Below are 115343 nucleotides of genomic sequence, written 5' to 3' on the forward strand. Positions count from 1 at the left end.
AGCCCTGAATTCTTCCACTCATTTATCGTGGCTTGCATTTGTTCTGGTGAATGCTTCATGTTTTTTTTTATCACAAAGCAATACCTAATTTATGCGCCGGTAAAGATGTAGTTGGTCGGGTGGATACCATGAACTACAGTTCAACGTTGAAAGTTTTCTTTAGTACTGTTAATTGGGTGAAGCGTGATAATGGCTCGATTGTAATGTCCACTGAAATTGGTTTTGATCGAGATTGGTTTGAAGAACGGCTTGTGAATGTTGATACGGGTGAATTTGGTCAGTGTATTAGTGGTGGGCTCAGATAAATGAACAGGCTTGATCTAACCATTGTTTGAGTAGAGCAGGGCGGAAGGAATGCACGACATGATAAATCCAGAAATATCAATTTGAAACTTCTGTTTGCATCGATATCCGGCTCTTCAAATGACAGGTGAACCCTGGATGAACTTCATGATTGAAGACTTTATGAAAGTTATACTTGCAGAGGTTTCTGCAGCGAAAAAGAAATGACTATTTAAACATGACTGGCGATATTCCAGATTGGGTTAAAGATCTGTTGGATGATGAGGATCACTTTTGGAAAAGTATTTATCCATCCTATAGCTTTGACGAACGCGTGTTACACTGGTCGGGATCGCTACACCGACGGATGCGCTGGCAGGAGGAAAGTGGTTATGATCCGTATGCGATTTACAGCAAGACGTGGCACATGCAAGCGAAGGAACGCGAACCTCAAATCGATCTGATCATGGACAATGTCTTCGAAAAATATTGGAGCGGCACTGGCGGAAATTGGGATAAATCAGAATATTTGAAGCGTATTGAAAAGAAATGGTAATGGAATAGTATTGGGCGATGCCCCGAAGAAGGTGGTTACAATCCGAAGAGAAGCGATACGTCACCGTTTATTACGAAAAAAAATGATTTGATCTTAACCACGGAAATCCAAATCGAAATGGAAGAATGGTACCATGAAAACGGTTAACGAAGACCCGGCGCAAAACATAACGATGCTCATCATTATTATCAGTATTAATGTTATCAACGTTGTACTGATAATGGTAAAGGATCTTTCATTCCTTATCTTCACAATCTCTTTCCTGAGCATAAATATTTTCTACTATCTCGTATACGCAGGGCGGTTTCACAAATTTGCTTACGACGATAAGGATTTCATTGTAACAAACTCCTGGAACCCATTTTCGCGAAATGAATTTAAGATCCATGAAATGAAAGATATCAAAATTGCCTACCACAATCGGGTAGGCCATGCGATAGAGTTTAACTATCGCCATGATCATTTCATTTATCATTGTGCCTACATCCACCGTAGCGAACTGGAAAATATGATCACAGAACTAACAAGCCCAAGCACAAAACTAACTTCGAAGTGAGTGAATTGGGAATTGTTATAGCATTCTAACCCTACAACTCAAACGTGAATCCCTTCTCTGTCAACTTATCGTAGATTTTTTTATCGAACCGATACAGACCCGCCGCGCGATGTGATACCGCAGTCTGCTTTTCCTTCAGGGGCTCAAGTAAGTTCATCTTCATGAGCTTTCGTCTGAAGTTGGGCTTATCAAGTTTTTGGTCTAGAATTGCTTCGTACAATTCTTGCAGTTGAAGCAATGTGAATTTTTTCGGTAATAAATTAAAACCGATAGGTTCGTGTCGAACCTTATGTTTTAAGTAGGAGAGTCCGGCATCAAGAATGGTTCTGTGATCATACGGAAGTTCCGGAACCTCGCTGATCTTGAACCACTGTGCATCGGCAGCGGTAAAGCCTGGAAGCAGTGTGTAGTTCTCAGGTTTTACCAATGCATAGTAGGCAATCGTAATAACGCGTTTATCAGGATAACGATCAACGGTACCAAAACTTCTAAGTTGTTCGAGATAAATATTCGATACGCCGGTAAGATCACTTAATAATCTGCCCGCAGCATCATCCGTACTTTCATTATACCGAATCCATCCGCCGGGAAGTGCCCACTTTCCTTTGCTGATACCCTCGCCGTGTTGTACAAGCAGGATGTCAAGCTCATTTTTCTTAAAGCCGAAAATCAGACAGTCAATGGAAAGGGCATCGATAATGGTTTCAGGAAAAGAATTTTTCTTCATAGGGCGGTCGATAGTTGACTGGAATAAAAAATGTGTTACCTTGTAGTCAAATTTACTATAAGTTCGTTGGAAGTACCAAGCGGGCTTGAAATTAATAAACTATGTCACAATACCTGCTAGGGTACGATCTCGGAAGTTCGTCAATTAAGGCTTCGTTGGTGGAAGTGTCTACCGGATTAACGGTTGCGTCAGCGCAATCGCCGAATGAAGAAATGCCAATGATGGCGGTGCAACCTGGCTGGGCTGAACAAGATCCTGAGATGTGGTGGGAGCACGTTCAAAAAAGTACGCACGCGTGTTTGAAGAAAGCTAACGTGAATGGGTTGGACGTGCAAGCGATTGGCATCTCGTATCAGATGCATGGTTTGGTATGCGTTGACAAAGATCAGCAGGTGTTGCGTCCTTCGATTATTTGGTGTGATAGCCGCGCCGTTAGCATTGGAAATGAAGCATTTAAATTACTCGGCGAACAATTTTGTTTAGAGCGATTATTGAACTCACCGGGAAATTTTACCGGTTCAAAATTGCGTTGGGTAAAACAAAACGAACCTCACGTTTTCGCAAAGGTTGATAAGATGATGCTGCCAGGAGACTACCTTGCCATGAAATTGTCGGGTGATGTGGTAACTACTGCCAGCGGTCTTTCCGAAGGTGTCCTCTGGGATTATAGTCAAGAATCGCCTGCGGAGAAATTACTCGATCATTACGGTATATCGAAAGGACAACTGCCAACCATCGCTCCAACGTTTGGCATTCAAGGTAAACTTGCAACATCGGCGGCAACGCTCCTGGGGTTGAAAGCGGGGACACCAATCAGTTATCGGGCAGGAGATCAACCTAATAATGCATTCTCACTAAATGTTTTGAATCCAGGAGAAACTGCTGCGACGGCAGGTACGTCAGGTGTGATTTATAGCGTGACGGATAAAAATGCGTTTGATCAGAAGTCGCGCGTGAATACGTTTGTTCACGTCAACAATAAGTCGGTTGGAACGTCAAACAGTATTCGCAATGGTGTATTGCTTTGCATCAACGGAACAGGAATTCAGAATTCTTGGCTGAGGAAGAATTCAACAGGTGCTGGCGCCGCTTACGATTATGACAAAATCAATTCGATTGCAGCCACTGCGCCCATAGGATCGGACGGCTTAGTTGTTTTGCCTTTTGGAAATGGCGCAGAACGCGTGCTCGAAAATAGAAACATTGACGGCTCGTTCCATGGATTAAATTTCAACAGACACGGGCAGCCGCACTTGTTCCGCGCAGTGCAGGAAGGAATTGTGTTTGCGCTGAAGTATGGCTTCGATGTGCTTCAAGAGATGGGTTTAAAAACAAATGTGATCCGCGCAGGAAATGCAAATATGTTTTTGAGTCCGTTGTTCCGAGAGGCCTTTGTCAATACAATAGGCGCGCAATTGGAATTATACGATACGGACGGAGCGAAGGGTGCTGCGTTAGGCGCTGGCGTAGGCGCGGGGATCTATCAGTCATTCGAAGAAGCATTCAAAGGGTTGAAGAAGATTCGTACTGAGGAAGTGGACGCATCAAAGGCAGAGCAATATCAATCAGCATATAATACTTGGTTAAATCAACTGAATAAACAATTATGAAGTTAACACTCGGCGACAAGGAATACTTTAAAGGCATTGGCCAGATAAAGTTTGAAGGAAAAGAGTCCGACAATCCTTTTGCATTTAAATTTTATGATGCAAAGCGTAAGGTAGGAAAGAAGACAATGGAAGAACACTTCCGTTTTGCGATTGCCTACTGGCACACGTTCTGCGGTACTGGCGGCGATCCATTCGGGCCGGGTACTAAAAACTTTGCGTGGAATGAAAGCGATGATGCGATGCAACGCGCTTACGACAAAATGGATGCTGCGTTTGAATTTTACACAAAATTAGGTACGCCGTTCTATTGCTTTCACGACTATGACCTTGTCGATGAAGCTGCTACATTAAAGGAGTCCGAGGCACGTCTTGATAAAATTGTTGAGTACGCAAAGAAGAAACAAAAAGCATCAGGTGTAAAACTTCTTTGGGGCACGGCAAACTTGTTTTCAAATCCACGCTATATGAATGGCGCGGCGACAAACCCCGACTTTAATGTTGTGGCTTGGGCAGGTGCGCAAGTAAAAAATGCGATCGACGCAACGATAGCGCTAGGCGGTTCAAACTATGTGTTCTGGGGTGGTCGTGAAGGTTATATGTCGCTCTTGAATACTGATATGAAGCGTGAGCTTGAGCACATGGCAAAATTCTTGACTGCAGCACGTGACTATGCAAGAGCAAATGGTTTCAAAGGCACATTCCTCATCGAACCGAAACCGATGGAACCTTCGAAACATCAATATGATTTTGATTCTGCAACCTGTATTGGGTTCTTGCGTGAATTTGGATTGATGGATGATTTCAAACTCAACATCGAAGTCAATCACGCAACACTTGCGCAGCATACTTTTGAGCATGAACTCCAGGTTGCAGCGGACTCAAACATGCTTGGCTCTATCGATGCTAACCGCGGTGATTACCAAAACGGTTGGGATACAGATCAATTCCCGAATAACCTGAACGAGCTTACAGAAGCGATGCTCGTAATCCTTCAAGCTGGAGGTTTCAAAAACGGCGGTGTGAACTTCGATGCGAAGACGAGAAGAAATTCGACGGACATGGAAGATGTATTCCATGCGCACATCGGCGGTATGGATAATTTTGCACGTGCGTTGCTCACAGCACAAGCAATTCTCGATCATGGAGAGTACCAAGAAATTCGTAAACAGCGTTATGCTTCTTTCGATTCTGGAAAAGGAAAATCATTTGAGCAAGGTAAAGTTGGGCTTGAAGATTTGAGAAACCTCGCACACAAGAATGGCGAGCCTGCGCAAATTTCTGGTAAACAGGAATACCTCGAGAATTTGATCAATCGTTTCATCTAAGCGTTTTTGCTTTTTAATAAATGAGTGGCCGTCGGATTAAGTTCTGACGGCTTTTTTGCTTAATACGTCTTTCCATCTCTTCGCCGCGCGGTGGTGCAATAGCTGCATTTAAGGCATTCGGACGGAGCAACAGCGCCCATTTTTGTGTAATTGTCTACCTTTGGACAAGAATTATACCGACATGAAATCACTTTTCACACTGGCCCTCGCGGTCATCACAACAGCGGCTGTTGCTCAAACAACCACATACGGAAGTTTTAAACTCGTTGACCAGGAATTGATCTATCAAAAAGTATTTACACAAGATTCCATTACGGTGGCCAAACTTTCTGAGTACTATCAAACATTACCGTACTTGTCCAACGTTGCTCAGCAAGGCGAAGAGGTGAACTTTGAGTTTAATGATCTGATCGTTGACTATAAGAAATTTCAGTTTGCACAAGTTGGTGTACCGCCCATCATTCAAACCGGAAAATACAGCGGTAAAGCGTACGTGAATGTAAAGGACGGCAAGTATCGCTTGACGATTACGAATATTCAGATGACGGGAAACATCGGCTATAAGAATATCAACGCAAAGGAAAATCTCACCAACTATGCTTGCAAAAACAATGGAACGTTTATCGATCAAAACTGGTGCAAGCCAAATACATTAGGATTGCTGGAGAAAGCTTTCACCGATAAATTTCAATTCGTTGAAGTGGCGAAAAAGAAAAACGACGGCGACTGGTAGCGGATAGATGTTTTGAATCGCTCTACCGATAACGAATAACAGATAACCGATAACTAACCCTAAGTTATCCAATGCAACGTCTGTGCTTTCACTGGGTTCTCAAAGGGAGTTTTGTTTTGTTGCGATAGATCCCACTGACGCTTCAACTCATGATACCAGCGCGCCTGAAGATCAGGTTCACCCAATAACATCAGTGTTGGTTTACTCTTTAATCCTTCTTCAAGTTTTCTAAAAATACCAAGGTCTTGGTGAATGAATTGTTTTCCAAGGTGACGCAACGGCCACCAGATAAATTTCACAAAGCCTAGTGTTGTAAAGAAAATGTGATTTAGTTCTGTTTCATTTTCATTAATGGGGGTGAGGCAAGTGATTGATACGATCTCGTTGTTCCCTACTTGAATATGTTCAAAACGATTTCCTGGGAGTTGGAAATTAATTTCGGTTGATGTTCCTCCTTTTAAAATGGAATAACCTTTAGAGTTCGATGACGGCGCATGACGTACCATCTTAAAGCCCAAGTCAACAGGTTCAAATTGTTTCTCCTTGATTTTAAGCTTCTTCGCCGATCGCCAATACCATGACTGATGGACAAAAGTTACGTGCGCCGGATCGATGAGTCCAATCACCGAATGATCAATGTTGGATGGCATCGTTACCTTCTCAACAAAGAGAAATTTTTTGTCCGCTGGAATGAGAAGGTTGGGAAGTCGATCTTCTGCACCTTGCAATTGAGTTTTATTCTGAGGAATGTAAATCCAAATAGTGCCGTTGATCTCTTTACACGGATACTTGAAAACTTTGATTTTTGAGCGATCAAATTTGTCATCAGCCAGCGCCGGTATAGCGGTACAGGTGCCGGAATGATTGAACTTCCATCCATGGTAAGCACATTGCAATTCTTTTCCATCATACCATCCTTTCGAAAGCGGTACGCCGCGATGAGGACAGTTATCTTTTAAAGCAAAAGGCTGATCATTTTCATCGCGACCAAAGACGATTTTTTCACCGAGAATCTCCTTGCCAACAAGTTTGCCACGTTTTAAAAATGAACCGTGCATAGCGAAGTACCAGAGATTTTTCAAGAACAGAGATTCCATCAGATGGTTATTTTTTGGGACGTTAAAGTACGCGTTTACGTAGCCCGTTTCCAAATGCGAAAACAGCATCGAAATGCCTGGAAAAATTACTACCGTAAAGCATAGCTGCAATCGATTTCGATAACTTTTTATGCGTAATTTTCAATATCAAACCTTTGAAATTCTGAACGTAGACCTATTTTTAACCTCATGAGCAAAAAGTTACGCATGGGCATGATCGGCGGAAGCACAGAAGCTTTCATCGGCGCCGTTCACCGCAAAGCAGCTGCCCTCGATGGAGAGATCGAACTCGTCTGTGGAGCATTCAGCAGTGATCCAAAAAAATCAAAAGCCACCGGTCAAGCATTATACATCGATCCAAAAAGGGTGTATGCCAGCTACGCCGAAATGATCGAACAGGAAAAGTTGCTGCCTGAAAATGAACGCATGCAGTTCGTGTCGATCGTTACACCGAACCACGTTCATCTTGCCCCCGCACAAATGGCACTTGAAAATGGATTCCATGTTATCATTGATAAACCGCTTGCGTTCTCTCTAGCGGAAGCAAAGACACTTCGTAAAGTCGTTGAAAAATCAGGATTGGTTTTAGCCTTGACCCATACCTACACGGGTTACCCCATGGTGAAAGAAGCAAGACAGCTTGTGAAGCAGGGTAAAATTGGAAAGGTCCGTAAGGTATACGTCGAGTATCACCAAGGGTGGCTCACAAATTTCATCGAAGGAAATAATAAGCAAGCCAGTTGGAGAACTGATCCGAAGCGATCTGGACTGGGTGGTGCAATAGGCGATATTGGAACACATGCCGCAAACTTAGCGGAATACATTTCAGGACTAGAAATTGCAGAGATTAGCGCAGATCTCAATATTGTGGTGAAAGGACGCCAATTGGATGATGATAGCGCGATGTTACTTCGTTTCAACAACGGCGCAACGGGGATCCTATCCGCAACACAAATTGCAGCAGGTGAAGAAAATAATCACAACATCAGAATTTACGGTGACAAAGGCGCGATCGTTTGGCGTCAAGAAGAACCGAACACACTTTTGGTGCGCGTCTACGGCAAGCCGAATGAAGTTTATCGCACAGGCTGGGATTATCTATCCGACGCCGCGAAACTGAATACGCGTACGCCTTGGGGACATCCTGAAGGATACCTTGAAGCATTCGCCAATCTCTACCTTGCTTTTGGTCGCGCTGTTCGTGCATGGAAACCTGGCAAAAAAATCGATCCTGTAAAATTCGACTTTCCAGATGTAAACGATGGCGTTCGCGGAATGGCCTTTGTCGAAACGGTGATCAAGTCTGCAAACTCCAATAGAAAGTGGACGAAGTTTAAGGGAGAATAAATTACGAGGCAATGGGAGTGGGGTATTGGGAATTAGGACTTGGGAATTAGGACTTGGGTATTAGGACTTGGGTATTAGGACTTGGGTATTAGGACTTGGGTATTAGGACTTGGGCATAGGCAATATTTGTCGGGATGTAGTATGCTGAGTTAAGTATTTAGGACTGATTTGCAAATCTGTCCACCGTTATAAGTTTATTTTTACATAAACCGTTGTGTTATGATTTCAAGACTAGAAGATTTTAGAGCTTACAATTGTGCTATGGAGCTAGGAGAAAATGTTTGGCAAGTTGTTACGAAGTGGAAGTACTTTGACAAAAGTACAATCGGACAACAACTCGTAACTGCGGTTGATTCCGTAGCAGCAAACCTTTCTGAAGGACTAGGGAGATATCATTTTAGAGAGACAAAGAATCTAACGTATTATTCACGCGGATCTCTTTTCGAAACAAAAACGTGGCTTACCAAAGCTCACACCAGACAATTGATCAGTGACGACCAATTCGTGAAATTCATCGAAACCATCGAACTCCTAGGTAAGATGATCAATAGCTACATCAAAACGCTAGGAAATTTTAAGGAATCTAGTTTAAACGATAGAACCATCGAACCCTATACCTAACACCACATACCTAATACCTAAAGCCCAATGCCGAATACCTAAAGCCCAATACCGAATACCTAAAGCCCAATACCAAATACCAAACAATAGAACATCAATGAGTTTAAAAACAATAAAAGGCCCTGGGATTTTCCTGGCGCAATTCATGGGAGATCAACCTCCGTTCGACAATCTCAAAACGATTTGCAAGTGGGCGAAGTCACTCGGCTTTGTTGGTGTACAACTACCAACTTGGGATAGCCGCGTAATCGACTTGAAAAAAGCCGCTGAAAGCAAAGACTACTGCGAAGATCTGAAGGGGACGATTGAGTCTGCAGGACTTCAAATCACAGAACTTTCAACGCACCTTCAAGGGCAGCTTGTGGCGTCGCATCCGGCCTACAACGAGTTGTTCGATGGGTTTGCACCGAAAGCAATTCGCGGAAATTATAAGGAGAGAACGGCCTGGGCTGTTGAACAATTAAAGTATGCTGCAAAGGCAAGTAAGAATCTTGGATTAAATGCGCATGCTACTTTTTCCGGTGCGCTCATGTGGCATACGGTGTACCCTTGGCCACAACGTCCTGCGGGGCTAGTAGATGATGGCTTTAAGGAACTCGCGAAACGTTGGCTTCCAATACTAAATGCGTTCGATAAAGCCGGTGTTGATGTTTGCTATGAAATTCATCCGGGTGAAGATCTTCATGACGGTATCACCTTCGAAAGATTCTGGGAAGCAACAGGAAAGCATACGCGTGCAAATATTCTGTACGATCCGAGTCACTTTGTACTGCAGCAACTTGATTACTTACAATATATCGACTTCTATCATTCATTCATCAAGATGTTCCATGTGAAGGATGCTGAATTTAATCCTTCAGGAAAATCTGGCGTCTACGGCGGGTATCAAGATTGGATCAATCGTCCAGGGAGATTCCGGTCGCTTGGCGATGGACAAGTTGATTTCAAATCGATCTTTAGTAAATTAACGCAGTACGGATATGACGGATGGGCTGTGCTGGAGTGGGAGTGTTGCATCAAACATCCAGAGCAAGGCGCGGCAGAAGGAGCTCCTTTTATCAAGGATCACATCATTCGCGTAACGGAAAAAGCATTCGATGATTTTGCGTCAGCTGGTGTTGATCAAAAGCTCAATAAGCGCGTGCTTGGCTTGTAACTAACTTCGAAAACCAAAATACAACTAACTAACAACAATGAGAAAACTATTTGTACTAATCGCAGTCGTGGGAATGACGAGCTTCGTCCTGACTTCATGTGGAAAAAAGGAAGAAGCAAAGCAGGAAGAGGCATCCTCGGATGAGTATGAAACTGCGGAGCCGGCAAAAGCATCTGACGATGATTTGATCGCACAAGGGTCTGCATTGATAGATGGAAGCGATTGTAAAACTTGCCATCATCCAACAAACAAAATCGTTGGACCATCACACACGGAAGTAGCAAAGAAGTACGACTTCACGCGCGCCAATGTGAGCATGCTTGCTGATAAAATTATCAATGGCGGAAGTGGCGTATGGGGTGAAGTACCGATGACGGCCCACAGCGATATCACAAAAGCAGACGCTGAAAAAATGGCGATGTATGTACTATCGCTCGATGGTGAGAAACCAAAAGACTAAACCAATATGCGCAGCATGGCATCAACCTTGCTGACCCCAAACCAAATAAACAGTATTATGAAAAGAAGAGAATTCATACAGTCATCGTCTCTGGCAGCTGTGGGCATGCTCACGCTACCTTCCTTTTTGATGAAGAAGGAAAAGAAAGGTCAGATCGGTCTTCAGCTGTATACTTTACGCAGCACCATTGGACAAGATCCTAAAGGTGTACTGAAAAAAGTGTCTGAGTTTGGATATAAGAACCTGGAGACTTATGGCTATGGTGACGGCAAAATCTTTGGCATGGGCTTCAAAGAATTTAATGACTATGTAAAGAGTCTCGGCATGAAGGTGACGAGTGGTCACTACGGTCTTGATATGATCAAGGGTGACAAATGGAAAAAAGCTGTCGATGATGCAAAAGCGAATGGACAGAAATTCATGGTTGTCCCTTACATCAATGAAGATCAGCGCAAAACTATCGATGATTATAAACGAATCATTGCTGACTTAAATGCAGCGGGAGAAGTTTGTAACGCGGCTGGCATTCGTTTTGGATACCACAACCACGCCTTTGAATTTGATACCGTTGATGGACAAATTCCTTACGACGTGATGTTGAAAGAACTTGATCCGAAGAACGTCGGAATGGAGATGGATATTTTCTGGGTAGTGAACGCAGGAAGAGATCCTTTGAAGTATTTCGAGCAATATCCAGGACGTTTCGAGCAGTGGCACGTAAAAGATATGGACAAGAGCGATAAAAACCGTAATGCAAACATTGGCTCAGGTACGATCGATTGGAAACCAATCTTCGCCAAAGCAAAGCAGTCCGGTCTAAAACATTTCTATGTAGAGCAAGAATCTTATCCAGGTGAGCCGATCAACAGCGTTGAAGAAGGTGCAAAATACCTGAAAACGATCCTATAGCGTTGTGTAATTTTTGTTTTGTTTACAATGGATGTCGGGTTAAAGGCCCGACATCTCTTTTTTAAGAAATCCCAAATAAATATTCTATGCGCATTGTCAACTTCCTGCTTGCCATCATGTTCTTAGGTTTTGCATTCCTACAATTAAATGATCCCGATCCCATTATCTGGATACTCATTTATGGAGTGATGTCAGTTTTTTGTGTGATGGCAATTTTTGAATTCTATCCACAGAAATTTCTAATCGCTACAACGGCGATATACATCCTGTATAGTCTGGTTTTTGTCCCTGGTGTAATCGATTGGTTTAACTCCGGTAATCGCTCTGCATTGTTCGACGATGTAGCGAAGATGGAGTACTACTATATCGAGGAAGCACGTGAATTTTTAGGGCTCTTCATTTGTATCGTGGTGCTGGTATTTTATTGCGTTCGTTCACGGAAAGTACGAACCGTACGGTAATTCATTTCTATTTGATGATCCAATAAAGACAAACCCCTCTTTTCTTGTTATATTAAGGTTCCTATGAGAAAAATTGTATTCATGATAGCGTCGGTAGCCATTGCCATCAGCTGCTCTCGGCCTAAAGAAATTATTCCGCCTACCAACTCTATGCAAAAAGCATCAAACAAAGTAGTGATCTACCAAGCCTTTACACGGCTCTTTGGAAATAAAAATACGACGAATAAAAGTTACGGCACCGTTGAAGAAAATGGTGTAGGTAAATTCAACGACATTAATGATGCTGCTCTGCGATCAATCAAAGCGCTCGGCGTATCTCACATTTGGTTTACCGGGGTTATTGAGCATGGCGTTTTAACAGATTATACTCAGTACGGCATTCCCCTCGACGACGCCGACGTTGTAAAAGGTCGTGCAGGATCACCTTACGCAATTAAAGATTATTACGATGTTAATCCTGATCTCGCACAAGATGTAAAAAATCGAATGAAAGAATTCGAACAACTGATTGAGCGTACACATCGCAATAACCTGAAAGTGATTATTGATTTTGTTCCTAACCACGTGGCGCGCGGTTACAAGTCGGATGTAAAACCAGCGGGTGTAAAAGATCTTGGTGAAACAGATGATAAAACAAAAGCATTTAGCGCGAGCAACAACTTCTATTATTTGGTGGGCGAATCATTTAAGGTTCCTAAAGGATTTAAGCCGCTCGGATCAAACACATTCCCGACGCTAGACGGACTCTTTGAAGAAACGCCGGCGAAAGTTACCGGCAACGATCAATTTACAGCTTCGCCTGGTATCAACGAATGGTTCGAAACGGTTAAGCTAAATTACGGTGTGGACTATCAACAAAATCGTGCAAAACATTTTGAACCTGTTCCGGATACGTGGAATAAAATGCGCGATATCTTGCTGTTCTGGGCTAACAAAAAAGTTGATGGATTTCGCTGCGATATGGCAGAGATGGTGCCTGTTGAATTTTGGCATTGGGTCATTCCGCAGATCAAAGCCGTAAATGATGAATTGGTTTTCATTGCGGAAATTTATAATCCTAATGAGTATCGTAACTATATCGAGACAGGCAAATTTGATTTTCTATATGACAAAGTATTGTTATATGATACGCTTCGTGGAGTGATTAATGGTGATCGTAAAACCAGCGACATCGCCACGGTTCAACAAAATCTATCGGATGTTAATCCACACATGCTGCATTTTTTAGAGAACCATGACGAGCAACGTGCAGCGTCAAAATTCTTTGCGGGTGATCCCTGGCGCGCATTCCCGGCGATGGTGGTCAGTGCTACCGTCGATAAAGGCCCTGTTATGATTTACTTCGGGCAGGAAGTAGGAGAGCCCGGACTGGGGAATGAAGGATTCCAAGGTGAAGATGGCCGAACAACAATTTTTGATTATTGGGGGGTACCGGAGCACCAGAAGTGGGTGAACAACGGAAAGTACGATGGCGAATTGTTATCGCCGGAACAAAAACTCCTCAGGCAATCCTATGGTACGCTGTTGACGATTGCATCGACCAATCCTGCTATTGTGTTAGGGGAATATCGTGATATCACCAAAGCGAATGTCGCGAATGGAAATTTTGGTAATGATGTTCATGCATTCGTTCGCTTCGCAGACGAAGAAAGATTAATTGTCGTGACAAGTTACAATGTCGCGGAACAAGCCGTGAAAGTACAACTGCCGCGTGATCTCGTGGAAGAGCTTGGCATGAGTTCTTCAGGCGCTTATAGTGCAAAGGATATCCTTGCGAATAATGTTGAAGTGACTTTCGACAACAATTTAACTTTTGAAGTTAAGTTGAAGCCGAATAGCGCATTCATCTTTAGAATCAAGTAATGTTCAACTGAAGACGATAACGAAGCATGACAAACAATGGACAGGTTAGGGTAATCATCGAAAATGTACAACCACAAGTTGATGGAGGTTTATACCCATCAAAAAGAACGGTGGGCGAGCGCGTAGATGTAACGGCTGATATTTTCGGTGATGGGCATGATCATATTCGCGCACATTTGCTTTTCAAGAAGGAAGGCGAGAAGCAATGGCGGTCGCATGAACTTCACCACATTGGTAACGACAGTTGGCACGGTTCATTTACAGTGCATGAGAAGGGTTACTATTCATTCACGGTTATTGCTTGGGTAGATCATTTCGAGACATGGTATGATGGCTTTAAGAAAAAAGCAGCCGCTGGTGTTGACGTGAAGGTTGAACTACAAGAAGGTATTCTTTTTCTGAAGAAGTTGTCAGGAGGAAAAATCGACGAGCTTGAAAAAGCTATTAAGGCTTTGGACACCACCTATGAACGCGCCATCGAGTACGTCGTAGATGAACCGTTTGCAAAACTCGTGCACCACTTCCCGTTGATTGAATTTGAAGCACGTTATGAAAAAGAACTGAAGGTTTTTGTCGAACATAAGAAAGCAAACTATTCAACCTGGTACGAACTCTTTCCAAGATCTGCTTCGCTCGATGATAAGCATGGCACTTTCAAAGATGTCATGCGATTGCTCCCACGTATCGAATCGATGGGCTTTGATGTACTCTATCTTCCGCCGATTCATCCAATAGGAAAGCTTAATCGCAAGGGAAAGAACAACGCCGTAACGGCAAAACCGGGAGAGCCTGGATCGCCCTGGGCCATTGGTAGCGACGAAGGAGGACACAAGGCCATTCATCAAGAACTCGGAACACTCGACGATTACAAAATGTTGATCACGCAAGCTAAGAAGCACGGCATCGATATCGCGCTCGATCTCGCATTTCAGTGTGCGCCAGATCATCCTTACGTGAAAGAACATCCGGAGTGGTTTAAACAGCGCCCCGATGGATCAATTCAATACGCAGAAAATCCTCCCAAAAAATATCAAGATATCTATCCTTTCAATTTTGAAACCACGGCGTGGAAAGAATTGTGGGAAGAGTTGAAGTCGGTGATATTCTTTTGGATCGATCAAGGTGTCAAAATTTTCCGCGTCGATAATCCGCATACCAAACCAATTCCGTTTTGGCAGTGGGCAATTGCTGAAGTAAATAAGAAGTATGAGGATATCATCTTTCTGTCTGAGGCATTTACAAAGCCTAAAGTGATGGCGTCATTGGGAAAAATTGGATACACCCAAGGTTACACATACTTTACATGGCGCGTCTCGAAGCACGAGATTATTGAATACATGAATGAACTCGTGAATGGACCTTCACGAAATTATTTCCGTCCGAACTTTTGGTCGAATACACCCGATATTCTACCGTATCATCTGCAGCATCAGGGCGAAAATATTTTTATTATAAGACTCGCGCTTGCAGCAACACTTTCTTCAAGCTACGGCGTGTATGGCCCACCGTATGAGACTTATGAAAATATCCCGGTGCAAGGAAAAGAAGAATATTTCGATTCTGAAAAGTATGAAATTAAGACCTACGATTGGAAGCGTACAAATCGGATGACTGACATTTTTACGTTGATCAATGGCGCGCGAAAAAAACATCCGGCGCTTCAATCAACATGGAATATTCAGTTTTGTCAGATTGAGAATCCTAATCTTATCGCTTACCTAAAAGCAACGGACGACCTATCCGACGTTGTATTGGTTGTTGTGAATCTTGATCCCCATAGTCGTCACTCAGGTTACGTGCAGATTCCGAAGTGGCGATTGAAACTTGGTGACAAAATGAATTTAAAACTTCACGACTTAATGACCGATGAGCATTACACCTGGACGCAAGAATGGAATTACGTGGAGATTGATCCGTTCAGAATGCCCTTCCATTTATTTAAAGTAGATATCCACGAATCCTACATGTAAACATGAACGCGCCATTAAAAAGCGGAGATTCTCAATGGTTTAAAGATGCGATCATCTATGAAGTTGCTGTCCGTGCTTTCAACGATAGCAATGGCGATGGTATAGGCGATTTTCCGGGGTTGATTCAGAAATTGGATTACCTGGAAGACCTTGGTATCAATACCATTTGGCTTTTACCATTCTATCCATCACCGCTCAAAGACGATGGCTTCGACATGACTGATCACACGGATGTCCATCCTGACTACGGGACGCTTTCCGATTTCAAACAATTTCTGAAAGAAGCGCATCGTCGTGGCATACGTGTAATCATCGAACTGATCCTTAATCATACATCCGATCAGCATCCGTGGTTTAAACGTTCGCGTAAAGCAAAAGCCGGGTCACGCTATCGTGACTTATACGTGTGGAGTGATACAGCCGAGAAGTACAAGGATGCGCGCATCATGTTCACCGATGCAGAACCTTCGAATTGGACGTGGGACACCGAAGCGAAAGCTTACTACTGGCATCGATTCTATCGACATCAGCCAGAGTTAAACTTTGAAAACCCGGAAGTGCAGATGGAGACGATTAAAATTGTCGACTTCTGGATGAAGATGGGCGTCGACGGTTTCAGACTTGGATCAGTGGCATTTCTTTTTGAGGAAGAAGGAACAAGCTGCGAGAACTTGCCGCAGACACACGTATTCCTGAAAAAACTGAGAGCGCACATTGATAAATATTATAAAAACAAAGTTCTGATTGCCGAAGCGAACCTTTGGCCTGAAGATGCTGCAACATACTTTGGTGATGGCGACGAATGCCACATGAATTTCAATTTCCCCTTGATGCCAAGGATGTTTCTTGCGCTGCGAACGGAAGACAGTTACCCGATTGTAGACATCATCGAGCAAACGCCTGCGACGCCTGCGAATTGTCAGTGGGTTCTGTTCCTCAGAAATCACGATGAACTCGGTCTTGAGATGGTTACGGAGGAAGAAAAAGATTACTTGCTCAAGGCTTATGCAAACGATGTTCATTCGAAAGTCAATACAGGTATTCGACGTCGGCTAGCACCGATGCTTAATAACGACCGTCGAAAAATTGAACTACTCTATACCATTTTACTTTCGCTGCCAGGCACGCCTGTCATTTACTATGGCGACGAGATTGGTATGGGCGATAACATTTATTTGGGTGATCGCTTTGGTGTGCGCACGCCAATGCAATGGAACATGAATCTTAATGCAGGATTCTCAAACGCCAACCCCCAGCGGCTGTATCTTCCGATCATTACCGATCCGGTCTATCGTCATGAGTCGGTGAATGTATCGACACAAGAGGAAAATCCATCGTCACTATTATGGTGGATGAAACATGTAATCGCAATGCGCAAGCGGCTCAATATTTTTGGGCAAGGCTCTATGAAAGTGATTGAGTCTTCCAATGCAAAGGTTCTTGCATTTGCGCGCACATGGGAAAAGCAACGCATCATTGTTGTGGCTAACCTTTCTCAATTTTCTCAGGCTGCTACATTAAATTTATCGGCTTATAAAGATTGCGACATAACAGAAGCGTTCAGCCAAAATCGCTTCATGAATGTGGAAGAAGGGGAGTACACCATTACCATTGGTCCCTACGGATATTTTTGGTTTCAAGCAGACACAGCCGAGAAGAAAGAAAAGTCGGATGCCAGTGGCGAACTACACTTGCTGAAGACTGACGTTTCATGGGAAAGACTGTTCGATAATTATAATGAGGTGCGAGACTTTGAAAGAAAGATTCTCCCGCCATTTATGAAAAAGTGTCGATGGTTTGGTGGAAAAGCAAAAGTGATTAGCAAGATTGCAATTCATAAAACCATCCCGTTAAAGGTTGAAGGTGATTCTCATTTTCTTACAATCATAGAAGTTCACTACGTTCAACGACTACCAGAATTCTATTTTCTGCCATTGGCATTCGTTCCTTCCGACAGTATTCTCGAACGTGTTGAATACACTGTGCAAAGTGTGGTGTGTCGTGCTGAAATTCAAGGCAAAGCAGGTTTCATTATGGACAGTAGTTATGATAAACTGTTCCGAGATTACCTCTTCCAAGCAATGGAGAAAGAAGTTCGTCTGCGTGATGACGATGGAGGCGAATTGATGTTTAACTCCAGCGTGTATGCAAAGCTCGACAAGAATCGACAAGTTGATTCAAAAATTCTGAAGTCAGATCAAAGCAATACGGCAATCATCTACAATGATAAATTTTTCTTCAAGTTCTATCGTAAGCTAGAGAAAGAGATTAATCCAGATCTTGAGTTGGTACGATTTCTCACCGAACACACAACTTTTAGGAATAGCCCGAAATATGCTGGCAGTGTGGAGTATCATGATGCTGAAGGAAAAACCATCGTGTTTGGGTTGCTCCAAGAGAAAGTTGAAAACCAAGGTGAGGCATGGACGATGTCAGTCGACTCAGTGGGACGTTTTTATGAACGTGTGATGGCAAAAGCAAAAACGATAAAGTTGCCTAAGATGATTAACAAACCTGCCATTCGATTTGAAGAGGCTCCGGAGATCATCCAGGAATTTATCGGCCGGGGATTTTATGAACGGATTGTTCGCTTAGGACAACGCACGGCTGAGATGCACTTGGCCCTGGCAACAGATACGTCAAGTCAACCTTTTGCACCCGAGAACTTTACAGCCAACTATCAACGCTCACTATATTCTTCTCTGCGTAAGCTCGTTCGCGACCGATTTGGTTTGCTGGAAACTACAATGAGCAAACTTAACACTGATGTACAAGCGGTAGGAAAGAAAGTTTTGGCGCTTGAAGACAAAATTCTGGAAGCATTTAGCGAAGTGCATCAAGTTAAAATAAGTGCGCTTAAAACGAGAATACATGGTGACTACCACCTTGGGCAAGTACTATTCACAGGAAATGATTTTGTGATCATTGACTTTGAAGGAGAGCCCGGTTTGTCGTTTAGTGAACGGCGATTGAAGAAAAGTCCTTTGAAAGATGTTGCCGGGATGATGCGATCGATTCATTACGCAGCATTTGGAAAAATATTGTTGAATGAAAATTACCGTGATCGAGACCTTGAGTTTCTCGAATCATGGGGCGACCAATGGCAACACTATGTCACGCGATTCTACCTCGGTGCCTATATGGAAAAGATGGGTATGGGCAACACACTAACACCCGACAATGATGTGTTGATCAGAACATTCCTCCTGGAGAAGGCTATTTATGAACTCGGCTATGAACTAAATGGACGCCCCGATTGGACGATCATTCCGTTGAGAGGAATCTTGTATCTGATGAAAGGATATCAGGAGAAAACGGACAACAAAAAACAGAAGGGTTAAGGAAATATGCCCGGATGTTAACACGTAATAAAAATGACTTTTTAAAACCTTACTGCTTCAATTAACCAGCATAGAAGTAGTAAGTATAACCAGGATACATCACATGAAAAAAAATAACGACACTCCCGAATCATTCAGTCTACTCACGGACTTTGATATTTACTTATTCAAGAGTGGACGACATTATAAGTTGTATGAAAAATTAGGATCGCATGCTGTGCGTGAGAAATCAGGCACTTACTTCGCGGTGTGGGCCCCGAATGCGCGTGAAATTTCTGTGATTGGAAATTTTAACGGTTGGAAAGCCAGCCAACATAAGCTTAGTGCCCGATGGGATCAATCGGGAATATGGGAAGGTTTCTTTGCAGATGTAAAACATGGAGAAGCATACAAATATGCAATTCATTCCAACACAGGTGAATACCTGGAGAAAGCAGATCCCTTTGCATTCTTTGCAGAGAAGCCGCCACAAACGGCGTCGATAGTATGGAAGTCTCACTATGAATGGAAGGATGCACAATGGCTAGAAGAGCGGAAAAGTAATGCAGGCAAACCAAAACCATATTCGGTATACGAAGTACACTTCGGGTCGTGGCGTAAAAAAGTTGAAGAGGATCGATCGCTGACTTATCCAGAAATGGCGCATGAACTCGTCGACTATGTACATGAGCTTGGATTCACGCACGTAGAATTCTTGCCCTTAATGGAGCATCCGTTTTATGGTTCGTGGGGATATCAGTTGACGGGGTACTTTGCGCCAACAAGTCGTTATGGTAGCCCTGAAGATTTTATGTACCTCGTAGATTGTTTTCACCGTGCTGGAATTGGTGTGATCTTGGATTGGGTGCCGTCTCATTTCCCAGGTGATGCGCATGGGTTATACAAATTTGATGGAACGTTCCTCTATGAACACGAGGATCCGCGGAAGGGCTTTCACCCGGATTGGAAGAGTTACATTTTCAACTACGGGCGTAGCGAAGTGAGATCGTTTTTGATTAGCAATGCGCTGTTCTGGCTCGATAGATTTCACATCGATGGATTGCGTGTTGATGCCGTTGCGTCAATGCTTTATCTAGACTACTCGAGGAAGGCCGGAGAGTGGATTCCGAATCATCACGGTGGTAATGAAAACATCGAAGCGATTAGTTTCTTGAAAGAACTAAATGAAGTAGTGTATGCCAACTTTCCGGATGCCATTACCATTGCTGAAGAATCGACGTCATGGACAGGCGTATCGAGACCAACTTATCTTGGCGGATTAGGCTTCGGTCAAAAGTGGATGATGGGTTGGATGCACGATACGTTGCATTACTTTCAACTTGATCCGGTGCATAGAAGGCATCATCAAAATGAAATTACGTTTAGTATCATGTATGCATTCACGGAAAATTTCATGTTGCCGTTGTCGCATGACGAAGTCGTCCATGGAAAAGGATCTTTGCTTGGACGAATGCCTGGCGATGAATGGAAAAAATTCGCCAATCTGCGATTGCTTTACGCATACATGTTTACTCATCCTGGAAGTAAACTGATATTTATGGGCGGCGAATTTGGGCAAAGCGCTGAATGGAATCACGATAAAAGTTTAGATTGGCACCTGCTCGACTACAACGTTCACAAAGGTGTACAAACTGTTATCAAAGATCTCAATGCGCTATATGGTCAAGAGCCTGCGCTATTTCAGTATTCGTTTGAACCGCGTGGATTTCAATGGATAGACTACGGCGATCACGAAAACAGCGTAATTGCTTTCCAGCGACTTGCAGAAAACAAAGAAGATTTGCTTATTGTCATTGGTAACTTTACGCCAGAAGTCAGATATCATTATCGCATAGGGGTACCGTATCGGGGGCAGTGGAAAGAGATTTTTAATTCCGACGATGAGAAATACGCAGGCAGTGGCGTTCGTAATCAAGGACTCATGATGACCTCGCCGGTAAAATATCATAGTCGCGATTATTCAATTTCATTAACGCTACCGCCGCTTGCGCTCGTGGTGCTGAAGCTTGAAAGAGAGCTGAATGAATTTGATCTTAAGAATATTGGAACGTAGGTCATGTACATCAAAGTGTAGCGTGCTTACTGACATCTAAAAACAAAACAGACCGCTTTGGAAAAATATATCTGCATTCATGGACATTTTTATCAGCCACCGCGGGAGAATGCATGGCTAGAAGTCATTGAAGTACAAGATTCAGCACATCCCTATCATGATTGGAATGAGCGGATTACAGCAGAGTGTTATGGCCCGAACACCGCTTCTCGAATCCTGAATGAGAAGGGCGTCATCAAAAATATTATTAACAATTATTCTCGCATCAGTTTCAACTTTGGTCCGACGTTGATGTCATGGATGGAAGCCAATGATCGAGAATCTTATGACGCCATAATTGACGCCGATCGGGAGAGTGTGGCTACATTCAGCGGCCATGGCTCGGCGTTGGCTCAGGTTTACAATCACATCATCCTTCCCCTGGCAAGCACGCGAGATAAAGAAACTCAGATTATCTGGGGAATTCGGGATTTTGAATATCGATTTAATCGAAAGCCCGAAGGAATGTGGCTCGCAGAAACTGCGGTAGATGTTGAGTCGCTCGAGCTCCTCGCGAAACACAATATCAAGTTCACAGTACTCGCCCCGAGACAAGCAAAGGCAGTTCGCAAAATCGGTGAGGATGGTGAGTGGCTGCCGGTAGATACAGGCACGCTCGACACCAAGAAACCATATCGTTATCAGCTTCCTTCAGGCAGCACAATATCCCTATTCTTCTACGACGGCGATATTTCGCAAGGGGTGGCTTTTAGTGGTTTGCTGAACGATGGAAGAAAATTCGCACACCGCTTGATTGATGCTTTTGACCTAGAATCGTCGGAGCCTCAATTAGTACACATTGCCACAGATGGTGAAACGTATGGTCATCATCACAAACACGGCGACATGGCGTTGGCCTATTGCTTGGATTATATCGAGCGCCAAAAGAATTATAGGCTAACAAATTATGGTGAATATCTCGAAAAATTTTCTCCGACATATGAGGCAGAGATTCACGAGAACAGTTCGTGGAGTTGTGTTCATGGCGTAGAGCGTTGGCGCGCTGATTGCGGCTGCAATTCTGGAGGTACACCAGGGTGGCATCAACAGTGGCGAGCTCCGTTGCGTGAAGCGCTGGATTGGCTCAGAGATGAATTAGTTACGCTCTACGAGAACGAGACGTCGAAATTCATCAAAGATCCTTGGAAGGCACGCGACGAGTATATTCACGTTATACTGCGACGCAACGATGACACTATACGCAAGTTCCTCAAAGAACATTGTTATGCCGGCGTTGAACAAAAAAGGGTACTTCGACTAATGGAGGTACAACGTAATGCCTTGCTGATGTATACAAGCTGCGGATGGTTCTTTGATGAGTTATCGGGTATTGAAACCACGCAGATTATGCAGTATGCCTGCAGGTCGATACAATTGATGACGCAGATTTTTCCTGACAACGAGCTTGAGATTAAATTTCTGGACCGCTTGTCGAATGCCCCAAGCAACGTACACGAATTGGAAAACGGAGCGTTGATTTATCATCGTTATGTATTGCCATCGTTAACCAACTTACAGCGTGTTGGTATGCACTATGCAGTTGCTTCTATTTTCGAGGAAGATCCTGAGTCGTTTCCCGTGTTTAACTACACGACGCAGAATGAAATATTTGTTCGCAAGGAGGCTGGGGAACAAAGGATAGCGCTGGGCGTAACGAAGGTAAGATCGAATGTGACGCGTTCTGAAAAACGGTTTGCATTCGCCGTGATCTACATGGGCCAGCATAACATCATCGGCAATATTTCTTTGGATATGGAGGACGATCGTTTTGAGTCTATGCAGTTGCAGATGATCAACGCTTTTGAAGAAGGACGACTTGGTGATATTATATGGCTCATGCAAGCGTACTTTGGTCCAGAGAAGTACACCATATGGCAACTATTCCAGGATGAAAAACGAAAGGTATTTAATCTCATCACGCTGAAAAGTATGCGTGCCCTCGAAGATTCATTTCGAAAGATATACAACAGCGACTACCCATTGGTAAACGCGCTGGCAAACAACGGCCTGCCTATCCCTACAGCATATCGCACGACGTTCGAATATATCCTCAACGCAGATTTGATCCGCTGTTTTGAAGTTGAAAAAATCAACATCAGTAAAGTGGAGCGAATTATGAACGAGTTGGTAAAATGGGATTTGAAAGTAGAGGACACTGGCAAGCTGGAGCGGTTGGCAGGAGAAAGTATTTTCAAGGAATTGAAACGCATCAGTGCCGAGGGGGAGAATCATCGTAGACTCGAGCGGCTAAATCGGTTGTTCCCGCTGCTGCGAAAGTTCAATATCAATCCATACCTGTACAAGACACAGAACCTCTATTTTGAGATCTCCGTCGATAACCGCGAGCACGATGGACATTCTACGGAGTGGTTGAAACATTTCAACGGGCTGGGAGAGAACCTCGGGATAATTGTTGAAGCGTAATACCGTGTCGTGTAATCTAGGGTCGTGGTAACAGTAAATACGGGATGTAAAGCCATTGAAATGCTCAGCCGTGTATGATTTTGATGTAGGTTGCCCGAAATTCTCATGTCGGTGCCTTAAGGAATTATGCATAAACATTTATATTTGATGGCTTTGTCTACGCCTATCTTATCGCTTTCGTTGGTGATCAGTTGGATGACATATTAAGCATTTATACCTTAATTTATTAACCCTATTTAACCACTACTATGGAAGCTCAAAAAGTGGACATGTTCATGATGGCTAATGCCAAATTTTTCGAAAGCCACCACCTCAATTCAATTCGTGATCGCCTCATTGCGTTAGATGATGCAAAGTGGGGCCAAGTTCAAACGTTGCAATTTAAAGATCCTACAACCAGTCTTATCGTGTCTATCATCGCTGGTACACTCGGTATCGATCGTTTTATGATTGGTGATACAGGACTAGGAATTGGTAAGCTACTCACATGTGGTGGTTTTTATGTTTGGGCTATCGTGGATTGGTTCTTGATCCAAGGCGCAACACGTGAGAAGAACTTAGAGAAACTGCAAACAGCAATCTATTAAACTATAACAACATGTTACGAAACAGGAAAAATGTCCATTACCTGTTCGTGATGATAGCATGTACGGCAGGGTATGTTTGGCTCTTCTTTCAACTGTGGAGTGAAGAAAGTTCTGCTGTCGGAGTGTGTATGTTTAAGCACGCTACGGGCATACCCTGTCCTTCTTGTGGCGCTACCAGGTCGGTATTGTCAATACTCGACGGTAAGGTACTTGAAGCTTTATATTGGAATCCCATAGGATTTATCGTTATGTCGATCATGATAGCATGCCCATTATGGATTTGCTTTGACTGGATTACACATCGGGAAACATTCTACAAATTCTATATAGCAGCGGAGAAGCGCTTGCGTCAAAAGAAGGTAGCAATACCATTAGTGTTGCTCATTGTATCAAATTGGATTTGGAATATTTATAAAGACGTTTAATAATGTCAACACCTTTCCCTAACGAACCCGGAGAACACGAAGCGGAACGCGCATCCAATAGTTACCTGATGTCTCTCGTTGCGCACATTGTGGGCCTTCCTTTGCCTATTGTCAATCTTGTAGCAACCTTGATCTTTTTCCTCGGAAATCGAAACGGTACTTATTTCACACGCTGGCACTGCACGCAAGCGCTACTTTCACAAGCTTCACTGTTGTTTGTAAATAGTTATGGTTTTTGGTGGACCATCGGCATCATCTTTCGTGACAACACCGTGACAAATGAGTACATCGCTTATATGATTACCGTATTTCTAATTAACGTCGCTGAAGTAATCGCAACAATGTATGCCGCCATCGTGACGCGTAAGGGCAAGCACGTTGAACTGTGGTTTTATGGGGATATCACAAACGCGATCTGCAAACCTTAAACGTTTATGACAAGAGCATTTTTACAGCTGGCGGCAATGATCGCCGTATTCTTCGGACTTTGGTTTGGGTTAAGCCAAATTGATTGGGTAGGAATTCTGAGGATCGAAAGTGGCAAAGAGGCAACGGAAGAGAAATTAGGTGATTTGTTGTGGGATACATTCAAGCAACAAGATGAAGAGTTAAGGTCCTCTGAAGTTACTTCTAGACTTGATTCATTGATCCAGTTCGTCTGCAAGGAGAATAATATCGATGCAAAAGAAATCAAATTACACGTGCTACAGAATGATGATGTAAACGCTGTAACACTTCCAGATCATCACCTGGTTGTCTATTCGGGCCTGATCAAGGCTTCCGATAGTGAAGCGGAACTTGTCGGTGTGATTTGCCACGAGATCGCGCACATGCAAAAGAATCATGTGATGAAAAAGTTGGTAAAAGAAATTGGTTTGTCTGCACTGATCGGCATGACTAGCGGTGGAAACACAGGCCGTATTATCAAACTCATTTCGTCCTCTGCATATGATCGTGAGTTAGAAACAGAAGCTGATCTCACCGCAGCAGATTACATGCTGAAGGCTGACCTGGACCCTGAGGCACTCGCTAACTTCCTTTACAAACTGTCTTCAGATGACGTCCCGAGTCAAGTATATTGGGTATCTACTCACCCTGAATCAAAGGAACGCGCAAAAGCGATCATCGAATACATTGAAGGAAAGGACATCACCAAAAATCAAATCCTTAGTGCTGACAGCTGGAAAAGTTTGAAAGCTGCCGCCTCGGAGAACTAATCAGCATATTTTTCATATTTCCCGGGAAGTGTGGTTCCCGAATATCGGGTATTTCCAAGGTAATGTTTGGAATTACATATGCGCGCGCATAGATTGAACAATCGTTTGCATTGAACATGATTAAACTTAGCGAACCGGTAGCTAATATGAGGCATAAAGGCCTCTTTTTTTAACGATGTTTGAGCAATCGATTGCATTAATTCACCAAACCTTAACCATTACCTATGAAAAGCGCATGGCTCTTATCGATCCTGTTATTGTTGATGGTATGTTCAACGAATGCCCAGTCAACACTCTATATTTCTCCCAGCGGCTCGGACAGTAATCCGGGTACAATCACTTTCCCAACGACGCTCGCAAAAGCGATTACGCTCGTCTCCGCCGGTGGCACCATTTACGCCCGCGGTGGTACTTATAATCTTTCCGCCACTATCCTCATCGCCCGTGGAAATGATGGCAGCAGTGGGGCGTTAAAAAAGATTTTCGCCTTCAATGGAGAAATTCCTATTCTGAACTTTTCTTCACAAACAGTATCAACGTCCAATCGAGGAATTGTTCTCGATGCCCTCTACTGGCATTTAAAAGGTCTCATTATCGAACGCGCCGGAGATAACGGAATATTACTCTCCGGAAATAACAATATCATCGAATCTTGTGTCTTCCGAAGTAACAATGATAGTGGCTTACAACTGAGCCGTTACAACACATCGTTCAATTCGATTAGTCAATGGCCAGCCGGAAATCTTATTCTGAATTGTGAAGCTTATGATAACAAAGATCCTGACAATGAAGATGCAGATGGATTTGCCGCGAAGCTTACCTGTGGCAATAACAACGTGTTTAGAAACTGTGTTGCTCACCACAACATCGATGATGGCTGGGATCTGTATACAAAGTCGGATACAGGTCCGATTGGTGCCATCCTGTTAGAAAATTGCATCGCGCACAGTAACGGAACACTCACCAGCGGTGGCACGTCGGGCAACGGTGATAAGAACGGATTTAAACTCGGAGGAGAAGATATCGGCGTAAATCACATGGTTCGCCGTTGTATTGCATTTAACAATGGAAAGCACGGCTTTACCTACAATCGAAATTTGGGGACCATCGAAATGACTAACAACACCGCATTCGGTAATACAGAACGTAATTTCAATTTTGACGGCGGTACTTCGATTTTCAAAAACAACCTCTCGTTTTATACGTCGAGTCATACGAACGATAAATTTATCGGTACGGCGAGTGGTGCAACGAATGCGTTTTGGGTAAACAACGCGTCGTCAAATTTTTCGGTGACAGCTGGCGATTTTGTTACGTTAACACCAGGTTCAAACACATCACCAACGTCTAATGGTTTTTTGAATCTTGCATCCGGATCAGATCTTATCAACGCAGGTGTTGCCTCCTCTGGCATAAGCTACAATGGGTCGGCACCTGACATCGGTGCTGTCGAATCGGGAGGAACGACACCATCAACGTATACCCTTACCGTTGCGTCGTCACCGTCGAATGGCGGTGTGGTAACGCGAAGTCCAAATAGTACGGCGTATGCAGCGGGCACGGTTGTAACACTCACGGCACAGCCAGCCTCAGGCTACGTTTTCTCGGGATGGAGCGGCGCGGCATCAGGCAATGCTAATCCTATAACAGTTACCATGAATTCGAATCTCACCATTACCGCGACGTTCACGACTACCAACAATCCAGGTGCAATCAATTTAAATGCGACGGCAGGAGATGCGCAAGTGTCATTAAGTTGGACAGTAGCCAACGTTACATTGACAGGTCAGGAGGTCTACCGTGATACTGATTCAGACCCCACTGGACGAGTTCGTATTGCTACACCGTCAACAACTGCGCGCGCATACACAGATATGACGGCAGTGAATGGCACAACCTATTTCTATTGGATAAAAGGTGTCGATGCAACGACAACATATAACTCGAATGTAGCACAAGCAACCCCGCAAGGGCAAGGCACAGGGGCAACGATTAGGCTTGAAGAGTCGGCGACACCAACGTCCGGATATTGCAGCGCGGAGGGATCACGACAGAGTAGCTATGCAGGTGCCAATAACGGATACTATATCAACATCTCAAACTCAACCGCGAAGGGCATTAACTGGCGCGTGAGTAGTGCTGGCGGAACGTGTACACTCGTGTGGCGTTATGCGAATGCGGGATCCTCAAGTTCAACGACTGCGAAAGTGCTCGTCAACGGTGCGACAGCAGTAGCGAGTGTATCATTTCCAAAAACAACTTCTTGGACAACTTGGGTAACCACCAGTGCGACCGTTGTGTTGACTTCAGGCATCAACACCATTCGTTTGGAAACGACAAGTGGAAATGAGTTTGCAAATATCGATTGGATGGAGGTTACTGGAAATAGCTTAAGTGCTGCATCGTGTGGAAATGCGAGACCAGCTACTGATGAATTTTCGACCGAGAATGAAATGGTCGTATACCCGAATCCGTCCGAGGGAAATTTTTATTTGTCATTCGATTTACAGTCACCAGGGAATGTTGACATCGTAACCATGAACCTGCTCGGGCAACGTCTTCAATCTGACCGTAAATATTTTGCACACGCAGGAAGGCACGCTGTAAACTTTGATCTTTCAGCGTGCAAAGGTATTCACCTAATCGTTATTAATGATGGCTTTACGAAACGTGTCACTAAAGTTTTCTTGAAATAAATTTGTATCAGTAACAAAAAAGGACAGCTCGTCACTGTCCTTTTTTTAATTTGATAAAGCTATTGATCAATATACTTCTTCTTTAAGTGTAGTCTTGTTGTCGAGGTAGTTCCAAACCAAGCTGCTTGCACCGAGGATTGGTGCGGCTTGATTTTGTAATCCTGACGGAAGAACTTTTACTTTTCCTCTGAACAAAGGCATCAAGTTAGCTTCCATGTGTTTGATCGTCGGTTTGAAGATGAGATCACCAGCTAGTGATAAACCACCAAACAAGAAGATCGCTTCAGGATCCGTATGAACAACTGTTTCAGCGAGCTTCATACCGAGAATACGTCCGGTGTATTCGAAGGCAGCAAGTGCCACAACGTCTCCTCGAACGGCCGACTCGGTAATCATCTTTGTTGTGAGGTTGTCGAAGCTAATGCCGCGCAATTCACTAGGCTCAAGATGGTCGGCAAGAAGTTTATAAACAGTGCGCTTAATACCTGTTGCTGATACATACGTTTCAAGGCAACCGCGTTTACCGCAATTGCAATAACGACCTGCGGGGTTAACAGACGTGTGTCCTACTTCACCGGCAATACCGTGTTTACCGTTGAGCAGTTGGCCGTTGCAAACGAATCCACTACCAAGTCCTGTACCTAGCGTGATCACGACGAAATCCTTCATGCCTTTCGCAGAACCATAGACCATTTCGCCTACAGCAGCAGCGTTAGCATCGTTGGTTACGATAGCCGGAATGTCGAATTCTTCCTTAAACATGTCAGCCAAAGGAATAATACCTTTCCACTTTAGGTTCGTAGCGCGTTCGATAGTGCCCTTATAATAGTTTCCATTTGCAGCACCTACACCGACACCAATAATCTTATGCTCGAAGCCGATACCTTTTATCCCGACACGCAATGCTTTTGCAAGGCCATCAAAGTAATCTTTGAACTCTTCGTATTGGGTAGTCGAGATGCTTCCCTGATGCACTACATTTCCATCGCGATCAACAATACCATATTTGGTGTTTGTTCCGCCGATGTCGATGCCAATGGTCAATTCTTTCATGGTGGACCGTATTAAGTTTAGATAGATAATATTTTTGCAATTCGACGTGACTCTTCATCGATTTCATGGTGACTTGCCATGATCACATCAAAATTGTTGTACACGATCTTGTTGTCCTTTATGCCGACCATTACGTCGTACTTGCCTTCCTGCAAACCCTCTACGGCGGCAACACCCATTCTGCTCGCAAGCACGCGATCAAAATAAGTAGGAGAGCCCCCACGTTGAAGGTGACCGAGTACGGTAACTTTAATGTCGAAATATGAAGAACGTTCCGCTACTTGTTTTGCAAGCGAGTGTGCATCACCAATCTTCGACCCTTCAGCAACCACCACGAGATTAGATTTTTTACTGGTGTCTTTATCAGCACCAAGTATCTTGTACAAGTCATCGAAGCTCATGTTCTCCTCCGGAATAATGATGGCCGCAGCACCTCCGGCGATACCGCTATTGATCGCGATATATCCAGAATTTCTACCCATCACTTCAACAAAGAAAAGGCGGTTATGAGATAACGCAGTATCTCTGATCTTGTCAATTGCCTCCACGGCAGTGTTAGTAGCCGTGTCATAGCCAATCGTGTAGTCCGTGCCGCTTAAGTCGTTGTCAATTGTTCCAGGGATACAGATCGATGGAATCTGATACTCTTGGTAAAACTTATGGAGACCTGTAAACGTTCCATCACCACCAATAGCGACAAGTGCTTCGATTCCGAGTTTCGTCAGGTTATCATATGCTTTCTTTCTTCCTTCTGGTGTTCTGAACTCGGCGCTTCTTGCGGACTTGAGCACCGTTCCACCGCGTTGTAAAATGTTACCCACAGAGCGAGCACCCAACTTCACGATGTCGCCTTCGATCATCCCTTCGTACCCGCGCATAATGCCGTAACATTCCTTCTTATAATAAGTGCAGGCGCGCACCACAGCCCGGATGGCAGCGTTCATTCCTGGCGCATCTCCACCCGAAGTAAACACGCCGATCTTCGAAATTTTATTGTTCATCTGGTTGATAAATCCATCAAAAATAACGGACAGTTAATATTTTACAATCAATTAATTAATCATTTAGATTTCAAACGTTTGAAATAGTTGATTAGCCCGTTCGTCGAACCGTCGTGTGATGTGATTTCATCTGCACTACTCAATTCTGGTAAGATTTTCTTCGCTAATACTTTTCCTAGTTCAACGCCCCACTGATCGAAACTGAAGATATTCCAGATCACACCCTGTACGTAAATCTTGTGTTCATACATCGCGATCAAACTCCCCAGCGTATGTGGTGTGAGTTGTTTAAATAAGATTGTGTTGCTCGGCTTATTGCCTTCAAATACACGGAAAGGTGTATGAAATACGATTGACTCTTCATCGAATCCTGCGGCTTTCAGTTCTGCAGTCACTTCGTCGGCGGTCTTTCCTTTCATCAACGCCTCTGTTTGCGCGAAGAAGTTAGATAACAATTTATCGTGGTGATCGCTCAATGGATTTTGGCTAATCGCTGGCGCCAAGAAATCACAAGGGATCATTTTCGTTCCTTGGTGAATTAATTGGTAGAAGGCGTGCTGTCCATTCGTGCCTGGCTCACCCCAGATAACCGGACCGGTCTGATACTCTACAGGATCACCATTGCGATCAGTAGACTTACCGTTGCTTTCCATATTGCCTTGTTGAAAGTACGCAGCAAAACGGTGCAAGTACTGATCGTAGGGAAGAATTGCCTCCGATGCAGCGCCAAAGAAATTGTTATACCAAATGCCAATCAATGCGAGAATAACCGGAACGTTTTTTTCAAGTGGTGCTTTTCTGAAATGATTATCCATCGCATGAGCGCCATCTAATAGTCGTTCGAAGTTATCGTAGCCGATAGTTGCGGCGATTGAAAGTCCGATAGACGACCAAAGCGAGTAACGACCACCAACCCAATCCCAGAATACGAACATGTTTTCTGGCGCGATACCAAACTTGGTAACTTCTTTTTGATTGGTTGATACTGCAACAAAATGTTTGGCAACTTCTCCTTTATTTCCCGTCTTCTCTAAAAACCAATTTCTTGCCGATTCTGCATTCGTCATGGTTTCCTGAGTCGTAAATGTCTTCGACGCAATGATGAACAAAGTAGTTTCTGGGTTGAGCTTTTTAACCGTCTCAGCGATATGCGTTCCATCGACGTTTGAAACGAAATGAGGCGTAATGTTTTTCCAATATGGACGGAGTGCTTCAGTCACCATATAAGGACCTAAATCAGATCCACCAATACCAATGTTGACAATATCCGTAATGGCTTTTCCGGTGTAGCCCTTCCAAACTCCGCTCTGTAGATCGTCGGAAAACTTCTTCATTTGCGCGAGCACGCGATTCACTTCCGGCATCACATCTGCACCATCAGCAAGGATGGCTGTATTTGATCGATTACGCAATGCAGTATGAAGTACCGCACGGTTTTCTGTTTGATTGATTTTCTCGCCAACAAACATAGATGCAATCGCGCCTTCAAGCTCCATCTCTTTCGCGAGGTCGATGAGTGTTTGCATCACTTCCGAGGTGATTAAGTTTTTCGAGTAATCAACAAGAATGTCTTCAAATTGAGCACTGAACTTTGAGAATCGATCCGGATCTTCTTGGAAGAGTTCGCGCATGTGTGTCGCTTGAAGCGTCATAAAATGAACTTCAAGTTTTTGCCACGCTGCGGTCGTCGTAGGGTTTTGGTTTGGTAGCATAGTTCAAAAATTTTGGCAAAAATAAGATTTCAACCACAGAAGTGGCCTTTTTATTCGGAATTTGAAGAAAATTCATATTCTAGAACCTTCTACATGCTTCGTTGCAAATTTCGGCGCATTCGTGCGGCAAAAGCGGAACATTTGCTAAGTAGAAACGTCAGTCGATACGTGATCGATATCGAAAGGAAAATTCACATATGGCAAATGAACCGTTGAACCAAATCCAATAAAAAAATCGCCAGGAAAATGATTACATTCGCCCGATTGACTGTATTCAACCCTGAATTATCCTTAACCATCAGTAGAATGCTGAGCCCCCTGAAGTTTTTCGCGTTCGTAGCGCTCGTTATTGCTAGTCATTTTGCAACCGCACAACGCATTTTTTGGAATGAACCCAACAATGATCGAATCCGATTTGGTACTTTATCTAATACATCGCTGACGACGCCAGTTAATTTACTGAGCCACCCCAACATTGCGAAGGAAATCACTTTCGATCCGGGATATAACTATGCTTTCTTTACCGACAATAGTGGCGCATCTTTCTATCAATCTACATATGCTGGCGAAAACCCGGTTGAAATTGAGTACTTCGCGCCCATGGCAGAAGCTTTGGATATTGACTATAGCGTGAATGCCGGTGGTGTGTATGTTGTAAAATTTTATGAAGACGGAGGTATTGATTTCACACTTGAAAACGGTGGCGGCACAAACTCTGTAAACATGGGTACTAGGTCGGGCAACGTCTACAACTGCGTTGCGGTCGACGATGGTAATGAACGTATTTTTACGTATGATGTCAATTCTAATTTAATCTGCGCAGTCAATTTCTCTGGTGGTGAGCCCGAAGACCTCATATCAGCTGACATTGTCACGGCGATGGATTACAGTGAGAGTTCCGGAACACTTGTTTACGCAACCGAAACGGGAGATATCGCATACTATAAAAGCGCGAGTGATCTTGATGTAATCATCACCGTAGCAGAGGCCGGTACTATTACATCAATAGCGTACTATGCCGCCTACAATAAAATCTACTACGTTATCAACGAGAAAATTTTTAGCGTAAACTTCGATGGTTCGGGAACCACGCAGCTCATGAACCTAGCAGGAACGGGTGTTACCGACCTTTGGGTTGAGCCTGATCAAACTTTGCCGACCGTGACTTCTCGTTACCCGGCTGTTGGGCAGACGGGGATCACTGCAGGTTCAACATTCTCCTTAGATTTTACAGAAGCAATTCGTGTTTCCAGCGATGCCGGATTAGGAACTCAAATACAGATTAGATTAATAGAAACAGCAACGGGTACACCCATCGCGACTTATGATCGAAGCGATGCGAAAATATTGGTGACAGGTTCAAGTGTCACGATCTCGGGTTTGCCTTTTGAAGACGGGTCAAAAGAATATCACATTCTGATCGGCAACCGTGTGTTCGAAGATATGGCCGGCAATAACTACGTCGGCATTACCACTGCGACAGGTTGGAATTTTACTTCAGCCGTTGATAATACGAAGTTCTATTCTATTAAGAGTGGTACATGGAATGATCCCACCATCTGGTCACACGACGGGCACAACGGTACCCCTGCTGGTAGCGCACCTGGCACAGGCGACGTGTTTATTGGCGCTGGGCATACCGTGACGATGACGGCCAATGAATTTGTCTGGGGAGATAATAACGGGCTTGTTATCGAGACTGGCGGTGCACTGGATATGGCCAACTTTAATTTAGAAGTGCTTGGTAACGAATTCAGAATCAACGGCACCTTGCGTAACGCAGGAAATATCTCTGGCTCGTTCGATCTATACGCCGTTGAATTACCTGTCTTTGTTCAAATTTTGCCCGGGGTGGCTTCTTCAGTTGGTGAAGAGATCACCCTGCACACCAATGTCGTGTCATATGTTTCCCCGTCAACAATCAACGGTGGCGCGATTAACACCAATGGCTTCGAAGTCTGCACACCACCAACGATTCCTGTCTCGCCCGTCGTTACAAACATCAATGGTAGCTCCATTAACCTCGCATGGACACCGGGTAGCGGTACTGCATTCATCTTAATTCGCGACGAAGGAAACTCATCGACGAAGCCCAAATTTGAAATGACATACACACCGAATGTAAACTTTGGCACTGGTACGGATGTGGGCAATAGTAATTTTGCACTTTATCAAGGCACAGCTAACAACGTTACGGTTACTGGTTTAAGTCCAGCTACCGCATACGTTGTTGATATGTATGGATTTAACACCAGTATTGGCGGCTGTTACTCGTTGAATAATTATCAAACATGGAACTTCGTTACTTGCCCAACACTGGCAGCGCCGACGAATCCCGTAGGCGCAACGTATTGCACAGGTGATACAAAGCCAGCGCTAGTCGTTGATGATCCAGGTATTGGTAGAAATATTGATTGGTATGATGCAGCAACAGGTGGAAACTTGGTGACCGGTAATACGTCTGGTGGAAACGCCCGTGGTGAAGTTTTTATTCCAACTGCGACATCTGGAACGTTCTATGCACAACTTTATGATGGTGTTTCTGGATGTGCCAGTACAACGCGTACGGCTGTGACACTCACAATGAATCCTGCGATTACACCCGGTACCGCGTCAGCAACTCAGAACTTATGTACCGGTGGTGACCCTACGGTAATTACGGGCGGAACAGCCACTGGCGGAACAGGAACATTCACCTATCAATGGATGACTTCGTTAACCGCTGGCGGACCTTACAACGCGTTGATGGGTGCAACGTCTGCAACCTATGATCCACCAGCAGGTGTAACACAATCTGCATACTATGTGCGTACCGTAATATCCGGTGTATGTTCACGTGATGGAAGTGAAATTGCCGTGAATGTGGTGTCATCACCCATTATAACGGCGCAACCCGCTGCCGAAATTGTCTGCGCTGGCGAAGCAGCATCGTTTAATGTGGTCGCTACTGGTGTGCTATTAACATACCAATGGCAACTTGATAATGGTAGTGGTTTTACCAACGTGAGCAATGGCGGGGTGTATAGTGGCGCGACAGCAACAACGTTGAGTATCTCGAATACCACCGGACTTAACGGCGTCCGTTATCGTTGCATCGTTACGTCTACAGCGACTTGCTCAACACCATCTGGAGGCGCGTTGCTAACCGTAAATACACGACCAAGCGCAGTCGATGTTCCTGTTGCTGTTTGTGAAATTACATCAGGCTCCGGCGGTGCAAATATCAATCTCCTCGACTACAATGATGAAGTAACCGGCAACGACGCCACCGCGAGTGTGGTTTGGTATGAATCGGATACATATTTGACGCCGCTTACAAATCCTAATCTTGTGTTTGCTTCAACAGGGCGCACGTATTATCCGCGCGTTTCTAGTACCAATACGTGCACAGACGATGCCGTGCTCACAGTCACGGTGAAATATAAACCAGAAGTCACGCCGCTGCCTACAGAGCGCTTGATGTGCAGTGGAACGCAAACCAATCTTTCCTATGAGTCACAACCAAACGGTGCGACGTATAGCTGGACCGTTAGTTCGAACGGCTCAATTAGTGGCGCGTCGAACGGCAACGGAACGACCATCAACCATACTTTGAATAACAGTGCATCAACACAACAACGAATCAGCTACACCGTCACACCGACGTTAGATGGTTGTACTGGTGCACCATTCGCGCAAAGTGTTGCGGTAGACCCAGTGCCAACGATCTTCAATGTGACAGGTGGTGGCGGCTACTGCGCTGGCGGTACTGGTGTTGAAATAAAATTGAGTGGATCACAGACAGGGGTGAAATACACATTAATGAAAGATAACGTGCCAACAAGCATGACATCAGATGGAAACAATGGTGCGATAACGTTTAGCAATGTCACTGCCGCAGGATCCTATACAATTCGTGCGACAACGGCAGCGACTTGTAATGGGAATATGAACGGCGCTGTTGTCGTAGCCATCAACGCGGCTCCAACCGGAACAGCGGTGATTGACGGCGCTTCACTTTTATGTATTGGCGAAGAACAGCCATATAATGTGAAAGGCATCTTTAATGCAACGAGCTACACCTGGACGCTCCCGAATGGAGCCGAAGCAGTAACGCCGAGTACGACGGCGTCGATCACGATTCGCGCAATAGGAACAATCGATGGGCCGATTAGAGTTGAACCTTCAAATGCATGCGGTGTAGGTGCACCCACAACAATTGGGTCACTTGCGTTGACAAGTCGCCCAGAAACGGTAGTCAACATTCAGACCGCTGATGAAATTTATGCGGGTGAAGCTACCTCATTCTCTTACAGTACGACAGCAGTTGATGCGATTGCCGTCTGGAATTTCGGCGATGGAAATGGTACTGGGAACGGAATGATTGTGGAACATACCTATGAAGCTGAAGGTAATTACACTGTGACCGTTGTTGTGTCGCCACAAAGCGGATGTGCTGGTTCTGCAACAGCTGATGTTACCGTAAAACCGAAAGCATCATTGGGCACGCTTGCCATTAAAAATGTTGTAACGGCTAACGGTGACCAAAGCAACGACATGCTTTACATTGATTTGCTCGAAAAATTTGGAGACAATGAAGTGATCGTGATTGACCGCTGGGGTACAGAAGTGTTCCGCCAAAAGAACTATCAGAACGATTGGGACTTTAAAAAAGGTGGAGAATATCTACCGGCGGGTAACTATGTCTGCATTTTGAAGAGTGGAGACAAAACATTTTCAAGAGTAGTAACAGTTATTAAATAGCAACAATTTGAGAAAGATTCTACTGGTATTAGTCGTATTCGCATTGCTAAGTTCTTGGGAGGCGAAGGCTCAAGATGCACCGCTGTTTACACAAAAGCTTACCAATTCATTTCTGTATAATCCTTCGGTTGCAGGAAATACCTTTGGCTCCATTACTTTATCACACCGAAAGTTTTGGTCTGGCGTGGAAGGATCGCCGAGTACTACATTCTTCAGTGCACATACGCCGTTCGCGCAACATCGATTCGGAACTGGATTAAATTTCTATCAAGACAAAGTCGGAATTACCACTTCGATCTATGCATCGGCGGCATTCGCCTATCACATCCGCATCAACGACAACAATATGCTTTCATTTGGTGTATCGGGTGAGTACAATAATATGAAACTTGGAGGAGCAGATGTTATTCACGAGAACGATCCGCTGCTGATGACCGATAGCAGAAGTGCATTTGATTTCTCCTTCGGGACAAGCTATAAGTCGAAGTACTTTCAACTTGGTGCCGCTGCAAATCGACTCAACGCATTGACTGGCGTGATCGATACCGTTACACAGTTTCCTGCCTTTTACTCAGGGTTCTTTCAGTTGAACTTACCTTTCGCTGATGAAAAATTCTTGTTTGAGCCCATGGTAACGGTGAGAAGTTTTGCAAAGAGTTCTCCCCAAGTTGATGCTGGCGCTTATCTAACAGGATATAATACAGTAATGGTAGGAGGGAGTTATCGCACGGGCGGAACGATCAATGCGAGTGCTGCTTTTAGGTGGAAAAATGTCATGATTGGCTACAGTCGCGATATCGTGACTGGCGATTACCGACAAGGATTAGGGGCGACGAATGAAATTTCTTTACGCTTTGATTTTAATGATCAAAGCTACTACATGAAGCAACGCAATGCCCGGGCTATCAATAGCAAGGCCATGAGTATTCGAAGGAAAACGTTAGGAACGTATAGCCGCAATGGTTCGTCTTTTCAGCAAAGTCAACGGTATAAGAAATCAGTTAAGCGTAAACAATTCATGTCGCCAAACTATCGGATGAATGCAAGTAAAAAATTAATGACGCGAAAAGTAAGTGGCCGTAAGCCAAGCTATAAGCGCAGAAGAAGATAACCCTATACCAACAAGGAAACTCCACCATGCAAGCTAGACTAATAAAATTCGATACATACTTATCACTGTTGAAAAAACACCTCGTGCCATTCGTGGCCGGTATCGTGATTTGTGGCATATCACTTTACATCTTCGTGCTTTTTTCATTCATGTCACTGACGCTCTCACAAGAATCATTAGACGTGGACTATGAGAAGATCGAGAAGGAGGGAACGTCTACACAAGGCGTTGTTACAGACATATCCACCATTTACAGCGCGTCGATCAATGGCCGACATCCGTCAGATATATCTTACGATTACGTAGTCGACGGAGATACGCTCTATGGGCAATTTCGCACGATCGATCCCGATGTATTTGATCTGTATGTCGGCGATGAAGTGGACGTGAGATATCTTGGATCAAATTCCATGTTGACCGATTTCGAGACGTTTAGCTTTCCATTTCAAATCATTCAATATGTCTGCTTAATATTTTTAGGCATAGGCGTTACACTCATGTTGTACGCGGTCATTCGTGTCGTCGTGAAGTCACAGCTTCTTAAATATGGTAAGATCGTCGAAGCTACGTTTGTAAAAACAGACCCGATGTTAAGTGTGGCGTTCTCAACAAAGGGTGTCGTGTTTTATCAATACACAACGAGCACGGGAAGGGTGATTAATGCCAAATGTAAAACCGATGATTTATTTCTATTCCGCGAAGTAAAGCCAGGCGATCCGATCAAGATCTTCGTCGGAACAAAAAATGAAAACAATTCATCCTTAATTCCGGCCGTCGAAGCTCAACGAAATCGTTGGGTGATCTAGTTCTCCGAGCGGTCTTGGGAGAGCATCAGTGTTTGGGAGTTGGATCTTTTGCACAATTATCCTGCACATACTGAAAGTTTATCCCATGCTCCTGCAGTAACGTATTGAATTCTGACTTGGTCAACTCTTTAGTCTTCCCATTGCCATTGTAATAGTAGTTACAGCATTTTTTATCGTAATGATAGAATGCAGTTAATGTAATGACACTGTCACCTTCCAGATAGTCAAAATGATCACTTTCAATTTTGATCGCATAGTTTGCAAATAAGGCATCTTGAATTTGAATGTCTTTCAAGCTGTGGCGTGGGTAGGCGTTAGACGGATTGGTCCACCAAAGACTACTTTGACTTTCTATAAAAGTTGATTCAAGTAAGGGGAGTTGAAGGGCCTTACGTTCACTGTTAAACGACTGGTCGTAGTTAGAAATCTTGATCGACTTGTATAGATATGGTCCGCCGATTATAACGATCAGCGCAATGGATATCAGAATTTCTTTTCGCGTAAATTTAAGGCGCATGGTAGTTGTCGTTTGTGAGTTACGATGATGGTATCAAATAAAAAAGGTTCAGAACGATTGCCTGAACCTTTGTGAATATCCTTAATTCAAATTACTTCTTAAACTTATTAACGAGCATCGCGAGTTTGTCTTCCATGCTCATTTCCTTTTCCTTCGGTTTATTGTCGCGACGATTGTCTTTGGAGCGATTTCCTCCCCCTGTGTTTGTCGTGGGTTGTGCATCTGCAAACGGGTTGCTCTTCATAGAAAGACCAATACGTTTACGCGGTACATCCACTTCAACAACAGTGACATTCACCTTTTGTGCCACAGAGACTGCCTCCTTAGGATCTTTAATGAATTTGTCCGAAAGGTGACTGATGTGAACAAGCCCATCTTGGTGAACACCGATATCGACGAAAGCACCAAAGTTGGTTACGTTCGTTACAATCCCAGGAAGTCTCATTCCGATTTTGAGATCACCAATCGTGTTAACACCATCGGTGAAGCTGAAAATTTCGAATACCTGACGAGGGTCGCGTCCTGGTTTCTCTAATTCTGATACGATATCCGTAAGTGTAGGAAGCCCCACCTTATCGTTTACATATTTCTTTAGGTCAAGTTGTCTCCTCAGGTCAGCGCTTGACATGAGTTCCTTCACTGAGCAATTTAGGTCTGCCGCCATTTGTTGCACGATAGCATAGCTTTCAGGGTGAACAGCGCTTGCATCCAACGGATTTTGTGAATCACCGATGCGTAAAAATCCCGCGGCCTGCTCAAATACTTTTTCACCTAAGCGCGGTACTTTCATCAGCTCTGCACGTTCCTTAAACGGACCGTTTTGATTTCTGAATTCTACAATATTCTTCGCGAGTGCGGGACTCAATCCCGAGACGTAGGAGAGGAGTTCTTTACTGGCCGTGTTTACTTCAACGCCAACGGAGTTCACGCAGCTCATTACAACATCGTCGAGACCAGCCTTGAGTTTAGTCTGATCAACATCATGCTGATATTGACCAACCCCGATAGATTTGGCATCGATCTTCACCAGTTCCGCCAGCGGATCCATCAATCTTCTTCCGATCGATACTGCGCCCCGAACCGTCACATCTTTGTCTGGGAATTCTTCACGTGCAACGTCAGAGGCTGAATAAACTGATGCACCGCTTTCGTTAACCATCACCACAATAATCTTATTGCTCAGGCCGATAGACTTTACAAAAGATTCCGTTTCACGACTCGCAGTACCATTACCAATCGCGATCGCTTCAATGTCGAATTGGGTGCAAAGCTGTTTGATCAAAGCACCAGACTTAGCCGTTTCCCGTTGAGGGTCGTTGGGATAGATCACGTCATAGTGAAGCAATTTTCCCTGTCGATCGAGACACACAACTTTACATCCAGTTCTAAATCCAGGATCGAGAGCAAGAACGTTTTTCTGTCCGAGTGGTGCAGCGAGGAGCAACTCTTTCAAGTTTGACGCAAATACTTTAATCGCTTCTTCATCGGCACGCATTTTCGTTTCCATACGGATTTCCGTCTCAAGTGACGGACGAAGTAAACGTTTATAAGAGTCTTTAATAGCAAGACTTACTTGTTCAGCCGCTGGATTTTCAGCCTTCACAAATTGGCGTTCCATTGACGAGATTGCCATTTCTTCCGGTGGAAAAATATCCAATGCAAGAATGCCTTCCTTTTCCCCACGACGCATCGCCAAAAGTCTGTGTGAAGGTGTCTTGGCTATTGGTTCGTTCCACTCAAAGTAGTCTTTGTATTTTTGGCCCTCAGTTTCCTTGCCTTTCATCACACGTGACTCTACGTTGCCTTCGCTCCAGAAAAGTTCGCGTACATTCTTCCGAGTGTCCTGGTTTTCAGCAACCCATTCTGCGATGATGTCGCGCGCGCCGTCGAGTGCTTCTTGCTGATTTGCAACACCTTTTTCAGTATTAATAAAGGTGGATGAGAAAGAATCGAGGTCAAATTTTTCTTGTTCAAAAAGTCGCTGTGCCAAAGGCTCGAGGCCTTTCTCTTTTGCAACACTCGCGCGTGTTTTACGCTTCGGCTTGTATGGCAGATAGATATCTTCCAGTTCTGCTAATGTTTCGGCATTGACAACAGAACCCAGCAACTCTGGCGTTAATTTTCCTTGTTTCTCGATGGAGCTGATGATCGCTTCACGACGTTTATCCAATTCACGCAATTGCTCAATTCGATCACGAATGTTGGCTACCATAACCTCATCCATGCTGCCGGTCATTTCCTTGCGATAACGCGAAATGAAAGGAATTGTAGCGCCTTCCGCCAACAAATCGGCCACAGCCTTAACATTTTTGAGAGGCAAGGAGAACTCCTTTGCCATCTGATCAACCCACCTAGAAAGATTTTCTTGCTCCATAAAATTAAAAACAGGGAGGCAAAAATATAAGATCGGAAACAACCTGCAAGGGTTTTGCGACGATGTGGTGCACTGTTTTACCAGACAGTGTCATCTTTTGTCGCAATTCAGAAACCAGCGTTAAAAAAGCCGCAATTAGTCTCACGATGGGTAGACACATAACGAAAAAGACAGCGTTCTTGCTGTCTTTTTTGTAGCGCGAGGAGAGTTGAACCCCCGTCCGCCTATGGCAGATATGAGTTTCAATGCTCTTGTTGGTATTTTTCTATTAACTGTTTGATGAGCACTCTTCCCATCCAGACTTCAATTCCTTTTCTCTTTTTATTGCATCGGCTTTCGAGATGTACTGCTCCGTGTACAATACGATCCATGGTCGGTATCGCCAGCGTTTATCCTTTGGTAGACAGTTCATTGTGAGATGCCAAGCGTGATTCAAGATCACTTGTATAACCCACATAAGTCTTACGATGGGGAATGCTGTAAAGTACGTAAACATGATGCATAACGAAAAAAGACAGCGTTCATGCTGTCTTTTTTGTAGCGCGGGGGAGAGTTGAACCCCCGACCTTTGGGTTATGAATCCAACGCTCTAACCACCTGAGCTACCGCGCCGTTTTAATCTAAAATTCAACTATTTACTATCAAATTATTGAAATTCAGAAGACTATATGCGAGAAGTGAATCACAATTCCCGATTTAGGAGCGCAAACTTACGAAGTTGATTATAATATTCAACTGATGATCAAAAATAAATATGTCTAAATATCCTTTAGCATGTGAAACTCACTGACGATACCTTACCATCACACCACCGAATATCCCGGCATAACCACTTCCAAGAATAATTGCTTTCTATTTCGCGCCACGTCGAGATAATCATTATTGCTCATTTGCACCTGACCACCACGACCTTTTACGTACGACTTCACATGTTCAATGTTGATCAGATAGGAATTATGGATTCTAACAAATTGTGGCAACTGCAGGATGGTCTCGAACTCCTTCAGATTTTTTGACACCAATATCTTTTGGTCATTCGTCAAAATAAAGGAAGTGTAGTTGCCTTCCGCCTTACAATAAAGAATGCGTGTCAATGCGATGATCTGCAGGCCATGTGAGTCTGCGATAGCTATTCGACCATTCATCGGTCCTTGTGGGTGTCGATTGTCGCCTCGAACCAACGCGCGAAGTTGTTCCCCTTTTTTCTTCGACACTTTCACAACAGCGTCCTTCAATTCATCCCCAACCAACGGCTTCACCAGGTAGTCGATGGCGGCATATTTAATGGCTTTGATCGCGTAGTTGTTGTATCCCGTGGTGAAAATGATTTCAAAATCAATCTGTGAAAGACGTTGCAGCAAATCAAAACCATCACCGTCGTTTAGGTGAACATCGAGAAACACGATGTCTGGTGAATCGTGATTTGAGAGATATTCAAATGCCGCATTTACGGAATCACATTCATGATCGATTACCACATCAGGGCAGTGTATCGAGAGAAGTTTCCGAAGTGTAGTGCGAGCACTTTGTTCATCGTCTATTATTACAACATTCATAGGAGTCCTTTATTCGTAGTAGGTATACGGAAATGCAAGGGAGACGCGCGTTCCACTTCTGTCATTATAGTCACTGCCGATGTCTTCGATTTGCACACTCAAATAGGTATTATTCTGTTGTTTGATAACCTCTAACCGATCCATGATCAACTTGGTGCCATACGATTTCCGTGCCGTTGTTCTTTTACTTAACAGGGATGCATTAACACCAATGCCGTTGTCTTCAATCACTATTTTAAAGAACGCGTCGAAGGGCGAAATCGTCAGCGTAACAAGGCCGTGTTCTTTCATCGGGATGATGCCATGCCAGATTGCATTTTCGATAAAGGGTTGCAACGTAAGCGATGGAATCAACAGGCGACTTGTATTGAGTTGCTCATGACAAGCGACGGACATAGAAAAACGTGGGCCAAGCCGAAGTTGTTCGATATCGCAATACAATTGAATATACTCTAACTCGGCAGCGAGTGTGATCATTTGGCGGTCGGAGTGCTCCAAAGTAAGTCTCATGAGTTTGCTAAATTTCCCGATGTACTGGTCAACATTGTTTCCTGTGAACAACATTCCTTGTAAAGAATTGAAAGCATTCGACATGAAATGGTAGTTCATTTGTGAATGCAGCGTTTTTAATTCGGCGAGCTGAAGTTTTCTCTTTTCTGCTTTTCTATTCCGGCGATACCGTTGATAGACGCGCGTCAAGTATATTGTCAATAATGTCGCGGCGATCGTTATCAAAACAAGAAAACCACTCGTCTTCCAAAACGGCGTTGCAATAGCAAGGTGATAGGTGACAGGATCGCTCCATTGACCGTCTTTATCCGATCGCGCCATCACGGCGAAGGTGTAGTGCCCGGGTAGCAACGAAGGAAAATCAACGGAAGTATTATGCGTCTCTTGCCATTCAATGGATGATTGTTCGGGCAGATGATCGCCGCTTGTTAGTGCGTATCGATAAATTCTCTCATTTGTTTTATAGGTAATCCCGACAAAGGAAATTTTGAAATTATTTTGTTTGTGATGGAATTCATCAGCAGTGCCGATAGCGATGTTTTGATGGTTGACTGCAACTCCGGTGATGTAAACCAGTGGTGCAGGTGATGGATGTGAGACTACGTTTTTGTCGATGACACTCAACCCATTGGATGTACCAACCCAAACGCGCTGCTCGTCAACAAGGAGTGCATTGACGAAATTGGACGGTAGCCCTGCCGTTGCGTTGATGTGCTGGACAGCCGCTGGTGCATAGTTGTGAGCCAGTGTAATACGATGTAGCCCAGCGTTTGTTCCGACCCAAAGCGTTTTTCCATCGATCTGAATTTTGTTGCAGAGGTTTGATGGAAGTCCGTTGTGTTGGTTGATTTTTCTGACTTCTTGATTGGGTAAAACGATGAAGACGCCCTTGTTGCTGGTCGCGATGAATACTGCGCCTGCCGAATCTGTTTTGACGTCAACGACGCGTTCGCTGAGTTGTGGAATTTTGTCGTGTAGGTTGACTAGTGTATCGCCGTTAAAGAATGCAATACCGACATCGAGCCCCACCCAAAATTTATTTTCTCCCTGCTTGTGCACGACATTCACGGGCGTGGCACAGTGTTGAATGATATCAAATCGTTTGTAAGCTTCGCGAAATATTGGGAGCTCGTGACTTGCGCGATGGCGCTTTTCACGGTCAAGAAGTTTCTTCGAGAATGAGCTCAGCCCATGGTATCGCCCGGCGACAAGGTATCGGTCGTCGTTCACTTTCACAACGCCGCGTCCATGTAGGTTACTAACCAAAGTAACGTCTTCTCCACTGGCGTAGCACAGGCCATATTGCGACGAGATAAGCATCGATGTCGGTTCGATGTGGATGTCGTAAATTAAAGGTTTGCTATACCGTATGTAAGAGGGAAGGTACGTCAGAAACTTATGCTTCGAGATTTTATTCTGCTGATCTATTTTAGACAGCGTGAAGTTATCATGACCAAGATAAATCTGACCATCATACTTCTTTATCGCATAGACGTTGTTCGAGCTAAGGCCATCGGCAGTGGTAAAATTCCGAATATTTTTATGTGTGATCAGTAGGATTCCATTCTTTAACGTGGTGAACCAGATGTTCCCTTCATGATCTTCCATCACGTGAGAGATGTGATTCCCTTTTAGAAAGTGCTGGCGTTGACGTGTGATTGGATCGAAATGCACCGTTCCGTCTTCTGTGCAAACCCATATTGAGCCACCGCTTCCCTTCGCGAAATTGAGCACGAGACTGCCAGTAGAAATCCAATGGTTGAATTTTCCGCTGCCTTTAGGCGAGGATCCGAATTGATCCTCCTGACCTAACCACAGGGAATCACCAATGATTCGGTTTGCAAAACTTGTAAAGGCAAACGTGTCGCGCGAAAGAATTGTCTTGTTGTTCGCAAGGCAAACGAGTTCACCTGTTCGCACAATGCTATACGATCCGTCGTGGTGTTGGTAGCCACCGATGTATGCGCCGGCCGATTTGTCAATTTTGTGATAGATGTTTTCCGTTTGAAAATCTGGCGTACATCGTACCACACCTTCTAGATAATAGGTAATCATGAACGCACTATCCGGTGTCTCCACGATCTTCATGATTTGAGATGAACGATCTATTTTTTTAAGAACTGGCGTATTCTCACTGTTAAATATTTTCCCATGATGAATGTAGGAGATTTTTCCATTCATGGATCGCAGCCAGATTCTGCCGCTATGGTCTTCATAAAATCCAAAGATGTCGTTATCAGGAAGCCCATCTTCTAACGTATAATTGGTGAACTCGTAGCCATCATAACGACTGATACCAGCTGACGTGGCAAACCACATGAATCCTTGACGATCTTGTAATGCCTCATACACTGTTTGCGATGGTAATCCATCAAGTGTAGTGAAATGTTTGAATGGTAAGTTTTGCGCTGAAACATACGTTCCAATGTGAAAGAGTAATAACAACAACGTGGCTCGAAAATAATTTCTGTTCGCCATGAATGTATCGTGATGATAGCAAGGTTAAAGTAGCAGATCACCATCACTTAATGAATAGATACCTGGATTATACCCTCGAATATTATAGACCCGTGAATTTTCCCGATGCAACGGGCTGTTATGCCAATGTTGCACGCATGAATTTTGTGTTATCGATCAACGAAAACATCCAGCCAGTACGTTGTGTGCATAAAAATGAAGAGACCGTCAATCCAATGACAGTCTCTTCTTATACTAAGTTCTTAAAGGCTGGTAGCGATTATTGTTCTGGATAAGTATTGATCGTAGACCAGCTGGACGTTCCATTGTAAGAAACTTGCCAGAGGCTTCCTGTAGGATTGAATACATCAGAAATGCCATCATTATTGAAGTCCCCTGGCTCGAGGTTTATACCAATAGACGATTCAGGGTTTCTTACGATAGTCCAGTTGTTAACGGCATCGTAAGAAATTTGCCACCAGTTGCCCGTACCTACAAGCACGTCTGATTTGCCGTTGCCATCGTAGTCACCGATAACCATGTCTTTAGCAGTAGCCACTGAATAAGGGCCAAGCACCCACGAAGATGCAGCGCCATAAGAAAACTGCCAGCGTGATCCAGTGCCGACTAATACGTCGTCTTTGCCATCGCCATTGTAGTCACCGATTGCCATGTCATAAGCTACGGCTGCAGAGTACGGACCGAGTACCCATGACGATGTAGCACTGTAAGAAATTTGCCAACGCGATCCAGTACCCACCAGTACGTCGTCTTTTCCATCGCCGTTGTAGTCACCGATTGCCATATCTTTTGCAACAGACACGGTGTAAGGACCGAGTACCCATGATGACGTCGCACTGTAAGAAATCTGCCAACGTGATCCTGTGCCCACGATCACATCGTCTTTTCCATCGCCGTTGAAATCTCCGATGGCCATGTCTTTCGCACGTGCCGATGTATAGGTCGTGTATACGTAAGGTGTGTTGCCGCCGTAAGAAATTCTCCAGCGTGAACCAGTGGCATGGAGAACGTCTGTGTAACCATCACCATTAAAGTCGCCGAGCTTGAGATTACTGCTCGTTCCGAAACGCGCTAACGTTTCCGCATTGGCTACTTCCTTTGGTGTTTCTTTTTTCACAACCGCTGGTTCTTCTTCAGAACATGACCAAGCCACGGATGCTAAGAGCGCGAACGCAACAACTTTTAGATTTTTCATTTTATAAGGGTTTTGTGATTAATAAATCCTCTGCGTTGATTCAATCTGATATTTCAGTCAGATCGTGTTCAAAGGTTGTCACAAAACATGCAGGTCTGTACTCATACTTCACGAACAGGCCGGTTCACTAAACAGCCTGGACGAAAGTGATGATCGTTGGACAAAAAAAATGGCTGATCAGTTAATCCGATCAGCCATTCTATGCGTCAATGAAGTTACTACCTTATTTTTTCGCTAACTTATCAATCTCTTCCAGCAGTCCATCCGTCATGGTATCGGAATTCAGTTCCCAGAACATAATGCCGTCTAGTTTCTGATCGATAACATACTGCGTTTTAATGCGCATCGATTTCTTATCATCGAACGTGATGTAATGCTGTTTTGTAGCGTTATAACCATACGGCGCTTTGGCGACATCGTCCCAGAAAAGTTCGTAACCTTGCGCTGGCGTGATTTCTTTTGCAAAACGATGATAGTCTACAAACGAAAGAAATTTACCCGGCTGATATAATCCATTGTTCTTATCAGGCACATTCTCCCAGATGCGGCCATAGAAAGCAGCACCGAGAACAAGCTTATCGCGCGGTACGCCAATCTTGATTAAATATTGAATACAATTATCAGTCGATTCTTTTTGCTCAGGCCTTGAATACAATGCCGTATGATGCCCCGTTTCAGTTGAGAATCCGTTGATAAGATCATACGTCATGAGGTTTACGCGATCCACATGCGGCATAACCGCTTTCCAATCAACTGACTCCTCAAGAAACTTTTGGAACCCGCCCGCAGCGAAACTCACTTCATACTTAGAACCTAGTGTTGACTTTAAAATTTTTACAAGTTCCGTGAAGTTGTTCTTATCAGCGGCCTGATATTTATGTCCAGGATGACCTTCAATGGTTGGATACTCCCAATCGAGATCGATCCCATCAGACTTAAAGTATTGATTCAATTTTAGGACAGACTTTGCGAATTGTGTGCGTGCAGCGCTCGTGGAGAATACATCAGAGCACGGCGCACAGCCACCCCAACCACCAAGTGAAAGAATTACCTTCAGGTCAGGGTTTCGTTTTTTTAGCCCGACGAGTTTTTTGATGGTAACAGAGTCGCGCGAATTATCTACGGCAAGTTCATTGCCTTTCAAATGGCAAAAGCTGAAAATGATGTGCGTTAATTTTTCAGCTGCAAGGCTATCGACCTTTTCCGGTCCGCCGGAATAGTAAGCAATCACAGTGATTTTCTTTTTGTACTGCGCCTGCGCAAAAAAACAAGCACAGCAGGTTAAGACTGTTAATAGGATAATTCGCATAGTTGAATTTGTAAATTGAAAAACTAAAGATCTTCAGTTCACCTAAAGTCAGGTGATTTTTGTGATGAAGGGATGAAAATTTATTTGCTTCCCGTGGTGTGCGGTGTGGGATTTTAAGTGTGTTCAAGTGTTCGCGTGTTAAAGTATTCAAGAAATCCACGAGGTGATCTTCGCGCGTAAAAAAACTTAATCCTAAATACCTTGGCCAGAGACGCCCAGTATTCCAAAGTCTAACGCATTGCTTGTAACTTGTAGCTACTAGTGTCCTGGGAATTTTTAGTTTGGTAAATAACGCGCGCTTTTAATCAGTAATCGATGGTTTTTGAAGTCCGTAAAAAAGAGGGGTTTGTTTTGAGAGAATCAGTTTAATAGAACGTATGCGCGGCGGCCCAACTTAAACGCGGGGGAGCCCCGGCATGTGCGATGGGTAGCATGTCTAAGTTTCCCCTTATTCTTTTGTTACTTTTCTATTTGGGGAAGCAAAAAGAAAAGTAAGAAGAGGCTGATGCATGAACGAATCAGGCAGACTCAGTAGAACATTCAAAAAGTTGATAAGGGTAAGTGCGATCCGGCTTTGGGGCCGCTATGAAAACTTTCTCCGGACACGAATAGCTCGTAGCTCGCAGCTCTCTACCGTGACCCTCCTGTGTAGCCTCCCTATTTGCTTCATAAACGACCCATTCTATAGAACAAACACCGCATCTTCCTAGGGGCGATAGCCAGAATAATGAGAGCGCAATGAACGGACATCTGGAGAAACATGCGAATTAATGAGAGAACAATGAACGCGCGATGAGAGAAAAATGAACCAAACATCGGAATTTATGCTACGTCATCTATAGCGCGATGAAACAACATCTATAGAACGATGATAGAAGTACTGGACACGTATGGAGAACATATGGAGAAAATGAAAGGATGTCTATAGCTTCTCTAGAGGATCAAGCCAGGAAGAGGCTTCTGAGCGCAGTTGATGTTTACGCCTTCGCGCACCTTTCATGCCTAGGGGGGCATCACACATGAACATTATTGAAATAGTTTTCCCCTCTAGGGCTGGAATATTTTTTTAAGTAGTTTACACTGCAAATACCGCGAACGTTGTAGACAATGCAAAAATGGCAAGATTGACAATCGTGTTGATATTTTTATCGTACCATACATCGGCACAGAATACGCTTCGTGAGTCAACGAAATGGACAGATACTACCTACACATCCGTAAACCTGCAAGCGATTCCCTTCGGCGAAAGGATCATACACTATGACTACGGTAAGGTGGCCTCAATATATTTGAGCTATGACAATGTGCAGGACGTTTGCAAAAAATGGACAAAGATGGGTTGGGGACATCGCTATAAAGACCTACTAAAGACGGTGAAGTCCATGGCCACTAAATCAGATACCATTAAGGTGTACGAATGCTCAAAAGAACTTGACTACGTTACGGCCGAATTGCTATCTAGCGGAAGTGGCCAAGTGTACGATAAATTTCATGGACAGTCTGTTAGTCTAATTGCACACCGACTAGAAAGGTATGGTTCGCAGGCGCATCGGTTTTACTATTTACCTGACGGAAGAGCATTCTTTGCCGTCTGCGAGCTTACTGCTATTCTCGATCCAGACCCAATTCAAGCTTTACAAAAGAACTATCATGAGTATATTGGGTTGGGTGATAGACTACAAGAAATAGGCAAGTAGATTTAACCAATTTGAATTCCTTGAGCACTAATATTATTGAACAGTTTGCGATATGATTTTTATTTTTGGAAGAAAAAGGGCTAAAATCAAAAAAGCGTTTGATCACGTAGGAAGTTGTACAAGTTGCAATTCGATCGGCGTTCAATTTGAAATATTCAGAGACTATTATCATTTGTTTTGGATCCCGATTTTTCCCGTCGGTGACAAGGAAACAGAAGGTCGCTGCACGCAATGTGGAAAGCCAAATAACTACAATCCACGTGCAAAGCATTTCGAGTCTGTCACTAGAACGCCGATTTATCTATACGCAGGGGTTTTGTTTTTTTTGATATTAATTGGATCACTCGTAGTTGGAAATATTAATACCCAAAAGGAAAAGGCACTTTTCATTGCCGATCCCAAAGCTGGAGATGTTTATCTGATGCGGAAAGACGTAAATGATAGTACCTACTACTTCTTTTTGAGAGTTGCTCGCATTCAGAGCGATACCGTAATAGTTTACCCGAATGTTTTCCAATACTTTGGTTTCATTACTAAAATGGATGATCAAGACCATTTTATAGCGCAAGAATTCTACTACACCAAAAATGAATTGAGTGAGTTGCTGGAAAAAGGCGAAATTAATTCAGTTGAAAGAGACTACGGTGATTATAAAGGATTCAATAGGATAGTCGACTTGAAAGTAGATTCAGTGAAATAAACAAGGCAGTACCTGCTAACGACAAGTTGTTGCGCGTCATTCAAACAAAAAGATATGGGTTATTATGCAGACTGTTATGTTCTGACGAATGACAGAACAAAGAAATTCGTCGACAAGTTTTTAAATACGTTCGTTCCTCACAGAAAAGAACAGGTCGACATATATGAAGTGCCACAATATAAGGGCGACACTGAAATGGAATTTTATCTTGCTGACCAGGTAATTCAGTACTTGGAAATCAATGTAAATATTCCATATACAATTTATTGGGAGAATTTGCACGACGCGGAGCCTCGTTTCGCAAACTGTTTTTTTACAGATGATAACAATTTAATCGTTGGACTCGGCTGCAACACGGACGATATTACGGAGAATGATTTGTTAGCTAAACTCATGAAATTTTGTGGAACGGAGTTCGGCTATATCACCTACGAACAACCTGCGCCTAGAAATTCAACTGCATTTATCGCAATAGCAAAAAGCGCAATGGAGTAGACGGTCCACCGAATGTTTAGCACGATGAGGTTTACGAAAAAGAATCATTAAAATACTTGCGCAACTATATAGTTGCAATTATATTCGCAATCATGTAGTTGCGGATATATATCATTAAACCTAAAAAAACAAAATGAATAGCCAATTGCTGTTTGACTTTACCGTTGACAAAGCTGCTAAGACGGTATACATCACAAGAGAATTTGATGCGGACTTGTCGCTGGTTTGGGATGCTTTTACGAAAGCCGAAATCCTAGATCAGTGGGTCGCTCCCAAACCGTTCGTATCGAAAACTAAAGTGATGGACTTCCGCGTAGGAGGCCGACGATTTTATGCCATGGTAAGTCCTGATGGGCAGGAGTATTGGGCGCTTCAGAAATTCACCTCCATTACCCCGAAAACGAATTTCAAGATGTTCAATTCATTTGCCGACAAAGATGAAAATCCTCAATTGCCAGGTTCCGATTGGGATTACAAATTCAGCGAAGAAAATTCAACAACAAAAGTAAATATCACCATCTACAATGAGTCTCTCGAACGAATGGAGAAGCTGATTGAGATGGGCTTCACAGAAGGGTTTAAAATGTCGATGGTGAACTTAGAAAATCTATTGGCTACGTTATCGAAGCGCAGTTAAAATTTGCAACCGATATCTTTCATACAAGGCGGAAACGCGGGGAGCGATCATAAAAATTGATAACTTGCAGTCGATTAGAATGGTCGCACTTCAAGACACGCACAGGTCTGGCCGCCGATGAGAAAGACAGATGATTAAATCAAAGTACATAGCAGACATACTTGACTTGTTGTTAGACGGCGACGAATTGGGTCAACAAGCAAGGGCGCAAATTGCGTTCTTAACGGAGAAAAACTTTGATTACACAGGCGTTGGGCTTTTTGTGAAATTTGATCATGCCGAAGAAATTGAAAACCATCGATTAGTCACAGACAAAACCGCCATCAATGGTCTTGAGATTAAGTCAACAAGCCTGGAAATTGCCGCCGAAGCAATCGTTCATCTCGTCGATGGACTCGTAGACCATTTAGAAATATGGTCGTATAGTGGCGAGTATCCAACCACGGAATTAGCGGATTATAAATTGCGCCAGGCTTGGCTAAATGGACAAGGACGCGAAATCGAAGTGAACTAGCGGAAACAATCACATAGTTGTCGGTAGGTGCTTGCGTAACGGTGCTAGTGACGCCAAAAGTAGAGGTTGTTCGCCATTACATTTCCAACTTGACGACCTCAACACACCAACACTTCAACACATTTTGCCTACCTTTGCCGCCTTAAACACTTTTCATTTTGAACTACTTATCAGCAGAATCGATTGGCAAAACCTACAACGACAAATGGTTATTTCGGGACGTGACCCTGGGCATTTCGCAGGGAGAGAAGTTTGCATTTGTCGGAAACAATGGCGTGGGGAAATCAACGCTTCTTCGGATCTTAACCGGTGAAATTCAGCCAGATGGCGGACGGGTTAGTCTTCGTCAAGGTATTCGTTTAGGCTTCCTCACACAACAGCCATCAGTACCTGAAGACACGATCATTAAAGACGTGTTATTCAGCGAGTCAAACGAAATTGCTAAAGTAGTAAAGGAATATGAGTACTGTCTTCAGCATCCGGAATCAACTGGCGATCGCATGCAGGTCGTACTTGAGCGTATGGAGGAACTTAAGGCCTGGGATTACGAAGCGAAAGTTCATGAGGTGATCGGTAAATTGGGTGTGCCAGACTTGGATAAAAAGTTTGGACAACTCTCTGGAGGTCAGAAGAAAAGAATATTCTTAGCACAACTCTTACTTCAAGAGCCAGACCTATTGATCATGGATGAGCCCACCAACCATTTGGACCTTACGGCAATTGAATGGCTGGAGAATTACTTGTCGGGGCAAAATATCACGTTGATCATGGTGACTCACGATCGCTACTTCCTTGACAGTGTGGCGACAGAAATCATTGAACTCGACCGTGGTCAGCTTTTCCGGTACAAGGGCAACTATGCGTACTACCTCGAAAAGAAGGAGCAACGCGAAGAAATCCTGAAAGCGGAAGTATCGAAAGCGCGCAACTTATTGAAGAAAGAACTCGATTGGATGCGTCGTCAGCCGAAGGCACGCGGTACAAAGGCGAAGTATCGTATTGAAGCGTTTTATGATCTCCAAGAAAAGGCGTCTCAAGATTTAAGAAAGGAAAAGTTAGAACTTGATATTAAAGAAGCGCGTCAAGGCGGAAAGATTTTGGAAGTAGAACATATCACGAAAGGTTACGGCTCACTTCCCATTGTCTCCGATTTCTCGTACGTGTTTAAAAAGAACGATCGTATCGGCGTTGTTGGAAAAAATGGTGTCGGTAAATCAACGTTCCTGGATATGCTTACCGGAAAACTGCAACCCGATAGTGGTGAAGTGATCCGCGGTGTTACAACAAAATTCGGATACTTTACACAGGAGGCAATCAGTCTTAATTTGAATAATCGTTTGATCGAAGAGGTGAAAGAGATTGCTGAATTCATTACACTCTCCGATGGATCACAAGTTTCCGCGTCGAAATTTCTAGACTCATTCCTATTTCCACCGGAGAAGCAATACAACTACATCAACAAGTTAAGCGGGGGGGAGAAGAAGCGACTGCAATTGCTTAAGCTGTTGGTTACGAATCCAAACTTTTTGATCTTGGATGAGCCTACCAATGATTTTGATATTGATACCCTCAACGTGCTGGAAGACTTCCTGGATAAATTTACGGGCTGTCTACTGCTTGTATCGCACGATCGTTACTTCATGGATCATCTGGTTAATCAGCTTTTTGTATTTGAAGGTGATGGGCAAATCAGATTATTCAACGGAAACTATTCTGACTACCGCGATTGGCTCGAGGAGAATGAGCAAGTAGAAGCGCCTGTTAAAAAACAGGATGCACCCGCTGAAAAGAAAGCAGAGACGACCGAAAAGCGTAAAGCATCTTTCAAAGAGAAAGAGGAATACGGAAAGCTTCAGGGCGAGATCGACAAACTTGAACGTGAGAAGAAGGACGTGATTGAAAAACTCAACGGAGGGTCTACTGATCACAAGCAACTTCAAGCGTGGTCGGCGGAAATAGAACGCATTGGTAACGCGATCGACGAGAAGACCTTGCGCTGGATCGAGCTTTCTGAGTTGATCGAAGCGAATTAGTGTCCGCACACACAACGCTTAGGCGCATCATTTTTCATTAGTATTATTTTATTGTACAGGATCAAGGCAGCGTTTCGAAATAACGTTGCCGATGATTTTATTTTTCGCGGTGTAATAAATCGTGCCGAATCGATTGTAATTATATTTCACCGTTAATATAAATTGCGCCATTAGAATTGTGGATATCCTAACTTTAAGGAATTTAATTCGGCTATGAACCTAAACACGGAAGCAGCAAAGAACAACACATACGACGCCATTGTGGTCGGTACTGGTATTAGCGGGGGCTGGGCCGCGATGGAGCTCACCAAGAATAATTTGAAAACGCTCGTACTAGAGCGGGGTAGAATGGTGAAACATCCTGAATACCCAACAGCGACAAAAGATCCATGGCAACTACCTTATGCTGGTCAAGCAACACGCGAAGATCTAAAGCAGCAGCCAAAACAAGCACGGACTGGTTACACCGTTCGTCAAGATATTAAACACTGGTTTGTAAACGACTTAGAAAATCCATACACCGAAGTAAAACGCTTCGACTGGATGAGAGGCTATCACGTTGGCGGTCGCTCAATCATGTGGGGCCGACAAAGTTACAGACTTGGCGCGATGGACTTTGAAGCAAACGCCAAAGATGGTATCGCAGTTGATTGGCCTATACGATATGAAGATCTTGCACCTTGGTACGATAAAGTAGAGAAGTGGATCGGTGTTAGTGGCAGCAAAGATGGTATTGAACATCTTCCTGATGGACATTTTCTTCCGCCGATGGAATTGAACTGTGTAGAGCTCGACCTCAAAGGAAAAGTTAAAGACAAATTTGGTCGTCCTGTTACAATAGGACGCACGGCGCATGCTACAGCGAAACTAGATCACAGTCCACAACGCGGTACATGTCAGTTCCGAAATCTGTGCTCAAGAGGTTGTCCTTATGGTGGATACTTTAGTAGCGTGTCATCAACATTACCGGAGGCTGAAAAGACCGGCAACATGACGCTCCGCCCGAACTCCATTGTTTATGAATTGATTTACGATGAGAAGAAGGGTAAAGCTACCGGCGTAAAAGTATTAGATGCTGAAACTGGGGAACAAACTGAGTTCTATGCAAAAGTGATATTCCTTTGTGCATCTACTTTCGGATCTACATTCATTATGATGAACTCAATCTCCAATCGCTTCCCGAATGGTTTCGGCAATGATAGTGGAGAGCTTGGTCACAACATCATGGATCACCATCTCAGCGTTGGTGCCGGTGCTTCTGTAGAGGGTTTTGAAGACCAATATTACTTCGGACGTCGCGCCAATGGTTTCTACATTCCTCGATATCGAAATATGGGAGGTGACAAGCGTGATTACTTGCGCGGCTTTGGCTATCAAGGTGGTGCTAGTCGTCAAGGCTGGACCAGCCTCGTATCTGAATTAAGTCTCGGTGCACAACTCAAAGAAACCGTAAGCAAGCCAGGACAGTGGTCTATCGGTATGGGTGGATTCGGTGAGATATTGCCTTACCACGAAAACAAGGTGACACTCAACAAAGAACTTAAAGATAAGTACGGATTGCCCACGCTTACGTTCGATGCAGATTTACGTGAGAACGAATACAAGATGCGTAAAGATATGGCTAACGACGCGGCAGAAATGTTGGAGGCCGCAGGCTATAAGAACGTTCATACATTCGATAACAAAATCGGTGTTGGTTTAGGTATCCACGAGATGGGCACCGCGCGGATGGGTAAAGATCCGAAGACCTCAGTGTTGAACAAGTGGAATCAAGTTCATGCATGCAAGAATGTGTTCGTGACTGATGGTTCTGCCATGACGTCTTCAGCCTGTCAAAATCCGTCATTAACGTACATGGCCTTGACGGCGCGAGCGGTAGATTATGCGGTGAAAGAACTTAACCGTCAGAACTTGTAATTCAGCAACTAAAACGAAAGCATTTACTCACGCTATAAAAAATTATAACATGGATCGTCGCGAAGCATTAAAGCGTACAGCATGGATTATGGGCGGTGTTATTTCAGCACCTGCCTTGGCTGGAATACTCAAAGGATGCACAGCTAAACCAAGCATCAACTGGAAGCCAGCATATTTATCACAAGAACAAGCTACACTCATATCGCAGGTATCTGAAATCATTATTCCGAAAACAGATACACCTGGCGCAAAAGAAGTTGGTGTTCCTGAATTTATCGACTTGATGTTGAAAGACGTTTACAGCGAAGAAGATCAGAAGCGCTTCATGGATGGTTTGAAGAAATTTGATGAAGACGCCAATACCGAGTATGGTGATCCATTCATTGAACTGAGCGCCGATGATCAAGCTGCCTTTGTAAAGAAAGTTCACGACGAAGCAATTGCCACAGAGCACAGCGAAAATCGTCCGGCGAAGAGACCCTTTATATTGATGACCAAAGAGCTGACCTTGTTAGGTTTCTTTACGTCGAAAGCAGGAGCGACGCAAGTATTGCAATACGAAGCCGTACCTGGCGCATACAAAGGCTGCGTTCCTCTGAAAGAAGCTGGTAACGGAAAGACATGGGCGACTTAGATCGCATGCAGTAAGCCTGTTAATAATTTAACTTGTGGCTATTGTTTGTGTTGATGTTGAATCGACAAGCAATAGCCATTTGCTTTTTGATGTGAGCTATCCGATTACTTCGTTTGTATTGTCCGTTCGGATGTATATTTTCCTTCCGCTACTTCAATAATAGCAGATACGGTTTCTTTAAATCCGTCAACCGTGTAAGGTTTGGTGATAAACGAATTGGCACCAGCTTTTAAACACGATTCTATGTCTTCTTTCGAAGAAGAGGTGGTCAGAATAACCACAGGAATATCTTTAAAACTATGCGAAGATTTAATGGAATCGAGTATCTCTCTTCCGTGAATTTTGGGCAGGTTCAAGTCCAAGAGAATCACGTCGGGGAATTTTTTACACGATTCAAGGTAAGGGATTGCCTTATCGCCTTGCTTGATCACCATTATAGAACAATCAACGCTGTTATCGTTCAGCGCATCTTGCATCAGATCGATGTCATCTTGATCGTCTTCAATCAAAAGTATGTTAAGCATATTCACAATTTAAATATTGGCAATTAGAAATTAAAACGTGGCATAGCATACGTTGAAATGAATTTAGAATGAGTCGAAAATCAAATTTTCAGAAAAATAGTAGCGCTCAATACGTAGTGGGTATCGGAGCGTCAGCCGGTGGGATGGAGGCGATTCACGATCTTTTTGATTACATGCCTACCAACACGGGGTTCGCATTTGTTGTTATCCAACATTTATCGCCTGACCACAAGAGCATGATGGGTGAATTGCTCGCCAAGCACACCGACATGAAAGTGCTGGAAGCAGTCGATGGTACGGCCTTAGAAGCAAATTGCATTTATGTCATTCCCAGCAAAAAGTTGATAACCATTCGCGATGGCAAGCTTGTTGTCGACGAAAAACTCAAGACGAAAATTCCCAATAACGCGATTGACGTTTTTTTTGAATCGCTTGCAGAAGATTGCGAGAGTAAAGCTGTGGGAATAGTTTTGTCCGGCACCGGAAGCGATGGTACGCGCGGTCTTCAAGCGATTAAGGAGAAGAAAGGCGTAGTTGTTATACAAGATCCCCTTACTGCCGCGTTCGACGGCATGCCAAACAGCGCAGTCAATGGCGTAACATGCGATCTTATTCTTCCCCCAGAGATCATTGGTGAAGAGCTTGTAGAATATCTGCAAGAAACTCCATTAGTACGTTCATTGAATGAGCAGAACCAACTCAATGAAGGAATCTTAAAAGGTATACTGGCTGAAATACAACGCAAGACACGCCACGACTTCAATCACTATAAAAGGCCAACGTTGTTTAGGAGACTTGCCAAACGGATGTCGGAGTTGGGCATAAATGATGCGTCGGACTATCAAAACTATCTCCAACAGAACGAAGAGGAAGTAACTCGTTTAAGCAAGGAGTTCTTGATCAATGTAACCAAATACTTCCGCGACCCTGAAGCATTCAGACTGTTAAAAAGTACTGTTATTCCGGAGATCGTAGACAAGAAGGGTAAGGAAGACGTCATCAAAGTTTGGATCGTTGCGTGTAGCAGTGGCGAAGAAGCATATTCGATTGTGATTCAATTCCTGGAGTACTTCGCGGCGAAGCAACGTTCAACGCAATACCTAAAAGTGTTTGCAACAGATATCGATACCGACGCGTTGGAAATTGCCTCTCGAGGAGTGTATTCAAAAACAATTGAGAAAGATATTCCTGCAGACCTGCTTAAAAAATATTTCACGTCCGATGGTACTTACTATCGGGTAACAGCTGATCTGAGAAAGTACGTTGTATTTGCAAATCATAATGTACTCAAAGATCCGCCATTCAACCACCTCGATCTAGTGAGTTGCAGAAACATGTTCATTTATCTGAACGCTACGCTGCAACGAAATATCTTAAAGAAATTCCATTTCGCGCTCGACCTTGAGGGATTCCTAATGCTCGGTCCAAGCGAAAGCATCGGACCACTTCAACCTGCCATGCACGAAGTAAGCAGGAAGTGGAAAATATATCGTTGCACTTCAAAGTCAGGTGTTATTGATCACGAGATGATCATGGGCACACCAGACTTTAAGCAGCTGCAATTAAAACCACAGTTAAAAACGATATCCTCGAATTTAAGCGACATCTTCCGCGATACGTTACTGGAAGAGCGTAAGCTCGCAGGGATCTTTATTGATAAAGAATTCAACGTGAAACAAGCCATTGGTAGCTACAAGGCTTTCCTCACATTTCCTGAAGACAATTTTAATTTCAACATACTGAAATTAGTACCACCTGATCTTGCCGTAGCATTAGGGGTAGGAGTGCGAAAAGTTATCGCTACAAATGAACGTTTCGTGATGCGACGTGTGATTGTTCACGAGTATAACCAGGTGCGCCTCGTTAATATTATCATCAAACCATATCTAACGCAAAATGAATTTCGTCAGCCCTTCATCTCAATCATATTAGAAGAAGAACATACAGAACCGCGAAGTGTAAGGCCTTCAACGGATCACATTGAAGCAAATGCAGAACAGTTTGAACAACTAGAGCGCGAGCTTATTGACACGCGTGAAAACTTGCAAGCCGTCATTGAAGAACTGGAAACAGCGAATGAAGAGCTTCAGTCTAGCAATGAGGAGATGATCTCTACGAACGAAGAACTTCAAAGTACTAACGAAGAATTGCAATCACTCAACGAAGAACTTCATACGGTAAGTGCGGAACACCAGGCCAAAATAAAAGAGCTTCATAGTCTTAATGATGATCTTAATAACTATTTTAAGAATTCGGATATAGGACAGATACTCATCGACGGAAACTTTTGCATTCGCAGGTTCACGCCATCGGCCACAGCGATGGTGAATCTCATTGAATCAGATATTGGCAGATCAATCCTAGATATCACCAACAATATTCCCAAGTTGAATTTAAGTGAAGACATTAAGCAAGTGATGGCGACGCAAAGTTCCATTGATCGGGAAGTACAAGTGAGAAACGAGAAGTTCTACCTGATGCGCATCAGCCCCTTCATTAGAAAGGAAAATAAATCGGATGGTGTTGTAATCACATTCGTAGACGCTACCGAATCGAAGAGATTGAGTAGCATCATCGAAGGCGTGTTTCAATCATCCATTAGCGGCATAACGGCGAAACGCGCCATTCGCAACAGTGATCAAGAGATTGTAGACTTTGAATACCTCGCCGTGAATCATGCAGCTGAAAAATTCTTCAATGTCCGCCAGGGATCATTAACGGGAAAAACGATGATGGAGGCTTTTCCCGCGTTCCCGTTACAATATTTCCAACAGTATATAGAGGTAGTTGAACGAGGCACTACAAAGACATTTGAATTTTACCATGAGGGACAAGACCGTTGGTATGAGGTGACGCTCATTAAAATGCTCGATGGATTAATTTCAACACACACCGATATTACGGACCGTAAAAAAGATGCAACACTCATTGCCAAAAATTACGAAGACCTACAGCATACATCGCGGCGTCTTATAGAAAGCAATACACAGCTCGAACGTTCTAACTTCGATCTACTTCAATTTGCTTCTGTTGCGTCACATGATTTGAAAGAGCCATTGCGAAAGATCCAGGCATTTGGAAACATTCTGCATTCAAAAGTAGAAGATAAGTTGACAGGCGGAGAGATCGCATATTTACAGAAAATGATCTCTGCATCGAACCGTATGCAGACCTTAATCGAAGACGTGTTAACATTATCACGGTTGTCGAATAATGGCGTACCGAAAGAGCACGTCGATCTTGCTAAAGTTATTCGTCGTATCAGTGAAGATTTAGAGATTACGATTAAAGAAAAGAATGCCGTAATTAAGATTGATCATTTGCCAGTGATCGAGGGAGTTCCTGGGCAAATGCGCCAATTGTTTCAAAACCTCATCAGCAATTCATTGAAGTTTTCAGGAGATCGAACCCCTGAAATAACAATTCGTCAGAAACCAGTTTCATCTTACGAGTTGGATGGACAACTTACCTTGCCTCATGAAGACTATGCTTGCATAGAATTCGCTGACAACGGCATCGGCTTCGAGAATCAGTACCGCGACAAGATTTTTGGTGTATTCCAGCGCTTGCATGGAAGAAATTTTGAAGGAACAGGTATTGGATTAGCGATAGTCAAAAAGATCGTTGAAAACCACGGCGGGCTTATTTCTGCGCATGGTCAGTTAGAAAACGGGGCGACCTTCAAGATTTTCCTTCCGTTAGCGAAACAATCCGTTCGTTCTAAGGTTAATCACACCAGCGCAGTCAGCAAGGAGTAGGTTTAAACATCGATCTAGCATTTGGGAAATTAAAAGGAAAACATGTAAATTCTGTTGTGTGAATTCCTCATTGCCCAGTGTGTGGCTATTATACACAAGTTGTAGCAGATAACGCCTTCCAGGGAGGCGGCATAGTTTTTTAGCCACACCGACAAAACCGAGATTAACTAAATTTTCGATCAACCTAAACGTTAATTGTATGGCAAGAAAAGACCAAAACCCTAGTAAAGAAACATCAAACCGTGGTTTTGCCTCCATGGATCCTGAACAACAAAGAATGATCGCTCGCAAAGGTGGTGAAGCGGTTAGTCATGATCGGCAGCATATGGCAGCCATCGGGAGAAAAGGAGGAGAGGCCGTTAGCAACAATCGTGAGCACATGGCTGCAATCGGAAGAAAAGGAGGACAAGTTGTAAGCGAAAATCGCGAACACATGGCCATGATCGGTAGAAAAGGCGGCGAAAACAGCGGACATAGCCGAAGCTTAAAGAGCCAGGCTAAAAACAATAACGCCAATAATACCAGCAACAATAATGGTTCATCATTGTAGTGGCATGTATTGTTGACATTCGTCATTAAAAGAAGCTGTCCTCCATGGGCGGCTTTTTTTATAGTGTCATGGTATGGCAAAACTGTGGAATAAAATCAAATCCTTCTCAAGACATTTCAAAAGAGCTTTCACCATTTGGAATGATCATGAGCCTTTCAACAACAGCATCATTATCTCTTACTACACGATTTTTTCGCTACCAGGATTACTGGTAATCATCATCAACCTCGCAGGCTACTTCTTTGGATACGAAGCGGTAACCGATCAAATTGCAACACAAATTCAAGGACTTGTCGGCGGCGACACAGCGGAAGATGTTCAAGAAATTGTTGCCAATGCAAGCGCGAGTAAAGAATCGACGATCGCATCCGTTATTGGCATTGGAACATTACTCTTTGGAGCAACAGGTGTTTTTTATCAACTCCAGCAAATACTCAATAAGATTTGGAACGTAAAACCTAAACCGAAACAAAAATTATTGAGACTCATTCGCGATCGCTTCTTTTCATTCGGGCTTATACTCGCAATCGGCTTTTTGCTTTTGGTGTCTCTTGTGATCTCGGCAGGACTTACTGCGCTCAGTGATTGGGTAGCCGTCCATATTTCCGAAGCACTTTTAATTGTTTTTAGAGGAGCAGACCTACTGGTATCCGCTGGTGTTATTACCCTACTATTCGCCGCGATTTACAAATTTCTTCCCGACGCGACGATTCGCTGGCGAGAGGTTTGGCCTGGAGCGCTAGTAACTGCCGTGCTGTTCGTGATCGCAAAATTTGCACTCGGTCTCTACTTCGGAAAGAGCGACCCCGCGTCAACGTATGGTGCTGCAGGCTCTGTCATTCTCATTATGTTATGGGTATCTTATTCCGGACTCATTTTATTATACGGGGCCGCATTTACCTACGCGTATGCAACACGAAATGGTCGCGAGATAAAACCAACGCCAGGCGCAGAAAAAATCTCAGACACAGACAACGGCGCATCAAAGAAGCAAGAAACTCAGCAAAGAAATTTAGATTAGATCAACGCGATTTTACTCCCATGCGCTGCCTCCAATATGGAAGCAGTGTCATGGGGTATAGAGAGAGGGTATAAAAGTCTAAGGTGCTTGGTCTACCGTTCCGCAATTGCATCGTGGCGCATTGAGTCGCCAGACAACAGCGTTGTAAAACTGTTGTATACATTCAAGAACTCGTGCTCAAGCGTATCTTCAAAGGAATGAATTACTTTCTTATGATTATATAGATAGGTAAGCTTCTCAGCGTTGAATAACGCAGCCCAACCTGTAACAACAAAATCCTTTTTACTAAGTAAGTTCTGATAGATTTCGTCGACACAGATTTGATAAGGCCCTAAATCATTTCGACGAAGAGAAGGTAATGTCAAGAGTCGGGAGAGTATGAGCTCTACTTGTTCTTCGTTCAGATCAGGCTTGAGCATTTTTATTTTCTCCTGGGAACAAAGTACCACAAACGACAGGTCTATCTGACTCTTTACAAACTCTGCTACCGCTTCTCGTGTGTTGCCGCTGATGGGAAACATTCGCTCCGTGTCTGTATCGATAAAAATAGTCGAGATCATACCTTACCAATTTCACACAAAGGTTCGTATTTGCGCTACGTAAACCTAGTGATCGACCGGATCAGGATGTTATTAAACGATGAAAATGAAAAATGCACCGGACTTTTCAGGTAACACGATGTACTATTCCTTCGATACACTTATCTCAAAAGGAATTTTCTGCACGGGTTTATCTTCGTTGTAAATTTTCTGAGAAGCAATTTTATCAACAACTTCTAGGCCTTCCACTACTTCACCGAATACAGTATACCGCGTATCGAGTGACATGTATCCTCCATCTTTTAGGTAGGCCGCACGTTGTTCGGGCATTAATGTTAAGCCATTGTTACGCGCTTCTCCATCAATATCCCAATCGGCATACCGTTGCCCATGCACAATAAAAAACTCGGCTGCAGACGATTGAAATTTGGGGTTATTTTCATCTGTGCGCGCCATCGACAGCGCACCTTTCTTATGGAAATATTTGCTGTTGAATTCAGCAGGAATACGGTAGTTCAATTTGTTTGTCAAATCTCCGCCTTGGATCATGAACTCAGATACAATACGATAGAAGTCGGCATTTTCATAATGACCTTCCTTAATCAACTTTACAAAGTTAGCGCGATGCAACGGCGTATCTTCGTATAGTCTCAGTTTGATTGTACCAAAACTCGTTTTGATCGTAACACGATTCTCTGGATTTTCACTTCCGAATTTTGTAAGAACAGTCTGAAGAGATTCTTGTGTTACAGGAACTGCCTTTTCCTTACAGCCTAACAATACAAAAAGTGCAATGATGAGGTAAAACTTTTTCATGCACCAAATATAAGCATTGCCCGCTTTCATTGGAACAGCGTTGTATTACTGTTGGCTATGAAACGCGCGAAATTACGCATAGCCAACAGTGTGAAGACAAATTACAGCTGCGGTAAATCCTGTAATTGGAATGAGGTGGTTTCCAACTCGTCCTTATTGTCGGCAACGGTAAAGATCATATCGTTGAAATCGAAGTCGGCATTATCATCGAGTGGTTGATCTTCAAATGCCAACACATAATCGCCACAATCTTTTTGTTTGAAGAAGATATGTTGTTGATGACTTCCAGCATTCAAATTATAGTTGGTGTATACAATTGGCTTGTCGTAGTTAATGGCTCCGTGATCCCAACCTTGAAAGACAAGAAAGAAACCGATTACTGTGCCTGCAGGAAAAGTTCCTTCGCCAATTTGCAACATATCACCCTGATTCAAAATACGATCGGATACATTGGGGAAGATGATCGTCTTCTCGATTTGATCTGCGTTCTGAATCGCTGTGTTTTTATTGTATGTATAATATCCAAATGAATTTGAATATCCTGCGCCTTCTGATATGAAGGTGATGTACACTTCACTTTCTTTCGTGAGCACAATTTGCTTAAGCACCGTGTCGCTAAAGAGAGCTTCGTGTTTTCCCTGATTGTTTTTGTATTCGGGGAACATGTCGATGATACTTCGATAAAGTGTCTGACATGGCTTGGTTGCAATGATGTCGTCGGGTCTTTCTTTTATTTCATCGTCTTCAGGGACGCATCCCATGATTAACATGAACGCAAGAACGATCCATGGGCTACTGTTGAATCTGAACTTTTTCATATGTGGTTTTCTCAAGATGTGAAGTCTTGAAAAAAATCAGTGCCAGGCGGGCCAGCCTTTTACTGATGTTCAAATCGCTGGCAATAGCGCGACGCCATTCATATTTTAAGCGAGTTGTGGGGAAGATTTCGGGAAGCTATTCCTCGACTTGTTCCTGCTCGCCCATGCAAGTTTCGCATGCCATCATCGCATCGGCCAACGCTTTTTTATCCGCTGTGTCCATATCGTACCCGGCTGATTGGTAATCGTTAAACGACTTATACCATTGCGTCATCTTACGATCAAAACACGCTTCCGATACTTTTTTAGCTTCACCAAATGCACCCGCAGTTTGGGATGAAGACGAAGAATCTGTACAACTTACTGACACAATCAAGGTCAGCATCACAACGGCACACAGCAATTTTTTCATAACATTTCTAGGGGTTAGTGATACAAAGGTGTTCGTTATTAATGACCTATTCCTGACGTTCTTTTTGCATTACGCACGCTTTTTAGAAATACGTGTTTCGTGCTTTTTGGCTTTCAAATTATTGCATACTGCCGGTTTACAAGTACAAATACTTAGGGCCCACGTAGCGCTGGGTGTTCCTTTCCGCTGAAAATCTTACACCGACTCGTGATTTGCAGACCGAATTTTATAGGCTAAAGAACGCCTCGAAGTTCACCTTATACTGTATAGCCACGAGCAGAGCAAATAAATACGCGATGATGAAAAAACGAAGTCCGCACCGGCAATCGTGATGATACGCGAGAATTTTCAACAGCAATACTATTCTGTATCTTTCGCCCTTTCATATGAACCACCAACGGCGCTACGGCGCGGCTATTTCAGCTTTTGTTATCTGGGGATTTTTCTCAATACCACTGCGAGCTTTGCGTGAGCACCAAGCGGGAGAGATCCTATACTTTAGAATCTTGTTTTCTATGGTCGTGCTGCTCGCAGCGATTCTTATTTTCAGGCGAAAGTCATACGCTAAAAATGTAACGCTTTACCAGTCGCTCACACCGAAACTTCGGCGGCAAACAATCTTTCTAACACTCTCTGGTGGCGCACTGTTAACAATAAATTGGCTCACGTTCATTTATATTGTCAACAATATAAATATTAAAACCGCCTCATTTTCATATCTCATTTGCCCTGTCATCACAGCCGTTCTTGGGTATATATTACTTCAGGAACGCATGCAGAAGCATCAGTGGGTAGCGGTTGGCTTGTGTACGATAAGCTGTATGGTGATGGCATTCAGTTCAACAGCAGAACTTGGTTATAGTGTGTTGACCGCCTTCACGTATGCGCTATACCTGATCTCACAACGAAAGAACCAAGGCTTCGATCGCATCATTGTACTGGGCATTCAAGTGTTGTTCGCATTGATTGTCCTGTCGTTCTTTTATCCTTATCTCGTCGGTGAAATGCCACAAGAATTATTCTTCTATGGAGTGATTCTCATCATCGCCATCCTGTTTACAGTAATACCGCTATTCTTAAACCTTTATGCACTCAATAAGATTAATGCTGCGACAATCGGTATATTAATGTATCTGAATCCGATCATCAACTTTACGGTTGCATTTGTAGTATTTAAGGAGCAGGCAACGCAGCTTCAATGGATCGGCTACGGGCTCATTGTAGTGGCCTTGGTTATTTTTAATTACAAAACTTTCGTACGCAACACGTCATTTGAAAAGAACGCTTGACGAACGAAATCCCTATTCGCCATGGATGCTTTTCTCTTCCTTTTCGGCGATGATACGTTCTTTCTTGGTGTCGACTTTTATATACGCATATAAACTCATATATGTATTGGCGATCCACACGAGGGCGAATCCTGCAAGAATATAACCTCGCCAATCGAATAGAAGCAATTGAAACTTAGTGATCGCGAGAATAACTATCGTAACGTAATGGCTGAAGCAATATTCGCAGGTGAATAGATAGTAGAATTTGCGTGCGGGCATTGTCTTGCACGTCTTTGATTGCTTAATGCAAAATTCCCTCGGTTCACGAAAAACTTCTTCATGCGTTACTGTCCAAGCAATACATGCAATAGGCAAGCCCAACAATAAAAGCCAAACAATTTGGGTAGTTAGATCCATGGCAGGGGATCGAAAAAACGAATGCCAGCCGCCAGTGAATCGGTCGTTGTTACCGAAAGGTCGATATGATTATCTTTGTAGATGCCTTGCAGTACCGGAAAAAAAATCTACGCGACAGAACAGATGGCCGAAGATGGTCTCATCGAAACGTGGGTCCGGTTCAAAGTCGGCGCAGGTAGCGGTCCTATCGCCGTTTATAAATGCGACGACTGCGGATATTATCACCTCACGTCGAGAGGCCCCATGAACAGCAAGCTATCTGAGCAGATAAAAAACGGGAAGATTCAAAAACAGACAGATATCAGTTTGTGGGAAGACAAATTTAAATGACCTACTTCTTCTGAACTCGTTTCGCTATTTCCTCCTTCTTCAAAGTGATCAAATGCCCGAGTGGCTTCCCGTCCCGATAGCTAATCACACGGAAATAGTCGACATCGGGAGGCAGTACAATAGTTTTTTCGTAGCGTGGATGATATTGATTCGGAACGCTGTTATCGATGGTGTAATGAAGGTCTAAACCTTCCACCTCTGTTGACAGTGCGATTTCAATTCCACTGTCGCCCTTAGTGATCTTAATGAGCGGATCGTATAAACTTGTAGCATAGTTCACCTTGGCTTCGTCGAACCTTGCAAAATGCTCTTCCACGCGTTCAACAAAATTTCCCCAGTTCTTTTTAGATTTCTGTGACCACATCGATTCTGCAATCGCGAACGCTCTCGGATAAACCATGTACTCAACTTGCGCCGGTGTCGGAACTTGCTCGGTCCACAAATTACCTTGCCCACCCAGCACGTAGGTGGAATCGATTTCTTTTGGAAGAATATCGAACGCATAAACGTCCTGTAATCGAGCGCTACTATAAACCGGTGGTTCAATCGACGCGTCGCCCTGCATCATGTCGAGATAGTAAATAGGGGCGGGGCTCATGACCACTGAGTGCTTTTGATGTGCGGCTTCAACTCCACCCTTCGTACCACGCCAGCTCATCACGGCGGCGCCGGGAGCAAGTCCCCCTTCCAGGATTTCGTCCCAGCCAATCATCTTCTTCTTTTTAGCTGCTAAAATCTTAGAGACTCGTTTTGCAAAATAGCTCTGCAGCTCATGACTGTTGGTAATATTTTTCTTCTTCATGAAAGCTTGAACACCAGCATCTCGCTCCCAATATCCTTTGTAACATTCGTCGCCTCCCATGTGGATGTATTCGAATGGAAACAACCCTGCGATTTCACTGAATACTTTATCCAGAAACTGATAAACTTTCTCATCGGTAGGATCGAGAGAGTTGTCGACAAACATTTCAAATTTTCCGTCCCCATACCACTCAGAGAAATCACTCCCCGGGCTTACGCGAATAGACGTATCGTTGGTAACGCTTAGTGATGGATAAGAGGCAATGGCCGCCATGCTGTGCCCAGGCACATCGATCTCTGGAAGTATTTCAATATATCGCTGACGTGCATACTGTACAATCTCCTTGATATCTTCATGCGTATAAAAGCCACCGTCAGAAGCTACTTCACCAGGTTTCGGTGGCGCATTGTCTCCAAAAGTTCCTGTTCGCGGAACACGCCATGCACCAACACGCGTAAGTTCTGGAAGACTTTTTATTTCTACTCTCCACCCTTGATCATCCGTAAGATGCCAGTGAAAGCGATTAAATTTATAACGCGCCATCCGATCGATAAAAGATTTTACATACGCTTTGGAAAAGTAGTGTCTACTCACGTCGAGCATCATGCCACGCCATGCGAACCTCGGATAATCCGTGATCGAAACAACGGGAACATGCCATGCTTTTGAAACAACCTTGGTGCTTTCGATCTCTTTCGGAAGTAACTGTAAAAGTGTTTGTACGCCGTAAAAAAGCCCAGCTCCACTGTTAGCCGTTACCGTAATTTTCTTCTCTGTCACGTGCAGTGTATATCCTTCGCGTCCAAGCTTCGTGTCAGCTTTTGGATTGATCACAAACTGGATCGATGACTCTCCGGATGTAACGATCTTTAGATGGAATCCCGTTGCTACTTTGATTTTATCTGCCAGATAGGCGGCGATGGTAGACGATTCCGCATGCTTCACTTGAACACCGATGATGGTTGTCGACCCTAATTGAAAACTTCCTTGCTGATACGCCACGGACACCGGCGCTGGTATAATCGCGTTAGGGAAAGCATGTTGAGCCGCGGTGTTCACAGGAGCCTGACTCGCACAGATCAGCAGTAGTGTGACGCAGCGAAAAATTGTAAACGTCCATTTACTTAAAGGAACCATCATGACTTATAAATTAAAGTGTAACGTTCACTAAGATAAACGACAGACCGATACAATGTCGCATTTTCTGATGCGGGCGGACAAATATGCATTTAACATTGTAGTGTGTCAGTGTGTATTTACACAGTTACGACGCGTCCAATGGCTAGGTCTCTGTTTGCGTAAATACACTCCGCCTTCCTTTACGGACTTCAAATCGTCAGGTAGAACGTCGATTCATCTTATAAAGAAACCGAAACAAGGCATTTGCATGTCAATAGAAATTGAAAAAGGTCAACGCCGTTTGCTTCCGTCACTTGCTTGCACTCTTCGTTGTCGTCAGTGTATCCATGCCATCCCCTCGCGGCTGGTTCATGCGTGCGAACCTTGTGTCATCTTCCTTGAGAATATTGTTTGTCGCAGAACCACCGCTCGAGTCCTTCGCGTGTAGCCCATGCGTGGTATAAGTCTTTAGCATTGGCTGAATAGGAACCCTCAACGTAAAACGATTCCAACCATTGAGCGTCATAAATGAAAACGTTATGGTTAAAATTAGTGGATGGATTGAATTAATAGTAGATTATCGATTGAATTTATCTTAAAAATCGTCACATGCATCGCGTATTAATGTTAGAATACGATCCCGACGATCGTTACATCTCGAAAGAATTTTTCGCTCAGGCTGAACGGCGCATAGCCATCGACTTTGTTACCAATAGCGATGAGTTCATTGCGTTTCTTCAGATGCAACGTCACACCGACATTCAATTGCCTTCTTTAATCATCATGAATCAAAAGGCAGCCCCCTCTGATCCTCTTACATTGCTGAAACAATTGAAGACTGATCCGTATTACAAATCAATTCCGGTTGTCATCCTCGGCGACATTTCACACGCGGGTCTTACGCGATCGTACTATGACGCCGGAGCCAGCTCCTTCATTCTAAAACCTGTGACATACGATGAGACGCGTCAAAAGATCGAAACATTTATTCGCTATTGGTTCGAGATCGTTGTTCTAAATTAAAATCATTTCGTTACTCGGATTTTAACACACTCGCAGGATTCGCACGCGCCACCCGAATCGTCTGCGATCCGATCATGATCATCGCGATGATTAATATACCAACCAATCCGCCAAACAATTCAAACATGCCGATTGGCGCCGTGTATACAAATTCACGGAGAATTACGTTGGTGAATAGGAGGTATGTTAACGGCAGCGCAATAACAGCCGAAACCAAAAGAAGCAAGATGAATCCACGGCTTAACAAATAGATAAGACTTCCTTCACTTGCGCCTAAAACTTTACGAATACTGATCTCCTTGGTTCTTGTTTCCGTTGTGAATACAACCATACCGAGCAATCCCATGGACGCAATTGTAATCGCAAGCACGGCAAGGAAGCCAATCACTTTTACCATGACTTGAAACTGATTGTACGACTCTTGAATTTTGTCGCTGTAAAATTTAGCGTCCAGCGCGTGTATTGGGTCAACCTTTTTCCAAGCTTCTTCAACTTTCTCCATGGTTGCAATCCAATCTTTAGATGAGATGGATGCATTCAAATACGATACATCTTCATTGGAATATTTAAATATAAACGGATCAATCTTGCTATCAACTTTTCCGTAATGAAAATCCTTGAGCACACCAACAATACGATAGTTTACCGTGTCGATTTGAAATCTTTCTCCAACAGCTTGATCAGGTGTCCCCATCTTCAGTCTGGATACCAGTTTCTCGTTAACGATCGCCTGGTGTTCTACTACACCCTTTTGCTGATATCGGAAATTTGTACCGGCAAGAAACTTATGACCATGAATAGGCAGGTAATGTTCATCAATTGTGTTGTAGCTGATATCGACAGAATCGCCTTGATATTTTATCATGTTGCCATAGTAGCTTCCAGTACTTGTTACCATGATCGAACGCGATATTCTCGATACTTCCGGAATTTCCTGCATCGCTTTGCTCACCACATCGGGATTGTTTCCCTGAAGGCGGATATTCAAAATGTTGTCCGTCTTATAGCCGAGATCGAATGCAATGAAATATTTGTATTGCTCATAGCCAATCATGGTTGTTGCAATGAAAGCAAGGGAGAGCGTATACTGTGCTACGATTAAAAGTCTCCGCACGGCAACATTCTTGAAGACCTTGATAGACGAGACATCTTTCAGTACCTGTACAGCCTTAATCTTTGCAAAGAACAGCGCTGGAAGTATCCCAGCCACAAGACCAACAATGACGGCCAGTAATATGAAATAACCGACCACAGAAGGCGTGAGATCTAGCGTGACCAAGTTCGACAACTCAGACGACAACGACAGGAACGCCGGACGGAGAATTAGGAAAATTCCAAATGACAGAACCAATGCTAAGAATGAAATGATCACCGCTTCAGCAATAAACTGCGCGAGTACGTGCGACCTTAACGCGCCGATCACTTTGCGAATCCCTACTTCCCGTGATCTACGCATGGAGCGCGCAATGGAAAGGTTCGTATAGTTAAAACAAGCTGAAAGGATCACAACAACGGCAAGGGCGCTCACTATCCACATCACAGACGAAAGCATCGTCGGCCCTAGTTGATTGCTCAAATCTTTTCCAAGAGCGATGTCAAAGAAAGGTTGCAGCGTAAAGGTGATGCTGACATCCGGCATTTTTTCGTTCTCTGTTTTCGCGAGATTATCTAAATAGGATTGCAAATCTTCTGTCGAACTCTTTTCAGGTAAAACGATGTATGCGTAATTGGACCACACATTTTGCCACTCGAGAAAATATTCTTCGTTTTTCTTTAAGATATCGAGCGTTGCAAACGAGGCAAGTGCGCCAAACCGGATATGTGAAAACTTTGGGGGATCCTCCATTAACCCTGTCACCAGATACTCAGAAAAACCTTTTTCACTATCGTCCTTCATGCGTATAGTCTTTCCCATTGGATCATCATCGCCGAAGACTCGATTCGCTTCTTTTTCGGTAAGAACGATTGAAAATGGAGCCTTTAATGCCGTACGCGGATTACCTTTTAAAAGCTTGAAAGAAAATACATTGAAGAAGGAGTCATCAGACCAAATTCCTTCTATAGGCACGACTTTATCGTTTACTTCGGCATCGCCGCCAAAGCCTGAACGCATTAACACAAGGTCTTCAATTCCAGCATATTCTTCTTTTATCCGGCGTGGTGCAACAACGGATGTGGATGCGAGTTCAATACTTTTCCCGTGATGTTTATTGACGTGCGTATCGATAAGTCGATAAATACGGTCTCCTTTTGTGTGGATACGGTCATACGAGTTTAAGTCAGCGAGAAAGGCAATGAGCAGTAATCCAACAGACATACTTATCGCCAATCCGAAAATATTGATCGTCGAAAACATTTTATTGCGAACGATGCTTCTACCCGATGTTTTGATATAGCTTCCAATCATAACCCAATGGATTAAAAGATTAATAAATTCTGGTTTGCGTACAGTATAAGAGCGAAAGAACTTGAACACGTCAATCACATAAATCAATTTTGCACGACGTACACCCTTGGCCTTCACATGGCGGTCAAAGTACTCATGTAGGTCGCCCTCTAGATCCTCGAGTAATTCTGGTCTGCAGTACCACGCCAGAAATCGCGTGGCCCATCGTGGCGGTCGCGGCGTGTAGCTCATACGTTGAGTTTTAGGGCAAGGTCTGGGATAATACTCCACAACTGATCACGTACTTCCTTCGCCTTCAGTAGCGACGCCTTGCCGGCACTGGTGATAGAATAATAACGCTTACGCTTTCCACCGCGCACGTTCGTCGCTTCGCCGAGTTTACTTTTCACCAGCCCCTTTTCTTCCAGTCGGTTTAACACGGCATGTACCACACCAAGTTTGACATCCCGGTCTGTGCGCTTCTCAAGCTCATCACAAATAGCAACACTATAGGCGTCGTTCATCAATGCCGCAATGGTAAGTAAAACCAGCTCTTCGAATTCGCCAAGGTTCGTTCCTTTCATATCGATGATTAATTACGTAAATGTATGTATTATGGTTATGAACGCAAGCCTTGTACATCAAAGTGACTCCGTAATTCCAATCTTATCCACTGAAATACAAAGACTTACACAGGTTTAAATTTTTACAAGCGGAGCCTCTTACCTCAGCACACGTTGTTACAAAGGCAGGCGTTTTGCCGCACCGATAATGGGAGCGTGTCGGATGGAATCATACGGAACGGATCATCGCGACAAAGCCGCGAGTAGGAATGTGATCCACCAATTCACACGTATCACCAGGCATTTTAACATGATAAATTTGCAACAACTCATGTGAAAATTGCACCGTTGATTGGCACCTTATTTTACGGTTGTTATTCACGCTAATCCCCGCTAAACACTTTTTATCATATGATGCCTTTGAAGAAAAGACTTTTGTCATTAAAAGAAGATATACGAGTTGCAGTAATTGGATGTGGACGAAAAGGAAAAGGAATTATATATCAAGTTTTCGCGACACCGGGCATGCGCCCCGTTGTTATTGTGGACCATCATATTGAGAAAGCAGTTGCGTGTGCAAAATGGCTTAACAGAGATTACGAAATCGTCCGTTCCCTGGAAGGACTTGATCGCGCGATCGAGCGAGGACGATTAGCCGTCACCGACAATGCCCAACTTGTTGTCTCTTCAGAATTAATCAACGTGATGGTTGAGTGCACGGATTCCATTGCCGAGGGTGGGGCACATGCATTGAAAGCGCTCCAGCATCATCAGCATGTTGTGATGATGAATGCGAAGGCGGATCTCATGTACGGTCCGTTGTTACTTCAAGTAGGGAATGAACAAGGTGTAGTATATTCAACGTGCGATGGTACCCCTGCGGCGGCGCTCCAAAATCTGATTGACGAAATAGACCTGTGGGGGCTCGATATCGTATTGGCAGGCGCCTTCATTCCGAATTTTGACAACGTACTTCCTACGTTAAAAATTGTTCGTGAGACAGATCGATCGCAGCATGGTCATCACATTAATACCGATGATATAGATACCGACATCAAGATACAAATGGCAATCCTGGCCAATTCAATTTCAGGGAAAGCTGCAACGCAGCCTACACGTGTCGCTCATACGCAAAAAGATGTCATTACTGCTTACGACCTTCATCTTGTAACACAAGACATAGTTCCGATGGTAGATTGTATTCCCTCGGGAGAATCGTTAAATGGTATTGCGGTCGTAGCACACACAGATTTAAAATTCCAGCAGGAACTTCTTCGGCAGCAAGGTCTAGGTGAAGGACCGTTCTATGTTTTCCACAGGCCATATGTTGCTGGGCACATCGAATCTACAGCTTGTATGATGGAAGCTTATTTCAATGGTACAGCGCGACTACACCCACGCCATGGCATGAAGATGAATGTGTTCTCATACGCAAAGAAGGACCTTAAACGCGGGGACATATTGGATGGCATGAATGGAGAGAAGACTATTGGTCGTCTGGAGCGCATTGAAGATCATCAGCACTATGCAGGTTTGCCGATTTGTATTTCTGAAGGACTGAAACTACGTGCAGATGTAGCTAAAAATAAACCGATCACGCTTGATGATGTATCCTATGACGCGGATCAGCTCGCCTTCAGTTTATATTTTCGAGCGTTACAAGCAAATACACAGAAGGTCATTCCCAATAAGCGTGCGCGCGTTGTCGAAGAAAACTTGCCGTACATTATCTCGATGTAAATAATGCACAGTCGTGGCATCCGTTTTTCTCTCTTACGCAAAAAAGACTATGCATAAAATAAAAGTTGCTGTAATCTATTACAGCTCAACAGGAACGAACTATCAATTAGCGCAGTGGGCCAGTGAGGGAGCAACGAAGCAAGGTGCGGATGTGAGGATTTTGAAAGTGAAGGAGTTAGCCCCTGCGGAAGCAATTAACAGTAATCAATCATGGAAGAATCATCTCGAAGCCACCGCGAAAATTCCGGAGGTAACGCTTGATGATTTAGAGTGGGCTGATGTTTACATCTTCAGCATGCCCACACGCTACGGAAATCTACCTGCGCAAATGAAACAGTTTCTCGATACAACGGGCGGGCTATGGCAAAGTGGTAAACTTGCGAACAAAGTAGTTACGGCAATGTCGAGCGCTGTCAATCCACACGGAGGGCAGGAAGAAACAATCCTCGCGCTTTACACCACCATGTATCATTGGGGATGCGTTGTTGTGGCCCCGGGCTACACCGACCCAGTGCTCTATGCTGCTGGTGGAAATCCCTACGGCACCTCGGTGGCGGTTGACCTCTCCGGTAAAATGCAAACTGATGTTAGCGACGCGGTCCGCTACCAAGCAAAACGCGCAGTAACTTTTGCGCAATGGATACAAAAAGGAAGTTCAGGAAATGAAAAAGAAAACTAGCCACATTAGCGGTGGTCTTGGTAAGTATTCGCGGTGATTGTTCGCGTGAGCCCAACAAGTTCTTCGTCTGTCAAAGCAGAGAACGCCAATGCTTGAAGACTTTCATCGAGCTGTTGCAATGTCCTGATACCAACCACTGTGCTCGTAACTGCAGGCGAACGTAAGCTGAAGTTCAAAGCAACTGCGGTGGGACTACGTTGCGTTGCGTATCGCTTAACGGCATCTTTCATCTGTTGCACTTCAGCGGACGTGTAGGTTAAATATGGCTTAGCAGGTTTGTCGATCAGCAAGCCACTGGCTAAATTCCCCCGTGTCAGCACGCCAATACGATGTTCTCTCAATAGATTCAGTATTGTCTCTTCCGGACGCCGATCTAATAAACTATACTGCATCATCACGCTAACCATGTTCGATCGTGCAATCCATTCGCGAATAACATTCGGCCTAATGGAAGAAATTCCGTAATGCCGGATTTTCCCTTCCTTCTTTAGTATTTCAAAAGCATCAATCGTTTCATCGATCGGATCGTCGATTGTTCCTCCGTGCAATTGATACAAATCAATATAGTCTGTCTGTAATCGCCTTAGACTTTCTTCCACTGCTTGAAAAATGTATCGTTTCGTTGGATTCCAATCCCAACCACTTCCATCGCTACGCCATTGGTTTCCCACCTTAGTGGCAAGGAGAATTTGCTTTCGCACGGATTTAAATGCTTTACCAACAATCTCTTCATTGAGGCCGTGCTGATAAAGATCTGCAGTGTCGAAATAGTTTATTCCTGCGTTTCTGGCGCGATGGAGAATATTGTCTGCGTCATCATTTTCCAATGACATACAGCCAAAACTAAGTTTACTAATTAAAAGATCTGACTTCCCTAAGGTTACATATTCCATAAACGATGTTAGTGAGAAAGTGCCTCTAATCCCTTGTCGATGTATTCCCTCGACAACCATTGGCCATTCAAGAAGACACCCGCAATATTTCGTGTTTGGCTTATATCGGTCAACGGGTTTCCATTGATTAGAATCAAATCAGCAATTGTACCGGGTGCAATAAATCCACTCTTATCAAGGCGCAAATATTTTCCAGCGTTAATAGTACCGGTTTTTAATGCTTGATAAGGTGTTAATCCAGCTTGCGTTAGATAGAGTAATTCGTTGTGCGTAGAAAAACCGGGCACATTAAACACCTGTGGGGCATCACTGCCGAGGAGCAATTTAACATCATAATCAACGCATGCGCGAATTAGCTTTCGACGAAGCTTCACCCATCGATATACTTTTGCGGCTTCATAAGACGGATTTGATTGGATGTTCTTTTTGCTCTCGATCCATTGATTGATTACTTCCGGAGACATGTATCGACTGTCGGGATCTGCTCGAATACTTTCCGCTTCATAAGTAGGAGAGAACCAACGTTCTGCAAGTGACTGCGTAGGCACAACCCATATATTTTTCTCGCGCAATGCATTCATTAACTTGGGAATCTGCGTTGAGTCGGCCTGATCGCCAACATACATACCAAAGCTTCCGGTTTGTTGATCAACCATGTCCTTGATGTTTGGAACGAGTCCTTCCACAAATCCGTCGAGGTGATCTATCGAGGAATATTGAGCGTCTATGGCGCGCCAGATCCCGACACCAAAAGACACATGTCCTACGAACGGAATTTTTTCTTGTTTTGCAGTCGAAGCTATGGCGTCAAATTTATCACGTGTTAAGCCTGGATGTAGCTTAAGAAAATCATAACCTGCTAGTTTCTGCTTTCGTACCATTTCCGCTCCCGCCTCCGGCGATGTGACACTCATGCCATTGAAAGAGGGACCAGTCGTGAAAAAGCGCGGACCAATAATGTCGCCCTTTTGAAGTTTGTCGCGAAGCTCGAGATGCCGCGGGTGTCCTAACATACCACGAATGGTTGTGATGCCGTTGGCCGCGAAAAGAAATAGAACATCTTTCATCGGATCAATATTATCGACAGGCGGAACGTGTGCGTGAAGTTCCGCGAGTCCGGGCATCAAAAATTTCCCCTTCCCATTGATAACAAGCGCGTGCTTACCGTATTTAAGCTTAGGACCAATGGCCGTGACCTTGCCATCCTTGATGATGACCATTTGGTTCTCGATAATCTTCTCCGTGTCCATCGGTACTACGTTAACGTTGGTGATCACAATTTCACGCTTCCGTGAGTCAACGAGCTCTTGCGCAAAAGCAACGGAAACCAGGGTTATGAAAATCAAAGAGATTAAGATGTGTTTTATCATAAATCTTCACGTTAGTATCATATGATTTAATATTTCAATGCCACACAGCAGTGTCCACTCGCCGTAACGATCAGATGCTAATCATATCGATGACCTCTTGCGTTATTCTTGTTGGTCGCATTGTCTTGGCATCCAACATACACCAAGTCGTTTTCGATTCAGTGAGTACTTTGCCCGATTTAGCAGAAGTCAGCTTAACATATCGATCAAAGCGTGCACCGTTATATTCCCCAACCCACGTATGGCCGATTATTTCCTCGTTTAAAAACGCCGGATTTCGGTAGTCTACCTCGTGTCTCAATACCACCCACAGATATTTTTCGCGCAACACCTCATCGGCCCGGCTCACCCAATGTGCGGCTGACACCTCTTGAATGTATCGAACATATACAACATTGTTTACATGACCAAGATCGTCGACATCACTAGGTGTTACAATCACGAGATGCTCAAAAGGTTTATTCATATGAAAATAGGATCGGCGACTTCCGAACGCCAGGTTGCAAGTTCTATAACATCCTCCCCAATATTACGGTAATTACAAGGTCTTCCATACCGCTCAACACAATTTCTGTAATCACAATGAGTTTCTTTCAACAAATTAGTAAGACCAATCATCCCTCCATATGTTCTCTAACTTCTTTCGCACTGCGTATCGAAACATTCTCAAGAACAAGGCTTACGCGTTGATCAATTTCATCGGCCTTAGTGCGGGAATATCGCTTGCGTTACTCATCATCACTTATGTGCGTTCTGAAATGAATTATGATGCCTCACATAAAAACATCGATGTACTGTATAGACTAAAGTACAAGGCACCTAATGATCTGGAGCTGGCAACAACACCACCGCCGATTGCCCCCAAGCTCCAAGCGTATTTCTCCGATGTTGAAAATGCGGGACGAATGTTTGGAAGAAACGTTAGTGTCTCAAGACCGAACGCCAACGAAGTTTTTGAAGAGAGTGATGTGTTCTTCGCGGATTCAGCAATCGCAAAAATGTTCACCCTGGAAGTTGTTCAAGGTCAGAACAACAACCTGCTCGTTCATAAGAATGAAATTCTAATCAACGAGGAAATGGCGAAGAAATACTTCGGCACGGATGATCCAATTGGCCAAACGCTCATATTTTCTGGTAAAGCTAATTTTGTAGTGAAAGCTGTCGTGAAGAACTTCGCAGACGATTCACACATCCGGTTCAATATGCTTGTTCCGTATGAAAGTATGTTTGACCTAGAAGACGACCAAGCTAGAGAGGCAATGCGTGTTAACCTCGATATGAATTTCGTTATTAGCCACTCCTATACTTATGTGCAATTAAAAGATGGCGCAGATCCCAAGACGATAGACGCTGGAATGCCTGCTTTCTTAAAAAAGTATGCAAAGCCTGAAGTACTCGTCGGGCAAATATTCACATTGATGCCCGTGAAAGATATCCACTTGCACAGTGAGTTGTTAGCGGAACCCCGCGCGACAAACTCGATGACAAACATCTTTATCTTTATCGGTGTCGGTTTCTTAACCTTACTTATCGCCAGCATCAATTACATAAATCTTAGTACTGCACAATCGTTGAGTCGTATTAAAGAAATCGGCATCAGAAAAGTATTAGGATCGATGAAGTATCAACTGATCATTCAATTTTTATCTGAAAGCTTTCTCTTCTGCTTCGTCGCGATGCTGTTATCATATATCGTTTTCTTTTGCACAATGCCGCTAATGAATACACTAACCTCTAAAAATCTTGTTTTCATGGCGGTGGTAGATACGCCCTTGGTTCTGGCGTCGTTACTTCTATTGCTTTTCATCACCATCGTAGCAGGTGGATACCCGGCCTATTTTATTACTCAGTTCGAATCAATAGGTGCGCTCAAGGGCGGCAGTACGCTAGGCAGTGGGAGTCAATGGCTCAGAAAATCTCTTGTCGTGGTGCAACTCACCATCGCTTGTGTTTTATTATGCGGTGCCATATTGATCATGCGACAAATGCGTTTCATCAGCAATCAACCACTAGGTTTCTCCAAAGCGCACGTGGTTAACATTCCGTTGTTCAGTGATAACCTCAATGGTATTTTTCGACAAGAAGACTCTACTTTTTTTTCACGACTTCAAAGTTATCGCGACATAATTGAAACACAGCCCAATGTAAACCACACAACATTATCATCCAATGCACCTGGAATTGGTGTGGTTTTTCAGGGTGTTATCCCCGAAGGATTTACAAAAGAGGATAACCTTTTCATTGCCGACATCGCTGTAGACTACGATTTTATTAACGCATACAACATGTCACTGGTGGCAGGCAGAAATTTTAATCGCAGTTTCGGCACGGACCACAACGAAGCTTTTATCGTAAACGAGACGGCGGTAAAAGATTTTAAGTGGGGGATACCACAACAAGCGATTGGAAAGACAATCAACCGCGAAGGGAAAATAGGAAAAGTCATCGGTGTTGTGCGCGATTTCCATTTCACTTCGCTAACAACACCCATCACCAGTCTCGTTATGGAAGTGAATCCAGCGCAATTCAATACGCTGTCGATCAGCTTCAATAACAGCGATGTGAGCGAAACTATAAAGAGGTTAGAGGCCACTTGGAACGAACTATTTCCCGAGAAATCATTTGAGTTTAGATTTCTCGATCAACAACTCAATGACCAGTATCAAAACTTTTCAAATTTTAGTAAGATCATTCAAACGTTCACCGGTATCGCCATTTTAATTTCATGCCTTGGCGTGTACGGATTGGTATTGTATGTTGTACAGCGGAAAGTAAAAGAGATCGGCGTGCGAAAGGTATTGGGCGCAAGCGTGAACAGCATTCTAACAATGATCTGTAAAGATTTCGCAATCTTGATTGCCCTTGGATTTGTGTTAGCCATTCCCGCTTCGTGGTATTTGCTAAATAAGTGGCTACAGAATTTTATATACCATGTCGATCTGGGTGTGTCGACCTATTTAATAAGTTTCGCGATCGTGCTCGTCATCGTACTCGCTACAATCAGTTATCAAGCAATCAAGGCGTCGTTGGCGAATCCAGTAAAAGCTTTGCGCACCGAATGACCTTTCATTTTTGCAGATAGTCCGTGCATCAACAAACCTAAAACTAATGAAACACAAACTTCAGACCATCCCTCGGATTGAAGTCGGAGTTTGTGCACTCATATTGCACGGACTTTAGTCCGAAGCTTGCGTGTTAGCTGTTTTGCGCTGTTAGCATGTTTCCCCGGACTTTAGTCCGGGGTGGCACGCGCGCGTAGCCGGTAGCCACGGCGCAATAAACCGCTATAATAGTTTCACCACGCTACCTAATATCTTGTTAAAAGCTTGTGTGGATGAAGGCTGGACGCTGCGTGGACGCACACTGGACAGAGTGTGAAAATGTGAGCAGATTTAGTCGAATGATGGGATGTTGCAACGCACGTGTCAGTCGTTGTCACTGCAGTGGTGCAACTTGTCTTTGCCCATTCGGTTAAGACAGTATAATAATAATTAATTACAACGTTATGGCGAAAGTATTATCATCAAGTATTTTGGAAGGGCTCAGTGGTAAGTTCGGCAGTAATTTAGTTTTTAGAACCATGCGTGGAAAAACTTTTATCAGTGCACTACCACAGCAGATCAATTCAAACAGGAGTGAAGCGCAGCGGAATACGCGTCTTGAATTTAAACGTGCATCCGCTTGGGCACGTTCCATTTTGCTCGATCCGGCAAAGAAGGGTTACTATATGCAACGAGCAAAAGCATTAAAACTTCCCAATGCCTACACCGCCGCCGTGACTGACTACATGCGTAAGCCAAAAGTAGAGAAGACTTTTTATCGCAACACGGTTTTATACACAGTAAGAAAAAAAGGATTTACGATCAACGATGTAACCATACGGAGCGGAGTGACGGATGAATCAACGCGTTCAATCACACTAAGCAAACATAATCGGGAGTGGCTTATTCAGTATCGCCAAGATATTGAGCTGCCGCCTTCGCTGCGGTTGATCATCACCGATGGAACAGGAAGCGTCATCGATTATCCGTTGCATGTTAGCAGTTAGTTATCCACGTAAATAAATAGCGAATACTAAGTCGATGACACGGTAGCATTTATATAATGCTGGCAGAACTATTTTCAAAGATTAATTATGCCACGAAGACGCCAAGACACTAAGGTAAGAACGTACGTGTTTGTGAAACCTTGAGCCTTCGCGCCTTTGTGGCGAAGTGAATCAGAGAAACAATGGTGTATTAAGCAATAGCATGTTGCATTATATAATACTTGCAGAACTATTTCCAAAGTTTCATTATGCCACGAAGACTCCAAGGCCCTAAGGTAAGAACGTACGTGTTTGTGAAACTTTGAGCCTTCGCGCCTTTGTGGCGAAGTGAATCAGAGAAACAATGGTGTATTGAGCAATAGCATGTTGCATCATATAACACTTGCAGAACTATTTCCAAAGTTTCATTATGCCACGAAGACGCCAAGACACTAAGGTAAGAACGTACGTGTTTGTGAAACTTTGAGCCTTCGCGCCTTTGTGGCGAAGTGAATCAGAGAAACAATGGTGTATTAAGCAATAGCATGTTGCATTATATAATACTTGCAGAACTATTTCCAAAGTTTCATTATGCCACGAAGACGCCAAGACACTAAGGTAAGAACGTACGTGTTTGTGAAACTTTGAGCCTTCGCGCCTTTGTGGCAAAGTGAATCAGAGAAACAATGGTGTATTGAGCAATAGCATGTTGCATCATATAACACTTGCAGAACTATTTCCAAAGTTTCATTATGCCACGAAAACACTAAGGCACGAAAGGCTCTCCGCGCAATCAGGCTATCTTTGAAGGGCTTTCAACTTTAAACTTTAAACTTTCAACTTTAAACTTTTAACGATTCACGAACGCATAGGCCGTCGCGCACCCTTCACTTCCCTAAAGGGCTCTCCGCGCAATCAGGCTATCTTTGAAGGTCTTTCAACTTTAAACTTTAAACTTTAAACTTTTAACGAATGCTCACCTACAACTAATCGCCGACAACGTTTGCAAATGTGCGGTAAAATTTATTATCTTCATTTACTGCAACCAAAACCGACCTTTGTATGGGAAAAGTTAGAAATATACTCCAGGCTAAGGGAAATGTTGTTTTCTCGGTAGAGCCAACGGTAACTGTTTACAAGGCAATCGAGCTCATGTCGCACAAAAACATTGGTGGTTTAATTATTACAGATCACCGTGGCGAAAAACTTCTCGGAATTTTCACAGAGCGTGATTATGCACGTCGCGTGATTCTCAAGGGGAAATCATCAAAGGATACACCTATCGGCGAAATCATGACAGAGAATCCTGTCACCGTAACGCCAGACTCCAGTATAGAAGATTGTATGAAGATCATGACTAATCGAAAAATTCGTCACTTACCTGTGATTGACGAAGGGAAACTCGTAGGCATGATTTCAATCGGCGATGTCGTGCGCTTTGTTATTGAAGAACAGCGTACTATCATTGAAGATCTCGAGCATTACATCACAGGACATCATCAATAATTGAGGTAGTAACCGGCGGCATTCTGCACGGGCACCATGCTTTTCCTTTTCTTGCGTAGACTTTGTTTGTGACAGGCGTTAAACAACCACAGGTTGGATACTCCGACAGAACATAGTACTTCTCTCTGGCCATTGCTTGTCTATGGCCTTGTTGTGCTCAGCCTTGTTGGCGCGATGCTTGGTGTGTCATATATCCTAGGACAACGCCACAAAGAACGCGCTTCACACGAACCTTACGAGGGCGGAATTCTAAGTACAGGATCCGCGCGTATTCGATTCTCATCACAATTTTATCTCGTCGCCATGCTCTTCGTCATCTTTGATGTCGAAACAATCTTTCTCTTTTCATGGGCCATCGCATTCAAGGAGCTCGGTTGGTACGGCTATGCGGGAATGGTTGTCTTTCTTATTCTACTTGTTGTTGTATTAATATATGAGTGGCGTGCTGGTGCGCTAGACTTCGGTCCCGATGGACAAAAGATTTTGAAGGCTTACAAAAAACTAACCGCAAAACAAAAATGAACTGGTGGTTATCAAATACGAATGGAAAATCCGACCATGCGATAAAAGGTACTAGTTCAATGGAAGAAACCATGAAGCAAAGTATCATGCTTACTTCTGTACAAGGTTTGTTGGCATGGGGACGGAAAAATTCGATGTGGCCATTTCACTTCGGCCTTTCTTGTTGTTTTGTCGAGATGGCGACAAGTATGACACCCAAATATGATGTCGCAAGATTTGGAGCAGAGGTAATTAGAGGTACTCCACGCGAAGCAGATGTCATGATCATCGCTGGAACCGTATTTATGAAGATGGCGCCGATTATCAAACGTCTCCATGAGCAGATGATGGAACCGCGGTGGGTCATTTCGATGGGTTCCTGTGCAAACTCTGGCGGCATGTACGATATCTATAGCGTTGTACAAGGCGTCGACAAGTTTTTACCTGTCGATGTTTACGTCCCTGGTTGCCCACCAAGACCAGACGCTTTTATGGAAGGTCTGGTCTTGTTGTCTCAGAGCGTTGGTAAAGAACAACGGCCGTTAAGTTGGGTGATCGGAGAGCAAGGTGTTATTCGACCAGAAAAAATTTCAGTGAAAGAAACAAAACGAGAAAAGCGTCTGGCGATGGTAGACTTTAAAACGCCAGATGAAATTTAAATAGAAAAGCGCCGCTGCATGTGAGCAGTGGCGACGATAAACTGCAACGCAGCACAGCAAAGACGCTGGAAGGAATTAATGTTTAACGAGAAACGAATCCAATGAACGCGTAAAAATAAACACTGAACGCCTTGCGCTCAGCAGTGTTATGAAAACTACAACCAATACCACGGAGCTCTTGCAGCTGAAGTTTGGTGAAGACACTTTCACTAAACAAGATGCGCGAGATAAAGTCACGACGTTGTGGCTTCCGCTGGTCAAATTACGGGAGGTGCTGGCGTATTTGAAGCATGACATCGATCAGCCATACGCACTGTTGTTTGATATTACCGCCATCGACGAACGCACTCGAAAATTCTCACCAGACTATCCCTCCAAAAACTTCACGCTTGTTTATTGTTTGTTCTCCTTTGAACAAAATGCCTTTCTACGTTTGAAGGTAGCGCTGCATGGTGAATTCCCAACTGTGCCTAGCATTACGAAGTTGTGGGCAAATGCAAATTGGTATGAACGTGAAGTGTTCGACATGTTCGGCATTCGTTTCGATGGCCATCCTTTTCTTCGCAGACTGTTGATGCCTGAAACATGGAAAGGCAATCCGCTTCGAAAAGAACATCCCGCGCGTGCCACTGAGATGGGGCCCTTTAGATTGTTTCCCGAAAAAGAAGAAATCGAACAATCCAATCTTCAGTTCAATCCAGAGGCGTGGGGAATGGCTTCGCAAAGTGAAGATTCAGATTTCATGTTCTTAAATATAGGTCCTCAACATCCGGGCACTCACGGTGTACTGAGAATCGTATTGCAATTGGATGGCGAGGATATTGTCGATGCCGTTCCTGATATCGGATTTCACCACCGTGGCGCTGAGAAAATGGCTGAACGCCAATCTTGGCATACCTACATTCCCTATACTGATCGTGTCGACTACCTCGGCGGTGTTAATAACAACTTAGCCTACTTACTCGCGGTAGAGGAACTGGCAGGCATTCAAATTCCAGAACGCGCACAAGTGATTCGCGTGATGATGTGCGAGCTATTTAGAATTGCAAGTCATCTGGTTTGGTACGGAACGTTCGCACAAGACGTCGGCCAATTATCGCCTGTATTCTACATGTTCACTGATCGCGAAAAAATATTCGACATCGTTGAAGCTGTTTGCGGTGGCCGCATGCATCCAAATTGGTTTCGCATTGGCGGCGTCGCACAAGATCTTCCCATTGGATGGGACAAACTCGTTAAAGAATTCATCGACTACTTCCCGAAACGACTAAAAGAGTATGATGACATGGTGATGCGCAACAGCATCTTCAAATCGCGCACGATAGGCATAGGCATATTTACGAAGGAAGAAGCGATCGAATGGGGTGTGACGGGCGCAGGTCTGCGGGCATGTGGTATGGCGTGGGATTTCCGCAAGGAACGACCTTACAGCGGCTATGAAAAATTCAACTTCGATGTTCCCGTAGCGCATAACGGTGATTGTTATGATCGCGCTAAAGTGCGGGTAGAGGAGATGCGACAAAGCTTGCGAATCATCGAACAATGTTGGAAGCACATGCCCGCTGGAGACTACAAAGCAGATCATGCGCTAACGACTCCACCGGTGAAGAAGCATACCATGAAAGATATTGAAACACTCATCACACATTTTCTAGGCGTAAGTTGGGGACCTGTGATACCCGCCGGAGAAGCGATGAGTTGCATCGAAGCAACCAAAGGCGCGAACAGTTACTATGCGATTAGCGATGGAAACACGTCGCCGTACCGCGTACGATTAAGAACGCCATCATTCGCACACATGCAAATGATTCCCTACATCAGCAAAGGATACACCGTGGCAGATTTGTTAAGCATCCTTGGAGCGATGGATTATGTACTGGCAGACATTGATCGTTAGTGATAAACGAATTCATATCATACATCCGCTTATTGATTTCCATTCATTCAGTGAACAACCATGCTAACGAAAGAAGAACAACATGAAATAGACGAGGCGATCAGAATCGTTCCCTATAAACAGGCTGCTTGTATTGAAGCGCTAAAGATCGTGCAAGAACATCGACGATGGATTTCTGATGAGAGCCTTGCCGACATCGCGCAGTATATGGAAATGTCTACGGCAGCTTTGGACTCCGTTGCTACATTTTACAATCTCATCTTCCGAAAGCCGGTAGGGAGACATGTAATTCTTTTGTGCGATAGTATCTCCTGTTACGTGCTTGGCTACGAAAAACTTTCTGCCTACATCAAACAAAATTTAAAGATAGAGTATGGCGGCACAAGTTCAGATGGACGCTTCACGCTGCTACCCAATCCGTGTTTGGGAACGTGTGATCACGGGCCTGCACTGATGATTGACAATGACCTTTACCGTGATGTTACAGTGGAACAACTGGATAACATCTTTAACAAATACGAATAAATATGTTACGCCCATTGACTTCCCATATTCGCGAGGACCGACGACCACTTTCTTTGAAGGAATACGAGAAGTTGGGCGGCTACGAGGCCGTCAGAAAAGTATTTAAGTCTATGACACCTCAAGCTGTCCAGCAACTTGTGAAAGATTCTAATTTAAGAGGAAGAGGTGGTGCAGGTTTTTCGACGGGGCTAAAATGGAGTTTTGTTCCACTCGACGCTCCCCAACCAAAATACCTTATTTGTAATGCTGATGAAATGGAACCGGGCACTTTCAAGGATAGACTCTTACTTGAAAGTGCTCCCCATCAGCTTATCGAAGGAATGATTCTTGCCGCATTTGCTATACAGGCAGACACATCGTATGTATTTCTCCGGTGGGCATACAAAGATGCAGCGAAAGCGATTATACACGCCATCCACGAAGCAAGCGATGCGGGCTATCTCGGCGACAACATCCTCGGTACTGACTTTAGCTTACACATGCATTTACACACAGGAGTTGGCCGATATATCTGTGGCGAAGAAACTGCTTTGCTTAATTCACTTGAAGGAAAGCGCGCTACACCAAGATCGAAACCACCCTTTCCGCAAGTGAGTGGACTTTTTGGAAAACCTACAATTGTCAACAATGTTGAAACATTAAGCTGTCTTCCACACATTGTGAACTATGGTGCCGATTGGTTCCAAAAATTAAGCAGGACTGGCGACGCGGGAACAAAAATATATGGGGTAAGCGGAAAGGTAAAACGACCTGGACTTTGGGAACTGCCAATGGGTGTAACGTTACGCGAACTGCTTGAAGACTATGCCGGTGGTATGTGGGATGGTCACACTTTTCGCGGTGCGTTGCCTGGCGGTGCATCAACAGATTTTCTTGTCGAGCAACATCTTGATGTGAAGATGGACTACGGATCGGTTGCCGCAGCCGGGAGTCGTTTAGGAACAGGAACTGTAATTGTGTTAGACGATAAAACTTCCGTCGTTGGATTTGTAAAAAACCTGATACACTTCTTCGCCCAGGAGTCTTGTGGATTCTGTACGCCATGTCGTGAAGGACTTCCGTGGATTGAAAAAATTCTTCATGCGTTGGAAAATGAAAGAGGGCAACGCGGCGACTTGAAGATACTTGAACAACATACTCGGTTACTTGGCCCTGGGAATACATTTTGTGCATTAGCACCCGGCGCGATGGAACCCTTGCAAAGTGCACTCAAATATTTTCGCAAAGACTTTGAACAATACATTGCGGCGTATGCCACGCCATGCCGTAGTGGCTTAATGAATAGGTAATATTATGGCAACAATTATCATCGATTGCAAAACTTACGAAGTACCACTCGGCAAAAACGTTTTGGAAACATGCCTTAACCTAGGTTTTGACGTTCCTTATTTTTGCTGGCACCCCGGCCTCGGATCGGTGGGCGCTTGTCGACAGTGTGCCGTGAAAGTTTTTAAAGATGCCGACGATAAGAAGGGACGGCTGGTGATGTCTTGCATGGAACCGGTCGTACACAACCAACATCTTGCTGTTCATGATGCCGACACAATAGACTTCCGAAAACAAGTGATCGAATGGCTCATGACAAACCATCCGCATGATTGCGCCGTGTGTGATGAAGGTGGTTCATGTCACCTGCAAGACATGACTGTGATGACAGGACACCACGAAAGACGATTCACATTTAACAAGCGTACATACAAGAATCAGGACCTTGGCCCATTCTTGAATCATGAAATGAATCGCTGCATACAGTGCTACCGTTGCGTAAGGTTCTACAAAGACTATGCTGGCGGCAAAGATCTTGATGCTTATGCATCGAAAAATAACGTCTACTTCGGCCGAGCCGAGGATGGTGTACTCGAAAACGAATTTAGTGGCAACCTTGCCGAGATCTGCCCGACAGGCGTATTCACCGACAAAACATTGAAAGAACACTACACGCGAAAATGGGACCTCACAATGTCACCGTCGATTTGCCAGCATTGTAGTGTGGGGTGCAATACCATTGCCGGTGAACGTTATGGCGCGCTGCGCATGATTCACAATCGATTTCACGAAAAGATAAACGGGTACTTTCTCTGCGATCGCGGCCGATTCGGCTACGAGTTTGTTAACGCAGAAAATCGAATTAAACAGCCAAGTATCAACGGAGACGTCGTCGAGCGAACAGAACTTGAAACGCGGCTAGAAAAAATAATGAAAAGCGCCAAAGTCATTGGCATTGGATCGCCGCGTGCATCGCTGCAATCAAATTTTGCACTCAAGACCCTTGTCGGAGAAGACAATTTCTACCATGGTGTTTCAGATCATGAACACGATCTCGCAGAACTTGCTGTACGAATTTTGAAAGATGGGCCAGTGCGAACACCATCTACTAAAGAAATAGAAAAATCCGACGCAATATTTGTTTTGGGTGAAGACTTAACAAACACGGCACCAATAGTTGCATTGGCGGTAAGGCAAGCCGTGCGACAAGATTTGTCCGGCGAACCGGAAAAAATACACATACAAGGTTGGCAAGATGCGGCTCGAAAAAATTTACAGCAGCAGCGGAAAATGCCATTGTACTCCGCTACGATACACGAAACAAAACTCGATGATATTTGTACAAGTGCGAATTACGCAACCCCAGAAGATATTGCACGGCTTGGCTTTGCAGTCGCACATTGCGTCGACCATAATTCTCCTGCACCTGAACATTTCCCGGAAGCATTGCAAGTGCGCGCACGGAGTATTGCGAACGGGTTACTGGCAGCAAAAAATCCAACGATCATTTCTGGCGCCGGATGCGCATCAAGTGCCGTGATGAAGGCTGCGGCGAACGTTGCAATAGCACTCCATAAAAATGGAATCGTGGTAGGCTTAACCTACACGATGTTAGAATGTAATTCGATGGGGCTTACCATGATCGGAGGACATCGATTGTCTGCTGCATTCAATGCGGTTATTAACGGTCATGCCGACACCTTAATCCTACTAGAGAATGATCTGTTTCGACATGGAAGCTTTGCTGAAGTTGGCGATTTTCTCGCGCGATGTAAAAATGTAATTGTACTCGATCACACAAAGAGCGATTCGACCGATAGGGCTAGCGTCGTAATTCCAGCGGGAACATTTGCAGAGTCCGACGGTATTATTGTCAACAACGAAGGTCGTGCACAAAGATTCTTCCAAGTCTATGAATCGACTGAATCCATTCAAGAAAGCTGGCGATGGATCATTAACATTGGCAAAACACTTCAACATCCTAAACTTCAGACATGGCAAAACTTTGAAGACATTTCTAAAGCGATGGCCTCAGAAGAACCAATGCTACAAAATATAGACGAGGTAAATCCAGCTGTAGATTTCCGAATTGTAGGACAACGGATTCCACGCGAGCCACATCGTTTCAGTGGTCGCACGTCGATGCATGCACACATCCAGGTGAGTGAGCAAAAGCCTCCGACAGACGATGACTCTCCATTGAGTTACACCATGGAAGGTACACGCATACAACCACCATCAGCGATGATACCATTCTATTGGTCGCCAGGTTGGAACTCGGTGCAGTCTGTGGCCAAGTATCAGCACGAAGTTGGTGGATCGTTGAAAGATGGCGACTCCGGTATTCGGTTACTAGAAGCCAATGCCGCGTCATCGCTAGTGTATTTTCAAGGAATACCGGAAGCATTTGTTCCTTTAGAGCATCACCTTTGGATAGTGCCGACCTACCACATTTTCGGCAGCGAGGAAATGAGCGCCAAGTCCGCATCAATTCAAAAGCGCATACCCACACCTTATCTGTTAATCAGCGCGGTCGACGCGAACATTTATCATCTCAAAGAGCAAGATATCATCAAAGTATCTATCGCGAACATCTCCTATAGTTTTCCGATAAAGATCAATAGAAATATTCCGGTGGGAATGGCGGCGTTGCCTTATGGACTGTGTGATGCACCCATTAACGCGCTTCCCGAATGGGGGATCGTAGAAACGAGTCCCTTAACAGAACTTCACGATTACGTGCGAAAAACTAAGGTCCAACATTAACGCTTACGAAAATGGACGACGCAACGATTAGTCATCTACTCATAACGTTCGGCGTACTCGCGGGATTACTGCTGGTGGCTCCAGGATTAATCTGGCTTGAACGTAGGCTACTCGCGTTGTGGCAAGATCGTTATGGACCAAATCGCGCAGGTCCCTTTGGTTTGCTAGTGGTACTCGCCGATACACTAAAACTTTTTTTTAAAGAAGATTGGATACCTCCCTTTGCCGATAAAAAAGTCTTCGTCCTTGCACCCGCGATCGTCGTCATTACGGTACTACTGAGTTTTGTCGTAATACCTTTTGCTCCAGGAATTATTGTAGCCGATATGAATATTGGTCTGCTCTTTTTTCTCGCCATGTCATCGATGGGCGCTTACAGTATAATTCTCGGAGGATGGTCGTCAAACAACAAATATGCACTGCTAGGGTCAATGCGTGGTGCCGCGCAACTCATCTCTTATGAAGTGTTCATGGGACTATCGTTGATGGGTGTTGTGTTGATGACTGGATCATTTAGCTTAATCGATATCGTTGAGGCGCAACGATACCAATGGTTTATTGTACCACAGTTTTTAGGGTTCGTGATTTTTTTAATTGCCGGGATCGCTGAAACGCATCGACTACCTTTCGATATTCCAGAAGCGGAGAGTGAATTGATTGCTGGCTTTCATTCAGAATATTCAGGCATGAAGTTCGGACTGTTTTTCGTTGGCGAATACATCGGTATCATGCTGATCTCATCAATGGTTACGGTGCTGTTTTTAGGTGGATGGTATGGCCCATCTTTTCTGCCACCATTAGCGTGGTTCATTATCAAGATGTTCGGATTTATTTTTTTCTTTATCCTCTTGCGAGCATCATTACCCAGACCAAGGTATGATCAGCTCATGGAGTTCGGTTGGAAAATTCTACTTCCGCTTTCACTCTTGAATCTCGTTGTTACGGGAGGAATAATTCTCTGGATGAATACCCATTAAAAATTTATCATGTTCAGCATCGTTCGCAGTATGTGGCTTGTTTTTCTTCACATGTTCAAAAAGCGAGTCACGATTCAATATCCAGAACAGAAAGCGAAACTCCCCGCGCGATGGCGTGGGCGTATCGTGTTAACACGTGATCCTGATATGGGTGAACGGTGCGTGGGGTGCTATCTTTGTGCAGCCGCGTGTCCCGTAGATTGCATTTCCCTTCAAGCCACACAAGATGAAAGTGGTCGCCGATATCCAGCATTCTTTCGCATAAACTTCTCGCGCTGCATCTTCTGTGGATATTGCGAAGAAGCTTGCCCTACCTATGCGATCCAACTTATTCCTGACTTCGAAATGGGTGAGTACAATCGCCAAAATTTGGTATACGAAAAGCAAGATCTTCTCATTGATAGTCAGGGGAAATATCCAGGCTACAATTATTACAAAGTCGCTGGCATGGCCATCCAGGGCAAAGAGAAAGGCGCGGCGATCAATGAAGAGAAACCGGTCGATATCCACAGTCTAGTACCGTAAATATATTGCCATGAATATCACCTTCATAATTGCTTCATTTGTCGCCGTGCTAGCCACCATTATGGCGATTACGCGATACAACTTAATTCATGCGCTACTGTACTTAGTCATTTCGTTTTTATCGATCGCCATTGTATTCTTTGTGCTCGGTGCGCCATTCGTTGCGGCACTCGAAATCATTGTATACGCCGGTGCAATCGTTGTGCTAATCATCTTCGTGATCATGATGCTAAACCTCAAAGAAGAGTCTGTAGAGCAGGAGCGAATTTGGTTTTCACGCAAAGTCATTCTTGGTCCTTCCATACTGTCAATCGTGTTGCTGGGTGAGTTGATTTACATCCTACTATCTCATGAAACCACAGCATTGACAACGCAAGCAGTGGATGCAAAATCAGTAGGCCTATCGTTGTACGGGCCATACATCATTGGCGTCGAACTTAGCGGTTTATTATTGATGTCAGGAGTCGTCGGCGCTTATCACTTGGGAAGACAAAAGAAAAAGGTACAGCATCGTTTCCTCGAAAACCAAACCACATGAATGCTGCAATTGCCGATCAAGCCTTAATGCTCGCCGGGATCTTATTCGTTCTCGGTCTTATCAGCGTGCTCATTCGAAGAAACATCATCTTCATGCTGATATCCGTGGAGATCATGCTCAATGCTGCAGGCCTGGCGTTTATTGCCGCAGGTGCGAGGTGGGGGCAACCGGATGGTCAAGTTATGTTCGTTTTTATTTTGACGATGGCGGCTGCCGAGGTATCGGTGGGGCTAGCCCTGATCTTGCAGATATATCATCAGCTTAAAACACTCGATAGCGATGCCGCAGACAAGATGCATGGTTGAAGAAATTATTACCACGTGTTAGCATAAATCTTTTTTTATGAAAGACTTTTTATGGCTCATTCCGACACTTCCGTTCTTAGGAGCATGCATTCTGATCATTTCAGGAAATGCAAATCTACCACGACGCGCCGTGAGTATAGTTGGATGCGGTAGCGTAGGCGCTGCGGCTATTCTTACGATCGTCATCATGATCGATTTCCTCACAACGGGACAGATTCCGGAGTACACGGTCATCGTCAATTGGTTTAGCGTCGACAATCTATCCGTTCCTATTGCGCTACATCTGGACACCCTTTCGCTCGTGTTTGTGTTCGTCATAACGTTTGTAGGTTTTCTAATCCATGTGTATTCAATTGAATTCATGCACCATGACGAGAGCTTTGCAAGATTCTTCGCGTACCTGAACTTGTTCGTAAGTGCAATGCTCATGCTTGTACTTGCCGATAGCCTTATCTTAATGTATTTAGGGTGGGAGGGTGTCGGTCTTTGCAGCTACCTGCTGATCGGATTTTGGTACGAAGAGGAGAAGAATGGCTACGCCGCACGAAAGGCGTTCATCATTACGCGAATAGGAGATACAGCACTAGCAGTGGGCTTGTTTATGTTATTTGCTGAACTTGGCACACTTCGCATTCAGGATATTCTAACCTTAGCACCACAGCAATGGGCAACGGGCAGCACAACACCTGTGACAATTTGCCTATTACTTCTCGGCGGCGCCGTTGGAAAGTCTGCGCAATTCCCACTGCAAACGTGGCTCCCCGATGCGATGGCAGGACCATCACCTGTCAGTGCCCTGATACACGCAGCAACAATGGTTACCGCTGGTGTATATCTCATCGCACGCATGAACGGACTATACGTGCTTGCACCGCAGGCACAACTATGGGTTGGCATCGTCGGCGCCATCACCCTCCTCATCGCTGGATGTAGCGCACTAACTCAGTATGATCTCAAACGTGTATTGGCATACTCAACAATTAGTCAGATTGGATACATGTTTCTTGCGCTGGGTATCGGCGCGTGGTCGTCGGCAGTGTTTCATTTTATGATTCATGCTTTTTTTAAAGCGTTACTTTTCCTCGCAGCAGGCGCGGTGATCATGGCTTTGCATCATGAGCACGACATGTTTAAGATGGGAGGTCTTCGAAAACAGATGCCAGCAGTGTTTGCAACGTTCTTGATTGGATCTGCGTCGCTAGCGGCATTGCCTTTAATTTCTGCTGGCTTTTATAGCAAAGATCAAATCATTTGGCTTTCATTTGCTTCACAGCAAAGCAATATTTGGTTTTTTCTAGCCGCAGTCGTCGGCGCATTCATTACCGCGATCTATACATTCCGAATGGTGTTCCTCACGTTCTACGGTGAAGCAAAGACATCAGTCTCTCATATGCCAGGAAATTTGATCACGCAGCCGCTGGTGATCCTTGCTGTACTTGCGCTATTTGCTGGATTCATCGAGTTACCACATACGTTCGGACATGTCACATTATTCAGTGATCTTTTCTCAACGACTTTACCTCCCGTAACACTTAGGCCGAACGTCGAGTCGCACGAATGGATTATACAAACATCTACCGGCCTGTTAACATTGGTTGGCATTGCAATGGCGTATTACTTCTATGTAATACAACCGAAAATTGCGGACGACATTCACGCATCAACTATTGAAACGCACCGCTTTTGGTATGCAGGATGGAGATTCGATAGCTTGTATGATGCCATCATCGTAAAACCCATATTATTTTTCGCGCGCGTTAACAAACACGACTTCATTGACAAGCTTTACAGCGCACTGGTTGAACTCAGTGAAATGATGAGTGCCCTTTTCTCGCGATCACAAAATGGAATTCTCCGCTGGTATATCATGGGAATCGTTGCCGGAGCAGTCATTATCATAACCTTCACTTTAATCATCACACCATGATACTCATGATATTGATTCTGGTTTTACTTTTCGGGGGCATCGCGGCTGGGTTCTCTGGGCGAATGAATACGATGCTGCCGAGGTGGATTTCCGTTGGTGCCATCGCAATCAATTTATTCATCAGCCTCTGGATGGCGGCACAACCGAACACCAATTCTTCACCATGGCTGTTACAACTAAAGCTCAACTGGATTCCGAGCTTTGGCATAAGTTTTCACCTGGCACTAGATGGGATAAGTCTCTTGATGATTATCCTCACTTTTTTTCTAGGGATAATTGCTGTCGCTATTTCGTGGAATGAAATTCATTTTCGGGTTGGCTTCTTTCACTTCAACCTGTTATGGGTGCTCGCAGGCATCACAGGTGTGTTCCTCACGATGGACCTTTTCCTATTCTATTTCTTCTGGGAAGTGATGCTCATCCCGATGTATTTTCTCATTGGCATCTGGGGACACGAGAACAGACAGTATGCTGCTTACAAATTTTTCATTTTTACGCAGGCAAGTGGTTTACTGATGTTGATGTCGATTATCGCATTGTATTTCGTGCACGGTCAAGCAACGGATCAATACACATTCAATTATTTTGACCTCCTGGGTACGTCGATGAATAAGCAGACGGCACAATGGATCATGCTGGGTTTTCTTGCTGCATTCGTAGTAAAGCTCCCGGTCATACCGTTTCACACGTGGCTTCCCGATGCGCACACGGAAGCACCAACAGCAGGAAGTTTGATCCTTGCTGGACTACTTCTCAAGACCGGTGCATATGGATTGATTCGGTTTATTCTGCCGCTCTTCCCAGAACAATCTGCGGCGATTGCGCCAGTAGCGATGGCGTTGGGCGTAACGGGAATAGTGTACGGCGCAGTGCAAGCTTATGGACAAACAGATCTCAAACGACTCATTGCTTATAGCAGTGTGAGTCATATGGGTTTTGTAATGCTCGGGGTGTTTGCTTTGACAGAAATTGCATTGCAAGGTGTCGTGATGCAAATGATAACCCACGGTATAAGTACAGGTGCACTCTTCATCATCGCAGGATTATTGTACGAGCGAATTCGCACGCGTGATGTCACACAGATGGGTGGTTTTTGGAAGTCCATTCCAGTTGCAAGTGTGATCACACTCATATTTGCGATGGCATCACTTGGACTACCTGGCTTAGGAAATTTTGTGGCCGAGTTTTTAACACTCATCGGATCTTGGTCAGCCAACAAAACAATGACGCTGATAGCAACGATCGGCATCGTGTTCGCTACAGCATATTCTCTTCGTATTATGCAGAAAGTTTTCCTTGGCAAGTCACGGCTAGAACACCATCAGTCTCTCGCTGATCTTACCGCACGGGAAAGGCTAATCCTTTTGCCTTTGGTAATTGTCATTATATTGTTAGGCGTGCATCCGCAGCCTGCCATCGACCTTGCGAAAGATGGTTTACAAAAAACATTAAACCGTGAATTCCAAGCACCAAAAGAGCCAAAAATTATCAATCCGAATTATCAAACCTTAACGGTACCTGCAACCGAGAAAGGAGTTCATCATGAATAGGAGTGATCTTTACAGCCTTACACCATTGCTAATCTTATCCAGTGCGGCAATTCTAAATTTCTTTTCCATCTCTATAAAAAGGAATCACAAAGTAATTTTCGCGATTACGGTACTATCGCTCATTGGCGATTTTATTTTCCTCACGTCATACTCCCTCTATCATCAACAGCACATCGACCCGCTACTCGTTGTCGATGGGTTCGGAATTTTCAACATTGGTCTCATATTACTCACCACACTCGTTGTGGCATTAATGTCATACGCCTACTTCGAACAACGCGAGGAAAGAAAAGAAGAATATTATATTCTCCTGATTCTAGCAGCACTAGGCGCATGCATCATGGTAATCAGTAAACATTTCGTCTCGTTCTTTTTGGGGCTTGAAGTGTTGAGTGTTTCGCTTTATTCATTGATCGCTTATCTGCGAACACGAGAGCGATCCGATGAAGCCGGAATCAAGTACCTAATACTCGCGGCATTCTCTTCTGCATTTCTACTCTTCGGAATGTCGCTCATATACGCGACCACGGGTAAGATGGATTTTGGCGGTATCGGTTACTACTTGACCACGACACAAGATATTCCATTGATCATGATGGCAGGTTTGGGAATGCTAATCGTTGGGGCGGGATTTAAACTCGGTGTAGTGCCGTTCCATATGTGGACGCCTGACGTATATGAAGGGGCGCCCACACCGGTAACCGCATTTATTGCTACCGTTTCAAAGGGCGGCATGATTGCGCTACTCGTGAGGTTCTTCAATGCGATCAATGGATATCAGTATGAATCGTTTACGAATTTGTTCACTGTTTTATCGATCGCATCGATGTTCGTCGGAAACATTCTTGCACTACGACAGACGAATTTGAAACGGATACTTGCATACTCGTCTATCTCTCACATCGGATATTTATTGGTTGCCTTTCTTTCGGGCGGGAGCATGGGGGCTCAAGCGACAACTTTTTATCTCGTCGCGTACTTCATCACGACGCTAGGTGCATTCGGCATCATTGCTACTTTATCCGATCAACATCGCGATGCTGAATTGATCGACGACTACCGCGGCCTACTATGGCGTCGCCCGCTCACTGCTGTTGCGTTCAGCGCAATGTTGCTATCCCTCGCGGGCATTCCACTCACTGCCGGATTTATTGCAAAGTTCTATGTGATTACCGCTGGCATTGGAACCCAACATTGGCTCCTTGTATTTTGCCTCGTAGTCAATAGCGTAATTGGTCTATACTATTATATAAAGATCATTGCTGTGATGTTTGATCAGAAACTTCAAATTAAGTCGGCAAAAGAATTGCATCCGTTGGTGTATGTCATTAGTAGCGTAACGATCGCTGTGCTTGCTGTATTTTTGTTTTGGCTCGGCGTTAGTCCCGAAGGAATGTTGTCACTCATTGATGATGTTATCTGAATAATTGCACACAGACGCTCACCTGATTTTTAAGGTGATTTTATTCAGCAATGCTTTGCGAAAAAGTGTTTTGAATATTTTTTGTTGCAACAGGCAAAAAAATAATTCATGCGCGGTAGGCTGCCTTAAAGTTTTTACTAATATTACCTTCACGTTACGATCGTTAGATAACAACCACTTGTGAGAGAGACCCGTGTCAATCGTAGCGTTCAATACCCAAATTAAAAGTTGTTTTGAAAGAGATTATTTGACGCAAGTTCGTCACCGAATTTGCCATGGCTTGTTTTTCATTAACCTAAAATAAAAATCCCTCATGGAAAATCACTACCTGTTTAGGCAGCGGATTCGATCCGCTATGGTCTGCCTATTGCTGTTTTCGATCTTTCTTGTTCACACAAGCTTTGCGCAGTCGCAGAGCGGATTCGACAAAGGTGTCGTGCGAATAAAAGTATCGGAAGCATTTGCGCAGCAAATTGAAAGCGCAAAAATTTCGCGCGATGCAAACAACAACTTGATTACGGGAATTCAATCACTTGATCAAGTGAACACACAATTCAAAGCGAAAGCGATTCGACGTGTGTTCCGCCCTGCTGGAAAATTCGAAGCAAAACATCGTCGTCACGGACTTCATCTTTGGTATGAAATTCAAATTGACCAAGCTGCTTCTGTTTTATCAGCGCTCAACGGTTACAAATCACATCCGCAGATACTTGTTTCCGAGCCATCTTATAAAAAGCACATTATTGGATCGGACAACAAGAACTTCGGACCCGTCGTCTTAAAGCAAAATCAAGTGGGCACATTGCCCGGTGCATCGAACGATCCGTTGCTGGGATCGCAATGGCACTACAACAATACAGGACAAACAGGAGGAACAGCGGGCGCGGATATTAGTTTGTTTCAAGCATGGGGCATTGAAACGGGACGTAGCGATGTCATTGTTGCTGTTACCGACGGTGGTGTTCAGGTTAATCACCCCGATCTAGCAGCAAACATGTGGGTTAACACAGATGAAATTCCCGGCAATAATCTTGACGACGACAACAACGGATATATTGATGACGTCAACGGATATGGTTTTGGAGATGATACTGGAGAAATTGCTCCGGACAATCACGGCACACACGTAGGAGGAACTATTGCTGCTGTTACAAATAATGGTATTGGTGTGGCTGGTGTCGCTGGAGGATCCGGCGCAGGCGATGGCGTACGCATTATGTCTTGTGCTGCCTTCGGAGGAACAAGTAACGGAGGCTTTGCCGATACTTATACATATGCTGCAGACAATGGCGCTGTTATTTCACAGAACAGCTGGGGTTACACAAATCCTGGTGCTTTTGAGCAAGCCGTTCTCGATGGTATCGACTACTTCATTGCTGAAGCAGGTCTCGATGAAAATGGTATACAAGTCGGCCCAATGAAAGGAGGGCTCGTCGTATTTGCTGCAGGCAATAGCGATTCCAACGAACAACACTACCCTGGTTATTACGACGCGAGTTTTGCAGTTTCTGGTTTGACACACAAAGATCAGAAAGCTTGGTATACAAATTATGGCGCTTGGGTAGAAGTTGCTGCACCTGGTGGAGAAACGAACAGTGTCGCACAACAAGGTGTGTTGAGTACATTGGCGAATAATCAATATGGATTTTTTCAAGGAACATCAATGGCTTGCCCACACGTCTCAGGCGTTGCAGCATTGATCATTTCTAAATACGGCGGCCCCGGATTCACGCCGGAGATCATCAAAAACAGATTAACCTCTACAGCTGAAAATGTAGATGCACTCAACCCAGGTTTTGAGGGCCTCCTTGGTATTGGAAGAATCAATGCTTTTGCAGCGCTACAAGAGGATGATGATGCTGCACCTTTAGCGATCACGAATCTTTCCGCTGATTCGGCAGAAATTACATCGCTTGTTGTGAGTTGGACCGCGCCAATCGACAGTGGATCAGGTGCTGCATTTGCATATGATCTGCGCTATTCAACAAGTCCAATCACAGAAGCAAATTTTGAATCTGCTACTGCATTTGAAGGTGAGCCTACACCGGGGGCGCCGGGTACTTTGCAACAAGTTGTTGTCAATGGCCTTGCACCGGGCACGTTGTACTACTTCGCCATTAAATCATCGGATTTCTTTGGTAATGTATCAACGATCTCAAACGTAGCAGAAGGCACAACGAACTTTACACCATCATTTGCTGTAACTCCCTCGTCGCTCACGGAGTCCCTTGTTACCAATCAGAAAAAAGATCGCCTGATCACCGTGAAAAACAACGGGGAAGGACCGCTGAATTTTTGGGCAGTGAACGGCACGCATGCAACGCTGTCTCCAAATGCGGGTACGGTTGCTGCACATGATTCAATCGCCGTGTCGGTTACATTAGATGCAATAGAATTACTCGCTGGCACTTACGATTCTGATGCAATATTTTTCACCAATGATCCAGCGCAGGACACCGTACATTATCCAATCACACTCCAGGTTACGAACAATGGTGCACCCATTGCATACCTTCCCGTAACAACGCTTGATTTTGATACGGTGTATCTCGTTGATTCGCCCAATGTACCTTATAGTGCAAGCCTCGATTTGATCAACAACGGATCAGATACCCTTGCTATTGATAGCGTAACATCAACAGATCCGAATTTCAAATTCATTACAGGAGAAGATCCGAAAGTAGCTCCGTTTGAAACATTCAAACTGAATTTTATTTATGAAACGGACAGTGTCGGAACATGGACAACAACGATCAAGTTATATACAAACGATCCTGTCAATTCACCCTTAACAATCGATGGTAGGGTAGTCGTAGTTCCTGCACCGGCGATTTCAGTTACGCCAGATTCACTGTATCAACAATTGAACACTGACAACACGGCGACGCAATCACTTACGATTACAAATACCGGCGGTACCGACTTACACTTTACAGCTGAAGTTAGTGCAGGCCAGGGCGTTGTTACATCCGTAGCTAAAACGGTAACGATACCAGCAAAATCATTATCAGCAAAATCAGCTGCTAGCAAAAACAATAGGCATACAACTACGGGCGCGCAATCCGTTCGCCTGAAGTCAGTATCGCAAAGTGCAGCGGTTACTACCGTACTCATCCTTTCACCGGATGACGACGTTACTGATCTTGAAACAATTCTGGATGGATTCGAGGACATTGAAGCAGATATCTATCCGCAATCTCAACTGCCATCATTCAGCGCTGCAGCGATTGCTGAATATCCGATTGTCATCACGACTAACAATACAAAATGGTTAGAAAATGGCGGCGTAGATCCAGTGCAGATTGGTGATGAGTTAGCAAATTATATTGATAACGGCGGAAAAGTGATTTCGAACGAATTCAATTACTCTTACGATGATTGGAAACTTTCAGGCCGTTTTATTGATGGGCAATACGGACCATTCACACCGTCAACTACAGATGCCAATATTACAACTACGTTAGGTACAATACTTCAACCAAGCCATCCTGTAATCGCTGGTGTTGCTACGTTGAATTACGCGGGCTTCGTTCAGAATGTTGGACTTGCGCCAGGTGCTGTAGCGATAGCAAACTGGGCAAATGGAGAACTCTTTGTTGCGGCTAATAGCAATGTAGTTGCACTAAATTTATTGCCAAGTTTAGGAAATGGTGGCGCGCTACAATGGAGCGGCGATCTTCCTACGCTTTATCAAAATGCGATTCACTTCCTTTCCGGTCCTGGCTTTGTGAGCGTTACGCCTGAAAGCGGAACAGTAGCCGCGGGGGGTGCACTCGACCTTACAGTAACATTTGATGCAACAGGACTCGATGCCGGTCATTATCGCGCGTCAATTGACCTTGCTACAAATGTACCAGGAGCAGAACTTGTCCAAGTGCCTGCTATCCTCGATGTACTCGGACCAGAATTCACGGTATCACCAGATTCAATTTATGCTGAAGCAGAAAAAGGTGAAACGACTACCGAAACATTCACGCTAAGCAATAACGGTTTTGGAGATTTCGAATATGAAATCAGTGTGGTGGATAAGGGCGTGTCGTCAGTGTCGGTCAAAAAGGTTGCGCCGGTAAAGGCGGCCAGAATTGCAACGCCAAAACGTACACAAGCCACAAACGCCCGTGTTAAAATCGACATCGATGGTACAAAGGCAATGACGATTGGAAATGTTGCCAACGCGCGAAGCGCTTCAACCCAGCTATCGGTTGATCAGTATGCAACAGACTTCGAGAACTTCACAGAAGGTGACATTACTGGTCAAGACGGATGGGCAGGTGAATGGGGTAATTGGACAATTGAGTCAATAAACCCATCAAGTGCCGCACAACACTTTAGAGGCCTGGCTGACGGATTTGGTTTATCTCGTGCATTCTCACCCGAAGTTGCAATCGGATCCGAGGAAAAATCAAGCGCAACAATGAAAGTGAACATTGCCGGACAGGGTGTAACCTGGCAAATCTCTCCGCAATCTCCTTCAGCAGGATTTATCAATACAAGAATTCAATTTAATCCTGACGGCAGCGCAAGTGCAATGACCGACGATGGATCTGGTTCGCCGGTATTCGCGCCAATATCAGCCGAAGTCCCTACTGGATATTTCGACCTTACCATAGAAGTTGAACGCGCCACATCGAAATTCAAAGTTTACTTCAATACAACCGTTGTGTTTGAAGGACTTGGTTTCGCAGGCGACATCGAACAAGTTGTCATACTTTCGTTGATGGAAATCGCGGGGCCTACTTTCGATGTCGACGATATGAAAATTATTGACGGCACCAGAGACTTCGCACCATCCTATATTAGCGTAGCGCCGAATGTGGGTACACTGGGCGCCGGAGAATCCGTAGAAGTAACGGTTACATTTGATGCGTCAGAACTTGAGTTTGGTACGTATAGCTCCGCCGTAGTCGTGAATATTGCTGACGAGGAATTAACCTTACCAACAACATTCCGCGTGTTTGGAGAACCCGCTATTGCTGTAGATCCAACGGTGCTTCAAGCATCTGTAGCTTACAAAGAGGATACCGTATTAACATTCGATGTGAAGAACACGGGCGGTAATCCATTGGATTATAGTTTACAAGTTATTGGCGCCGATACTGACATCAAGAAACTTGCGAAATCACCAGTAAGTAAATTTGCTTCTACAAAAGAGCTTTCACGCACAGCTAGTAAAGTTGCTAAAGACATAAGCGCGTCACGCGAGTCAGCCAAACAGAAACCTGTATTGGAAATCCGTACTGGTCTGCCACTCTTTACAGAGAATTTTGAAGACGCGACATTCCCACCATCGGACTGGAGCGTAGTCGACAATGCAGGCAGTGGTGTTACTTGGAATTTCGCGAGCGCATGGGGCGAGGGAAATTATTCCGGAACTGGCGAAGCGGCAACTGCGAGTAGCGATGCTGCCGGTGAATTTGAGTTCGATACGGAATTGATTTCACCTTGGATCGATGCTGCAGGTTACAAAAACATCGCACTTCAGTATAACGCGAACTATCAGAATTATGCGAATCGTGATTTCTTGAATCTCGACATTCAAGTAGCAGGAGCATCGGAATGGACCAATGTACTTAGCTGGAATGAAGATCATGGATCGCTCCGTGGTACTGAAAGTGAATTTGTGAGTCTTGAACTCGATGAGTTCTTGGCAGGCGCTACATCGTTCCGTGTACGCTGGCACTACTTTGATCCACAAGACGGTGACTTCGATTGGTACGCACAAATCGATGATATCGCCATCCTCGGTGATGCACGTGCTTGGCTTTCGGTGACACCTGCGTCGGGATCAGTTCCAGTAAGAGGAACAGAAACAATCAATGCACTGTTTAACGCCGAAGATATCGAACCTGGTTTCTATGTTGCAGGAGTTCTTGTTCGCAGCAATGCCAGCAACTCACCGCTCGTGGGAATCGTAGCGTCGCTCGATGTTCTTAGACCTTCCGCAATCAACGTTGAACCTGATGATTTAAAGCAGAAGCTCTTTGTTGGTGAAGTCGCCACACAAATTATTAAGGTCTCTAACCAAGGCGAAAGTCCTTTGAAGTTTGCACTTGAAGCAGCTTCTAGTGCTGGAGCACCAGAGGAAGCAAAAGCAAGGATCGTGTCGAAGGATACCCGCATTACACCGACACAAACAAAGATTGCAGACACAGATAGTCGCGCTATCACAAACGGTGCACGTAAGTTGGCAACAACAGAATTGTATGGCACAGGTTTCGAAGAATTTGCAACCGGCAACATCAATGGTCAATTAGACTGGGCGGGACAATTCGGAAACTGGACAGTAGAAGCCGAGAAACCAGCGTTTGGCGCGCAACACTTTAGAGGCGTAGCAGATGGTTTCGGTCAGTCTCTCGCATTCTCTCCAGAAGTTACCATTGGAACGGAAGCCATTTCCTCTACTACTTTAAAAGTTAATATCGACGGTAGCGGTGTTACATGGCAAGTGATCCCACAATCACCGAGTGCAAGTCTGGTGAATACGAGATTTGAAATCAGTCCAAATGGTTCCATGAGAACCCTTGTTGATACCCTCGGCGGAACATATGAAACGGTTCCGGGTACATGGCCTTCGGGATACACCGACCTCAGAATTGATGTTGTGAGAGCAACGAAGGTATTCACGATCTATATCAACAATGCACCAGTGTTTACGGGTAAAGCATTCGCGGGTGATATCGAACAAGTTGTTATTCTTTCTCTCATGGAAGAAGCTGGTCCAACGATTGATATCGACAACCTTGCTATCCTTGACGGAACGCCTGCTGCACCGTGGTTAACCGTTACACCATTATCAGGCACAGTTGCTGGTGGATCTTCGCTCGACCTTGCTGTAACGTTTAACGCACAAGATCTTGACGCTGGTAACTATGCAGATACGTTGAATATTGCCAGCAACGACCCAGCTACACCTTGGGTTCAAGTTCCAGTGTTCTTAACCGTAGATTCAAACACGCCACCGGTGTTAGCGCCGATTCCAGCGTTGACCGTACTCGAAAAGGAAATCGCACAAGTGACAATCTCCGCAACTGACGAAGATGATTCTCTGGTAACCATTACGATCGATGGAGCGCCAGCATTCGTAACGGCTGCATCCTCTGGAAATGGCACCGCTACATATGACATCAAACCAACAGTTGGTGACGCCGGTGAGTATCATATCATCGTGACAGCAACAGACGCTCGTGGCGCTATCGATATCGATACGTTGCATCTGTCAGTACTCGAGTTTGCCGTGAAGAGCTTTAGTGTTGTAAACATCAAGACAGGCCAAGTGATTGCGACATTTACGGATGAAGTAACCTTGAACCGCGCTGATGCGAACTTCAATGATCTCAATATCCGCGCAAACGCATCTCCACTTACAGTGGGTAGTGTGAAATTTAAAGTCAATGGATCGCAGAAGAATATTGACAATACGTATGAGTACTTCCTGAAGACAAACTATTTGTCTGGACTCGGCGTGGGACAATATACTTTGTTCGGCGAACCATTCACATCAGCGTATGGTCATGGTCAACGTGGTATTGCTAAAACAGCGATTGTAAAAATCATCAACGCATCGACCGTGGTTACACACTTCAGCTTGGTGAATACTTCGACCGGTGTTGTTGTTCAAGACTTTAGCGACAGTATTACCATAGACGCTAGCCGTTCAGATTTCGCACAATTGAACATCAGAGCACACACCGCGCCGAACGTTGTAGGGAGTGTGAAATTTAAGATCGATGGCACACAGCGTAACATTGACAATACGCTTACCTATGACCTAAAATCTCAGGCTTTACAAACGCTCGCGACAGGCACGCATACATTGCTCGGCGAACCGTGGACACAGAATTTCGGTCAAGGCCAACGCGGACTCGGTAAAACAGCAACCGTTAGCATTGTGAATGGTGGTGCTGGCGCAAGAGTCGCGCAGGGATTCAACGCTGAAACGACTGAACTTTCAATCTTCCCAGTGCCAGTGACAGATCAATTGACGATCGACGTAGCAGGCAAGAAAATAGAAGGAGACGTTGAGCTCGTGTTAGTGAACACCCTTGGACAATTGATTCATCGCGTGAAGGTATCCGCGGATCAAATCCAGGGATATCAAATTAACACAAATACATTAGGTATGGTTAGTGGTGTATACTATCTGAAACTTCAGAGTGTAAACTACCGCCAGACTAAACGGTTTAACAAGAAGTAAAGACCCACTTACGCTGTTAAAGCCGAAGGGTGAGGAGAGATCCTCGCCCTTTTTTTGTTAGTAGTAAAATCATAAAAGTTTTCTCAAACTGAGTTTCAACCTGGCACCGGTTTTTAGATACTTGCTCAAACAAGTGCTATGCAACGCGAACCTTTATCATCTCCAAATATTATTTCTGTGGGCTACGACGAAGAAGAGTTAATCTTAGAGGTAGAATTTGACCACGGCGAAATCCACGACTATCTAGGCGTTCCCTCCGAGAAGCATACTGCACTTATGAGCGCCGAATCTCCAGACAGCTACTTTAGTCATAACATACGTGGCATGTATGAATACAGATCCCGGCAAGAAGATCGATCACCGTCAGCAGAGCGTCAGTAACAAAGCTTACACAGGCACAGCAACAATGAATGTATGGGGCCAACGTTAAAGTATAGCTAATTTCGCTATTTTTAACGCGGGCATCAGTTTCATCCCAATGATTGCACTTATTCACAACGTATCCTTGACGATGTTCATTGCGCTGTTTTGCTTCGCCTCAAGCCATGCGCAGGTAGTAAATGACTATACTCCTCGAAAGACATACGATAAAAATTCGAAAGCATTAATCAATTCGATACTACAGCAGTTACCGGAAGAACTTGATCGTATCAAGTCTCGAAAAAGAGGAGAGATCACACAATTCTACATAGAACGCACTGCATACCTAACTGAAAAAGTAGAAGAGGGTGTGTTCATTGACGACGATACACTTCAAACACTGGTGCAATCGGTACTGCGCCGAATCACGTCCAACAACCACGTCAAACATCCGCCAAAGCGAATATTAATTCTCAAAAACCCGGATGTGAATGCATTCTGTCACTTGGATGGAAGTTTTATCGTGAATGTGGGACTGCTAGGTCGTATAAGAAATGAAAGTGGACTGGCTTTTGCAATCGCCCATGAAATGGCTCACTTCGAGCTAGATCACATTAGAAAACGTATCACGCAGTATGTCGAGAATAGTGAGTCGAGGGCTATCAAACGAAGTATGTCTACACTGGAAAATGATAAAGTGACGATACAAGAAATAGATTCTGTCAGAAAATTCATTTATACCTTCGGACGATACAGCAGAGCGCGGGAAAAAGAGGCAGATTCCTTGGGTTTTGTACTTTTTAAAAATGCTGGATATAACCAAGATCAGGCCGCTACTTTACTTGCCCTTTTGGATTCTGGAACATATTTAAAACATCGGATTGCCGACGGACTATTCAGTTCACTAAATTTCTCAAAATTTCCTTTTAAAAGTTTTTGGCTGACACAACGACCACGCGTTTTTAGCAAAAAGCATTCGAATACCTATATCTTTTCTAATGACTCAATCGATTCCCATCCCGATGCACTCATGCGCAGGTCGATACTGCACGAACGCGTCACGAATCATGACCGCCCGTTGAACATTCAACAAACAGCTTTTGTGAACAAAGCCATCACGATTGCAGAATTCGAATCCATTGAAAGTGCATACCACAATCGCTTGTATGATCGATGCCTGTTTCTCGCGTTGCAGCAATTTAATCTCTATCCAAAGAATAAGTATCTCGTCACTACAATAGCAAAAGTGTTTATCGATTTGTTAGAAGCTCATGAAAAAGGAATATTCAATTTTGTGGTCCCGGCATACACGGGAAACTATAGTGAAGAGATGCGTCAGGTGAATAATTTCGTTCACAACATTTCTGTGGAAGAGCTCGGTGAGGTTGCCTTTAATTTCTTAAACAACCAAACGAATTTTGATCCGAATAAATCTGACCACTATTATCTTCTTTGGAAGATCTGCGATCTCACACGTAGAATGCAGGTGAAGGAGAAAGTAAAAGAACGCTATCGCGCAAAATTTGATTCGAAAGACGCGAAGTACAATCTCATACGATAATACTTTCAGCTAAATAGCACGCGGCTGGATCATAAACCTATCCGTTCGTCTTTCGGGTATGACTTTTTCTTACCAATTGGTAAAAGTATACCCATGTCAAGTCTAAGAATAAAAGGGCACGCTTGCCTGCTAGTAGTCGTCGGCCTCATCGTGAACTCCTGCGCAAAAAATCCTGTGACCGGAAGAAATGATTTGATGCTCATGTCTGAGAACCAGGAGATCGCTACAGGAAAACAATCGGATCCTGAAATCAAAGCATTTTTTGGTGTCTATGAAGACGCGCGTTTGCAAAAATTCATTCAAGAGAAAGGCGAACAAATGGCGGCAATATCACACCGAAAAAATCTTGATTTTCAATTTCAGATCGTTGATTCACCGGTTGTCAACGCATTCGCCGTCCCCGGTGGCTACGTATATTTCACGCGTGGTATTATGGCGCACTTCAACAACGAAGCAGAGTTCGCTGGCGTACTTGGACATGAAATTGGGCACATCACAGCACGGCATTCGGCGAAGCAATACAGTCGGGCAATGCTTGCTCAAGTTGGACTTATCGCCGGCACCGTGATCTCCGATGATTTCGCACGCTATGCTGACATCGCGCAGACCGGTGTTAGCTTACTGTTTCTAAAATTCGGACGCGACGCAGAAAGTCAATCTGACAATTTAGGCGTTCAGTATTCTACAGCTATCGGCTACGACGCGAAGGAGATGGCGACATTTTTCCAAACGTTAGATCGATTGCAGAAAAAGTCCGGCGCAGAAGTTCCCGACTTCCTTTCTACTCATCCTAACCCTGGTGACCGTGAGCGAAAAGTTTCGAAGGCAGCGGAAAGTGCGCAAAAGAAAACACCCAAAGCAAATCTGAAAGTTGGACGCGATAGCTATTTAAAAATGATCGATGGACTTATCTATGGAGAGGATCCCAAGCAAGGCTTTGCAGAAGGTGGTGTATTTTATCATCCAGTTCTAAAATTTCAGTTTCCGATTCCTCGACAATGGAATTTGGAGAATACGCCACAACAAGTTCAAATGGCTGCTAGCGACGGGGGTGCTGTGCTAATCATGACAATAGCCGGCGGTAATAATCTGGAACAGGCTGCAAATTCTGTGATTCAAAAATACCAGCTTAACATAGTAGAGTCCGGCAAGCGAACCATTAACGGTATGCCCGCAGTGGAGATGGTTGCAGATCAGCAGCAGGAGGGCCAAGCGATAAGGACCTATGTAACCTTAATTGACTACAGCGGCAGTATCTACTTGTTCATTGGCGCTTCCCAACGTCAGCAGTTCGATGCATACGCGCCAATATTGCAATCGACCATCCGAAATTTTGATGTATTGACTGATCGCGACAAGTTGAATCGTCAACCCGAACGAATTCGTATCAAAACCATTCCACGCAACGAATCATTTGCACAAGCGATGCGCGACTTTTCTGTAAGCGAGAAGCGGATTCAAGAGACTGCTATTCTCAATGGCATGTCGCTGGAGGAACCTTTAGAGAAAGGAACGCTCATCAAGATTATAGAGCAGTAGATTAAAATGTGTATGTGATTCCACAGGCCGAAGACTTAGATAGGCGAGTTTGTCGACAAAGAAATTGGCACTGCCTTTTAATCGAACACTACCAGAGAGTCCAACCAACGAACGGATAGTGTAAGATGAAAACAAAAAAAGAAATGATCTCGCGTGGTATAATGATCGCAACGCTTTGCTTGACCGTAAGTTTTAATACAATAGCACAAGTCACTTGTTCACGTGAACGCGTGGGTGAAATTAAACTGATTGCATCAACCGCTGAATACTTGTCTATTCAAGATTCTATTCAAAGTTTAGCATATGACCTGTATTTGATTTCAGAGTCATACCCCAATTACAAATATGTACACCATACAAATGACTTGGGGATGATTACAGCCGTATCTGTGGTCGGCATTGCTGATGTAGAGGTTGCGAACAAGGCGGCGACCAATTTGATAATACTTGAGGTGTTAGGAGAAAAAGTGCGCACCGTCGATGCGGCATTTCTACCGCAGAGCAGACCCGCACCTGGCATGCTCACGAAACAGGAAGCAGCAGCACACAAACCTTCGCCACCACGCATGAAAAATAAACAAGATGTTATTGTAAGCAGTTTTTAAAAGACTGCTTTCGATGTACAGGCCGATGCAGGAAATCTGCGTCGGCTTTTTTTATGTTTAGTTATTCAATTGTGCGTCCATCAATTTTTTGCTTTCTTACGCAGTCATTAAAATGTACGGTTATGCCAGAACTTCCCGACTTACAAGTTTTTAGTCAAAATCTCACCAAGCTTCTTAAAGGTAAGACCGTAAAAAAGGTCGACGTGATAAAAGACGTGAAGCTAAATGTTTCCACTAAGGAACTAAAAAAGGCACTTGAAGATCAGAAGATCACATCCATTAGCCGTGTAGGAAAGGAACTCCATTTCACCTTCGGTAATAAAACTGTATTAGGACTACACTTGATGCTTCGTGGCAAGTTGAACACTTTTGAAGAAAAGAACACAGCGAAGTTTCCGATCATCGAACTCCTCTTCACTGACAACACAGGCATCGCGATGAGTGACTTCCAAGGACAAGCAACACCAACGTTGAACCCGGAAGATAAAGATGCACCGGATGCGATGTCGGATGAAGTGAACTATGGCTTCTTAAAAACGAAGCTTAATAAGAGTAAGGCAGCGGTCAAGAATGTTTTACTCGATCAACATGTCATTCGCGGCATCGGCAATGCGTATGCTGATGAAATACTTTACGTCGCAGGAATTTCTCCGTTCTCAACATCGAACAACATCCCCGATGCAGCCATCAAGAAACTTGACAAAGCAATTAAGTCGGTGCTGACAAACGCCGAGAAAGCAATTTTGAAATCCAATCCTGATATTATTAGCGGTGAAGTGCGCGATTTTCTTGCAATCCACAACGCAAAGAAAAAGGAGAGTCCGACAGGCGGTAAGATTATTCAGTCAACTGCCGGGGGACGAAAGACCTATTACACAGAGGAGCAAGAACAATATTAGCCCTCGCATTACACGTAGAATTCCATTTGAAAGTCCGTTTCATTTCCGCCGGCCTGTAAAGGCTTTAGCGCGATGATTTGCGTTTCGTTATACGCTTTAATGAATTCAGATCTGCTGATGCGCTGTTTACTGTGACCGGGTTTGATTTTATGGTATTGCATCCTTCCCGACTTGTTGGCGGTAGCGCTGTAGACCCAGCTACATTGAATTGGAATGGGGGAGGGGATGTATCGCATAAAGTGCGCATTTACATCTTAATATGTGCGTAAAAATTCTTTATGAATAATCGTGTTTTGCTGCGCATTATACTGCGCTAACAACGCATATGCGACACCAGGAACATAATTGAAATGTTTCTGATACTCTTCAATCTTCATGCAAAGCTCGCGAATGTAGAACCTGATCTGATCAAGGTTCCTGCAATCTGTTGGCCGCTCAAAATTCTTCGAGGCAAAGACTTTAAGCTCCATTTCCAAAGACTTCTTTTCAAATTCACTCATACGCTGTGTACTTATACACAATGATAATTCATTTTTTTAACAAAATACAAGTTTTATTGTGCAAATTTTCACGCCAAAATGATGTATATCGGTCGAGGTTGATTTGTTTTATTCACTGAATTACAAGGACTTAAGCCAATTCAATGAACTTTTGTAATAAGGATTACATCGGATTTATTGCACATTTGGTTTGTGCAGAATTGTACAGCATCCGCATTTCATAATCTCATTGAAATGTTTCTGTATAATCATGTTGACTTGCAACACTTTAAGAGTGTGTTTATTCAATGCTACTTCATGCTGTGATAACATTGCCAGGCATGGCGTCACAATCTCTTCATGAATTCATAACCCGTTTGTTTTCCGCTGCTGCTCGCAAAGAAGAATTTTTGCGGCATGGTTGAGTTTCCAATTGCTCAACATCAAAACCTAACTCACACTATGCGGAAAAATCTACTTCTTAAAATTTCGTTACTCTTGAGCGTCACAGTAGCGTTCATCGTTGCCCCGATCGTAAATGCTACCGCCGTTGAAAAACACGCAGTTACCGGCGCAATTGTTGGACGTGTTCTGGATGAATCGGGACTGGCGCTTCCAGGCGCGAACATCTTGGTTAAGGAACTCAATGTCGGTACTACCACTGATGTGAACGGAGACTTTATCTTGATCGACCTTACAGATGGCGACTACACACTCCAAGTTTCATTCATTGGTTATACTCCCGTTGACCAGAACGTCAGAATCGAATCGTCAGTAATTACGCCAGTGATTATCACGCTCAACAGTGGACTAACCATGGACGGTGAAGTCGTCGTTTTGGGCGATCGATTGAAAGGCCAAGCTAAGGCATTAAGTCAGCAATACGCAGCCAACAACATTACCAATATCGTCGCAGCAGATCAGATCGGAAGATTTCCAGATTCAAACATCGGTGATGCCATGAAGCGCATACCGGGCATAACAATGCAATACGACCAAGGGGAAGCACGCTTCGGAATTATTCGTGGCACTGCACCGGCGTTAAATTCGTACATGGTGAACGGCGAACGAGTTCCATCAGCAGAGGGTGACACGCGTTCGGTTCAGTTAGATTTAATTCCAGCTGACATGATTCAAACCATAGAAGTTAATAAAGCGATTACACCCGACATGGATGCTGACGCTATCGGAGGATCTGTAAACCTCGTCACACGTTCCGCGCCTTCAGGATTACGCATCTCAGGCACAGCGGCTGCGGGCTATGGATTGATTAGACAAAATCCAATTGGTTCAGGAAGCCTTGTCATTGGTAATAGATTTTTTGCCGACAAGCTCGGGATTATCGTATCTGGCTCTTATTACAATAACAAATTTGGATCTGACAACGTCGAAGCGACTTGGGAACAAGACGACGACGGAAATATGTTCGTCGAAGAAATTGAAGTTCGCAAGTACGATGTACAACGCGTGCGTCGTAGTGTTTCCGCAGCATTTGATTTTAAACTTGCGCCGAATCACACACTTTTTTTGAAAGGACTTTATAATCACCGTGATGATTGGGAAAATCGATATAGACTTCGCTACCGCGATTTAGAATATCAAGCGGATGAAAGCGCCGAGCTTACCGGCGTGACGATTGTGAGAGAAACAAAGGGAGGTGGAGACGATCGTGGTAAGGATGCACGTCTCGAAGATCAACGCACCGGCAATGTAAGCCTTTCCGGTGAGCACATCTTTGGGAAAGTAAAAACAACTTGGTCGGCTACGCTTGCAAAAGCTTCGGAAGAAAGACCCGACGAGCGTTACATCGCGTGGGAAACAGAGGACGTTACCGGTGTTGTTGATATCGGTAATCCTAGAAAACCAAACTTCACACCAACAAGTGACGTGTCACCTTCAGCATATGCACTCAACGACATCTCAACCGAAGACCAATACACAGAAGAGAAGGATCGAAACTTCAAGCTGAATTTTACAATCCCACTCAATAGCGGTTATGATAAAGACGTTATTAAGTTCGGAGGAAGACTGCGTTTGAAAGAAAAGTACAGGAACAACAAGTTTTGGTCTGCAGAACCAGATTTTGAAAGTATGGGTGAGTACCCAGTTGTGGACCAGACGAGCTCGGATTTTCAGGCTGGAAATTATAACGTTGGTCCCTTTACGACGGCCAACTACCTTGGCAGCTTAGATCTAAGAAATCCAAACTTATTTGAGTTAGAAGCCGGAGAAGAGGGCATTGTTGAGAATTTTAACGCTGAAGAAAATATCAGTGGCGGTTATGCTATGATTGATAAGACGATCGGAAAACAACTTTCGTTCGTAGCTGGTCTAAGGATTGAGCATACTGACATCAACTACCAGGGTTTCGTTTTTTCTGACGGGGAAATTCAGCAGGCAACTGGCTCCGACAATTACACCAATGTATTTCCGAGTGTGCACGCGCGGTTCAACGCAACCGATGATTTGATCATCCGCGCGGCATGGACCAATTCCCTGGCGCGTCCTAACTATTATGATCTCGTTCCTTATCGTCTCGTGGAAAATACAGATGAATTCCTTGGCATTGGAAATCCTAAGTTAAAGCCAACGCAGTCGATGAATTTAGATTTGATGGGTGAAAAATATTTTGAAAGCGTTGGTATCATCTCTGCCGGTGGTTTCTACAAAAAACTTACAGACATCATCTACACCTATGGGGTCGACGATTACATGGATGACGACGGCAATACCTTCGAAAGATTTGAGCAACCGCGTAACGGTGGTGGTGCCGATATCGTGGGTTTTGAAGTTGCATTACAACGTCAGCTAACATTTTTACCAGGCATCTGGAAAG

90 protein-coding genes, 1 tRNA gene and 1 pseudogene (1 of these 92 running past the window's edge) are annotated in these 115343 nt (G+C 44.2%); 64 read left to right on the forward strand and 28 right to left on the reverse strand.

From position 1 onward, the window contains the following. The first annotated feature begins 520 nt into the window (after positions 1-520). Both DQQ10_RS14345 and DQQ10_RS14350 read left to right on the forward strand, forming a co-directional pair. Complete coding sequence (locus DQQ10_RS14345) at positions 521-838, forward strand: hypothetical protein (protein WP_112747583.1); 318 nt, start codon at positions 521-523, stop codon at positions 836-838. Positions 839-971: 133 nt separating this feature from the next. Further along, positions 972-1394, forward strand: a complete 423-nt coding sequence (locus DQQ10_RS14350; RefSeq protein WP_112747584.1) for a hypothetical protein — start codon at positions 972-974, stop codon at positions 1392-1394. Positions 1395-1425: 31 nt separating this feature from the next. Here DQQ10_RS14350 and DQQ10_RS14355 read toward each other — a convergent pair whose 3' ends face one another. Further along, positions 1426-2121, reverse strand: coding sequence for an NUDIX hydrolase (locus tag DQQ10_RS14355; RefSeq protein ID WP_112747585.1), 696 nt, complete (start codon positions 2119-2121; stop codon positions 1426-1428). 101 nt (positions 2122-2222) lie between these two features. Between DQQ10_RS14355 and DQQ10_RS14360 the strand changes: the two genes are divergently transcribed. The 3 genes from DQQ10_RS14360 to DQQ10_RS14370 all read left to right on the forward strand — a co-directional run bounded on the left by DQQ10_RS14360 (position 2223) and on the right by DQQ10_RS14370 (position 5789). Then, positions 2223-3731, forward strand: coding sequence for a xylulokinase (locus DQQ10_RS14360; protein ID WP_112747586.1), 1509 nt, complete (start codon positions 2223-2225; stop codon positions 3729-3731). Further along, on the forward strand, positions 3728-5056 hold the full coding sequence (gene xylA / locus DQQ10_RS14365; protein ID WP_112747587.1) for a xylose isomerase: 1329 nt from the start codon (positions 3728-3730) through the stop codon (positions 5054-5056). The genes DQQ10_RS14360 and xylA overlap by 4 nt, the downstream gene beginning before the upstream one ends. A 181-nt stretch (positions 5057-5237) precedes the next feature. Continuing rightward, complete coding sequence (locus tag DQQ10_RS14370) at positions 5238-5789, forward strand: hypothetical protein (protein ID WP_112747588.1); 552 nt, start codon at positions 5238-5240, stop codon at positions 5787-5789. A 59-nt stretch (positions 5790-5848) separates the two neighbouring features. Here DQQ10_RS14370 and DQQ10_RS14375 read toward each other — a convergent pair whose 3' ends face one another. Continuing rightward, entirely contained in the window at positions 5849-6886 is a 1038-nt protein-coding gene (locus DQQ10_RS14375; protein WP_165823936.1) for an aromatic ring-hydroxylating oxygenase subunit alpha, read from the reverse strand. Between the two features lie 189 nt (positions 6887-7075). On the opposite strand from DQQ10_RS14375, the gene DQQ10_RS14380 reads away from it, so the two are divergent. The 16 genes from DQQ10_RS14380 (at position 7076) to DQQ10_RS14455 (ending at position 28455) form a co-directional block, all read left to right on the forward strand. Next, positions 7076-8233: a Gfo/Idh/MocA family protein gene (locus DQQ10_RS14380; protein ID WP_245970419.1), complete on the forward strand. Its 1158-nt coding sequence runs from the start codon at positions 7076-7078 to the stop codon at positions 8231-8233. 219 nt (positions 8234-8452) lie between these two features. Beyond that, entirely contained in the window at positions 8453-8854 is a 402-nt protein-coding gene (locus DQQ10_RS14385; RefSeq protein ID WP_112747590.1) for a four helix bundle protein, read from the forward strand. Positions 8855-8951: 97 nt separating this feature from the next. After that, positions 8952-10010 (forward strand): sugar phosphate isomerase/epimerase family protein, encoded by a 1059-nt coding sequence (locus DQQ10_RS14390; protein ID WP_112747591.1) that lies wholly within the window; start codon positions 8952-8954, stop codon positions 10008-10010. 37 nt (positions 10011-10047) lie between these two features. Then, positions 10048-10470 (forward strand): c-type cytochrome, encoded by a 423-nt coding sequence (locus tag DQQ10_RS14395; protein ID WP_133259656.1) that lies wholly within the window; start codon positions 10048-10050, stop codon positions 10468-10470. Positions 10471-10527: 57 nt separating this feature from the next. Next, a complete protein-coding gene (locus DQQ10_RS14400) occupies positions 10528-11379 on the forward strand; it encodes a sugar phosphate isomerase/epimerase family protein (RefSeq protein ID WP_165823937.1) in 852 nt (283 codons plus the stop codon). Between the two features lie 86 nt (positions 11380-11465). Further along, the gene (locus tag DQQ10_RS14405) at positions 11466-11840 is read left to right on the forward strand and encodes a transmembrane 220 family protein (protein ID WP_112747594.1); all 375 of its coding nucleotides are present in this window, start codon (positions 11466-11468) and stop codon (positions 11838-11840) included. 63 nt (positions 11841-11903) lie between these two features. Continuing rightward, the gene (locus tag DQQ10_RS14410; RefSeq protein ID WP_112747595.1) at positions 11904-13703 is read left to right on the forward strand and encodes an alpha-amylase family protein; all 1800 of its coding nucleotides are present in this window, start codon (positions 11904-11906) and stop codon (positions 13701-13703) included. A 26-nt stretch (positions 13704-13729) separates the two neighbouring features. Next, entirely contained in the window at positions 13730-15673 is a 1944-nt protein-coding gene (locus DQQ10_RS14415) for an alpha-1,4-glucan--maltose-1-phosphate maltosyltransferase (protein ID WP_112747596.1), read from the forward strand. A 2-nt stretch (positions 15674-15675) separates the two neighbouring features. Further along, on the forward strand, positions 15676-19014 hold the full coding sequence (gene treS / locus DQQ10_RS14420; protein ID WP_112747597.1) for a maltose alpha-D-glucosyltransferase: 3339 nt from the start codon (positions 15676-15678) through the stop codon (positions 19012-19014). A gap of 103 nt (positions 19015-19117) precedes the next feature. Next, entirely contained in the window at positions 19118-21067 is a 1950-nt protein-coding gene (glgB, locus tag DQQ10_RS14425; RefSeq protein WP_112747598.1) for a 1,4-alpha-glucan branching protein GlgB, read from the forward strand. A gap of 57 nt (positions 21068-21124) precedes the next feature. Then, a complete protein-coding gene (locus DQQ10_RS14430; RefSeq protein ID WP_112747599.1) occupies positions 21125-23530 on the forward strand; it encodes a DUF3536 domain-containing protein in 2406 nt (801 codons plus the stop codon). A gap of 248 nt (positions 23531-23778) precedes the next feature. Further along, positions 23779-24117 (forward strand): TM2 domain-containing protein, encoded by a 339-nt coding sequence (locus DQQ10_RS14435; RefSeq protein ID WP_112747600.1) that lies wholly within the window; start codon positions 23779-23781, stop codon positions 24115-24117. 11 nt (positions 24118-24128) lie between these two features. Next, complete coding sequence (locus DQQ10_RS14440) at positions 24129-24542, forward strand: DUF2752 domain-containing protein (RefSeq protein ID WP_112747601.1); 414 nt, start codon at positions 24129-24131, stop codon at positions 24540-24542. Positions 24543-24544: 2 nt separating this feature from the next. Beyond that, on the forward strand, positions 24545-24970 hold the full coding sequence (locus tag DQQ10_RS14445; RefSeq protein ID WP_112747602.1) for a DUF4870 domain-containing protein: 426 nt from the start codon (positions 24545-24547) through the stop codon (positions 24968-24970). Positions 24971-24976: 6 nt separating this feature from the next. Continuing rightward, a complete protein-coding gene (locus DQQ10_RS14450; RefSeq protein WP_112747603.1) occupies positions 24977-25759 on the forward strand; it encodes a M48 family metallopeptidase in 783 nt (260 codons plus the stop codon). A 224-nt stretch (positions 25760-25983) separates the two neighbouring features. Further along, positions 25984-28455, forward strand: a complete 2472-nt coding sequence (locus DQQ10_RS14455; protein ID WP_165823938.1) for an InlB B-repeat-containing protein — start codon at positions 25984-25986, stop codon at positions 28453-28455. A 66-nt stretch (positions 28456-28521) separates the two neighbouring features. Here DQQ10_RS14455 and DQQ10_RS14460 read toward each other — a convergent pair whose 3' ends face one another. From DQQ10_RS14460 to pgi, 3 genes are read right to left on the reverse strand one after another with little or no spacing between them, the layout of a single operon-like run. Continuing rightward, positions 28522-29508, reverse strand: a complete 987-nt coding sequence (locus tag DQQ10_RS14460; RefSeq protein ID WP_112747604.1) for an ROK family protein — start codon at positions 29506-29508, stop codon at positions 28522-28524. 17 nt (positions 29509-29525) lie between these two features. Beyond that, on the reverse strand, positions 29526-30509 hold the full coding sequence (gene pfkA, locus DQQ10_RS14465) for a 6-phosphofructokinase (RefSeq protein WP_112747605.1): 984 nt from the start codon (positions 30507-30509) through the stop codon (positions 29526-29528). Between the two features lie 59 nt (positions 30510-30568). Beyond that, positions 30569-32221 (reverse strand): glucose-6-phosphate isomerase, encoded by a 1653-nt coding sequence (pgi, locus tag DQQ10_RS14470; RefSeq protein ID WP_112747606.1) that lies wholly within the window; start codon positions 32219-32221, stop codon positions 30569-30571. A gap of 246 nt (positions 32222-32467) precedes the next feature. Here pgi and DQQ10_RS14475 point away from each other — a divergent pair, with 246 nt between their 5' ends. From DQQ10_RS14475 to DQQ10_RS14485, 3 genes are read left to right on the forward strand one after another with little or no spacing between them, the layout of a single operon-like run. Further along, on the forward strand, positions 32468-36964 hold the full coding sequence (locus tag DQQ10_RS14475; RefSeq protein WP_112747607.1) for a T9SS type B sorting domain-containing protein: 4497 nt from the start codon (positions 32468-32470) through the stop codon (positions 36962-36964). A gap of 7 nt (positions 36965-36971) precedes the next feature. Continuing rightward, positions 36972-38075, forward strand: a complete 1104-nt coding sequence (locus tag DQQ10_RS14480; protein ID WP_112747608.1) for a PorP/SprF family type IX secretion system membrane protein — start codon at positions 36972-36974, stop codon at positions 38073-38075. Positions 38076-38101: 26 nt separating this feature from the next. Then, positions 38102-38881, forward strand: coding sequence for a DUF3592 domain-containing protein (locus DQQ10_RS14485; RefSeq protein ID WP_133259657.1), 780 nt, complete (start codon positions 38102-38104; stop codon positions 38879-38881). Positions 38882-38906: 25 nt separating this feature from the next. Here the strand turns inward: DQQ10_RS14485 and DQQ10_RS14490 are convergent, their stop codons facing one another. The 6 genes from DQQ10_RS14490 to DQQ10_RS14515 all read right to left on the reverse strand — a co-directional run bounded on the left by DQQ10_RS14490 (position 38907) and on the right by DQQ10_RS14515 (position 46316). After that, entirely contained in the window at positions 38907-39398 is a 492-nt protein-coding gene (locus tag DQQ10_RS14490; protein WP_112747610.1) for a hypothetical protein, read from the reverse strand. A 91-nt stretch (positions 39399-39489) separates the two neighbouring features. Continuing rightward, positions 39490-41772 carry a Tex family protein gene (locus tag DQQ10_RS14495; RefSeq protein ID WP_112747611.1) on the reverse strand — a complete coding sequence of 761 codons (2283 nt, stop codon included), beginning with the start codon at positions 41770-41772 and terminating at the stop codon, positions 39490-39492. Between the two features lie 389 nt (positions 41773-42161). Further along, a complete protein-coding gene (locus DQQ10_RS28240; protein ID WP_245970420.1) occupies positions 42162-42275 on the reverse strand; it encodes a GIY-YIG nuclease family protein in 114 nt (37 codons plus the stop codon). A gap of 35 nt (positions 42276-42310) precedes the next feature. After that, positions 42311-42384, reverse strand: a tRNA-Met gene (locus tag DQQ10_RS14505). 191 nt (positions 42385-42575) lie between these two features. Beyond that, a complete protein-coding gene (locus DQQ10_RS14510) occupies positions 42576-43328 on the reverse strand; it encodes a LytR/AlgR family response regulator transcription factor (RefSeq protein WP_112747612.1) in 753 nt (250 codons plus the stop codon). A gap of 9 nt (positions 43329-43337) precedes the next feature. After that, positions 43338-46316, reverse strand: a complete 2979-nt coding sequence (locus tag DQQ10_RS14515; protein ID WP_112747613.1) for a sensor histidine kinase — start codon at positions 46314-46316, stop codon at positions 43338-43340. Between the two features lie 50 nt (positions 46317-46366). Here DQQ10_RS14515 and DQQ10_RS14520 point away from each other — a divergent pair, with 50 nt between their 5' ends. After that, positions 46367-46591: a hypothetical protein gene (locus DQQ10_RS14520; protein WP_133259658.1), complete on the forward strand. Its 225-nt coding sequence runs from the start codon at positions 46367-46369 to the stop codon at positions 46589-46591. Here the strand turns inward: DQQ10_RS14520 and DQQ10_RS14525 are convergent. Next, complete coding sequence (locus tag DQQ10_RS14525; protein WP_112747615.1) at positions 46576-47511, reverse strand: FG-GAP repeat domain-containing protein; 936 nt, start codon at positions 47509-47511, stop codon at positions 46576-46578. The genes DQQ10_RS14520 and DQQ10_RS14525 overlap by 16 nt on opposite strands. Before the next feature lie 223 nt (positions 47512-47734). Then, positions 47735-48820, reverse strand: coding sequence for a glycoside hydrolase family 18 protein (locus tag DQQ10_RS14530; RefSeq protein WP_112747616.1), 1086 nt, complete (start codon positions 48818-48820; stop codon positions 47735-47737). Between the two features lie 1115 nt (positions 48821-49935). Here DQQ10_RS14530 and DQQ10_RS14535 point away from each other — a divergent pair. The 8 genes from DQQ10_RS14535 (at position 49936) to DQQ10_RS14570 (ending at position 57447) form a co-directional block, all read left to right on the forward strand. Beyond that, positions 49936-50517, forward strand: a complete 582-nt coding sequence (locus tag DQQ10_RS14535; protein WP_112747617.1) for a hypothetical protein — start codon at positions 49936-49938, stop codon at positions 50515-50517. Between the two features lie 52 nt (positions 50518-50569). Beyond that, the gene (locus DQQ10_RS14540; protein WP_112747618.1) at positions 50570-51217 is read left to right on the forward strand and encodes a hypothetical protein; all 648 of its coding nucleotides are present in this window, start codon (positions 50570-50572) and stop codon (positions 51215-51217) included. A 54-nt stretch (positions 51218-51271) separates the two neighbouring features. Further along, positions 51272-51712, forward strand: coding sequence for a hypothetical protein (locus DQQ10_RS14545; RefSeq protein WP_112747619.1), 441 nt, complete (start codon positions 51272-51274; stop codon positions 51710-51712). A gap of 133 nt (positions 51713-51845) precedes the next feature. Beyond that, the gene (locus tag DQQ10_RS14550; protein ID WP_112747620.1) at positions 51846-52349 is read left to right on the forward strand and encodes an SRPBCC family protein; all 504 of its coding nucleotides are present in this window, start codon (positions 51846-51848) and stop codon (positions 52347-52349) included. A gap of 130 nt (positions 52350-52479) precedes the next feature. Further along, complete coding sequence (locus DQQ10_RS14555) at positions 52480-52863, forward strand: hypothetical protein (protein WP_112747621.1); 384 nt, start codon at positions 52480-52482, stop codon at positions 52861-52863. Between the two features lie 158 nt (positions 52864-53021). Continuing rightward, positions 53022-54896, forward strand: a complete 1875-nt coding sequence (locus tag DQQ10_RS14560; RefSeq protein ID WP_112747622.1) for an ABC-F family ATP-binding cassette domain-containing protein — start codon at positions 53022-53024, stop codon at positions 54894-54896. A 213-nt stretch (positions 54897-55109) separates the two neighbouring features. Continuing rightward, positions 55110-56813 carry a GMC oxidoreductase gene (locus DQQ10_RS14565; RefSeq protein ID WP_112747623.1) on the forward strand — a complete coding sequence of 568 codons (1704 nt, stop codon included), beginning with the start codon at positions 55110-55112 and terminating at the stop codon, positions 56811-56813. 49 nt (positions 56814-56862) lie between these two features. After that, entirely contained in the window at positions 56863-57447 is a 585-nt protein-coding gene (locus DQQ10_RS14570) for a gluconate 2-dehydrogenase subunit 3 family protein (RefSeq protein ID WP_221409735.1), read from the forward strand. A 104-nt stretch (positions 57448-57551) separates the two neighbouring features. Here DQQ10_RS14570 and DQQ10_RS14575 read toward each other — a convergent pair whose 3' ends face one another. Continuing rightward, positions 57552-57971, reverse strand: a complete 420-nt coding sequence (locus DQQ10_RS14575) for a response regulator (protein ID WP_112747624.1) — start codon at positions 57969-57971, stop codon at positions 57552-57554. Between the two features lie 68 nt (positions 57972-58039). Between DQQ10_RS14575 and DQQ10_RS14580 the strand changes: the two genes are divergently transcribed. The 3 genes from DQQ10_RS14580 (at position 58040) to DQQ10_RS14590 (ending at position 63300) form a co-directional block, all read left to right on the forward strand. Further along, positions 58040-61729 carry a chemotaxis protein CheB gene (locus DQQ10_RS14580; protein ID WP_112747625.1) on the forward strand — a complete coding sequence of 1230 codons (3690 nt, stop codon included), beginning with the start codon at positions 58040-58042 and terminating at the stop codon, positions 61727-61729. A gap of 199 nt (positions 61730-61928) precedes the next feature. Further along, positions 61929-62279 (forward strand): con-10 family general stress protein, encoded by a 351-nt coding sequence (locus DQQ10_RS14585; protein ID WP_221409736.1) that lies wholly within the window; start codon positions 61929-61931, stop codon positions 62277-62279. 73 nt (positions 62280-62352) lie between these two features. Continuing rightward, complete coding sequence (locus tag DQQ10_RS14590; RefSeq protein ID WP_112747626.1) at positions 62353-63300, forward strand: YihY/virulence factor BrkB family protein; 948 nt, start codon at positions 62353-62355, stop codon at positions 63298-63300. A 92-nt stretch (positions 63301-63392) separates the two neighbouring features. Here DQQ10_RS14590 and DQQ10_RS14595 read toward each other — a convergent pair whose 3' ends face one another. The 4 genes from DQQ10_RS14595 to DQQ10_RS14610 all read right to left on the reverse strand — a co-directional run bounded on the left by DQQ10_RS14595 (position 63393) and on the right by DQQ10_RS14610 (position 65885). Continuing rightward, positions 63393-63860 (reverse strand): hypothetical protein, encoded by a 468-nt coding sequence (locus tag DQQ10_RS14595; RefSeq protein WP_112747627.1) that lies wholly within the window; start codon positions 63858-63860, stop codon positions 63393-63395. Between the two features lie 123 nt (positions 63861-63983). Next, a complete protein-coding gene (locus DQQ10_RS14600) occupies positions 63984-64655 on the reverse strand; it encodes a peptidylprolyl isomerase (protein ID WP_112747789.1) in 672 nt (223 codons plus the stop codon). A 101-nt stretch (positions 64656-64756) separates the two neighbouring features. Next, complete coding sequence (locus DQQ10_RS14605) at positions 64757-65473, reverse strand: DUF4114 domain-containing protein (protein WP_112747628.1); 717 nt, start codon at positions 65471-65473, stop codon at positions 64757-64759. 136 nt (positions 65474-65609) lie between these two features. Further along, entirely contained in the window at positions 65610-65885 is a 276-nt protein-coding gene (locus DQQ10_RS14610; protein WP_112747629.1) for a hypothetical protein, read from the reverse strand. A gap of 386 nt (positions 65886-66271) precedes the next feature. On the opposite strand from DQQ10_RS14610, the gene DQQ10_RS14615 reads away from it, so the two are divergent. After that, the gene (locus tag DQQ10_RS14615; RefSeq protein ID WP_112747630.1) at positions 66272-67174 is read left to right on the forward strand and encodes an EamA family transporter; all 903 of its coding nucleotides are present in this window, start codon (positions 66272-66274) and stop codon (positions 67172-67174) included. A 12-nt stretch (positions 67175-67186) separates the two neighbouring features. Here the strand turns inward: DQQ10_RS14615 and DQQ10_RS14620 are convergent, their stop codons facing one another. After that, positions 67187-67573, reverse strand: coding sequence for a hypothetical protein (locus DQQ10_RS14620; protein ID WP_112747631.1), 387 nt, complete (start codon positions 67571-67573; stop codon positions 67187-67189). Positions 67574-67654: 81 nt separating this feature from the next. Here DQQ10_RS14620 and DQQ10_RS14625 point away from each other — a divergent pair, with 81 nt between their 5' ends. Continuing rightward, positions 67655-67903, forward strand: coding sequence for a hypothetical protein (locus DQQ10_RS14625; protein ID WP_112747632.1), 249 nt, complete (start codon positions 67655-67657; stop codon positions 67901-67903). 1 nt (position 67904) lies between these two features. On the opposite strand, the gene DQQ10_RS14630 is transcribed toward DQQ10_RS14625, so the two are convergent. Both DQQ10_RS14630 and DQQ10_RS14635 read right to left on the reverse strand, forming a co-directional pair. Beyond that, positions 67905-69845 (reverse strand): beta-N-acetylhexosaminidase, encoded by a 1941-nt coding sequence (locus DQQ10_RS14630; protein ID WP_112747633.1) that lies wholly within the window; start codon positions 69843-69845, stop codon positions 67905-67907. A gap of 289 nt (positions 69846-70134) precedes the next feature. After that, positions 70135-70350, reverse strand: a complete 216-nt coding sequence (locus tag DQQ10_RS14635) for a hypothetical protein (RefSeq protein ID WP_112747634.1) — start codon at positions 70348-70350, stop codon at positions 70135-70137. An 83-nt stretch (positions 70351-70433) separates the two neighbouring features. Between DQQ10_RS14635 and DQQ10_RS14640 the strand changes: the two genes are divergently transcribed. Next, positions 70434-70847 (forward strand): response regulator, encoded by a 414-nt coding sequence (locus tag DQQ10_RS14640; RefSeq protein ID WP_112747635.1) that lies wholly within the window; start codon positions 70434-70436, stop codon positions 70845-70847. Positions 70848-70857: 10 nt separating this feature from the next. Here the strand turns inward: DQQ10_RS14640 and DQQ10_RS14645 are convergent, their stop codons facing one another. Together DQQ10_RS14645 and DQQ10_RS14650 are read right to left on the reverse strand one after the other, a co-directional pair. Next, the gene (locus DQQ10_RS14645; protein WP_221409737.1) at positions 70858-73485 is read right to left on the reverse strand and encodes an ABC transporter permease; all 2628 of its coding nucleotides are present in this window, start codon (positions 73483-73485) and stop codon (positions 70858-70860) included. Next, positions 73482-73817: a PadR family transcriptional regulator gene (locus DQQ10_RS14650; RefSeq protein WP_112747636.1), complete on the reverse strand. Its 336-nt coding sequence runs from the start codon at positions 73815-73817 to the stop codon at positions 73482-73484. The genes DQQ10_RS14645 and DQQ10_RS14650 overlap by 4 nt, the downstream gene beginning before the upstream one ends. Positions 73818-74216: 399 nt before the next feature. Between DQQ10_RS14650 and DQQ10_RS14655 the strand changes: the two genes are divergently transcribed. Beyond that, positions 74217-75536 carry a homoserine dehydrogenase gene (locus DQQ10_RS14655; RefSeq protein WP_165823939.1) on the forward strand — a complete coding sequence of 440 codons (1320 nt, stop codon included), beginning with the start codon at positions 74217-74219 and terminating at the stop codon, positions 75534-75536. A gap of 49 nt (positions 75537-75585) precedes the next feature. After that, positions 75586-76215, forward strand: coding sequence for an NAD(P)H:quinone oxidoreductase (gene wrbA / locus DQQ10_RS14660; protein ID WP_112747638.1), 630 nt, complete (start codon positions 75586-75588; stop codon positions 76213-76215). Between the two features lie 5 nt (positions 76216-76220). On the opposite strand, the gene DQQ10_RS14665 is transcribed toward wrbA, so the two are convergent. The 3 genes from DQQ10_RS14665 to DQQ10_RS14675 all read right to left on the reverse strand — a co-directional run bounded on the left by DQQ10_RS14665 (position 76221) and on the right by DQQ10_RS14675 (position 78944). Beyond that, positions 76221-77168 carry an aldo/keto reductase gene (locus DQQ10_RS14665; protein ID WP_317047945.1) on the reverse strand — a complete coding sequence of 316 codons (948 nt, stop codon included), beginning with the start codon at positions 77166-77168 and terminating at the stop codon, positions 76221-76223. Beyond that, a complete protein-coding gene (locus tag DQQ10_RS14670) occupies positions 77117-78478 on the reverse strand; it encodes an amidohydrolase family protein (protein WP_112747640.1) in 1362 nt (453 codons plus the stop codon). The genes DQQ10_RS14665 and DQQ10_RS14670 overlap by 52 nt, the downstream gene beginning before the upstream one ends. 70 nt (positions 78479-78548) lie before the next feature. Next, positions 78549-78944, reverse strand: a complete 396-nt coding sequence (locus DQQ10_RS14675) for an acyl-CoA thioesterase (protein WP_112747641.1) — start codon at positions 78942-78944, stop codon at positions 78549-78551. A gap of 160 nt (positions 78945-79104) precedes the next feature. Between DQQ10_RS14675 and DQQ10_RS14680 the strand changes: the two genes are divergently transcribed. From DQQ10_RS14680 to DQQ10_RS14785, 22 genes and pseudogenes are all read left to right on the forward strand, one after another. Next, the gene (locus DQQ10_RS14680) at positions 79105-81540 is read left to right on the forward strand and encodes an ABC transporter permease (protein ID WP_112747642.1); all 2436 of its coding nucleotides are present in this window, start codon (positions 79105-79107) and stop codon (positions 81538-81540) included. A 443-nt stretch (positions 81541-81983) separates the two neighbouring features. Further along, positions 81984-82526 carry a hypothetical protein gene (locus DQQ10_RS14685; RefSeq protein WP_112747643.1) on the forward strand — a complete coding sequence of 181 codons (543 nt, stop codon included), beginning with the start codon at positions 81984-81986 and terminating at the stop codon, positions 82524-82526. A 1041-nt stretch (positions 82527-83567) separates the two neighbouring features. Beyond that, positions 83568-84011, forward strand: coding sequence for a CBS domain-containing protein (locus DQQ10_RS14690; protein WP_112747644.1), 444 nt, complete (start codon positions 83568-83570; stop codon positions 84009-84011). A 93-nt stretch (positions 84012-84104) separates the two neighbouring features. Further along, positions 84105-84533 (forward strand): NADH-quinone oxidoreductase subunit A, encoded by a 429-nt coding sequence (locus tag DQQ10_RS14695; protein ID WP_245970423.1) that lies wholly within the window; start codon positions 84105-84107, stop codon positions 84531-84533. After that, positions 84530-85171: an NADH-quinone oxidoreductase subunit NuoB gene (nuoB, locus tag DQQ10_RS14700; RefSeq protein ID WP_112747645.1), complete on the forward strand. Its 642-nt coding sequence runs from the start codon at positions 84530-84532 to the stop codon at positions 85169-85171. The genes DQQ10_RS14695 and nuoB overlap by 4 nt, the downstream gene beginning before the upstream one ends. Before the next feature lie 148 nt (positions 85172-85319). Continuing rightward, on the forward strand, positions 85320-87068 hold the full coding sequence (gene nuoC, locus DQQ10_RS14705; RefSeq protein WP_112747646.1) for an NADH-quinone oxidoreductase subunit C/D: 1749 nt from the start codon (positions 85320-85322) through the stop codon (positions 87066-87068). A gap of 60 nt (positions 87069-87128) precedes the next feature. Beyond that, positions 87129-87593 carry an NADH-quinone oxidoreductase subunit NuoE gene (gene nuoE, locus DQQ10_RS14710; RefSeq protein ID WP_112747647.1) on the forward strand — a complete coding sequence of 155 codons (465 nt, stop codon included), beginning with the start codon at positions 87129-87131 and terminating at the stop codon, positions 87591-87593. Positions 87594-87595: 2 nt separating this feature from the next. Further along, positions 87596-88882 carry an NADH-quinone oxidoreductase subunit NuoF gene (nuoF, locus tag DQQ10_RS14715; protein ID WP_112747648.1) on the forward strand — a complete coding sequence of 429 codons (1287 nt, stop codon included), beginning with the start codon at positions 87596-87598 and terminating at the stop codon, positions 88880-88882. Between the two features lie 4 nt (positions 88883-88886). After that, positions 88887-91625, forward strand: coding sequence for an NADH-quinone oxidoreductase subunit NuoG (gene nuoG / locus DQQ10_RS14720; protein WP_112747649.1), 2739 nt, complete (start codon positions 88887-88889; stop codon positions 91623-91625). Positions 91626-91636: 11 nt separating this feature from the next. After that, positions 91637-92602 (forward strand): NADH-quinone oxidoreductase subunit NuoH, encoded by a 966-nt coding sequence (nuoH, locus tag DQQ10_RS14725; protein ID WP_112747650.1) that lies wholly within the window; start codon positions 91637-91639, stop codon positions 92600-92602. 9 nt (positions 92603-92611) lie between these two features. Next, complete coding sequence (gene nuoI, locus DQQ10_RS14730) at positions 92612-93127, forward strand: NADH-quinone oxidoreductase subunit NuoI (protein WP_112747651.1); 516 nt, start codon at positions 92612-92614, stop codon at positions 93125-93127. A 10-nt stretch (positions 93128-93137) separates the two neighbouring features. Then, entirely contained in the window at positions 93138-93665 is a 528-nt protein-coding gene (gene nuoJ, locus DQQ10_RS14735; RefSeq protein ID WP_112747652.1) for an NADH-quinone oxidoreductase subunit J, read from the forward strand. Then, positions 93662-93970 (forward strand): NADH-quinone oxidoreductase subunit NuoK, encoded by a 309-nt coding sequence (gene nuoK / locus DQQ10_RS14740; RefSeq protein ID WP_112747653.1) that lies wholly within the window; start codon positions 93662-93664, stop codon positions 93968-93970. Before nuoJ ends, nuoK begins: the two co-directional genes overlap by 4 nt. A 37-nt stretch (positions 93971-94007) precedes the next feature. Next, entirely contained in the window at positions 94008-95897 is a 1890-nt protein-coding gene (gene nuoL, locus DQQ10_RS14745; protein ID WP_112747654.1) for an NADH-quinone oxidoreductase subunit L, read from the forward strand. After that, the gene (locus DQQ10_RS14750; protein WP_112747655.1) at positions 95894-97447 is read left to right on the forward strand and encodes a complex I subunit 4 family protein; all 1554 of its coding nucleotides are present in this window, start codon (positions 95894-95896) and stop codon (positions 97445-97447) included. Before nuoL ends, DQQ10_RS14750 begins: the two co-directional genes overlap by 4 nt. After that, on the forward strand, positions 97440-98870 hold the full coding sequence (locus tag DQQ10_RS14755) for an NADH-quinone oxidoreductase subunit N (protein ID WP_112747656.1): 1431 nt from the start codon (positions 97440-97442) through the stop codon (positions 98868-98870). Before DQQ10_RS14750 ends, DQQ10_RS14755 begins: the two co-directional genes overlap by 8 nt. A 313-nt stretch (positions 98871-99183) precedes the next feature. Then, entirely contained in the window at positions 99184-107064 is a 7881-nt protein-coding gene (locus DQQ10_RS14760; protein ID WP_112747657.1) for a S8 family serine peptidase, read from the forward strand. Between the two features lie 138 nt (positions 107065-107202). Beyond that, positions 107203-107334 (forward strand): annotated as a pseudogene (locus tag DQQ10_RS28420) (KTSC domain-containing protein); the annotation flags it as partial. 208 nt (positions 107335-107542) lie between these two features. Continuing rightward, on the forward strand, positions 107543-108985 hold the full coding sequence (locus tag DQQ10_RS14770; protein ID WP_112747659.1) for a M48 family metallopeptidase: 1443 nt from the start codon (positions 107543-107545) through the stop codon (positions 108983-108985). 93 nt (positions 108986-109078) lie between these two features. After that, positions 109079-110524, forward strand: coding sequence for a M48 family metalloprotease (locus DQQ10_RS14775; protein WP_165823940.1), 1446 nt, complete (start codon positions 109079-109081; stop codon positions 110522-110524). 125 nt (positions 110525-110649) lie between these two features. Continuing rightward, positions 110650-111129 carry a hypothetical protein gene (locus DQQ10_RS14780; RefSeq protein ID WP_112747660.1) on the forward strand — a complete coding sequence of 160 codons (480 nt, stop codon included), beginning with the start codon at positions 110650-110652 and terminating at the stop codon, positions 111127-111129. Positions 111130-111251: 122 nt separating this feature from the next. Further along, on the forward strand, positions 111252-112028 hold the full coding sequence (locus DQQ10_RS14785) for a DNA-formamidopyrimidine glycosylase family protein (protein ID WP_112747661.1): 777 nt from the start codon (positions 111252-111254) through the stop codon (positions 112026-112028). 8 nt (positions 112029-112036) lie between these two features. Here the strand turns inward: DQQ10_RS14785 and DQQ10_RS14790 are convergent, their stop codons facing one another. After that, positions 112037-112264 carry a hypothetical protein gene (locus DQQ10_RS14790; protein WP_112747662.1) on the reverse strand — a complete coding sequence of 76 codons (228 nt, stop codon included), beginning with the start codon at positions 112262-112264 and terminating at the stop codon, positions 112037-112039. A gap of 18 nt (positions 112265-112282) precedes the next feature. Beyond that, positions 112283-112528 carry a hypothetical protein gene (locus DQQ10_RS14795; protein WP_112747663.1) on the reverse strand — a complete coding sequence of 82 codons (246 nt, stop codon included), beginning with the start codon at positions 112526-112528 and terminating at the stop codon, positions 112283-112285. A gap of 441 nt (positions 112529-112969) precedes the next feature. Here DQQ10_RS14795 and DQQ10_RS14800 point away from each other — a divergent pair, with 441 nt between their 5' ends. Beyond that, on the forward strand, positions 112970-115343 hold the 5' portion of the coding sequence (locus tag DQQ10_RS14800; RefSeq protein ID WP_112747664.1) for a TonB-dependent receptor. It continues 416 nt past the right edge of the window; 2374 of the gene's 2790 nt are visible here — the first part of the coding sequence; it begins with the start codon at positions 112970-112972; its stop codon lies beyond the right edge, outside the window.

Source organism: Pseudochryseolinea flava (assembly GCF_003286915.1).
Lineage (GTDB): Bacteria > Bacteroidota > Bacteroidia > Cytophagales > Cyclobacteriaceae > Ohtaekwangia > Ohtaekwangia flava.

Excerpts from the sequence above, each read along its gene's own strand:
- DQQ10_RS14410 (WP_112747595.1), top strand. The coding sequence starts at position 11,904 with ATGAGAAAAATTGTATTCATGATAGCGTCGGTAGCCATTGCCATCAGC.
- DQQ10_RS14490 (WP_112747610.1), bottom strand. The coding sequence starts at position 39,398 with ATGCGCCTTAAATTTACGCGAAAAGAAATTCTGATATCCATTGCGCTG.
- DQQ10_RS14690 (WP_112747644.1), top strand. The coding sequence starts at position 83,568 with ATGGGAAAAGTTAGAAATATACTCCAGGCTAAGGGAAATGTTGTTTTC.
- DQQ10_RS14395 (WP_133259656.1), top strand. The coding sequence starts at position 10,048 with ATGAGAAAACTATTTGTACTAATCGCAGTCGTGGGAATGACGAGCTTC.
- DQQ10_RS14400 (WP_165823937.1), top strand. The coding sequence starts at position 10,528 with ATGAAAAGAAGAGAATTCATACAGTCATCGTCTCTGGCAGCTGTGGGC.
- nuoJ (WP_112747652.1), top strand. The coding sequence starts at position 93,138 with ATGAATATCACCTTCATAATTGCTTCATTTGTCGCCGTGCTAGCCACC.
- DQQ10_RS14770 (WP_112747659.1), top strand. The coding sequence starts at position 107,543 with ATGATTGCACTTATTCACAACGTATCCTTGACGATGTTCATTGCGCTG.
- DQQ10_RS14525 (WP_112747615.1), bottom strand. The coding sequence starts at position 47,511 with ATGAAAAATCTAAAAGTTGTTGCGTTCGCGCTCTTAGCATCCGTGGCT.
- DQQ10_RS14535 (WP_112747617.1), top strand. The coding sequence starts at position 49,936 with ATGGCAAGATTGACAATCGTGTTGATATTTTTATCGTACCATACATCG.
- DQQ10_RS14795 (WP_112747663.1), bottom strand. The coding sequence starts at position 112,528 with ATGAGTGAATTTGAAAAGAAGTCTTTGGAAATGGAGCTTAAAGTCTTT.
- DQQ10_RS14650 (WP_112747636.1), bottom strand. The coding sequence starts at position 73,817 with ATGAAAGGAACGAACCTTGGCGAATTCGAAGAGCTGGTTTTACTTACC.
- DQQ10_RS14595 (WP_112747627.1), bottom strand. The coding sequence starts at position 63,860 with ATGATCTCGACTATTTTTATCGATACAGACACGGAGCGAATGTTTCCC.
- DQQ10_RS14665 (WP_317047945.1), bottom strand. The coding sequence starts at position 77,168 with ATGGTTGTCGAGGGAATACATCGACAAGGGATTAGAGGCACTTTCTCA.
- DQQ10_RS14375 (WP_165823936.1), bottom strand. The coding sequence starts at position 6,886 with ATGGAATCTCTGTTCTTGAAAAATCTCTGGTACTTCGCTATGCACGGT.
- DQQ10_RS14415 (WP_112747596.1), top strand. The coding sequence starts at position 13,730 with ATGACAAACAATGGACAGGTTAGGGTAATCATCGAAAATGTACAACCA.
- DQQ10_RS14625 (WP_112747632.1), top strand. The coding sequence starts at position 67,655 with ATGCCTTGCAGTACCGGAAAAAAAATCTACGCGACAGAACAGATGGCC.
- DQQ10_RS14570 (WP_221409735.1), top strand. The coding sequence starts at position 56,863 with ATGGATCGTCGCGAAGCATTAAAGCGTACAGCATGGATTATGGGCGGT.
- DQQ10_RS14615 (WP_112747630.1), top strand. The coding sequence starts at position 66,272 with ATGAACCACCAACGGCGCTACGGCGCGGCTATTTCAGCTTTTGTTATC.
- DQQ10_RS14575 (WP_112747624.1), bottom strand. The coding sequence starts at position 57,971 with ATGCTTAACATACTTTTGATTGAAGACGATCAAGATGACATCGATCTG.
- DQQ10_RS14670 (WP_112747640.1), bottom strand. The coding sequence starts at position 78,478 with ATGATAAAACACATCTTAATCTCTTTGATTTTCATAACCCTGGTTTCC.
- DQQ10_RS14640 (WP_112747635.1), top strand. The coding sequence starts at position 70,434 with ATGCATCGCGTATTAATGTTAGAATACGATCCCGACGATCGTTACATC.
- DQQ10_RS14435 (WP_112747600.1), top strand. The coding sequence starts at position 23,779 with ATGGAAGCTCAAAAAGTGGACATGTTCATGATGGCTAATGCCAAATTT.
- DQQ10_RS14590 (WP_112747626.1), top strand. The coding sequence starts at position 62,353 with ATGGCAAAACTGTGGAATAAAATCAAATCCTTCTCAAGACATTTCAAA.
- DQQ10_RS14620 (WP_112747631.1), bottom strand. The coding sequence starts at position 67,573 with ATGGATCTAACTACCCAAATTGTTTGGCTTTTATTGTTGGGCTTGCCT.
- DQQ10_RS14360 (WP_112747586.1), top strand. The coding sequence starts at position 2,223 with ATGTCACAATACCTGCTAGGGTACGATCTCGGAAGTTCGTCAATTAAG.
- DQQ10_RS14780 (WP_112747660.1), top strand. The coding sequence starts at position 110,650 with ATGAAAACAAAAAAAGAAATGATCTCGCGTGGTATAATGATCGCAACG.
- DQQ10_RS14550 (WP_112747620.1), top strand. The coding sequence starts at position 51,846 with ATGAATAGCCAATTGCTGTTTGACTTTACCGTTGACAAAGCTGCTAAG.
- DQQ10_RS14680 (WP_112747642.1), top strand. The coding sequence starts at position 79,105 with ATGTTCTCTAACTTCTTTCGCACTGCGTATCGAAACATTCTCAAGAAC.
- DQQ10_RS14605 (WP_112747628.1), bottom strand. The coding sequence starts at position 65,473 with ATGAAAAAGTTCAGATTCAACAGTAGCCCATGGATCGTTCTTGCGTTC.
- DQQ10_RS14495 (WP_112747611.1), bottom strand. The coding sequence starts at position 41,772 with ATGGAGCAAGAAAATCTTTCTAGGTGGGTTGATCAGATGGCAAAGGAG.
- nuoK (WP_112747653.1), top strand. The coding sequence starts at position 93,662 with ATGAATGCTGCAATTGCCGATCAAGCCTTAATGCTCGCCGGGATCTTA.
- DQQ10_RS14405 (WP_112747594.1), top strand. The coding sequence starts at position 11,466 with ATGCGCATTGTCAACTTCCTGCTTGCCATCATGTTCTTAGGTTTTGCA.
- DQQ10_RS14345 (WP_112747583.1), top strand. The coding sequence starts at position 521 with ATGACTGGCGATATTCCAGATTGGGTTAAAGATCTGTTGGATGATGAG.
- DQQ10_RS14520 (WP_133259658.1), top strand. The coding sequence starts at position 46,367 with ATGAATAGATACCTGGATTATACCCTCGAATATTATAGACCCGTGAAT.
- xylA (WP_112747587.1), top strand. The coding sequence starts at position 3,728 with ATGAAGTTAACACTCGGCGACAAGGAATACTTTAAAGGCATTGGCCAG.
- nuoH (WP_112747650.1), top strand. The coding sequence starts at position 91,637 with ATGGACGACGCAACGATTAGTCATCTACTCATAACGTTCGGCGTACTC.
- DQQ10_RS14485 (WP_133259657.1), top strand. The coding sequence starts at position 38,102 with ATGCAAGCTAGACTAATAAAATTCGATACATACTTATCACTGTTGAAA.
- DQQ10_RS14460 (WP_112747604.1), bottom strand. The coding sequence starts at position 29,508 with ATGAAAGAATTGACCATTGGCATCGACATCGGCGGAACAAACACCAAA.
- DQQ10_RS14600 (WP_112747789.1), bottom strand. The coding sequence starts at position 64,655 with ATGAAAAAGTTTTACCTCATCATTGCACTTTTTGTATTGTTAGGCTGT.
- nuoF (WP_112747648.1), top strand. The coding sequence starts at position 87,596 with ATGTTACGCCCATTGACTTCCCATATTCGCGAGGACCGACGACCACTT.
- DQQ10_RS14380 (WP_245970419.1), top strand. The coding sequence starts at position 7,076 with ATGAGCAAAAAGTTACGCATGGGCATGATCGGCGGAAGCACAGAAGCT.
- DQQ10_RS14545 (WP_112747619.1), top strand. The coding sequence starts at position 51,272 with ATGGGTTATTATGCAGACTGTTATGTTCTGACGAATGACAGAACAAAG.
- DQQ10_RS14390 (WP_112747591.1), top strand. The coding sequence starts at position 8,952 with ATGAGTTTAAAAACAATAAAAGGCCCTGGGATTTTCCTGGCGCAATTC.
- DQQ10_RS14580 (WP_112747625.1), top strand. The coding sequence starts at position 58,040 with ATGAGTCGAAAATCAAATTTTCAGAAAAATAGTAGCGCTCAATACGTA.
- pfkA (WP_112747605.1), bottom strand. The coding sequence starts at position 30,509 with ATGAACAATAAAATTTCGAAGATCGGCGTGTTTACTTCGGGTGGAGAT.
- DQQ10_RS14515 (WP_112747613.1), bottom strand. The coding sequence starts at position 46,316 with ATGGCGAACAGAAATTATTTTCGAGCCACGTTGTTGTTATTACTCTTT.
- DQQ10_RS14635 (WP_112747634.1), bottom strand. The coding sequence starts at position 70,350 with ATGACGCTCAATGGTTGGAATCGTTTTACGTTGAGGGTTCCTATTCAG.
- DQQ10_RS14630 (WP_112747633.1), bottom strand. The coding sequence starts at position 69,845 with ATGATGGTTCCTTTAAGTAAATGGACGTTTACAATTTTTCGCTGCGTC.
- DQQ10_RS14555 (WP_112747621.1), top strand. The coding sequence starts at position 52,480 with ATGATTAAATCAAAGTACATAGCAGACATACTTGACTTGTTGTTAGAC.
- glgB (WP_112747598.1), top strand. The coding sequence starts at position 19,118 with ATGAAAAAAAATAACGACACTCCCGAATCATTCAGTCTACTCACGGAC.
- DQQ10_RS14610 (WP_112747629.1), bottom strand. The coding sequence starts at position 65,885 with ATGAAAAAATTGCTGTGTGCCGTTGTGATGCTGACCTTGATTGTGTCA.
- DQQ10_RS14455 (WP_165823938.1), top strand. The coding sequence starts at position 25,984 with ATGAAAAGCGCATGGCTCTTATCGATCCTGTTATTGTTGATGGTATGT.
- DQQ10_RS28240 (WP_245970420.1), bottom strand. The coding sequence starts at position 42,275 with ATGCATCATGTTTACGTACTTTACAGCATTCCCCATCGTAAGACTTAT.
- DQQ10_RS14775 (WP_165823940.1), top strand. The coding sequence starts at position 109,079 with ATGTCAAGTCTAAGAATAAAAGGGCACGCTTGCCTGCTAGTAGTCGTC.
- DQQ10_RS14750 (WP_112747655.1), top strand. The coding sequence starts at position 95,894 with ATGATACTCATGATATTGATTCTGGTTTTACTTTTCGGGGGCATCGCG.
- DQQ10_RS14450 (WP_112747603.1), top strand. The coding sequence starts at position 24,977 with ATGACAAGAGCATTTTTACAGCTGGCGGCAATGATCGCCGTATTCTTC.
- DQQ10_RS14585 (WP_221409736.1), top strand. The coding sequence starts at position 61,929 with ATGGCAAGAAAAGACCAAAACCCTAGTAAAGAAACATCAAACCGTGGT.
- DQQ10_RS14530 (WP_112747616.1), bottom strand. The coding sequence starts at position 48,820 with ATGCGAATTATCCTATTAACAGTCTTAACCTGCTGTGCTTGTTTTTTT.
- DQQ10_RS14760 (WP_112747657.1), top strand. The coding sequence starts at position 99,184 with ATGGAAAATCACTACCTGTTTAGGCAGCGGATTCGATCCGCTATGGTC.
- DQQ10_RS14445 (WP_112747602.1), top strand. The coding sequence starts at position 24,545 with ATGTCAACACCTTTCCCTAACGAACCCGGAGAACACGAAGCGGAACGC.
- nuoG (WP_112747649.1), top strand. The coding sequence starts at position 88,887 with ATGGCAACAATTATCATCGATTGCAAAACTTACGAAGTACCACTCGGC.
- DQQ10_RS14440 (WP_112747601.1), top strand. The coding sequence starts at position 24,129 with ATGTTACGAAACAGGAAAAATGTCCATTACCTGTTCGTGATGATAGCA.
- DQQ10_RS14370 (WP_112747588.1), top strand. The coding sequence starts at position 5,238 with ATGAAATCACTTTTCACACTGGCCCTCGCGGTCATCACAACAGCGGCT.
- nuoE (WP_112747647.1), top strand. The coding sequence starts at position 87,129 with ATGCTAACGAAAGAAGAACAACATGAAATAGACGAGGCGATCAGAATC.
- DQQ10_RS14785 (WP_112747661.1), top strand. The coding sequence starts at position 111,252 with ATGCCAGAACTTCCCGACTTACAAGTTTTTAGTCAAAATCTCACCAAG.
- DQQ10_RS14675 (WP_112747641.1), bottom strand. The coding sequence starts at position 78,944 with ATGAATAAACCTTTTGAGCATCTCGTGATTGTAACACCTAGTGATGTC.
- DQQ10_RS14385 (WP_112747590.1), top strand. The coding sequence starts at position 8,453 with ATGATTTCAAGACTAGAAGATTTTAGAGCTTACAATTGTGCTATGGAG.
- nuoI (WP_112747651.1), top strand. The coding sequence starts at position 92,612 with ATGTTCAGCATCGTTCGCAGTATGTGGCTTGTTTTTCTTCACATGTTC.
- DQQ10_RS14540 (WP_112747618.1), top strand. The coding sequence starts at position 50,570 with ATGATTTTTATTTTTGGAAGAAAAAGGGCTAAAATCAAAAAAGCGTTT.
- DQQ10_RS14350 (WP_112747584.1), top strand. The coding sequence starts at position 972 with ATGAAAACGGTTAACGAAGACCCGGCGCAAAACATAACGATGCTCATC.
- wrbA (WP_112747638.1), top strand. The coding sequence starts at position 75,586 with ATGCATAAAATAAAAGTTGCTGTAATCTATTACAGCTCAACAGGAACG.
- nuoL (WP_112747654.1), top strand. The coding sequence starts at position 94,008 with ATGAAAGACTTTTTATGGCTCATTCCGACACTTCCGTTCTTAGGAGCA.
- DQQ10_RS14685 (WP_112747643.1), top strand. The coding sequence starts at position 81,984 with ATGGCGAAAGTATTATCATCAAGTATTTTGGAAGGGCTCAGTGGTAAG.
- nuoB (WP_112747645.1), top strand. The coding sequence starts at position 84,530 with ATGAACTGGTGGTTATCAAATACGAATGGAAAATCCGACCATGCGATA.
- DQQ10_RS14355 (WP_112747585.1), bottom strand. The coding sequence starts at position 2,121 with ATGAAGAAAAATTCTTTTCCTGAAACCATTATCGATGCCCTTTCCATT.
- treS (WP_112747597.1), top strand. The coding sequence starts at position 15,676 with ATGAACGCGCCATTAAAAAGCGGAGATTCTCAATGGTTTAAAGATGCG.
- DQQ10_RS14475 (WP_112747607.1), top strand. The coding sequence starts at position 32,468 with ATGATTACATTCGCCCGATTGACTGTATTCAACCCTGAATTATCCTTA.
- nuoC (WP_112747646.1), top strand. The coding sequence starts at position 85,320 with ATGAAAACTACAACCAATACCACGGAGCTCTTGCAGCTGAAGTTTGGT.
- DQQ10_RS14645 (WP_221409737.1), bottom strand. The coding sequence starts at position 73,485 with ATGAGCTACACGCCGCGACCGCCACGATGGGCCACGCGATTTCTGGCG.
- pgi (WP_112747606.1), bottom strand. The coding sequence starts at position 32,221 with ATGCTACCAAACCAAAACCCTACGACGACCGCAGCGTGGCAAAAACTT.
- DQQ10_RS14565 (WP_112747623.1), top strand. The coding sequence starts at position 55,110 with ATGAACCTAAACACGGAAGCAGCAAAGAACAACACATACGACGCCATT.
- DQQ10_RS14790 (WP_112747662.1), bottom strand. The coding sequence starts at position 112,264 with ATGCGATACATCCCCTCCCCCATTCCAATTCAATGTAGCTGGGTCTAC.
- DQQ10_RS14755 (WP_112747656.1), top strand. The coding sequence starts at position 97,440 with ATGAATAGGAGTGATCTTTACAGCCTTACACCATTGCTAATCTTATCC.
- DQQ10_RS14510 (WP_112747612.1), bottom strand. The coding sequence starts at position 43,328 with ATGAATGTTGTAATAATAGACGATGAACAAAGTGCTCGCACTACACTT.